General features: G+C 71.3%; 77 protein-coding genes. 47 read left to right on the top strand and 30 right to left on the bottom strand.

Going from position 1 to position 87,996, the window contains the following annotated elements:
* Nucleotides 1–23: 23 nt before the first annotated feature.
* Genes ACFVJX_RS21700 through ACFVJX_RS21670 form a run of 7 tightly spaced genes read right to left on the bottom strand, consistent with a single transcriptional unit; the run spans nt 24 to nt 7,167 of the window.
* On the bottom strand, nt 24–1,295 hold the full coding sequence (locus tag ACFVJX_RS21700; protein WP_384128437.1) for an FAD-dependent oxidoreductase: 1,272 nt from the start codon (nt 1,293–1,295) through the stop codon (nt 24–26).
* Nucleotides 1,292–2,122, bottom strand: coding sequence for an SRPBCC family protein (locus ACFVJX_RS21695; RefSeq protein ID WP_384128439.1), 831 nt, complete (start codon nt 2,120–2,122; stop codon nt 1,292–1,294). Before ACFVJX_RS21695 ends, ACFVJX_RS21700 begins: the two co-directional genes overlap by 4 nt.
* Nucleotides 2,119–3,168 carry an aldo/keto reductase gene (locus ACFVJX_RS21690; protein ID WP_384128441.1) on the bottom strand — a complete coding sequence of 350 codons (1,050 nt, stop codon included), beginning with the start codon at nt 3,166–3,168 and terminating at the stop codon, nt 2,119–2,121. The genes ACFVJX_RS21695 and ACFVJX_RS21690 overlap by 4 nt, the downstream gene beginning before the upstream one ends.
* Nucleotides 3,169–3,214: 46 nt before the next feature.
* Entirely contained in the window at nt 3,215–3,832 is a 618-nt protein-coding gene (locus ACFVJX_RS21685; protein ID WP_384128443.1) for an antibiotic biosynthesis monooxygenase family protein, read from the bottom strand.
* A 15-nt stretch (nt 3,833–3,847) separates the two neighbouring features.
* On the bottom strand, nt 3,848–5,380 hold the full coding sequence (locus ACFVJX_RS21680; RefSeq protein WP_384128445.1) for a class I adenylate-forming enzyme family protein: 1,533 nt from the start codon (nt 5,378–5,380) through the stop codon (nt 3,848–3,850).
* Nucleotides 5,373–6,323 carry an aromatase/cyclase gene (locus ACFVJX_RS21675; protein ID WP_384128447.1) on the bottom strand — a complete coding sequence of 317 codons (951 nt, stop codon included), beginning with the start codon at nt 6,321–6,323 and terminating at the stop codon, nt 5,373–5,375. The genes ACFVJX_RS21680 and ACFVJX_RS21675 overlap by 8 nt, the downstream gene beginning before the upstream one ends.
* 46 nt (nt 6,324–6,369) lie before the next feature.
* Entirely contained in the window at nt 6,370–7,167 is a 798-nt protein-coding gene (locus ACFVJX_RS21670; protein WP_384128449.1) for an SDR family NAD(P)-dependent oxidoreductase, read from the bottom strand.
* Between the two features lie 198 nt (nt 7,168–7,365).
* Between ACFVJX_RS21670 and ACFVJX_RS21665 the strand changes: the two genes are divergently transcribed.
* Nucleotides 7,366–7,809, top strand: a complete 444-nt coding sequence (locus tag ACFVJX_RS21665) for a nuclear transport factor 2 family protein (RefSeq protein ID WP_384128450.1) — start codon at nt 7,366–7,368, stop codon at nt 7,807–7,809.
* Between the two features lie 162 nt (nt 7,810–7,971).
* Here ACFVJX_RS21665 and ACFVJX_RS21660 read toward each other — a convergent pair whose 3' ends face one another.
* The 6 genes from ACFVJX_RS21660 to ACFVJX_RS21635 form a co-directional block, all read right to left on the bottom strand.
* Nucleotides 7,972–8,229, bottom strand: coding sequence for an acyl carrier protein (locus ACFVJX_RS21660; protein ID WP_384128452.1), 258 nt, complete (start codon nt 8,227–8,229; stop codon nt 7,972–7,974).
* A 42-nt stretch (nt 8,230–8,271) separates the two neighbouring features.
* Nucleotides 8,272–9,519, bottom strand: coding sequence for a ketosynthase chain-length factor (locus tag ACFVJX_RS21655; RefSeq protein ID WP_384128453.1), 1,248 nt, complete (start codon nt 9,517–9,519; stop codon nt 8,272–8,274).
* Nucleotides 9,516–10,787, bottom strand: coding sequence for a beta-ketoacyl-[acyl-carrier-protein] synthase family protein (locus ACFVJX_RS21650; protein WP_384128455.1), 1,272 nt, complete (start codon nt 10,785–10,787; stop codon nt 9,516–9,518). The genes ACFVJX_RS21655 and ACFVJX_RS21650 overlap by 4 nt, the downstream gene beginning before the upstream one ends.
* Nucleotides 10,788–10,847: 60 nt before the next feature.
* Complete coding sequence (locus tag ACFVJX_RS21645; protein WP_384128457.1) at nt 10,848–11,675, bottom strand: thioesterase II family protein; 828 nt, start codon at nt 11,673–11,675, stop codon at nt 10,848–10,850.
* Nucleotides 11,672–12,442, bottom strand: a complete 771-nt coding sequence (locus tag ACFVJX_RS21640) for a cyclase family protein (protein WP_384128458.1) — start codon at nt 12,440–12,442, stop codon at nt 11,672–11,674. Before ACFVJX_RS21640 ends, ACFVJX_RS21645 begins: the two co-directional genes overlap by 4 nt.
* 152 nt (nt 12,443–12,594) lie before the next feature.
* Nucleotides 12,595–13,413 (bottom strand): BTAD domain-containing putative transcriptional regulator, encoded by an 819-nt coding sequence (locus ACFVJX_RS21635; protein ID WP_384128460.1) that lies wholly within the window; start codon nt 13,411–13,413, stop codon nt 12,595–12,597.
* 284 nt (nt 13,414–13,697) lie between these two features.
* Between ACFVJX_RS21635 and ACFVJX_RS21630 the strand changes: the two genes are divergently transcribed.
* From ACFVJX_RS21630 to ACFVJX_RS21610, 5 genes are all read left to right on the top strand, one after another.
* Nucleotides 13,698–13,853 carry a hypothetical protein gene (locus ACFVJX_RS21630; protein ID WP_384128462.1) on the top strand — a complete coding sequence of 52 codons (156 nt, stop codon included), beginning with the start codon at nt 13,698–13,700 and terminating at the stop codon, nt 13,851–13,853.
* Nucleotides 13,853–16,147, top strand: coding sequence for a TOMM precursor leader peptide-binding protein (locus ACFVJX_RS21625; RefSeq protein ID WP_384128463.1), 2,295 nt, complete (start codon nt 13,853–13,855; stop codon nt 16,145–16,147). The genes ACFVJX_RS21630 and ACFVJX_RS21625 overlap by 1 nt, the downstream gene beginning before the upstream one ends.
* 55 nt (nt 16,148–16,202) lie before the next feature.
* Nucleotides 16,203–16,847, top strand: a complete 645-nt coding sequence (locus ACFVJX_RS21620; RefSeq protein ID WP_384128465.1) for a hypothetical protein — start codon at nt 16,203–16,205, stop codon at nt 16,845–16,847.
* Nucleotides 16,848–17,014: 167 nt separating this feature from the next.
* Nucleotides 17,015–19,336 (top strand): sensor histidine kinase, encoded by a 2,322-nt coding sequence (locus ACFVJX_RS21615; protein ID WP_384128467.1) that lies wholly within the window; start codon nt 17,015–17,017, stop codon nt 19,334–19,336.
* A gap of 48 nt (nt 19,337–19,384) precedes the next feature.
* Complete coding sequence (locus ACFVJX_RS21610) at nt 19,385–21,373, top strand: histidine kinase (RefSeq protein ID WP_384128469.1); 1,989 nt, start codon at nt 19,385–19,387, stop codon at nt 21,371–21,373.
* A 69-nt stretch (nt 21,374–21,442) separates the two neighbouring features.
* Here ACFVJX_RS21610 and ACFVJX_RS21605 read toward each other — a convergent pair whose 3' ends face one another.
* Entirely contained in the window at nt 21,443–22,057 is a 615-nt protein-coding gene (locus tag ACFVJX_RS21605; protein WP_384128471.1) for a DNA-binding response regulator, read from the bottom strand.
* 231 nt (nt 22,058–22,288) lie between these two features.
* Between ACFVJX_RS21605 and ACFVJX_RS21600 the strand changes: the two genes are divergently transcribed.
* The 4 genes from ACFVJX_RS21600 (at nt 22,289) to ACFVJX_RS21585 (ending at nt 26,985) form a co-directional block, all read left to right on the top strand.
* Nucleotides 22,289–22,600, top strand: a complete 312-nt coding sequence (locus ACFVJX_RS21600; protein WP_384128473.1) for a DUF6059 family protein — start codon at nt 22,289–22,291, stop codon at nt 22,598–22,600.
* Between the two features lie 98 nt (nt 22,601–22,698).
* The gene (locus tag ACFVJX_RS21595) at nt 22,699–24,414 is read left to right on the top strand and encodes a fatty acyl-AMP ligase (RefSeq protein WP_384128475.1); all 1,716 of its coding nucleotides are present in this window, start codon (nt 22,699–22,701) and stop codon (nt 24,412–24,414) included.
* 4 nt (nt 24,415–24,418) lie between these two features.
* Nucleotides 24,419–26,152, top strand: coding sequence for an acyl-CoA dehydrogenase family protein (locus ACFVJX_RS21590; RefSeq protein WP_384128477.1), 1,734 nt, complete (start codon nt 24,419–24,421; stop codon nt 26,150–26,152).
* Nucleotides 26,149–26,985: a 4'-phosphopantetheinyl transferase family protein gene (locus ACFVJX_RS21585; RefSeq protein ID WP_384128479.1), complete on the top strand. Its 837-nt coding sequence runs from the start codon at nt 26,149–26,151 to the stop codon at nt 26,983–26,985. The genes ACFVJX_RS21590 and ACFVJX_RS21585 overlap by 4 nt, the downstream gene beginning before the upstream one ends.
* A 186-nt stretch (nt 26,986–27,171) precedes the next feature.
* On the opposite strand, the gene rpsT is transcribed toward ACFVJX_RS21585, so the two are convergent.
* A complete protein-coding gene (gene rpsT, locus ACFVJX_RS21580) occupies nt 27,172–27,438 on the bottom strand; it encodes a 30S ribosomal protein S20 (RefSeq protein ID WP_384128481.1) in 267 nt (88 codons plus the stop codon).
* A 213-nt stretch (nt 27,439–27,651) separates the two neighbouring features.
* Here rpsT and lepA point away from each other — a divergent pair, with 213 nt between their 5' ends.
* From lepA to hemW, 4 genes are all read left to right on the top strand, one after another.
* Complete coding sequence (lepA, locus tag ACFVJX_RS21575; RefSeq protein ID WP_384128483.1) at nt 27,652–29,526, top strand: translation elongation factor 4; 1,875 nt, start codon at nt 27,652–27,654, stop codon at nt 29,524–29,526.
* A 261-nt stretch (nt 29,527–29,787) separates the two neighbouring features.
* On the top strand, nt 29,788–31,677 hold the full coding sequence (locus ACFVJX_RS21570) for an AMP-dependent synthetase/ligase (protein WP_384128485.1): 1,890 nt from the start codon (nt 29,788–29,790) through the stop codon (nt 31,675–31,677).
* Nucleotides 31,678–31,938: 261 nt separating this feature from the next.
* Nucleotides 31,939–33,849 carry a SpoIIE family protein phosphatase gene (locus tag ACFVJX_RS21565; RefSeq protein ID WP_384128577.1) on the top strand — a complete coding sequence of 637 codons (1,911 nt, stop codon included), beginning with the start codon at nt 31,939–31,941 and terminating at the stop codon, nt 33,847–33,849.
* Between the two features lie 42 nt (nt 33,850–33,891).
* A complete protein-coding gene (hemW, locus tag ACFVJX_RS21560) occupies nt 33,892–35,133 on the top strand; it encodes a radical SAM family heme chaperone HemW (protein ID WP_384128487.1) in 1,242 nt (413 codons plus the stop codon).
* Nucleotides 35,134–35,194: 61 nt separating this feature from the next.
* Here hemW and ACFVJX_RS21555 read toward each other — a convergent pair whose 3' ends face one another.
* Both ACFVJX_RS21555 and ACFVJX_RS21550 read right to left on the bottom strand, forming a co-directional pair.
* Nucleotides 35,195–36,022 carry a DUF3097 domain-containing protein gene (locus tag ACFVJX_RS21555; RefSeq protein ID WP_384128489.1) on the bottom strand — a complete coding sequence of 276 codons (828 nt, stop codon included), beginning with the start codon at nt 36,020–36,022 and terminating at the stop codon, nt 35,195–35,197.
* A 25-nt stretch (nt 36,023–36,047) separates the two neighbouring features.
* Entirely contained in the window at nt 36,048–36,770 is a 723-nt protein-coding gene (locus ACFVJX_RS21550; RefSeq protein ID WP_384128490.1) for an MBL fold metallo-hydrolase, read from the bottom strand.
* A gap of 186 nt (nt 36,771–36,956) precedes the next feature.
* On the opposite strand from ACFVJX_RS21550, the gene hrcA reads away from it, so the two are divergent.
* The 9 genes from hrcA (at nt 36,957) to ACFVJX_RS21505 (ending at nt 47,508) form a co-directional block, all read left to right on the top strand.
* Nucleotides 36,957–37,973, top strand: coding sequence for a heat-inducible transcriptional repressor HrcA (hrcA, locus tag ACFVJX_RS21545; RefSeq protein ID WP_384128492.1), 1,017 nt, complete (start codon nt 36,957–36,959; stop codon nt 37,971–37,973).
* Complete coding sequence (gene dnaJ, locus ACFVJX_RS21540; RefSeq protein WP_327336794.1) at nt 37,974–39,110, top strand: molecular chaperone DnaJ; 1,137 nt, start codon at nt 37,974–37,976, stop codon at nt 39,108–39,110.
* Between the two features lie 114 nt (nt 39,111–39,224).
* Nucleotides 39,225–40,298 carry a nitronate monooxygenase gene (locus tag ACFVJX_RS21535; RefSeq protein WP_384128494.1) on the top strand — a complete coding sequence of 358 codons (1,074 nt, stop codon included), beginning with the start codon at nt 39,225–39,227 and terminating at the stop codon, nt 40,296–40,298.
* Nucleotides 40,295–41,041, top strand: coding sequence for a 16S rRNA (uracil(1498)-N(3))-methyltransferase (locus ACFVJX_RS21530; RefSeq protein ID WP_384128496.1), 747 nt, complete (start codon nt 40,295–40,297; stop codon nt 41,039–41,041). Before ACFVJX_RS21535 ends, ACFVJX_RS21530 begins: the two co-directional genes overlap by 4 nt.
* A gap of 82 nt (nt 41,042–41,123) precedes the next feature.
* Nucleotides 41,124–41,657 carry a hypothetical protein gene (locus ACFVJX_RS21525; protein ID WP_384128498.1) on the top strand — a complete coding sequence of 178 codons (534 nt, stop codon included), beginning with the start codon at nt 41,124–41,126 and terminating at the stop codon, nt 41,655–41,657.
* An 80-nt stretch (nt 41,658–41,737) separates the two neighbouring features.
* The gene (locus tag ACFVJX_RS21520) at nt 41,738–44,971 is read left to right on the top strand and encodes a S41 family peptidase (protein ID WP_384128500.1); all 3,234 of its coding nucleotides are present in this window, start codon (nt 41,738–41,740) and stop codon (nt 44,969–44,971) included.
* Between the two features lie 213 nt (nt 44,972–45,184).
* Nucleotides 45,185–45,544, top strand: coding sequence for a histidine triad nucleotide-binding protein (locus ACFVJX_RS21515; RefSeq protein ID WP_384128502.1), 360 nt, complete (start codon nt 45,185–45,187; stop codon nt 45,542–45,544).
* A gap of 18 nt (nt 45,545–45,562) precedes the next feature.
* The gene (locus tag ACFVJX_RS21510; protein WP_384128504.1) at nt 45,563–46,483 is read left to right on the top strand and encodes a ribonuclease Z; all 921 of its coding nucleotides are present in this window, start codon (nt 45,563–45,565) and stop codon (nt 46,481–46,483) included.
* A gap of 32 nt (nt 46,484–46,515) precedes the next feature.
* Entirely contained in the window at nt 46,516–47,508 is a 993-nt protein-coding gene (locus ACFVJX_RS21505) for an adenosine deaminase (RefSeq protein WP_384128505.1), read from the top strand.
* Here ACFVJX_RS21505 and ACFVJX_RS21500 read toward each other — a convergent pair.
* Nucleotides 47,472–48,830, bottom strand: a complete 1,359-nt coding sequence (locus ACFVJX_RS21500) for an MFS transporter (protein WP_384128507.1) — start codon at nt 48,828–48,830, stop codon at nt 47,472–47,474. The two genes, ACFVJX_RS21505 and ACFVJX_RS21500, sit on opposite strands and share 37 nt — an antisense overlap.
* A gap of 339 nt (nt 48,831–49,169) precedes the next feature.
* Here ACFVJX_RS21500 and ACFVJX_RS21495 point away from each other — a divergent pair, with 339 nt between their 5' ends.
* The 5 genes from ACFVJX_RS21495 (at nt 49,170) to ACFVJX_RS21475 (ending at nt 54,700) form a co-directional block, all read left to right on the top strand.
* Nucleotides 49,170–50,294 carry a carbohydrate kinase family protein gene (locus tag ACFVJX_RS21495; protein ID WP_384128509.1) on the top strand — a complete coding sequence of 375 codons (1,125 nt, stop codon included), beginning with the start codon at nt 49,170–49,172 and terminating at the stop codon, nt 50,292–50,294.
* A gap of 142 nt (nt 50,295–50,436) precedes the next feature.
* On the top strand, nt 50,437–52,554 hold the full coding sequence (locus ACFVJX_RS21490; protein ID WP_384128511.1) for a PhoH family protein: 2,118 nt from the start codon (nt 50,437–50,439) through the stop codon (nt 52,552–52,554).
* Between the two features lie 9 nt (nt 52,555–52,563).
* Complete coding sequence (gene ybeY / locus ACFVJX_RS21485) at nt 52,564–53,061, top strand: rRNA maturation RNase YbeY (protein WP_384128513.1); 498 nt, start codon at nt 52,564–52,566, stop codon at nt 53,059–53,061.
* On the top strand, nt 53,058–54,350 hold the full coding sequence (locus ACFVJX_RS21480) for a hemolysin family protein (RefSeq protein WP_384128515.1): 1,293 nt from the start codon (nt 53,058–53,060) through the stop codon (nt 54,348–54,350). Before ybeY ends, ACFVJX_RS21480 begins: the two co-directional genes overlap by 4 nt.
* Nucleotides 54,347–54,700: an MmcQ/YjbR family DNA-binding protein gene (locus ACFVJX_RS21475; RefSeq protein WP_384128517.1), complete on the top strand. Its 354-nt coding sequence runs from the start codon at nt 54,347–54,349 to the stop codon at nt 54,698–54,700. The genes ACFVJX_RS21480 and ACFVJX_RS21475 overlap by 4 nt, the downstream gene beginning before the upstream one ends.
* Nucleotides 54,701–54,742: 42 nt before the next feature.
* Here the strand turns inward: ACFVJX_RS21475 and ACFVJX_RS21470 are convergent, their stop codons facing one another.
* Nucleotides 54,743–56,206 (bottom strand): MFS transporter, encoded by a 1,464-nt coding sequence (locus ACFVJX_RS21470; protein ID WP_384128519.1) that lies wholly within the window; start codon nt 56,204–56,206, stop codon nt 54,743–54,745.
* 101 nt (nt 56,207–56,307) lie between these two features.
* On the opposite strand from ACFVJX_RS21470, the gene ACFVJX_RS21465 reads away from it, so the two are divergent.
* The 3 genes from ACFVJX_RS21465 (at nt 56,308) to era (ending at nt 58,911) form a co-directional block, all read left to right on the top strand.
* On the top strand, nt 56,308–57,201 hold the full coding sequence (locus ACFVJX_RS21465) for a helix-turn-helix transcriptional regulator (protein WP_384128521.1): 894 nt from the start codon (nt 56,308–56,310) through the stop codon (nt 57,199–57,201).
* A gap of 55 nt (nt 57,202–57,256) precedes the next feature.
* Nucleotides 57,257–57,610 carry a cytidine deaminase gene (locus ACFVJX_RS21460; RefSeq protein WP_384128523.1) on the top strand — a complete coding sequence of 118 codons (354 nt, stop codon included), beginning with the start codon at nt 57,257–57,259 and terminating at the stop codon, nt 57,608–57,610.
* Between the two features lie 326 nt (nt 57,611–57,936).
* On the top strand, nt 57,937–58,911 hold the full coding sequence (era, locus tag ACFVJX_RS21455) for a GTPase Era (RefSeq protein WP_384128525.1): 975 nt from the start codon (nt 57,937–57,939) through the stop codon (nt 58,909–58,911).
* Between the two features lie 71 nt (nt 58,912–58,982).
* On the opposite strand, the gene ACFVJX_RS21450 is transcribed toward era, so the two are convergent.
* A complete protein-coding gene (locus ACFVJX_RS21450; protein WP_384128527.1) occupies nt 58,983–59,249 on the bottom strand; it encodes a protealysin inhibitor emfourin in 267 nt (88 codons plus the stop codon).
* Nucleotides 59,250–59,293: 44 nt separating this feature from the next.
* Nucleotides 59,294–60,370 (bottom strand): M4 family metallopeptidase, encoded by a 1,077-nt coding sequence (locus ACFVJX_RS21445; RefSeq protein ID WP_384128529.1) that lies wholly within the window; start codon nt 60,368–60,370, stop codon nt 59,294–59,296.
* A gap of 325 nt (nt 60,371–60,695) precedes the next feature.
* On the opposite strand from ACFVJX_RS21445, the gene leuA reads away from it, so the two are divergent.
* The 5 genes from leuA (at nt 60,696) to ACFVJX_RS21420 (ending at nt 65,713) form a co-directional block, all read left to right on the top strand.
* Nucleotides 60,696–62,492 carry a 2-isopropylmalate synthase gene (leuA, locus tag ACFVJX_RS21440; RefSeq protein ID WP_384128531.1) on the top strand — a complete coding sequence of 599 codons (1,797 nt, stop codon included), beginning with the start codon at nt 60,696–60,698 and terminating at the stop codon, nt 62,490–62,492.
* A 211-nt stretch (nt 62,493–62,703) separates the two neighbouring features.
* Nucleotides 62,704–63,408, top strand: a complete 705-nt coding sequence (locus ACFVJX_RS21435; protein ID WP_384128533.1) for a TerB family tellurite resistance protein — start codon at nt 62,704–62,706, stop codon at nt 63,406–63,408.
* A 126-nt stretch (nt 63,409–63,534) separates the two neighbouring features.
* Nucleotides 63,535–64,281 (top strand): DNA repair protein RecO, encoded by a 747-nt coding sequence (gene recO / locus ACFVJX_RS21430; RefSeq protein WP_384128535.1) that lies wholly within the window; start codon nt 63,535–63,537, stop codon nt 64,279–64,281.
* A gap of 21 nt (nt 64,282–64,302) precedes the next feature.
* Complete coding sequence (locus tag ACFVJX_RS21425) at nt 64,303–65,130, top strand: isoprenyl transferase (protein WP_384128537.1); 828 nt, start codon at nt 64,303–64,305, stop codon at nt 65,128–65,130.
* A 52-nt stretch (nt 65,131–65,182) separates the two neighbouring features.
* Nucleotides 65,183–65,713, top strand: a complete 531-nt coding sequence (locus ACFVJX_RS21420) for a YcxB family protein (RefSeq protein ID WP_384128539.1) — start codon at nt 65,183–65,185, stop codon at nt 65,711–65,713.
* Nucleotides 65,714–65,783: 70 nt separating this feature from the next.
* On the opposite strand, the gene ACFVJX_RS21415 is transcribed toward ACFVJX_RS21420, so the two are convergent.
* From ACFVJX_RS21415 to ACFVJX_RS21400, 4 genes are all read right to left on the bottom strand, one after another.
* Nucleotides 65,784–66,218, bottom strand: coding sequence for a Fur family transcriptional regulator (locus ACFVJX_RS21415; protein ID WP_384128541.1), 435 nt, complete (start codon nt 66,216–66,218; stop codon nt 65,784–65,786).
* Between the two features lie 65 nt (nt 66,219–66,283).
* The gene (locus ACFVJX_RS21410) at nt 66,284–67,177 is read right to left on the bottom strand and encodes a metal ABC transporter permease (protein ID WP_384128543.1); all 894 of its coding nucleotides are present in this window, start codon (nt 67,175–67,177) and stop codon (nt 66,284–66,286) included.
* 2 nt (nt 67,178–67,179) lie between these two features.
* The gene (locus ACFVJX_RS21405) at nt 67,180–67,962 is read right to left on the bottom strand and encodes a metal ABC transporter ATP-binding protein (protein ID WP_384128579.1); all 783 of its coding nucleotides are present in this window, start codon (nt 67,960–67,962) and stop codon (nt 67,180–67,182) included.
* Between the two features lie 80 nt (nt 67,963–68,042).
* Nucleotides 68,043–68,996, bottom strand: coding sequence for a metal ABC transporter substrate-binding protein (locus tag ACFVJX_RS21400; protein ID WP_384128545.1), 954 nt, complete (start codon nt 68,994–68,996; stop codon nt 68,043–68,045).
* Between the two features lie 207 nt (nt 68,997–69,203).
* Here ACFVJX_RS21400 and ACFVJX_RS21395 point away from each other — a divergent pair, with 207 nt between their 5' ends.
* Both ACFVJX_RS21395 and ACFVJX_RS21390 read left to right on the top strand, forming a co-directional pair.
* Nucleotides 69,204–70,586, top strand: coding sequence for a glycine--tRNA ligase (locus ACFVJX_RS21395; RefSeq protein ID WP_384128547.1), 1,383 nt, complete (start codon nt 69,204–69,206; stop codon nt 70,584–70,586).
* Between the two features lie 91 nt (nt 70,587–70,677).
* A complete protein-coding gene (locus tag ACFVJX_RS21390) occupies nt 70,678–70,884 on the top strand; it encodes a hypothetical protein (RefSeq protein ID WP_384128549.1) in 207 nt (68 codons plus the stop codon).
* A gap of 62 nt (nt 70,885–70,946) precedes the next feature.
* Here ACFVJX_RS21390 and ACFVJX_RS21385 read toward each other — a convergent pair whose 3' ends face one another.
* Nucleotides 70,947–71,534, bottom strand: coding sequence for a TetR family transcriptional regulator (locus tag ACFVJX_RS21385; protein WP_384128551.1), 588 nt, complete (start codon nt 71,532–71,534; stop codon nt 70,947–70,949).
* Between the two features lie 158 nt (nt 71,535–71,692).
* Nucleotides 71,693–72,706 carry an aldo/keto reductase gene (locus ACFVJX_RS21380; RefSeq protein WP_384128553.1) on the bottom strand — a complete coding sequence of 338 codons (1,014 nt, stop codon included), beginning with the start codon at nt 72,704–72,706 and terminating at the stop codon, nt 71,693–71,695.
* Nucleotides 72,707–73,004: 298 nt separating this feature from the next.
* Between ACFVJX_RS21380 and ACFVJX_RS21375 the strand changes: the two genes are divergently transcribed.
* The gene (locus ACFVJX_RS21375; protein WP_384128555.1) at nt 73,005–73,235 is read left to right on the top strand and encodes a DUF6243 family protein; all 231 of its coding nucleotides are present in this window, start codon (nt 73,005–73,007) and stop codon (nt 73,233–73,235) included.
* Nucleotides 73,236–73,373: 138 nt separating this feature from the next.
* Here the strand turns inward: ACFVJX_RS21375 and ACFVJX_RS21370 are convergent, their stop codons facing one another.
* Nucleotides 73,374–74,795 (bottom strand): MFS transporter, encoded by a 1,422-nt coding sequence (locus ACFVJX_RS21370; RefSeq protein ID WP_384128581.1) that lies wholly within the window; start codon nt 74,793–74,795, stop codon nt 73,374–73,376.
* 164 nt (nt 74,796–74,959) lie between these two features.
* On the opposite strand from ACFVJX_RS21370, the gene ACFVJX_RS21365 reads away from it, so the two are divergent.
* Entirely contained in the window at nt 74,960–75,886 is a 927-nt protein-coding gene (locus ACFVJX_RS21365) for a helix-turn-helix domain-containing protein (RefSeq protein ID WP_384128557.1), read from the top strand.
* On the opposite strand, the gene ACFVJX_RS21360 is transcribed toward ACFVJX_RS21365, so the two are convergent.
* A complete protein-coding gene (locus tag ACFVJX_RS21360) occupies nt 75,856–77,388 on the bottom strand; it encodes an MFS transporter (RefSeq protein ID WP_384128559.1) in 1,533 nt (510 codons plus the stop codon). The two genes, ACFVJX_RS21365 and ACFVJX_RS21360, sit on opposite strands and share 31 nt — an antisense overlap.
* A 147-nt stretch (nt 77,389–77,535) precedes the next feature.
* Here ACFVJX_RS21360 and dusB point away from each other — a divergent pair, with 147 nt between their 5' ends.
* Nucleotides 77,536–78,684, top strand: coding sequence for a tRNA dihydrouridine synthase DusB (gene dusB / locus ACFVJX_RS21355; protein ID WP_384128561.1), 1,149 nt, complete (start codon nt 77,536–77,538; stop codon nt 78,682–78,684).
* A 20-nt stretch (nt 78,685–78,704) separates the two neighbouring features.
* Here the strand turns inward: dusB and ACFVJX_RS21350 are convergent, their stop codons facing one another.
* The gene (locus ACFVJX_RS21350; protein ID WP_384128564.1) at nt 78,705–79,460 is read right to left on the bottom strand and encodes a GntR family transcriptional regulator; all 756 of its coding nucleotides are present in this window, start codon (nt 79,458–79,460) and stop codon (nt 78,705–78,707) included.
* A 282-nt stretch (nt 79,461–79,742) separates the two neighbouring features.
* On the opposite strand from ACFVJX_RS21350, the gene ACFVJX_RS21345 reads away from it, so the two are divergent.
* From ACFVJX_RS21345 to ppdK, 6 genes are all read left to right on the top strand, one after another.
* Nucleotides 79,743–80,921, top strand: coding sequence for an ABC transporter substrate-binding protein (locus ACFVJX_RS21345; RefSeq protein ID WP_384128565.1), 1,179 nt, complete (start codon nt 79,743–79,745; stop codon nt 80,919–80,921).
* On the top strand, nt 80,921–81,835 hold the full coding sequence (locus ACFVJX_RS21340) for an ABC transporter permease (RefSeq protein WP_384128567.1): 915 nt from the start codon (nt 80,921–80,923) through the stop codon (nt 81,833–81,835). Before ACFVJX_RS21345 ends, ACFVJX_RS21340 begins: the two co-directional genes overlap by 1 nt.
* Complete coding sequence (locus ACFVJX_RS21335) at nt 81,823–82,776, top strand: ABC transporter permease (protein WP_384128569.1); 954 nt, start codon at nt 81,823–81,825, stop codon at nt 82,774–82,776. Before ACFVJX_RS21340 ends, ACFVJX_RS21335 begins: the two co-directional genes overlap by 13 nt.
* Nucleotides 82,777–82,782: 6 nt before the next feature.
* On the top strand, nt 82,783–83,949 hold the full coding sequence (locus ACFVJX_RS21330; protein ID WP_384128571.1) for an ABC transporter ATP-binding protein: 1,167 nt from the start codon (nt 82,783–82,785) through the stop codon (nt 83,947–83,949).
* On the top strand, nt 83,946–84,653 hold the full coding sequence (locus ACFVJX_RS21325) for an HAD family hydrolase (RefSeq protein WP_384128573.1): 708 nt from the start codon (nt 83,946–83,948) through the stop codon (nt 84,651–84,653). Before ACFVJX_RS21330 ends, ACFVJX_RS21325 begins: the two co-directional genes overlap by 4 nt.
* Nucleotides 84,654–84,993: 340 nt before the next feature.
* Nucleotides 84,994–87,741, top strand: a complete 2,748-nt coding sequence (gene ppdK / locus ACFVJX_RS21320; RefSeq protein ID WP_384128575.1) for a pyruvate, phosphate dikinase — start codon at nt 84,994–84,996, stop codon at nt 87,739–87,741.
* The last annotated feature ends 255 nt before the right edge of the window (nt 87,742–87,996 follow it).

The following is an 87,996-nucleotide window of genomic DNA, read 5'->3' as shown; positions in this document are numbered from 1 at the left end:
GGCCTTCCGTCTGTGCTGTGGAGCTACGCGTTCAACGGCGTCGCGAAGAGTTCTTCGGCCACCGCCACCGAGGGGTTGCCGAAGGCGATCGTGCGCAGCACCTTGCCGTAGAGCGGGGTGTGCTTGACGACGGCCGCCAGCCTCGGGCGGACCCGGGTGGCGAAGGTGCCCGTCGACAGCATCGCCTTGCTCTGGATGCCCTGGAGCCGCATCATCGTCGCGATGTCCGGTGCCCGCCGCTCCTCGAACCGGGAGAGGAACGCCGCGCTCGCGTCGTCCCGCCCGACGGACTCGACCAGCAGCGGGTGCAGCACGACCGCGTCCTGCACCGCCAGGTTGATGCCCTGCGCGCCGATCGGGCTGTGGGTGTGGGCGGCGTCGCCGATCAGCACCAGACCGTCGGCGGCCCAGCGCTCGGCGCGTCCGGAGAAGACGTCGAGCAGGCTGAGGTCGCGCAGCGAGGTGATCTGATTGTCGATCAGATCGGCGTAGGCGGGGACGGCCTTCGCCAACTGCTGCTTCACATGGCCGAGTCCCTGGGCCACGACCTGCTTGTACCCCTGGTGCGGCAGCGTCCAGCCCAGCTGGATCCGGTCGGGCCAGGACCCGTACGCCAGGACCGGACTGGTGCCCGCGCTCCTGAACACCCGTACGTCGTGGCCGGCGTCGGGCGCGTCCTTCCTCAGCTTGAACCAGAGCACGTCCTGGTCGAAGGCCTCGCTGCGGCCCGCCTCGATCCCGGCGAGCCTGCGCACCTTGGAGAACCTGCCGTCGGCCGCCACCACCACCTTGCTGCGGAAGACGTTCCTGTCGGCCCTGACCCCGGTGATCCGGCCCTGCCCGTCCCGCAGCAGTCCGTTCACCCGGCAGCCGTCCACATAGTGGAAGGACGGGAACTCGGCGCAGTGCAGAAGGAGTTCGGACAGCAGATGGGACTGGGGGATGGACAGGAGATGGTCGTAGGGGGCGGGCAGGGCCCGGTAGTCGATGTCGAGCAGCACCCGGTCCTGCTCCACGAGCCGGAACCGGGAGTGCTCGTGGCAGCCGCGCGCCCGCGCCCCGGCGAGCACGCCGAGCCGGTCCAGTACCTTCATGGCGCCCGGCTGGATGATCTCGCCGCGGAACTCCCGCTGATGGGAGCGGGAGCGTTCCACGACCGTCACCCGCAGCCCGGACTTCAGCAGCAGCAGCGCCAGGGTGAGTCCGGCGGGGCCGGCACCGACGACGCAGACATCGGAGTGGTCCACCTCGGCGGCGGCATCGGCCGCGAGGTCCTGACCGGTGGCCGCGGTCATCGCCGGCCGGCCGACGCGAGGGCCGACCGCACGTCGGCGACGGCCCGCTCGCGCACCCGCTCGTGCCCGTCCGACGCCACCGCGAGCACGTCCACCGCCACCAGGACCCCGCCCGGTGCCTCGGCGAGCCGCCACCGCCGCCGGTAGAGCTCGGCCGGGGCGCCCGGTGTGAGCAGCTTCTGCACCAGGGTGTGACCGTCGTGCTCGATCTGCACGGACGGGACGCCCTCGTGCGTGCCGAACCAGGCGCTCTCCGCAGCCTCGCGCGGCGGCAGGACGTCCAGCAGCCGGTCCCGCACCGATGCCACCGTGCCGGTGAGCACCGCGCTGTCGCCGACCCGGATGACGTCCGAGGTCAGCGCGGTCGGGTGCTCGGTCTGCTCCTTGAGGGTCCGCATCTGGAGGGCGCCGTGCCGGTCGAGCTCGCCCGCGGTGTCCGCCGGGTCGGCGTCGGTGGTGAACCAGTGCCCCGACTCCACCCGGCACCCTCCGCCGGCCAGCGGCACGAAGTCCCAGGTGCCGCCCAGCCGGCTGATCGGGCCCACCGAGCCCTGCTGGGTGAACTCCATGCGCAGCGCCACCGGGTCGACCGTGCGGGTGGAGGTCCAGATCCGCAGCCCGCCCTCGGGGCCCGGCCGCACCGCCCAGAACTTGACCGTGTCGTCCTGGCCGTTCCGGGCGACGACCTCGGTGTGCGCGATCCAGGGATACAGCACGGGCCAGCCGGACACATCGGTCAGCGCCCGGTGGACGGTCTGTGCCGGGGCGCCGACGTCGATCGCGGCGCGGGTGCGGTGGATCTCCGGAGCGGTCGTGGAAGTGCTCACAGCAGTACCTTTCGCGGGGGAGCGGTGGAGGGGGCGGCGGCGGCCGCACGGGCCCGGAGCATCCGGCTCAGGGTCAGTCCGGGGTCGCGGACGGCCACGGAACCGAGCGCGGCGTCGATCGCGCGGAGCAGCTCGGGGCCGAGCGTCCTGGAGACGGCGGCGATGTTGCGGCCGATCTGCTCGGGGGCGGAGGCGCCGATCACCGCGGTGGCGACCCCTGCGTTGCGCAGGGCCCAGGCCAACGCCAGCTGAGGCAGCGGCAGTCCGGCCTCCTCGGCCAGTACGGCGACGCGTGCGACGGCGCTCAGGACCTCGTCCGACAGGAAGTTGTAGCGCTGGATGGAGATCTCCCCACCCTCGGCGGCCACCGCCCGGGACCCGGCCGGCGGCCGGCTGCCCGGCCTGTACTTGCCGGTCAGCACGCCTCCGGCCAGCGGCGACCAGACCATCTGCCCGATGCCGAGCTGTTCGCAGGCCGGGACCACCTCGGCCTCGATGACCCGCCACAGCATCGAGTACTGCGGCTGGTTGGAGACGAGCGGGACACCGAGTTCGCGGGCGAGAGCGGCCGCGCGGCCGATCTCGTCGGCGGCCCACTCGGAGACCCCGACGTAGCGGACCTTGCCCGCCGCGACGGCGTCGGCGAAGGCCCGCATGGTCTCTTCGAGCGGTGTCGAGTCGTCGTACAGATGGGCCTGGTACAGATCGATGTGCCCGGTGCCCAGCCGCCGCAGCGAGCTGTCCAGGCTGTCGGCGATCCGGCCGGCCGACAACGCCCCCGGCCCCGGCCCGCCGCCCCTGCCCACTTTGGTGCAGATCACGACGGAGTCGCGGTCCACCCCGGCCAGGGCCCGGCCGAGGAGTTCCTCGGCCCGGCCCCCGGCGTAGGCGTCCGCGGTGTCGAACGTGGTGATGCCCGCGTCGAGCGCGGCCCGTACGCAGGCGGTGGCGGTCCGGTCCTCCAGCTGGTTGCCCGCGGTCAGCGAGTTCCCGAAGGCGACGCGGCTCACCACCGGTCCCGATGAGCCGAGACGGCGGTACTCCATGGTGAATCCCTTCTCTCCCTCCGGCGGAGGGTCTGTACCGCGCCGGTCAGGCACCGGCCGGTGCGAACTCCGCCCGGTTGCCCGCGAGGTGGGAGGCGGGCACGGTGCGCACCTCCGCCAGCGCGGCGACCGCCGCGTACTCGGGCAGCCGGCTCGCCGCGAGCGCGGCCCCCGCCGTGCGCCAGCGGGTCGCGGCGGTGAACCCGCCGGGCCGGGCGAAGAGCGAGGTGGCGAGGTCGGCGGCGACGAAACCGTCCAGGCCCGCCGCGGCCTCGGCGAACGCCCGGTAGGCGCCGACGAAGGCGTCGGTGTCACCGCTCACCGTGAAGTAGTCGACGACCAGGGCGTCCTCGGGCGCACCCGCGACGCCGTCGAGGCGCACCAGGCCCATCGACGGGTCGGCGTCGACATCGACGATCCGGTGGAACTCCTCCGCGTGCTCCTGGAAGGTCGGGCTCGCGAGCACCTGCTGGAAGTCCTCGGGCCGCTCCCACCAGCCGAGGTTGACATAGACCTCGGGCCGCTCGGTGGAGCGCGCCGCCTGGTGGGAGAGGAAGCCCGGCTGCGCGCGCATCCACTCCACATGGGTGAGGAAGCGGTGCTCGAACGCCTCGGCGTCCGTGGGGTTCTTCAGCGTGAACGTGTTGATGACGGTGAAGGACATGCGAAGCCTTTCGGTTCAGCCCGCGACGGGCTGGTGCTGGACGAGTTGCTGGGCCAGGACGCGGCGCTGGACCTTGCCGTTGCCGGAGCGCGGGATGGCGTCCAGCCGCATGAAGTCCCGCACGTGCTGGTAGTAGGGCAGTGACTCGTTGGCCGTGGCGACGACGTCCGCGAGCTCGTCGGGGGCCGCGGACGCGCCGGCGGTCAGGACCACCAGCGCACCGGCGACCCCGCCGCGCATGGCGTCGGGCAGCTCGGTCACGACGACGTCCGCGACCCTCGGGTCACGGCGCAGGACGCGCTCCACGTCCGAGGGCGCCACCAGGAAGTTGTCGCACTTGAAGACGTCCTTGAGGCGGTCCACCAGGAACAGCCGGCCGTCCTCGTCGATCCGGCCGACATCACCGGTGTTCAGCCAGCCGTCCGGCTCGACACCCGTGCCGTCGGGCCCGCCGACGTACCCCTGCATCACCTGCGGTCCGCGCAGTTGCACCTCGCCGCTCGACCCCGCGGGCAGTACGGCCCGGCTCTCGATGTCGACGACCCGGCACTCGGTGCCCTCGACGGGGGTGCCGACCGAGCCGTGCACCGGGGCCGTGGGGTCGTCGCAGTGCGTCAGCGGGGAGGTCTCGGCGAGCCCGTACCCCTGGAAGACCGGGAGGCCGAACCGCTTGGAGAGCCGGCGGGCGGCGGCCACCGGAAGCGCCGAACCGCCGGAGGCGATGCGCCGCACCGTGGGCATCGAGATCGAGTCGAGGTCCGGGTCGGCCGCGAGCCGGGCCAGCCGGACCGGCAGGCTGTACAGGATGGTGGCGCTGTGCCGGGCGGCGGCCACCACCGCCGCGTACGGCTCAGGCGAGGCGCAGAGCACCTGGGTCGCGCCCGCGGCTATCGCCGAGTTGAGGTGCATCGGGTGGTACGTCGGCAGATGGTTCAGGCTGACGCTCTGCCCGTCGAGCAGATGGGCCCGCGCCGTCTGGACCGCGTTGACCGTCACGTTGCGGTGGCTGAGCCGCACCGCCTTCGGCCGGCCCGTGGTGCCACTGGTGAACTGCAGGGCCGCGGTGTCCTGCGGCCCGCGGCCGGACGGCGAGGGGGCGGTTTCGGCGGTGAGCCCGGCGATGCCCTCGGTGTCCGCGCCGATCAGAACGACCTCGCGCAGCTCGGGCAGCCGGTCGCGCACCTGATCGAGGCGGGTGTTGAGCACCGGGTCGACCAGGGCGGCGCGGGCCCCGCTCAGCTCCAGCACATGGCGCAGATCGTCCTCGCGGAGCAGGGGGTTGACCACCGCGACGGTGTGACCGGCCCGCACGGCCGCGTAGTACGCGACGGCGAAGTCGGGGTGCAGCACGGAACCGACCGCGACGACCGACGGCTCCGGAAGGAGCGACTGGAGACCGGCCGCCACACCGTCCACCCTGGCGTCCAGCGTGGCGTAGTCCATCTCCACCCCGCCGGCCACCACAGCGCGGCGGCCGGGGTGCGCCTCGGCCGCCCGGGAGAGCAGCAGATCCAGCCGGTCCGGCACTCCGGGGACGGACTCAGCCATGGAGCGCCTCCGCGTGGTCACGGGCGAGCTTCAGCGTGTTGGTGCTGTTGGTGGACAGGGCTCGGTGCACGTAAGCACGGGCGTCGGCCACGGTCTTGCCCTCGCCCAGGATCTTCTCCACGGCGCCGGGCTTCAGCGTGACCGTGTGCCGGGAGGTCACATCGACGCCCCCGTCGGCGGGGACCACGGTCCAGCGGCCGGTGTGCGCGGTCATCAGGCCGGGCACGGTGGTCTGCTTGTAGACGATGCGGTCGGGAGCGAAGACGACCCGGACCGACTCGGTGGTGTGCACCGACCCGTCAGCCGTGCTGGTGTCCATCGCCATCACCTGGACGCCCGGCTCGTCCTCGGCCAGATCGAGGCGGGCCACGTGCGGCAGCCGCTCGGGCCAGAGGTCGGCACGGTTGAGGAAGTCGAAGACCTCGGCGCCGTCCGCCTTCATGTGGACGGTGTCCTCGAAGCTGAACACCAGCTCGTCCAGATCGGCGTGCTGTTCGGCGAGCTCCTTGATGTTGTTCAGCTCGGCCGCGCTGTTGCGGTCCACCGCCGCGTTGATCCACTCCACACCGTCCGGGTCGTCGTCGACGGCCTCGAAGTCGTGGTGGAGTTCGAGCAGCGAGGTCTCCCCGTCCACCGGGGAGACCACCCAGGCCCCGCCCATCGCGGCCACCGGCGGCGCCGAGACCTCCTGGCGGAAGTCGACCCGCAGGCTGTCGGGGGCGAAGGTACGCCGTGAGACCCAGTTCTTGACCGAGCCGTTGGCCGTGGCCCAGATCCGGATGCGCTCACCGGAGGCGTCCTGCTCCAGGTGCTCGACGTGCACGTTGGGGCCGAAGTACTGCGGCCACTTGGTGACGTCGGCGACAAGGCCGTACACGACCTCGGCGGGCGCGGCGACGGCCACGCTGTGCAGGGTGTGGTGCTTCGTTCCGGTCACTGACACGGGAATTCCCTTCTCTGCTGAATGAGTTGCGAAGTGGCCGGCCGGCTCAGAAGTTGCCGAGGCCGCCGCAGACGTTGAGCGCCTGCGCGGTGATCGAGGCCGCGGTGCCGGAGGCCAGGTAACCGACCAGGCCGGCGACCTCCTCAGGGGTGGAGTAGCGGCCCAGCGGGATCTTCGAGGTGAACTTCGTGAGGATGGCGTCCTCGGAGGTGTCGTACGCCTCGGCGTAGCCCTGGCGGACACGCTGCGCCATCGGCGTCTCGACATAGCCGGGGCAGACCGCGTTCACCGTGATCCCGGTCGGGGCGAGCTCATTGCCCAGCGCCTTGGTGAAGCCGACGACCCCGTGCTTGGACGCGGAGTAGGGGGCACCGAGCACCACACCCTGCTTGCCCGCGGTGGAGGCGATGTTGATGACCCGGCCCCAGCCGCGCTCGCGCATGCCGCCCCGGTTGAGCACCTCACGGGTGGTGCGGAAGACACTGTTGAGATTGGTGTCGATGACGTCGTCCCACAGCTCGTCGGACACGTCGGCGGTGACACCGCCACCACTGCGCCCGGCGTTGTTGACGAGCACGTCTATGCGCCCGTACTTCTCGACGGCGGCCGCCACCAGCTCCTTGACCGATTCGGAGCTGCGCACATCGGCGGTCGCGCCCGAGACCTCCAGACCCTCGGCGCGGAGCTCCTTGACGGTGAGTTCCACGGACTCGGTACTGCGCGCGCAGATGAACACCGCGAGCCCGGCGCCGGCCAGCGTCCGTGCCGACGCCAGGCCGATGCCGCTGGTGGCACCGGTGATGAGCGCGACCAGGGGCCCGCTCGCGTCCTTGGGCTGCGTCATACGAATCTCCTCGGGTGAGTTGGTGTACGCGCCCCAAAATGCCGAGCCCCACTCGAACGGGTATGGAGCCGGGCTGGATACCGCCGCCCCCGGCGCGCCGCTCCCCGCCCGGCCCGGCGCCCCAGCCGCTCACCAGCGGGGATCAAGCGGGGGCCGCCAGTCTCGGGGTGCAGAAGGACCCAGGAGGAAAGGACCCCCATGAGCGTCACCGAACTGCCGCAGGCCGCCACAACCACCGGGCTGTACACGGAGATCCAGCAGTTCTACGCCCAGCAGATGCATCTGCTCGACGACGGCCGGGTCGAGGAGTGGGCCCACACCTTCACCACCGACGGTGTCTTCGCCGCCAACGCCCAGCCCGTACCGGCCGTCGGCCGCGAGGCCATCACCGCCGCGGCCGCGGCCGCCACCGCGGCGTACGCCGAGGCCGGAGTCCAGCGCCGCCACTGGCTGGGCATGGTCTCGGTGGAGAGCGCGACCGACACGGTCGTCACCGCCCGCTGCTACGCCCTGGTCATCGAGACCCCGCGCGGCGGCCGCCCCGAGATCAAGGCCAGCACCCTGTGCGAGGACCGCGTGGTCCGCGTGGACGGCGCCTGGCAGATCGAGGACCGCAGGATCACCAGGGACGACCTCATCTGACCCGTCCCCTCCAGAGCCAGTGCCCGCACGCGATCCCCCGCCGTGCGGGCACTTCCCTGTGTCCGGGTGACTCCCGGGGCGGCGCCGCGACCGCGGGGCCGGACAGCACGACGGCCACCACACCCCGGTGCGGGGCGGGTGGCCGTCGTAGGTGCGGGAGGGTTACGCCGCCGACGCGGTGGCCGACATGCTCTCGTTGATGAACTCCAGGAGCAGCCGCGGGGTGGAGGCCTCCGCCACCGTGTCGTCCGACAGCTGTATTCCGTTGTCCCGCTCGATGACACCCGTCACCTGCAGGATCGCCAGGGAGTCGTAGCCGAGATCGTCGAACGGCACGTCCAGCACGTCGCCGTCCAGGTCGATGCCCTCGCCGACGCCGGCGCATTCCCGCAGCAATGTGGTCAGTTCCTTCAGATTCATGGACTTGCCTCTCTCACTCGAACAATCGACAAATTGTGGAATTCAGCCGGCCGCTGTCACGACGGCCGCTGCGTTGAAGCCGCCGGTCCCGCGGGCCAGTACCAGTGCGGTACGGACCGGACCGCGCCTGGCCTCCGTGACCAGGTCGAGGGCGGCTCCGGCGACCGGGTCGGTGACGTTGACGGTCGGCGGCGTCACCGAGTCCCGGATGGAGAGCAGCGCCGCCGCCAGGTCCAGCGACGCGCCGCCGGCGGAGAGCCGGCCGGTCATGGTCTTGGGGGCGGTGACCGGCACGCCCCCGGGGCCGAACAGGGCGGTCAGCGCCGCCTCCTCCTGCCGGTCCAGCTCCGGGACGCCGGACGCGTCCGCGAAGACGACATCCACCTCCCGGGCGGACAGCCCCGCCTGGCCGAGGGCCAGTTCGGCCGCCCGGCGCAGGCCCGGCTCCCCGCCGCTGCCCGGTGCCGGGTCGAAGGTCGCCCCGTATCCCGACAGCTGTCCGTAGATCCCGGCCCCGCGTTCACGTGCCGCGTCGGCGTCCTCCAGGACCAGGATCGCGCCGCCCTCCCCGGCGACGTAGCCACTGGCCGCCGAGTCGAACGGCAGGAAGGCGCGTGCCGGGTCGGCGGCACCGCTCATCCGGCCGCCGGCGAGCTGCGCGGTCCAGCCCCAGGGGCAGACCGCGCCGTCGACACCGCCGGTGACGATGAGCTTGCTGCCCTTGCGCAGCTGACGGCGGGCCTGGGCGACGGCGTCGAGCCCGCCGGCCTGTTCGGTGACCAGGACACCGCTGGGTCCGCGGAGCCCGTGGCGGATGGAGATCTGGCCGGTGTTGACGGCGTAGAACCAGGCGTAGGACTGGTAGGCGGAGACGTACTGGCCGCCCTTGCTCCAGAGCGCCTGCAGTTCCCGCTGGCCGAACTCGAATCCGCCCGCGGAGGCGGCGGTCACCGCCCCGGCCGAGTAGGGGGGCATCTCGGCGGGGTCGGCGCCGGAGTCCTCCAGCGCCTCCTTGGCCGCCGTCAGGGCGAGCCGCGTCATGTGGTCGGTCTGCGGAAGGAGCCGGCTGGGGATGTGCTCCGCCGCGTCGAAGCCGGGCACCTCGCCGGCCAGTGTGGCGGGGTAGCCGGACGCGTCGAAGCGGGACACCGGGCGGATTCCGCTCTCGCCCGCGACGGTCGCCCGCCACCACTCCTGTGTGCCGAGGCCGTTGGGGGCGGTCACCCCGATGCCGGTGAACACCGCGGTGCCCGACCTCAGCGCGGGCCGCTCCAGGAGCTCGCTGGTCATGCCGTCCTCTTCCGTTCGGGCTTGGTGAGCACGATGGCGCTCTGGAATCCGCCGAAGCCGCTGCCCACGCTCAGAACGGTGTCGATGGCGCGTTCACGGGCATGGACCGGGGTGTAGTCGAGATCGCACTTGGGATCCGCCTCGTGCAGATTGGCGGTGGGTGGGACCACGCCGTGCTCGATGGCGAGCGCGGATGCGGCGATCTCCAGCGAGCCGATGGCGCCGAGCGAGTGCCCGATCATCGACTTGATGGAGGAGACGGGCGTCACGGCGGCGTGGTCGCCGAGACTGCGCTTGAAGGCGGCGGTCTCGTGCCGATCGTTCTGCAGCGTGCCCGAGCCGTGCGCGTTGATGTAGTCGATGTCGGTGCCGGGGATCCCGGCCTCGGCCAGTGCGGCACCGATGGCCTCGGCCATCTCCGCACCGTCGGCGCGCAGCCCCGTCATGTTGTAGGCGTTGGACCGCGAGGCGAAGCCGGCGATCTCGGCGTAGATGTGCGCGCCCCGGGCCACGGCCTGGTCGTACTCCTCGAGAACGAAGACGGCGGACCCCTCGCCCAGGACGAAGCCGTTGCGCGACTTGTCGAAGGGGCGGGAGGCCGTCTCCGGCTCGTCGTTGCGGTTCGACGTGGCCTTGATGGCGTCGAAACAGGCGACCGATATCGGCGAGATCGGTGCCTCGGTGGCGCCGGCGATCATGACGTCCGCGCTGCCCTCACGGATCAGTTCGACGGCGTGGCCGACCGAGTCCAGTCCTGAGGTGCAGCCGGTGGAGACCACCGCGGTCGGGCCCTGCGCACCGAACTCCCAGGCCACCTCGGCGGCGAAGGAGCTGGGTACGAAGTAGTCGTAGAGGTGGGGCACGGCCCGCTCGTGGTCGACGAGCCATTCGGCGCCGTTGTCGCTGACCGCGGCGTACTCGTAGTCGAGGCCCGTGGTGGCCCCCACCGCGCTGCCGATGGTCACGCCGGTACGGAACGGATCGATGCCGGCCATGTCCAGGCCGCTGTCGGTGACCGCCTCACGTGCGCCGACCAGGGCGAACTGGGCCGCCCTGTCGAGCCGTTCGGACTGTTCGCCGGTCAGTCCCCGGGCGACCGGGTCGAAGTCGACCTCGGCCGCGATCCGGGAGCGGAACGCCGAGGCGTCGAAGAGCGAGACGGCCCTGGTCGCGGTGCGTCCCGCGGTGAGCAGGGACCAGTACTCCTTGGTGCCGACGCCACCCGGGGCGACCACACCGATTCCGGTAATGACTACGCGTCGGCTCACCTGTCCCCCTCGATGCGACGGTCCTGGGGGCTGGCCCCGGGAGAATGCAGCACGGCTGCGTCACCTCTCTGATAGCTCCGGTGTTGGCAGGAGTCTTGTCCCGCCCTCTTGATGCGCGCTCGAATCGGACCGGCATTCCGGCTGGACCGGTTTCCGCAGGTCGAGCGCCGCCTTGCGCAGCAGCTCGGGAACGACGTTCTCGCGTACGAAGTAGTGGCCGCCGGGCAGCGTGCGCAGATCGAACCGGGTGACGGAGTAGTCCGCCCACTCGGCCATTTCGGGCAGCGGCGCGATGGGGTCGTCCCGGCCCGCGAGTGCGGTCAGCGGGGTGCCCACGGCCATGCCGCCGTTGGCCCGGCAGAGGGCCTCACCGAGCCGCAGATCGTCCCGGAGCGCCGGAATCACGTGGCGCCGCCACAGCGAACTGTCCCGGCCCGCCGCCTCGGGCGGCGCCGCGTCCAGCTCCACCAGCAGATCCAGCAGCTCGGCGTCCGGCAGGCCGACGCCGCGGAGCAGCGGATTGCGCAGATGGGGCGGCGGGACCGCGCCGATCACCAGCCGGGCCGGCGGCATCAGCCCGTCGTCCTCGAGGGTCCGGGTCAGCGCGTGGGCGACCAGACCGCCGAGGCTGTGCCCGTACAGGAGGTACGGGCGGTCCAGCAGCGGGGTGATCAGCTCCTTCAGCTCGCGCATCAGGGTGGCGACATCGGTGATCCTGGGTTCCTTGGTGCGCGGACCGCGGCCCGGCAGCAGCACCGGTACCACCTCGGCCGCATCACCCAGCACCTTCTGCCAGCGGGCGAAGGAGGAGACCCCGGCCCCCGCGTGGTGGAAGCAGAACAGCCACGGAGTCATGGGCCCGCGGCGCGCACGGTCCTTGCGGCTCATTCGTCGATCAGGGCCACGGCCCGGGTCCAGCCCGCTCCCGCACCGGCGATCTTGACCGGGAAGCAGGACACCCGGAACCCGTGCGTGGGCAGGGTGTCCAGCTGGGCGAGCCGCTCGACCTGGCAGTACTCGCGGCGCCGCCCGGCGAAGTGGGCCGGCCACAGCACCGACCTGTCGCCGGTCTCCTGGAAGGTGCGGATCATGTGTCCGAAGGGGGCGTCCAGGCTCCAGGCGTCGGTGCCGATGACCCGGACCCCGAGGTCGAGCAGGAAGTCGGTGGCCGGACCGTCGAGCCCGGCGAAGTCGGTGAAGTACCGCGGTGTGCCGGCGTGTTGGGACGCCCCGGTGTGCAGCATCACGATGTCGAAGGGCTGCGGCGTGCAGCCGACCGCGGCGATCTGCTTCTCGATGCGCTCCACGCCGATGACCCCGGTCCCGACATCGCTCACGTCGAGGACCACGGCCGGACGCAGGAACCAGTCGAGCGGCATCTCGTCGATGTGCCGCGGCCGTCCGTACGTGCCCACCGAGCCGTAGTGCGAGGGCGCGTCCACATGGGTGCCGGTGTGACTGGTCAGGGTGATGGTGTCCAGCGAGAGCAGCTCACCGCCGGGAAGTTCGGCCGGGTCGAACTCGATGCCGAAGTGCTCCTTCATCTCCGACGCCATGTGCACGGCGCCCTCGGCGGGCGTCATGATCTCGTGGACGATCGGGTCCGGCTCCCAGCCGGCCGCGTCCACGGGCGACGACAGATCGATGACTCGCAAGGTAACCCCCAGTGTCGTTGGCGACGTTCGGGGCACTGTGCGTGCACCTGCTGGAGGCCGGATGGAGCCGCGCACGCGTCGGACCCCGCCCTGTGGGGGGAGAAGGGCGGGGTCCGGGACGAGTCGGTGCCTGAGCGGCCTGCGGTGGCCTGTCAGGCGGCGAAGAGGTCGAGCACCGGCCGGCGCCCGGCCTGGTGGGCGTCGAGTGCAGGGTCGGCGGCCAGCACCGCGTGGTGCAGCTGCTGCAGCCGCACGGAGGGGTCGAGCCCCAGCCCGTCGGCGAGTTCGCGCCGCAGGTTCTGGTAGACGTCCAATGCCTGCCACTGCCGTCCCGACCGGTACAGCGCCACCATGCACTGTGCGTGCAGGCCCTCGTGCAGCGGGTGACGAGCCGTCAGGGAGGTGAGCTCAGCGAGGAGTTGCATATGGCGACCGAGCCGCAGATCGGAGTCGATGCGCTGTTCGAGCACACCGAGCCTGCTCTCCTGGAGCCGCACCAGCTCGATCTCGAGCAGCGGTCCGAGCCGTACGTCGACCAGCGCGGGACCGCGCCACATGTCGAGGGCGTCGCGGTACAGCGCGGCCGCCGTCTCGTCGTCGCCGCTCTCGCCCGCGCTGCGGCCGGTGGCCACCAGACGGTCGTACTCGTGCACGTCCACCGCGCCGGGGGTGACCTCCAGCAGGTAGCCGCCGTGCCGGGTGGCGAGCACCTCACGCGCGGTGTACGGGCTGTCCGTACCGAGCGCGTGGGTGATCAGCCGGCGCAGTTGCAGGATGTACGTCTGCAGCGTGGTGAGCGCGCTCCGGGGCATGTCCGCACCCCAGATCTCCTCCATCAGCGTCGGCACGGGCATGACCTGGTTGGCGTAGACGGACAGCAGGGCCAGTATCTGCCGGGGCTTGCCGGCACTCGGGACGACCGACGTGCCGCCCGACTCGGCCACGAGCGGGCCGAGAACCTTGATCTCCATGGGATTCCTCCGTTGGATACGCCGGACGCCCCGATGGTTTTCGGATCCGGCTCCAATCACCCTCAGAAGTTGTCAGCCGCGCCGGGATTACGGCAGTGCCGGGCTACCGAACCGGGCATGCGGCTTTCCCGGCCGCCGGTGTGAAAGTTTCATGTGCATCCCGTGACGGCGGCACTGGGGCGGACCCGGCCGACCGGGCAGAGTTCTGGTCATCGGCCCCGACCGGGAGCCGAGCGCCGAAGGTCAATGGCCCATCACTTCGCAACCCGAGGGAATCGAAGACTATGAACCTCAACCTCAACCTCACCGTCTCCGGCCACGACGACCTGGAGATCGAGGAGTTCGGGCAGTCCTCCTACCAGATGCAGGCCGCTCTCTACACCGGCATGTGCGGTGTGAGCCCGATACTGGTGGCCGACTCCGCTCAGCACACGGCCTGATGGAGAGCGTCCGGACCGCCGGACCCCTGCTGGGGTTCAAGCCGCACCTGCGGGTCGAGCAGGTACCCGGTGAGGCGGTGTACCTGATCTCCGACCAGCGGGTGACCGCTCTGCACGGCGAGCAGATAGCCCGCCTCGCGCCACTGCTCGACGGCACCAGGCCCCTCGCCCGGATCGCGGAGGACGCCGGCGACACCCTGCCGGCCGACCAGACGGCCCGGCTCGTGCAGCGGCTGACCGGCGCCGGACTACTCTCCGACCGCGCCGGATCCGCGGCGGCCCCCGGGGCCGCGGCCGAGCAGGCGTACTGGGAGGCGGCCGGCCTGCACCGTCCGGCGAGGGCGATCGGCGGTACGGACGCCCCGGTGCGAGCCCTCTCGATCGGCAGCACCAGCGCCGAGACGCTCCTCGACTGCCTCGCCGCGGCCGGTGTCAGGGTCCTCCCCCCGGGCGAGGACGCCCCGGACGCACTCACTCTCGTCCTCTGTGACGACTACCTGGACCCCGCGCTCGCCGTGGTGGACGCCGAACACCGTGCTGCCGGCCGCCGCTGGCTTCCGGTGAAGACGGAGGGGACCCAGCAGTGGATCGGCCCGTTCCTCGGCGACCCGGACGGGCCCTGCTGGTCCTGCCTGGCCGAACGCCTGTGGCGCTCACGTCCCGTCGAGGCCCACGTCCAGCGCATGCTGGGCCGGTCGGGACCGGTGGCCCGGCCGGCCTGCGCACTGCCCGCCGCACGCGCCGCCGCCGTGCAGAGCGCCGTGCTCGAGGCGGTGAAGTGGCTCTCCGGGTACCGGCATCCGAGCCAGCGGCTGCTGCGCACCGTTGACGGACTGACGCTCGATGGAGAGCTCCACCCCGTCACCCGGCGCCCGCAGTGCGCGGAGTGCGGTGTGCCCGGCATGGCCGCCGCCCAGGTGTGGGCCCCCGTGGTGCTCCGCTCCCGTCTGAAGACGCACACCACGGGAGGCGGGCACCGCACCCTTGGCCTGGACCAGTTCATGGAGCGCTACGGCCACCTGATCGACCCGGTCACCGGACTCGTACGGGAGATCAGGCGTGATCCGCGCGGCCCGGAGTTCTTCAACTCCTTCTGCGCGGGCACCAATCCGGCGGCCGGGGCAGGGGGTCTGGGAGCCATCCGCACCGGACTGCGTTCGACCTGCGGCGGGAAGGGAGCCACCGAACTCCAGGCCCGGGTGGGCGCCCTGGCGGAGGCGCTGGAGCGGCACTCCGGACAGTTCGAGGGCGGCGAGGCCGTCGTGCGGGGCAGCTACGCCGCTCTCTCCGGCGAGGCGGTCCACCCCGACACCGTCCAGCTCTACGACGTGGCCCAGTACGGCGACCGCGACCGGTGGAACGCCGCCCACGGCCCCTTCCAGCACATCTGCGACCCCTTCGACGAGAACGCGGAGACGGACTGGACCCCCGTCTGGTCGGTGACCGAGGGGCGCCGGAAGCTGCTGCCGACAGCGCTGCTCTACTACGGAGTGCCGCAGGTCTCCGGGCATGTCTCCTGTCTGGCGACCTCCAACGGCACCGCCGCGGGCGGCACTCTGGAGGACGCCGTGCTGCAGGGCCTCCTCGAACTCGTGGAACGCGACGCGCTCGCCCTGTGGTGGTACAACCGCACCCGGCAGCCGGCCGTCGACCTCGACGCGTTCGACGACCCCTGGATCGCCGAAATGACGCGGGTGCACGCCTCGTTGAACCGGCAGGTGTGGGTGCTCGACCTCACGACCGACCTGGGAATCCCGGTGATGGCCGCGCTCTCCCGGCGTACCGACCGTGCGGCGGGGCAGGCGCAGGACATCATGCTCGGCTTCGGCGCACACTTCGACCCGGAAATCGCGCTGCGCCGAGCGCTGACCGAGCTCAACCAGATGATGCCGCACGTGGTGGACACCGACGGCGGGGTCTCCCGTTCACTGACCGAGGACCCGGACGTGGCCGAGTGGCTGCGTACGGCGAGTGTCGCCGCCCACCCGTATCTGCTCCCTTCCGACGCGCTGCCCACCGGCCCCGGCACCTACCCCCTCACTCCGCGCGACGATCTGTACGAGGACATCCGGGCCGCCGTGGAGATCCTGCGGAGCAAGGGGATGGAACTGCTCGTGCTCGACCAGACGAGACCCGACGTCGCCCTGCCGGTCGTCAAGGTCGTGGTGCCGGGACTCAGACCGCACTGGGCCCGCTTCGCTCCAGGGCGGCTCTTCGACGTACCGGTGGAACTCGGCAGACTCGAAGTGCCGACCGCCTACGGCGACCTCAACCCCGTTCCGCTCTTCCTCTGAACACCCGTGAACACGAACCCCGAACGCGCTCCCTTGCCGGTGGAAGGACCCCCTCATGCGAATCGACCGCCTCGCGGCCCGTGAACTCGGGGAGTTCTGGTCGCTGCGTGAGGACGTCACGGTCGACTTCGGCCGGCGCACCGTGCTCCGGACCCCGTGGGGGGAGCTGTGCGTCGAGCACCCCGACCCGCTGCTGCGGGAGGCGCTGAACCGGATGTTGCTCGGCCCGGTGTCGCTGGGCAACGTGGCGCCGGGATTCCCCGGGTACGACGTGCCCGAGGACGAGTGGAACGACGCCTCGCGTGCGCTGCTCGGCGTGCTGGAGGACCTCCAGCACGTGACGGTTCGCCATCTGTCCATCGGTGCTTCGCCGCTGCTGAGCGTGGTGCCCCTGTCGCCCGGGGCCAGGTTTCACCCGCCGTCCACGCCGCCGGGTGCCGAGTTCCGCCTTCCGCGGGAGATGATCAGGCGCGGGCCGGGTGACGACCCCGTCCTCGCCCACGAGGGCGCGGACCACCGGGTCGAACTGCACGGCCCCGACGCACCCCGGCTGCTCGTCCATCTGCGGGGCGGGTACGAGGATTCACCGCTTCCCCCCGACGCGCCGTTGCCGCAGCCGGTGGTCAGGGCCGCCCGTTCCTATGCCGCGGCGGCGGGGATGCTGGCCGCCGCGGACCTGAAAAGCGGGTCGCGACGGTAAGTGACGAGGATTTGAGTACCGGTCGCACACTACAGATCCGGCAGCCGGATTCCATATGATCCGTGCGGGAGACGTGCTGCTGACCGGGCGACGTGAACCATGGGGGAAAGTTGAAAGCGGAAATAGCCTTTCAGAGGGAGAGTATCCCTGCCAACGGCGAAGGCCGGGTGCTTCCGCCGCGCAAGGCGATAGCCATCACGGCCGGGGTGCTGCTGGGTTTCTTCGTGATCGACGGCTCGTACGTGTGGGCCGGACATCCACCGCTGCTGGAGTTCGCCGCCGCGGTCATCGGCTTTGCCGTCATCCTCGCGCTGCAGCTCAGCCATTCCTTTCCGAGCCTTGTGCCATGGCTCTCCCGCTACCGGTATGTGACCTGGGGGCTCCAGGGCGTCCTCGCCTATCTGCCGGTCGTATTCCTCGGGATCGCCTGGGGCGGCATGACCGAGTTCTTCACTGCCTCGGCCGTGCTGGTGTTCTCCTCGGCGACCGGCTGGCTGCTCTTCTGCCTGGGAGCCGTCGGGGACAGCCTGGTCTTCCTCCATTACGCCGTCCGCTGGGACGACGCCCTCTATGCCGCCGTCGAGGCCGTACTCATCCCGCTGATCGTCATCGGCCTCTCCCGCATGTCCGACATCATCGTCAAACTGCACCGCTCGCGCGACGAACTCGCCCGGCTCGCCGTCGCCGGTGAACGCCTGCGCTTCGCCCGCGACCTGCATGACGTGCTCGGCTTCAGCCTCTCGGCGATCTCCCTCAAGTGCGAACTCGCCTACCGGCTGCTCGCGGACGCACCGGCCAGGGCACAGGAGGAACTCGCCGAGGTACTGCGCAGCTCCCGAAAGGCGCTCGCCGACGTCCGCTCGGTCAGCCGCGGCTACCGCGAGATGTCGTTGTTCGGCGAGGCCGAAGCCGCGGTGTCGATGCTCTCGGCCGCGGGTATCCGCACCGACCTCGACCTGGACCGCGACGACCTGCCGGGAGCGGTGGACACGGTCCTGGCGACCGTGCTGCGGGAGGGCCTGACGAACATGCTCAGGCACAGCAAGGCCGATCAGTGCCGGATCAGGGCCGAGCGCCGTGACGGGGCTGTCGTGCTGACGCTGGCCAACGACGGTGTCGGCCGGGGACGGCCGCCCAGAGGACTCACCGACGGTGCCCTTGCCACGCTCGGCTGCCGGATCGGAGAGCTGGGCGGCACCCTCAGCCACGGGCCCGACGGCCGGGGCTGGTTCAGGGTCCGGGCGACCGTGCCGCTCCTCGGCCCCCGGGCGGGCGGTGCGGACGGGCCCGCCGGGACGGCCCCCGAAACGGACGCCTCCGGACAGCGGGTGTCCGTGCCGGCCGGACTCGGGCACCGCGACATGGTCCCGCGCACGGCCGCCGTGATCGCGTTCTCCGTGCTGGTCGGCTACTTCCTCGCGTACTCGGTGATCGCCATGTCCTACCGGCCGCCGCTCGGCAAGGCGGTCGCGGTGGAACTCTGCATGTTCGGGATGCTGGCGCTCCAGCTCGTGGTGTCCTTCCAGTGGCGCTTCTCCCGGCCCGCCCGCGGCCAGTGGCTGCTGCGCCACGGAGCACTCGGCGCGCTGGTGCTGCTCCAGGTGGTGCCGTGCTTCTTCCTCGGCCGCGTCTATCTGGGACTGCCCGGTTTCCTCGCCGGATCGGCGCTCCTGGTGCTGCCCACGGTGGCCGCCTGGGCGGGCCTCGCGGTGGCGACGGTCGCCGGTGGCGTCTCGGTCTACCTGGCCGACGGGTCCCTCCAGGACCTCATCTACGAATCCGCCTACACGGTGATGTGCGCCCTGGTGGTCTTCGGGCTCTCGAAGATGGCGCAGCTGGCCTCCGAACTGCACAGTTCCCGGGCCGAGATCGCCCGTCTCGCGGTGACCACCGAGCGGCTGCGGTTCGCCCGTGACCTGCACGACCTGCTCGGTTTCAGCCTCTCCGCGATCACTCTCAAGTGCGAGCTGGTGCGGCGTCTCGCGCCGGCCAAGCCCGTGCAGGCTCAGGAAGAGCTGACCGAAGTACTGCAGATCGCGCGCCGGGCGCTCGCCGATGTCCGCACGGTGGCGGAGGGACGGCAGCGGATGAGCCTCACCACCGAGGTGGAGCACGCCTCGGCGATGCTCGTCGGCGTCGGCATCCACGCCAGTATCCGGCTGGACTGCGGCGATCTGCCCGACGACGTCGAGACGGTGCTCGCCACCACGCTCAGGGAAGGCCTGACGAACATGCTCAGGCACAGCAGCGCGGCGCACTGCCGGATCACCGCGGAGCGCACGGCGGACGGCGTGTCCCTCACGCTCGTCAACGACGGGGCGCAGGGGTGCGCCGCACCCGGACTCGGCTCCGCGGCGGACGGCGGCAGCGGCATCGGGAACCTGACCACCCGGGTCAACGCGGTGAACGGACGGCTGGCGGCCGGGGCCCGCCCGGACGGCTGGTTCGAACTGAAGGCAGAGGTCGAACTGCTGGCTGCCGCCGTCTGACCGGACGGGCCGCACCACACAACCGAAGAAGCAGGCCATGGGGGGCATGTGAGGACCGATGCGGTCGGCCGCGCGTACGGGGGACCGGCGAGAGCCGGCGGCGGGGCGGTACCGGGGCGCGCCGCGGTCGCCGTCTCGGCGGGGGTGCTGTCCGGCCTCGTCGCGATCACCGCCTCGGAGGTGTGGGCCGAGCACCCCCCGGTGTGGCATCGCGTCGGTGCCGCGGCCGGACTCGCCGCGATCATGGTGCTGCAACTGGCGCACTCCTTCCCCGGGTTCTTCCCGCGGCTGAGCCGCTACCGCCTCCTGACCTGGCTGCTGCTGGGGCTGCTCGCCCTTCTGCCGGTCACCGTGTTCGGCACCGCCTGGGCGGGAACGGTGGAGTTCTTCTCCGCGTCCGCGGTGCTGGTGCTCCCCCCTGCGATGGCCCGGCCGGTCTTCGTGCTCGCGGTCGTGACGGAGTGGGCCCTCCTCCGGCACCTCCCCGCCGGGCCGGACGGACCGGTACACGCGGGTGTGGAGGCGGTACTGGTCCCGCTGGTCGTCATCGGCCTCTCCCGGATGTCGGACATGATCGTCACGCTGCACCGTTCGCGGGACGAACTGTCCAGGCTCGCCGTGTCGGGCGCCCGGTTACGGTTCGCCCGCGATCTGCACGACGTGCTCGGCTTCAGCCTCTCGGCGATCTCGCTCAAGTGCGAGCTCGCCCACCGGCTGCTGAGGGACGCGCCGGGCAGCGCGCAGTCGGTCATCACCGACGTGCTCGGCATCTCACGCCAGGCGCTCACGGATCTGCGTTCGGTCAGCCGCGGCTACCGCGAGGGATCGCCCGGACGGCCTGGACGCGGGTGCACCGAGCACCACGCCACGGGCGCCGGCGACCGGCGCGGGGCGGCGCGGGCGGGCCGCACCGATGTGATGCCGCGCGCCGCGGACGGGATCACCCTCGCGGTCCTCGTCGGCTACTTCCTCAGCTGTTCGGCGGCGGCCTGGTCGTACGCGCCGCACTCCACGCTGCTGCCCGAGGCGGAGATCTGCCTGCTGGGATGTCTGGCGCTCCAGCTCGCCGAGTCCTTCCACCGGCGCTTTCCGTGGGGGGCCTACTGGACGGGACGGGTGCGGTACGGGGCGCTGGCGGCGCAGGCGGTGCTGCAGTTCGCGCCGTTCCTGTTCTTCGGCGGAGCGTGGGCGGGGATCCCGGGCTTCCTGGCCGGTACGGCGCTGCTGGTGCTGCCGCCCGCCGTCGCCCGGCCGTTGCTCGTCGTGGTCGCGGCGGCGAGCGGTGCCGCGCTGTACGCGGTGGGGCACCCGCTCCCGGACGTCTTCCGCGCGACGGCCTACACCTCGATCTGCGCCCTGGTGGTCCTCGGCCTGACCAGGATGGCTCAGCTGGCTTCCGAACTGCACAGTTCCCGGGCCGGGATCGCCCGTCTCGCGGTGACCACCGAGCGGCTGCGGTTCGCCCGTGACCTGCACGACCTGCTCGGTTTCAGCCTCTGCGCGATCATCCTCAAGTGCGAGCTGGTGCGCCGCCTCGCACACTCCGGACCGGGCCGGGCCCAGCGGGAGCTGACGGAGGTGCTGGGCATCGCCCGCCGGGCGCTCGCCGACTTCCGCACGGTGTCCGGCGGCAGCAGGCGGATGTGCCTGGCCGCGGAGGTGGAGCACGCCATGGCCATGCTCGCCGGCGTGGGCATCCACGCCACCGTGCGGCTGGACTGCGGTGAACTGCCCCGGGAGGTGGAGACGGTGCTCGCGACGACGCTCCGCGAGGGCCTCACCAACATGCTCAGGCACAGCAGCGCGGCGCGCTGCCGGATCACCGCCGAGCGGGCGGCCGGCGGGGTGTGGCTCTCGCTCGTCAACGACGGGGCGGACGGCACCGAGAACCCCGTGCTGGGCTCCCCGCCCGGTGGCGGCAGCGGTATCGGGAACCTGACCACGCGGATCGAGGCCGTGAACGGGCGGCTCACGGTGGGGCCGCGGCCCGACGGCTGGTTCGAGCTCAGGGCCGAGGTGGCACTGCTCACGCTCTGAGCCGAGCCGGTCACTGTCGTGGTGAATCGTGTGTGCCCGGGGCTGTGGCGGCAGCCCCGGAACCGGTGCTCAGACCGAGTGCAGCCACCCTGCCTCGCGGGCGATCCGAATGGCATCGACCCGGTTGCGGGCACTGAGTTTGGTGACCGCCGCGGTCAGGTAGTTCCGTACGGTGCCCGACGAGAGGTGCAGTCTGGAGGCGATCTGGGACGCTTCCATTCCCTCCGAGGCCAGCTGGAGCACTTCCTGCTCGCGCTCGGTGAGCGGAGAGGGGCCGGAGTCGAGTGTCGCCAGGGCCAGTTGAGGGTCTATCACCCGCTGGCCGGCGGCGACCTGACGGATCGCGGCGCAGAGACTGTCCGGGTCCGAATCCTTCGGCAGAAAGCCCGATACATGGGCGGCGAGCGCCCGTCTGAGGTTCCCGGGTCTTCCGAGGCTGGTGAGAATCAGCGTGCGACAGTCCGGCACCTGGGTGTGCAATCCGGCCGCTGCGGTGATGCCGTCGGTCCCGGGCAGGTCGATATCCAGGACAGCGACATCCGGCCGCATGGCCAGGGCGGTGGGCACGATATCCGTACCCGACGACAGCTCGGCGACTACTTCGAGGTCCGGCTCCAACTCAATGAGTGATACCAGCGCTTTGCGCAGCATATGCATGTCTTCGGCAATCAGAACTCTTACCATGGTGCCCCCCGTTGTGCCGGATCATGGGTCGTTCGTCCAGCGATTATGCAACAGGACACGCCCGTTTCGCTGGCTGAGACCCATCGAGAACACCTTGATTCAGGCCTGGTACAACCATTCCCTGTTCCGTGGGTTTCAGCCAAAACTTGACCGGGACTTGAGTGGCCACTCCCATCATCCCTCCACCCAGGCGCCGACCGGCGGCCGGAGCGAAGGGAAGGTGACGTGACCATGAACGGACACCGCAGTACCGGCGGGCGCGCCCCGAAGGACAAGTTGCGCCGCCTCCTGGCCCGTTGCCTGCGGCCGGTGGGCCTGGCACTCATGGTGCACGGCGGCGTCGACATGTATCTGACCGCGGCGGACGGCGGACGGGCACGCCTGCACTCGGTCGACAGCGGTTTCCGCCTGATGCTGCGCACCGACGCGGACGGCCCGCCGCCGGGCCACCCCGAACGGCTTCGGCCCGACGTCCCGCTCAGCGGTCAGGAGCGGCGTCTGCTGCAGGACCTGCTGAACGGGGAGGCCGGGCGCAGGGGATGAGCGGTCCCGCCGCCTCACAGTTGATCTTCAAGTCCCCGTCCAGTGCCGGCGCGGAGAGTAGGAGGAGCAATCATCCGCCCGAGTGCCAGGAGCAGAGGATGACTTCAGCGAGGAGCTTCACACATGCGCTGGCGAAACGGTTCGCCTCCGGCGCCGCGGACACCGCCCTGCTCTGCCCGGACGGCGAAGGCGGCGCGGCGGTCCGTACGTATGCCGAGCTCGACGCACGGGCCGGCGCCGTCGCGGCCGAACTGCTGAGCCGCGGCGCGGCGGGTGAGCCCGTACTGGTCTCGGTGGACAGCGGCCCGCACACCGTCGCCGCCCTGCTCGGCTGCCTGTTCGCCGGCGCGGTCGCCGTGCCCGTGCCGCCGCCGGACCTCTCCCGCGCCGCCGCCGAACGCACGGCGGCCATCGCGGCGGAGACCGACGCCACCCTGATGCTCACCGAGTCGGCCCACGCCCCCGAGCTGTCCCGCCGCCTCGCCGCAGCCGGGCACACGTCCGTCGTCTGCCTGGCCGTCGACCGGCTGCCCGGACGCGGCCCCGGCTGGGAGCCGCCGGACCGCTCGGGCGCCGACACCGCCCTCATCCAGTACACATCGGGTACCACCGCGGGACCGCGCGGAGTCCTGGTCACGCACGCCAACCTCACCGCCACCATGGAGAGCCTGCGCGACGCACTCGGCACCGACCGGACCTCACGCATCGGCGGCTGGCTGCCCCTCCACCACGACCTCGGCCTGATCGGCCAGCTGCTCCACCCGCTCTGGCTCGGCGCCACCGCCGTGGCCATGCCCCAGCGGCTGTTCGCGCGCGCCCCGCTGAGCTGGCTGCGCGAGGTCTCCCGGCACGGTGTCACCGTCACCGCCGCCCCCGACTCCGCCTACGCACGCTGCCTGGCCGACGCCACCCCGGACGATCTCGCCGGCCTCGACCTCAGCGCGCTCGAAGTCGCCGTCAACGCCTCCGAACCGGTGTCCGCCGTCACCCTGGACGCCTTCGCGCGCCGTTTCGCGGCCGCCGGACTGCGCCCCGGCACACTCACCACGGGCTACGGCCTGGCCGAGGCGACCCTCCTGGTCAGCCTGGGCACCGAACGCCCCCCGGCCCCGGTGACGGTGGCCGCCGGCCGGCTGGATCAGGGGGAGATGGGCCCGCCCGTACCGGGAGAGCCCGTCCGCACCCTGGTGGCCTGCGGGCCCCCGAGCGGTGTCACCGTCCGGATCGTCGACCCGGCCACATCGGCCGTGCTGCCCGACGGATCCGTGGGGGAGATCTGGGTCCGTGGCGACGCCGTGGCCGCCGGGTACTGGCGCCGGCCGCTGGAGACGTCGGACAGCTTCGGCCGGGTCACGAGCGGCGGCGAACACGGATTCCTGCGTACCGGGGACCTCGGCGCGCTGCGGGACGGCGAGCTGTACGTGACCGGAAGGATCAAGGACGCCCTCCTCATCGACGGCCGCACCCTGCACCCGCAGGAGGCCGAGCGCCAACTCGGCCGATCGGGATCCCCGTTCGGCTCCGCTGTGGTGCTCTCGGCCTCCTCGGCGCACGAGGAGATCGTCGCCATCCAGGAGATCCGCGGAGCAGGCTGGAACCCGGTCCAGCTCGCCGGCCTCGCCGAACGGGTCCGCGGCTGCCTGCACCAGGAGTTCGGCGCGGACCTCGCCGGGGTGGTCCTGGTCCGCCCCGGCACGGTACGGCGCACCACCAGCGGCAAGGTACGCCGCTCCCTGATGCGCGAGCTCTATCTGCGCGGCGAACTCCGCCCGTTGTACGCATCGGCGCCGCCGTACGCCGCAGAAGGAGGCTGATGTGATGCCCGCCACCGTCGTCCGGGCCGGTCACCAGGACGTGTCCCGGCGTGCCGAGCGGCTGGAATTCCGCTTCGGCGACCCCTGCGATCCGGCGAACCCGCTCGGCTTCCGCGCCCTGCTCGCCGCGGACGGGGAGCGCGAACTCCTCCCGGCCGCGGAGGACCTCCTGGACCAGGAGGGTTTCGGGGCGGAGCTGGTTCCGGCCGGGCTCGGGGGGCGGCTCGGCGACGCGGGCGGGCTCATGCGGATGCTGCGGCCGGTCTTCCGCCGCGACGTGGCCCTCGCCTTCGGTTACGGGATCACCTCGCTGTTCGCCGCGGCCCCCGTGTTCGCCGCCGGATCGCCGCGGCAGCGCGAGACCGTCGCCGGGCTGCTCGTATCGGGCGGCCGCGCGGCCATCGTGCACCGCTCGCTCGCCCACGGCACCGCCATGCTGCGCGGCGAACTCACCGCCATGGAGTACTCGGGCGGCCGGCTGCTGGACGGCCGCAAGGACGTCGTGCTCAACGCCGAACGCGCGGGCGCGGTCGTCGCCTACGTACGGACCGACCCCGCACCCGGGTCCGCCTCCCACTCCGTGTTCCTCGTCGAACCGGACCGGATCGCGCCCGGTGGCATGCGGGTGCTGCCCCGCAGGTCCACCACCGGAATGCGCGGCTGCCGCTTCGCCGGGTACGAGTTCGACGCCTGCGAACTGCCGGACGACGTGCTCGTCGGTGAATCCGGGGCCGGAGTGCGGCTCTCGCTGCGGACCTTCCAGCTCAACCGCACCCTCATCACCGGCGCCATGGTCGCATCGGCCGACACCGTGCTGCGCGCCGCCGTCCGGGCCGCACTCGCGGGAGGCACCCTCGGACGCCGCCAACGAGGCGTCGTCGCCGGTGTCTTCGCCGACCTGCTGGCCTGCGACAGCATGGCCACCACGGTGCTCCGCGCGCTGTCCCTGCTGCCCGGCGCCGCCCACCTGGCCGCCGCCGACCTCAAGTACCTCGTACCGGAACTGCTCAGGGACGACCTGGAGGAACTCGCCACCGTCCTCGGCGCAGGCGGCTACAGCAGGGAGACCGACCAGGGCATGCTCACCAAGCTGCTCCGCGACCTGCCGGCCGCCGGGCTCGGCCACGCGGGCACGGCGGCCTGCCAGGCCGTGGTCATCCCCCAGCTCCCGCTGCTGGCACGGAGCTCCTGGGGCCGGGAGGAGGAGCCGCCCGCCGCGCTGTTCAGCATCGGCTCCCCGGTCCCGCACCTGGACATCGGCAGCCTCCAGGTCGCGGGCGGCGGAGACCCGCTGGCCGCCGCACTGGGCGCGGCCGCCGCACGGCTGGACGATTCGGCCGGGCGGGGGCCGTACCACGAAGCACTCCGCACGATGTCCGCCGCCTTCCTCGCAGGTCTGCACGAGGTGCGGGACCGCTGTCGGCTCATCGAACCGGGGGACCGGTCCGCGTTCGTCAGCCCGGCCACCGCGGCGCTCGCCGACCGCCACGCCGTGCTCTCCGCGGTCGGCGCGGCCCTCGGCGTGTGGGAGCACCACCGGCACTCGGACACCTTCCTCGCCGACCCGGCCTGGCTGGTGCTCGCGCTGCACCGGTACGGGCGCCGTCTCGGCCTCCGCTTCCCCGCGCCGCCCCCGGACTGCGTCGACCGGGTCGCCGGGGAACTGCTGGCGCGCTTCCGCGCGGGCCGCAGCTTTGATCTTCACGATGTCGCTCTGGCGGAAGCGGGTACCACATGAGCACCTCCGGAAGGCCGGTCATCGCGGAGCCCCTGCCCATGCCGGGACCGGAGAGCCACTGGAGCCGGGTGCGGCAGTCCATGGCCTGGTACGGCCATGTGGTGGTGCACGCGCACCTGCGCGACTGGCTGCCCGCGACCCTCGCGGATCCCCAGCTGCGCCCGTTGCTCGGGGTCACCGACTGGCAGCGGCTCAACACCCTCCAGGACGCCGAGGCCCGCGGCCGGTTCGCCGCCTCCCGGCTGCTGGTCAAATACACCGCGGGCGCGGCCCTGCAGACGCCGCCCGAGACCGTGGAACTGGCGTCCAAGGCCGGTGGCCGCCCCTTCCTGCGCGGCTGCGACCAGATCGAGGTCAGCCTCAGCCATACGCGGGACCTCCTGGTCGTCGGCCTCAACCGGCGCGGTCGGGTCGGCGTCGACACCGAGCTGGCGGACCGCCGGATCCAGTACTCGGCCGTCCAGCGCCATCTGTGCACCCCCGCCGAGCGCCGCTGGCTCGGCACCCTGGCCCCGGGGGAGCAGCAGCGCGGGCTGGTGCGCACCTGGACGCTGAAGGAGGCGTACACCAAGGCGCTCGGCCAGGGCATGCGGATGGGCTTCAACCAGTTCGGCTTCGATCCGGAGGCCACCGTCCTGCTCACCCCGCAGGGAGAGCCCGCGTCGCACGGGGAGTGGGCGTTCTCCACCTTCGAGCTGGACGGCGGCTACCTGGTCGGCGTCGCCTGCCAGGACACGGGGCTCACGGAGGAAGGTGACACCGCCGTCTCCACCATGCTCGACGAGGGTTTCCTGGGCGATGTCGTCGACCTCGTGGGCCGCGCCCGGCGCTGACGGCGCCCACGGGCAGCACGAAGGCCCCGTTCACGTCCTGGGGAGGACGGGAACGGGGCCTTCGCGTTACTTCTTGGTGCGCCGCACCCGCGTGGCGAACGCAGGTTCGGTGTGCGGCGCGGGGTGCCGGTCAGGAGCGGGAGAGAGGGCCCGCTGGGTCCCGTCCGGCGATCACATCGGGAATGCTCAGCCCTGGAGGGTGGCAGCCTTGGTGGCCAGCGCCGACTTCTTGTTGGCGGCGGCGTTCTTGTGGATGACACCCTTCGAGACAGCCTTGTCGAGCGCACGGGACGCGTCGCGAACGGCCACGTTGGCCTTCTCGACGTCTCCCGCAACGACGGCCTCGCGGGCCTTGCGGATCGCGGTCTTGAGCGACGACTTGACGGCCTTGTTGCGCAGGCGCGCCTTCTCGTTGGTCTTGTTCCGCTTGATCTGGGACTTGATGTTCGCCACGAAAGAGCCTTTTCAGGTTCGTTGGATCTTCGATGTGCGCCCTGCGGCCATAGAGCCACGAGGCACAGCTGTCCACGGTAGCAGCCGCGCTCCGACCGGCCCAAACCGCGTCTCGCTCCGCAGGCGTGGGACGATGGCAGCTACGTACAGATCCGACCGACCCGACATCGACCCGAGACACGGCGTTCGGCGTCTCAAGAATCAGGACCCTGCGTGCCCGCGACTCCTCTCCACGTGCCCGAGCCGAGCCGTACCGACCCGGCGCTGATCCGCAACTTCTGCATCATCGCGCACATCGACCACGGCAAGTCGACCCTTGCCGACCGGATGCTCCAGCTGACCGGTGTGGTCGACCAGCGGCAGATGCGCGCTCAGTACCTCGACCGGATGGACATCGAGCGCGAGCGTGGCATCACCATCAAGTCCCAGGCGGTACGGCTGCCCTGGGCGCCCACCGTCGGCGAGGACCAGGGCCGCACCCACGTCCTCAACATGATCGACACCCCGGGGCACGTCGACTTCACCTACGAGGTCTCCCGGTCGCTCGCCGCCTGTGAGGGCACGATCCTGCTGGTCGACGCCGCGCAGGGCATCGAGGCCCAGACCCTGGCCAACCTCTACCTGGCGATGGAGAACGACCTCACCATCGTCCCGGTGCTCAACAAGATCGACCTGCCCGCCGCCCAGCCCGAGAAGTTCTCCGAGGAGCTGGCGAACCTCATCGGCTGCCAGCCCGAGGATGTGCTCAAGGTCTCCGCGAAGACCGGCATCGGTGTGGACGCGCTCCTGGACCGGGTGGTCAGGGACGTACCGGCACCCGTCGGCAAGGCCGACGCCCCGGCCCGCGCGATGATCTTCGACTCGGTCTACGACTCCTACCGCGGCGTCGTGACGTACGTCCGTGTCGTCGACGGCTCGCTGAACAAGCGCGAGCGCATCCGGATGATGTCGACCGGCGCCACCCACGAGCTGCTGGAGATCGGTGTCTCCTCCCCGGAGATGACGCCGTCCGACGGCATCGGCGTGGGCGAGGTCGGCTACATCATCACCGGTGTGAAGGACGTCCGGCAGTCCAAGGTCGGTGACACGATCACCTCCCTGAACAAGGGGGCGACCGAGGCGCTGGGCGGTTACAAGGACCCCAAGCCGATGGTGTTCTCGGGTCTGTACCCGCTGGACGGATCGGACTACCCGGACCTGCGCGAGGCGCTCGACAAGCTCCAGCTCAACGACGCCGCCCTGGTGTACGAGCCGGAGACATCCGCCGCCCTCGGCTTCGGCTTCCGCGTCGGCTTCCTCGGGCTGCTCCACCTCGACGTGGTCCGTGAGCGGCTCGAGCGCGAGTTCGGCCTCGACCTCATCGCCACCGCGCCCAACGTGGTCTACCGGGTGGATATGGAGGACGGGACCGAGCACACCGTCACCAACCCGAGTGAATTCCCCGAGGGCAAGATCGACAAGGTGCACGAGCCGGTCGTCCGGGCCACGGTCCTGGCGCCCAGCGAGTTCATCGGCGCGATCATGGAGCTCTGCCAGCAGCGCCGCGGCACCCTCCTCGGCATGGACTACCTGTCCGAGGACCGGGTCGAGATCCGCTACACCCTGCCGCTCGCCGAGATCGTCTTCGACTTCTTCGACCAGCTGAAGTCCAAGACCCGCGGCTACGCCTCGCTCGACTACGAGCCCACCGGCGAGCAGTCCGCCGAGCTCGTCAAGGTCGACATCCTGCTGCACGGCGACAAGGTCGACGCGTTCTCCGCTGTCACGCACAAGGACAAGGCGTACGCGTACGGCGTCCGGCTCGTCGCCAAGCTGCAGAAGCTCATCCCGCGGCAGAACTTCGAGGTGCCGATCCAGGCGGCCATCGGCTCCCGGGTCATCGCGCGTGAGACCGTCCGCGCGATCCGCAAGGACGTCCTCGCCAAGTGCTACGGCGGTGACATCTCCCGTAAGCGGAAGCTGCTGGAGAAGCAGAAGGAGGGCAAGAAGCGGATGAAGATGGTCGGCAACGTGGAGGTGCCGCAGGACGCGTTCATCTCCGTGCTGTCCACCGACGAGTCCGCCGGGGAGAGCAAGGCCAAGAAGTGACGCCGTCCCCCCGACTGCGAACCTACTGATCGGTAGACCGACGGGCCCCCGCTTCGCAGAACGCTGCGGCGCGGGGGCCCGTTCGTTATGAACCGGGGTCCGGTTGCCCCTTACGCACCGGACGCGCGCGCTCTACCCTGATCACGACTTCGTAGTTACTCGTGAGTTAAACAAGCAGGATCAAGCACCAGCACACACGCGGAGAGCAAGCCGCAAACCAGCAGCCGGTCGTGAAGCACTGCCGCAGGCCCGGAGGATGTCGTGAGCGACGCACAGACCATGATCGAGAACCGTCCGCCCTCCGTGGCGACCCTCTTCATCGACCGGGTGGCCGCCACCCCGGACGCGGAGGCCTACCGCTATCCCGTCCCCCCGGCCGACGGCCGGGGCGCCGACGAGTGGAAGTCGCTCAGCTGGGCGCAGGCCGCCGAGCGGGTGTACGCCATCGGGGCCGGACTGATCGCTCTGGGGGTGCGGCCGGAGGAGCGCGTCGCGCTCGCCGCCAGCACCCGCGTGGAGTGGATCCTCGTCGACCTCGGCGTCATGTGCGCGGGCGCCGCGACCACCACCATCTACCCCTCGACCAACGTCGAGGAGTCGGCCTTCATCCTCTCCGACTCCGAGAGCCGGGTCCTGATCGCCGAGGACGCCGGACAGCTGGCCAAGGCCCGTGAGCGCCGTGACGAGCTGCCGGGCCTCGCCCATGTCGTCGTCATCGACGCCGAGGGCGCCGGACCCGCCGAGGGCGACCCGGAGGGCTGGGTGATCACGCTCGCCGAGCTGGAGGCCCGGGGCGCCGAGCACCTGGCGAAGAACCCGGCCGCGGTCACCGACCGGGTCGACGCGATCACCGCCGACCAGCTCGCGACCCTCATCTACACCTCGGGCACCACCGGCCGCCCCAAGGGCGTACGGCTGCCGCACGACAACTGGTCGTACATGGCCAAGGCCACCGTCTCCACGGGGCTGATCACCAAGGACGACGTCCAGTACCTCTGGCTGCCGCTCGCGCACGTCTTCGGCAAGGTCCTCACCTCCGGCCAGATCGAGGTCGGACACGTCACCGCAGTCGACGGCCGGGTCGACAAGATCATCGAGAACCTCCCGGTCGTCCAGCCGACGTACATGGCGGCCGTCCCCCGCATCTTCGAGAAGGTCTACAACGGGGTCGCGGCCAAGGCGCGGACCGGTGGCGCGGCCAAGTACAAGATCTTCCAGTGGGCGGCCGGGGTCGCCCGCGAGTACGCGAAGGTCTCCCAGGACAACTTCCGGCGCACCGGCACCGCCTCCGTGCCCTTCGCGCTCGGCGCCAAGCACAAGGTCGCCGACACCCTCGTCTTCGCGAAGATCCGCGAGGCCTTCGGCGGCCGGCTCCGGGCCTGCGTCTCCGGTTCCGCGGCACTCGCCCCCGACATCGGCTTCTTCTTCTCCGGCGCCGGGATCCACATCCTGGAGGGCTACGGCCTCACGGAGTCCAGCGCCGCCTCCTTCGTCAACCCGGGCGAGGCCTACCGCACCGGCACGGTCGGCAAGCCGCTCCCCGGCACCGAGGTCCGGATCGCCGACGACGGCGAGATCATGCTGCGCGGCCCCGGCCTGATGCAGGGCTACCAGGGACTGCCGGAGAAGACCGCCGAGGTGCTGGAGGCCGACGGCTGGTTCCACACCGGCGACATCGGCGAACTGTCCGTGGACGGCTACCTGCGGATCACCGACCGCAAGAAGGACCTGATCAAGACGTCGGGCGGCAAGTACATCGCCCCGGCCGAGGTCGAGGGCCAGTTCAAGGCGGTGTGCCCGTTCGTCTCCAACATCCTGGTGCACGGCGCGGACCGTAACTTCTGCACCGCGCTGATCGCCCTCGACGAGCCGACCATCCTCGGCTGGGCCGCCGAGAACGGCATGGAGGGCAAGTCGTACGCGGACGTCGTCGCCGCCCCGGCGACCGTCGAGCTCATCGACGGCTATGTGAAGCGGCTCAACGACGGCTTGCAGCGCTGGCAGACCATCAAGAAGTTCCGGCTGCTCCCGCGTGACCTCGACATCGAGCACGGCGAGGTGACGCCCAGCCTCAAGCTGAAGCGGCCCGTCGTCGAGCGCGCCTACAAGGACCTGATCGAGGACATGTACGCGGGCTCCCGCGAGGCGTGACGACGCCCGGACACCCGGCTCCGGCCACCCGCCCCCCGCGCCAGGACGCGGTGGACGGGTGGCCCTTCGCGTATCCGTCCCCCGGCCGCGCTCCCGGCTGTGCTCGGGCCGCCACTCTCCGCCGACTTCTGCGCCCACTTCCGTAACTCGACGCGTACGGGCTGGGCCGATCTGTCACTCTGTCGGTGGCGTCAGCGGCGCAAGAGCGAGAAACAGGCAGAGCGAGAACAGGTCAGGAGCCGCCCTGTGGGGTCCATTCCCTTGCAGCGGGACATCGTGCAGCGTCCCGGAAGCAGTGCCGCGTCCACGGGTGGCCAGCCGGTCGCCCGCACGAGCCTGCCCGGGAATCTGCTCGCGCCCTCCGCGGCCCGGCGCTTCGTCGCCGCGGCACTCGCCGAGTGGAGCGGGCTCGGGCTGCCCGCCGCCGTGGGGTTCAGCGACCGGCTCACCGACGACGCGGCGGTCATCGTCAGCGAACTGGTCACCAACGCCGTCGTACACGCCGGGACCAACGTCGAGCTGCTCTTCCGGCTGGAGGAGGCGACGGAGGACGAGGCGTCGGCACTGGTGCTGGAGGTCTCCGACCACCACCCGGCCCGTGCCGTGCGCAGCGACGGCCGCGAGCCCGGCACCGGGTCCGACGGCGCGGCCGGTCCGGGGGAGCCCGCCGAGTACGGGCGCGGCCTCGAACTCGTCGCGACCCTCGCCGAACGCTGGGGCATCACCTACCGCACCGGCCTCAAGACCGTCTGGGCCCGGCTGCCCGTGGACGACTGGAACCCCTTCACCGACGCCCGCGCCGAGCCGGGCTTCCAGCACGGGCTGCGCGCCGCCGAGCTGCTCGCCCCCACCGCCCGGCGCGCCCTGCGGGACGACGCGGACTGGGCCGGACGCGGTGCGCTCTCCTTCCTCGCCGAAGCCTCCGACCTGCTGGCCGGACAGCTCGACGAGGACATCGTGGCCGCGCTCGCCGGACAGTTACTCGTCCCCAGGCTCGCCGACTGGTGCGCCATCTGGCTGGAGCCGGAGAGCGGCGGCCGCGCGGCCGTCCCGCGGCTCGCCAAGGTCTGGCACATAGACGAGACCCGCACGGACCCGCTGCGGGCGCTGCTGGAGGGTGACCCGCTCCGGCTGCCCGAACGCGTCGGCACCGGACCCGTCTCGATCCCCTGGCCCGGCAGCGCGGAGGACGGCGCCGAGAAGCCGGACGGGAGCGAAGGCGTCGCGCTCGCGTACCGGATCACCTCGGGCGGCCGCACGCTCGGCGCCGTACTCGTCGGCCGCGAGGGCATCGCGCGGGTCCCCGACGAGGTGACCGCCCTGATCGAGGACTTCGTGCGCCGGGTCGGCCTCGCCGTGGGCGCGGCCCGCGCGTACACCAGGCAGGCCACCATCAGCCGCATCCTCCAGCGCGGACTGCTGCCCAGCAAGGTCGCCGACATACCGGGCGTCGCCAGCTCACTCGTGTACGAGCCCAGCGACGACGGGGTGGTCGGCGGTGATTTCTACGACATCTTCCCGTGCCCGAACGACCGCTGGTGCTTCGTCCTCGGCGACGTCCAGGGCAGCGGCCCCGAGGCCGCCGTCGTCACCGGCCTCGCGCGCCCCTGGCTGCGTCTGCTGGCCCGCGAGGGCTTCCAGGTCGGCGAGGTCCTGGTCCGGCTCAACCGGCTGCTCCTCGACGACGCGATGGAGGCGGCCGAGGCCGCCGCGCTGATGGTCGCCGCGGCGGGCGGCCAGCAGTCGGCGGAGAGCGGCCCCCGGTTCCTCTCACTGCTGTACGGGGAGCTCGTACCGCTGCCGGACGGCGGCGCGCGCTGCACCCTGGCGAGCGCGGGCCACCCGCTGCCGCTGCTGCTGCGCCCCGACGGCACGGTGCGTCCGGCCGCCGAACCGCAACTGCTGCTCGGTGTCGTCGACGACGCCGAGTACGTGAGCCAGAGCTTCGACCTGGCGCCCGGCGACAGCCTGCTGTGCGTCACCGACGGGGTGACGGAACGACGCTCGGGGCCGGTGATGTTCGACGACGGGGACGGGCTCTCGCAGGCGCTGGCGGGCTGCGCCGGGCTGAGCGCGGAGGACATCGCGGACCGCATCAAACACGAGGTGCACGCCTTCGCCGAGCGCCCGCCGGACGACGATCTGGCGCTGCTGGTCCTGCAGGCCCTGTAGGGCGGACCGAGGTGGCGTCCGGTTGCCGGGCGGCGCGCGACAATGGACGGTATGCCTTCCGTACTGCCCGATGGTGAGCCCGTGCCCGACGACGGGGCGCTGCCCCGCCATGCCCTGGAAGGCGCCGCCGACCGGCCGCTCGGCTTCTACCTGCACGTGCCGTACTGCGCGACCCGCTGCGGCTACTGCGACTTCAACACCTACACCGCGACCGAGCTGCGCGGCTCCGGCGGGGCGCTGGCCTCCCGGGACAACTACGCGTCCCACCTCATCGGCGAGGTCCGCCAGGCCCGCAAGGTCCTCGGCGACGACCCCAGGCCGGTCCGCACGGTCTTCGTCGGCGGTGGTACGCCGACGCTGCTCGCCGCCGCCGACCTCGTCAGCATGCTGGCGGCGATCCGGGAGGAGTTCGGGCTCGCGGACGACGCCGAGATCACCACCGAGGCCAACCCGGAGTCGGTCGGCCCGGCCTACCTGGCCGAGCTGCGCGAGGGCGGCTTCAACCGGATCTCCTTCGGGATGCAGAGCGCCCGGCAGCACGTACTGAAGATCCTCGACCGCACACACACCCCCGGCCGGCCCGAGGCCTGTGTGGCCGAGGCGCGGGCGGCCGGCTTCGACCACGTCAACCTCGACCTGATCTACGGCACCCCCGGCGAGTCCGACGACGACTGGCGGGCCTCACTGGACGCGGCGATCGGCGCCGGGCCCGACCACGTGTCGGCGTACGCCCTGATCGTCGAGGAGGGCACCCAGCTGGCCCGCCGGATCAGGCGCGGCGAGATCCCGATGACGGACGACGACGCACACGCCGACCGCTACCTCATCGCGGACGAGGCGATGGCCGCGGCCGGCTTCTCCTGGTACGAGGTGTCGAACTGGTCCCGCACGCCGGAGGGCCGCTGTCTGCACAACGAGCTGTACTGGCGCGGCGCCGACTGGTGGGGCGCCGGACCCGGCGCGCACAGCCACGTCGGTGGCGTGCGCTGGTGGAACGTGAAGCACCCGGGGGCGTACGCGCAGGCGCTGGCCGAGGGCCGGTCGCCGGGGGCGGGACGCGAGATCCTCTCCGCGGAGGACCGCCGGGTCGAGCGCATCCTGCTCGAACTGCGGCTCTCCGACGGCTGCCCGCTCTCGCTGCTCGCCCCGGCGGGGCTGGCCGCGGCCGGGCGGGCCGTGGCCGACGGCCTGCTGGAGCGGGGCCCGTTCGGGGACGGGCGGGCGGTGCTGACCCTGCGGGGGCGGTTGCTGGCGGATGCCGTGGTGCGGGACCTGGTGGACTGAGGGAGCCCGCCCCCGGGCCCCGCTCCTCGACCGCCGGATGGGCCGGAAACGGGGCGCCCGCTCAGACGCCGGTGGGGGGTGCCGTGACGAAGTCGATCAGCTCTTCCACCCGGCCCAGCAACTCCGGCTCCAGGTCGCGGTAGGAACGCACGGTCGACAGGATCCGCTGCCAGGCCGCCCCCGTGTTCTCCTCCCACCCCAGCGAACGGCACACACCCGTCTTCCAGTCCTGTCCGCGCGGGATCACCGGCCACCCGGCGATCCCGACCGAGGACGGCTTCACGGCCTCCCACACGTCGATGTAGGGGTGGCCGACCACCAGGACGTTCCCGTCCGAGATCTGCGCCGCGATTCGGGACTCCTTCGAACCCGGCACCAGGTGGTCGACCAGCACGCCGAGCCGGGCGTCCGGGCCCGGGGAGAACTCGCGCACGATCGCCGGGAGGTCGTCGATGCCCTCCAGGTACTCGACGACCACACCCTCGATCCGGAGGTCGTCGCCCCAGACCCGCTCGACCAGCTCCGCGTCGTGCCGGCCCTCCACGTAGATCCGCCCGGCCCGCGCCACCCGCGCACGTGCCCCGGGGACCGCCACCGAGCCGGAGGCCGTACGGGCGGGGCGCACGGGGCCGCCGGCCGACGGGCGCACGAGCGTCACCACCCGGCCCTCCAGCAGGAAGCCGCGCGGTTCCATCGGGAAGACCCGGTGCTTGCCGAACCGGTCCTCCAGGGTCACCGTCGGGCCGGTGGCCGTCTTCTCGCAGCGGATCACCGCACCGCAGAAGCCGGTGGACACCTCCTCCACGACCAGATCCGGATCGGCGGGCACCTCGGGGGCGGGGGCGGACCTCTTCCACGGTGGGGTCAGGTCCGGCTGATAGCTGCGCATCGGATGACGATAGGACGCGGCGGGCTCACGACACGCCGAAGCGGATGGCCAATGCGTCGCGCTGCGCCCGGACGAACGCCGCGTCCACCACCGCTCCGTGCCCGGGGACGTACCGTGCGTCCTCGCCGCCCAGCGCCAGCAGCCGGTCCAGCGCGGCCGGCCAGCGCGAGGTGACCGCGTCCGGGCCGGCCTGCGGTTCGCCCGACTCCTCGACCAGATCGCCGCAGAACACGATGGCGGGCGAACCCGGCACCAGCACCGCCAGATCGTGGCCGGTGTGTCCGGGGCCCACGTCGGCCAGCAGCACCTGCCGGCCGCCGCCCAGATCGAGCGTCCATTCCCCGTACACCTGGTGGTGCGGGGCCACCAGCACGTCCACCGCCTCGGCCGCCTCCCGTTCCGGCACCCCGTGCGACACCGCCGAGCGGTGGAGGCCGTCCGTCCCGGTGCGCAGCAGATCCGTCAGACCGGCCGCCCCGTAGACCTGGGCCCCGGCGAAGACGGCCGTGCCCAGTACATGGTCGAAGTGCGGATGGCTCAGTGCGATATGTGTCACCCTCCGACCGGTCATCCGCCGGATCTGGCCATGCAGTTCCGCGCCCTCCCGGAGGGTCGAGCCGGTGTCGCAGAGAAGGGCTCCGTCCGCTCCGACCACCAGTGCGACCGTCGCGTCCCAGCCGGGCAGCCGTCGCCTGCCCACCCCGTCACCCAACCGCTCCCAGCCGAACTCTTCCCAAGTGGCGTCCATACGGCGACGCTATCGGGCAACGACCTGCGCAGTCTCGCGGTAGCGTGGCCGGTCGCCCTTGCTAGGGGACCACCCCGTCGCCGTACACTGACCGGGGGATTGCTGGCACTCGTACGGACAGAGTGCCAGGAAACGTCCCCTGAACGACCCGAGAACGACCGAGGCAGACAGCTGGAGGTGTGCGCGATGCTCAGCGAACGCAGACTCGAAGTGCTGCGCGCCATCGTCCAGGACTACGTCGGCACCGAGGAGCCCGTCGGCTCCAAGGCGCTCACGGAACGGCACCAGCTGGGGGTCTCCCCGGCCACCGTCCGCAACGACATGGCGGTGCTGGAGGACGAGGGCTTCATCGCCCAGCCCCACACCAGCGCGGGACGCATCCCGACGGACAAGGGCTACCGGCTCTTCGTCGACCGGCTCGCGGGCGTCAAGCCCCTGTCGTCGCCGGAGCGCCGCGCCATCCAGAATTTCCTCGACGGCGCGGTCGACCTCGACGATGTCGTGGGACGTACCGTACGGCTGCTCGCGCAGCTGACCCGGCAGGTCGCCGTCGTGCAGTACCCCTCGCTGACCCGCTCGACGGTGCGGCACGTGGAACTGCTCCTCCTGGCCCCCGCCCGGCTGATGCTCGTGCTGATCACGGACACCGGCCGGGTCGAACAGCGGCTGGTCGACTGCCAGACGCCGTTCGGCGAGACCTCTCTCGCCGATCTGCGGGCCCGGCTCAACAGCCGGGTGGTGGGACGCCGTTTCGCGGACGTCCCGCAGCTGGTGCAGGACCTGCCGGAATCCTTCGAGAGCGAGGACCGGGCGACCGTGTCCACGGTGCTCTCGATCCTGCTCGAAACCCTCGTCGAGGAGACGGAGGAGCGGCTGATGATCGGCGGCACCTCCAACCTCACCCGCTTCGGGCACGACTTCCCCGTGATGATCCGGCCGGTGCTGGAGGCATTGGAGGAGCAGGTCGTGCTGTTGAAGCTGCTCGGCGAGGCCAAGGACTCGGGCATGACCGTACGAATCGGGCACGAGAACGCCCACGAGGGACTCAACTCCACGTCCGTCGTCGCGGTCGGCTACGGTTCGGGCGACGAGGCAGTCGCCAAACTCGGCGTGGTCGGACCGACCCGCATGGACTACCCCGGAACGATGGGAGCGGTACGCGCAGTGGCACGTTACGTCGGACAGATCCTGGCGGAGTCGTAAGTGGCCACGGACTACTACGCCGTACTAGGCGTGCGCCGCGACGCTTCACAGGACGAGATCAAGAAGGCCTTCCGGCGGCTCGCTCGCGAGCTGCACCCGGATGTGAACCCCGATCCGAAGACCCAGGAGCGGTTCAAGGAGATCAACGCCGCTTACGAGGTGTTGTCGGACGCTCAGAAGAAACAGGTCTACGACCTCGGCGGCGACCCGCTGTCCGCCTCCGGCGGAGGTGGCGCCGGCGGATTCGGACAGGGTGGCTTCGGCAACTTCTCCGACATCATGGACGCGTTCTTCGGCACGGCTTCGCAGCGCGGGCCCCGTTCGCGCACCCGGCGCGGCCAGGACGCCATGATCAGGCTGGAGATCGACCTCTCCGAGGCGGCCTTCGGCACGACCAAGGACATCCAGGTCGACACGGCCGTCGTCTGTACGACCTGCAGTGGTGAGGGTGCCGCACCCGGCACCTCCGCCCAGACCTGTGACATGTGCCGCGGTCGCGGCGAGGTCTCCCAGGTCACCCGGTCGTTCCTCGGCCAGGTCATGACCTCACGGCCCTGCCCGCAGTGCCAGGGATTCGGCACGGTCGTGCCGACCCCCTGCCCGGAGTGCGCCGGCGACGGCCGCATCCGCTCGCGGCGCACCCTCACGGTGAAGATCCCCGCGGGTGTCGACAACGGCACCCGCATCCAGCTCGCGGGCGAGGGCGAGGTCGGCCCCGGCGGCGGCCCGGCCGGCGATCTCTACGTCGAGATCCACGAGCTGCCGCACGCGGTGTTCCAGCGCCGCGGCGACGATCTGCACTGCACGGTCACCATCCCCATGACGGCGGCGGCCATAGGCACCAAGGTGCCGCTGGAGACGCTCGACGGCCTGGAGGAGGTGGACATCAGGCCGGGCACCCAGTCCGGTCAGTCCGTCCCGCTGCACGGGCGCGGCATCACCCACCTGCGGGGTGGCGGGCGCGGCGACCTGATCGTGCACGTCGAGGTGATGACCCCGACGAAGATGGATCCGGAGCAGGAACGCCTCCTGCGGGAGCTCGCCAAGCTGCGCGGTGAGGAGCGGCCCACCGGCCAGTTCCAGCCCGGTCAGCAGGGCCTGTTCTCCCGTCTCAAGGACGCGTTCAACGGCCGCTGAGCACACGCACCGAAACCGTACGGGCCCGGATTTCCGGGCCCGTACGGTTTTGCGGACAAAAGGTGTCCACGGGGTGCGCATCACGGGACAGGAAGGGCATGACACGATGCCGTCATGCCATCCGCGTTGACCGATCTCTGCCGGTATCCGATCGTGCAGGCCCCGATGGCGGGCGGAGTCTCCTGCCCGCAGCTCGTCGCCGCCGTGGCCGAGGCCGGCGGGCTCGGCTTCCTGGCCGCCGGGTACAAGACCGCGGACGGCGTGTACAACGACATCAAGCAGGTACGCGGGCTGACCGGCCGGCCCTTCGGCGTCAACCTCTTCATGCCGCAGCCGGGCCTCGCCGACCCGAGCGCCGTCGAGGTGTACCGGCACCAGCTCACGGGCGAGGCCGCCTGGTACGAGACCCCGCTCGGCGACACCGACTCCGGGGGCGACGACGGCTACGAGGCCAAGCTCGCCATCCTGCTGGACGACCCCGTCCCCGTCGTCTCCTTCACCTTCGGCTGCCCGACCCGCGACACCCTCGACGCGTTCGCCGCGGTGGGCACGTACACGGTCGTGACGGTCACCACGCCCGAGGAGGCCCAGGCCGCGCAGTGGGCGGGTGCCGACGCGGTCTGCGCCCAGGGCGTCGAGGCCGGCGGCCACCAGTCCACGCACCGCGACGACCCGCAGGCCGACGGCCTGGGGACCGGGCTGCTCTCCCTGGTGGCGCAGGTCCGCGAGACCGTGCAGATCCCGGTCATCGCCGCCGGCGGGCTGATGCGCGGCTCCCAGGTCGCCGCGGTGCTCGCGGCCGGTGCCGACGCCGCGCAGCTCGGCACCGCCTTCCTGATCTGCCCCGAGTCGGGCGCCCAACTGCTGCACAAGCAGGCCCTGACCAACCCGCTGTTCGTCCGCACCACCCTGACCCGGGCGTTCTCCGGACGCCCCGCCCGCGGCCTGGTCAACCGCTTCGTACGAGAGCACGGGCCGTACGCCCCCGCCGCCTATCCGCAGGTCCACCAGCTGACCGCCCCGCTGCGCAAGGCGGCGGCGAAGGCCGGGGACGCGCAGGGCATGGCGCTGTGGGCGGGCCAGGGACACCGGATGGCGCGCGAGCTGCCGGCCGGCCGGCTGGTCGGGCTGCTCGCCGAGGAACTGGACGCCGCGCGCGCGGCCGTGAGCACGAGGAGCACGCAGTGACGGCACCCGTCTTCGTCGTCGATGAGATGCCTCAGGGGCCCGGGTTCGTCCTGGAGGGGCCGGAGGGGCGGCACGCCGTCTCGGTGAAACGGCTGCACGCCGGTGAGGACGTCGTCCTGACGGACGGCCGCGGCCGCTGGGCCGAGGGCGTCGTGGCGGCGGCCGAAGGCAAGGACCGGCTGGTCCTCACCGGTCTGGAGACCGTCCACGAGGAACCCGCTCCCGATGTCCGCATCACCGTCGTCCAGGCACTGCCCAAGGGCGACCGGGGCGAACTCGCCGTCGAGACGATGACGGAGACCGGCGTCGACGCGGTCGTGCCGTGGCAGGCGGGGCGCTGCATCACCCAGTGGAAGGGCGACCGCGGGCTCAAGGCCCTGTCGAAATGGCGCAGCACCGCCCGCGAGGCCGGCAAGCAGTCGCGCCGGGTGCGGTTCCCGGAGGTGGCGGACGCGATGACGACCAAACAGGTTGCCGCACTTCTGGCCACGGCCGACTTCGCCGCCGTACTGCACGAGGACCGGGGTCACGACAGCGAGCGGCTGGCCACCGTCGCCCTGCCCGACAAGGGCGAGATCGTGCTGGTCGTCGGCCCCGAAGGCGGCGTTTCGCCCGAGGAGTTGGGCGCTTTCGCCGCCGCGGGCGCGCTGACCTGCCGGCTCGGACCGACCGTGCTGCGCACCTCGACGGCGGGGACGGCGGCGACGGCACTGCTGCTGGGCCGCACCGGCCGCTGGTCATGACCCCCGCCGATCACCCCGGCGCCCGCCTTTTCTGGCCGCAAGCGGTCTACCGCACCGTCAGGAGCGGTGGGAAGCTGCCCGTATGGGGACATCAAGGGCATGGCGCAGTCGAAGGATCCACCGCTTTCCGGCCGTGATCGCGCTGGCGGGCGCGGCCGTCGCGGGCCTGACGGCATGTGATCCCGTCAACGGCCTGAACTCCGCGTCCATCGCGGTGACCACCGACCGGACCGCCACCCGTGCGCTGGAGCACGAAGGGGTGGACGTGCAGTGGCTGAGCTGCACGGCACGGACCGGCGGGGGCGCGAAGTCCGGTTCACCCACCGCCTCCACCGAGCGCATCGCGGACGTCGACTGCAACGGCCGCACCAAGGGCGGCAAGGACATCAGCCTCCGCGGCAAGGTCGACCGGGAGGTCGAAGGCCGGTGCGTCAGCGGTGACATGACGGCGAAGGCGGCGGGGAAGACCGTCTTCCGCGCCACGACGCTCGGCAACTGCGACGCGGCGCCGACGACTTCCGCACCGCCCCCGCCCGCGGCGGGCAGCGGCGGGGGAGGGGCCCGGCCGACGGTGACGGTGACCGTGACGGTCACCGCCCCGCCCCAGGGCAAGTGAGTGCGCGCGGACATCTGCCCGACGGTGGACTCCGGCCAACTCCGTTCCTCCTCGCGCGGCGTCGGCCTAGGCTGATCGTCGTGACGCAGCCTTCCTACCTCCGGTATCCCCATGTCCAGGGCGACCATATCGCCTTCACCGCCGAGGACGATGTCTGGCTGGCGCCGCTCGACGGCGGCCGAGCCTGGCGTGTCAGCGCCGACAACCGACCCGTCACCCAGCCGCGGATATCTCCCGACGGCACCCTCGTCGCCTGGTCGTCCACCCGGGACGGGGCGCCCGAGGTGCACATCGCGCCGGCCGACGGCGGCCCCTCCGAGCGGCTGACCTACTGGGGCGACGCACGGACCGCCGTGCACGGCTGGACCCCCGGGGGAGAGGTGCTCGTCCTCAGCACCCAGGGCCAGGTCTCGCTGCGCCGCACCTGGGCCAGGGCCGTCCCGGTCGACGGAGGGCCCGCACGGACCCTGCCTTACGGACCGGTCGGATCGCTCGCGTACGGGCCCGGCGGTCGGATCCTGCTGCTCTCGGCCACCATGGGGCGCGAGGCGGCCAAGTGGAAGCGCTACCGGGGCGGTACGGCCGGCAAGCTCTGGATCGCCGCCGACGCACCGGGTCACGGGGCCGCTGAGGAGGAGTTCGTACGTGTCCACGCGGACCTCGACGGCAACATCGAGTGTCCGATGTGGGTCGGCGAGCGCATCGCGTTCCTCTCCGACCACGAAGGCGTCGGGGCCGTCTACTCCTCCCTCCCCGACGGCACAGGACTGCGCCGGCACACCGGCATCGAGGGTTTCTACGCCCGCCACGCCACCACCGACGGCACCCGCGTCGCCTACGCATCGGGCGGAGAGCTCTGGCTCCTGGACGGTCTGGAGAGCGACGGGCCGCGCCGGCTCGACATCCGGCTCGGCGGCCAGCGCGCCGACCTCCAGCCGCACCCCGTGCACGCCGGCGGCCACCTGACGTCCGCGTCCCCCGACCGGACCGGCCGCGGCAGCGCGGTCGGCTCGCGCGGAGCCGTCCACTGGGTCACCCACCGCGAGGGCCCGGCCCGCGCCCTGGCCGTCGAACCCGGTGTACGGGCCAGGCTGCCGCGCACCTTCCAGGCCGACGGGGACCAGCACGTCGTCTGGGTCACCGACGCCGAGGGGGACGACGCGCTGGAGTGCGCACCCGCCACCGGCACCTCACCCGGCTCCGTACCGCGCCGCCTCGCCGCGGGCCGGATCGGCCGGGTCCTCGACCTGGCACCCGCTCCCGACGGCAGCCGGTTCGCCGTCGCCGCCCACGACGGCCGCGTACTGATCGTCGAACGGGAGAGCGGTGAGGTCCACGAGGTCGACCGCAGCGAGCACGGCGACGCCTCCGGGCTCGTCTTCTCGCCCGACTCCTCCTGGCTCGCCTGGTCGCACCCGGGCCCCGAGCCGCTGAGCCTGCTGAAACTCGCCCACCTCACCGACCTGACGGTCACCGAGGCCACCCCGCTGCGGTTCCGGGACTTCGCGCCCGCCTTCACCGCGGACGGAAAGCACCTGGCGTTCCTCTCCGAGCGGGCCTTCGACCCGGTCTACGACTCGCACGTCTTCGACCTGGCCTTCATCGGCGGCTGCCGGCCGCATCTGCTGACGCTCGCGGCGACCACCCCCTCCCCGTTCGGGCCGCAGCTCCACGGCCGCCCGACCGAGCGGGAGAAGAGCGGCGAGGGCGAGGACAACCCCACCGCCCTCCCGGTCACCCGCATCGACCTGGACGGGCTCGCGGACCGGATCGTGCCGCTGCCCGTCGAGGCCGCCAACTACTCCTCGCTGCGGGCGGCGAAGGACGGCCTGCTCTGGCTGCGCCACCCGGTCACCGGAGTCCTCGGTACGAGCGCGGCCACGCCCGACGCCCGCCGCCCCGAAACCGTGCTGGAGCGGTACGACCTGGAGAAGCTCCGCTGCGAGGAACTCGCTTCCGACGTGGGGCGGTTCGCGGTCAGCGGGGACGGCAAGCGGCTGGTGCTGCACAGCCACGGCCGGCTGCGCGTCGTACCGTCCGACAGCCGAGCGCCGGGAGGTTCCGACGACGACCACGACGGCGAGGGCAACGTCACCGTCGACCTCTCCCGGATCCGCCGCACCCTGGACCCGGCCGCCGAATGGCGCCAGATGTACGACGAGGCCGGGCGCATCATGCGGGACAACTTCTGGCGGCCCGACATGGGCGGCACCGACTGGGCCGGTGTCCTGGACCGCTACCGGCCCGTCCTGGAGCGTGTCGCCACCCACGACGACCTCATCGACCTGCTGTGGGAGGTACAGGGCGAACTCGGCACCTCCCACGCCTATGTGACCCCGTCGGGTGGCTGGCGCGACGACTCGGCCCGGCAGGGGCTGCTCGGCGCGGACATCTCCCGCGCGGACGACGGGAGCTGGCGCATCGACCGGATCCTGCCGTCCGAGACCTCCGACCCCGCAGCCCGGGCGCCGCTCGCCGCACCGGGTGTCGCCGTCCGCGCGGGCGACGCGATCCTGGCCGTCGACGGCCACCCCGTCGACCCGGTCACCGGCCCAGGACCGCTGCTCACCGGCTCCGCCGGCCACCCGGTGGAGCTGACCGTCTCACCGGCCGACGGCGGCGACCCGCGCCATGTCGTCGTCGTCCCGATCGCCGACGAGGAGCCGCTGCGCTACCACGCGTGGGTCGCCGACCGGCGCGCCTACGTCCACGAGCACTCCGGCGCCCGGCTGGGCTATATCCACGTCCCCGACATGGCCGGCCCCGGCTGGGCCCAGATCCACCGGGACCTGCGCACCGAGGTCGCCCGTGAGGGGCTGGTGGTGGACGTACGGGAGAACCGCGGCGGCCACACCTCCCAGCTGATCGTGGAGAAGCTGGCCCGCCGCATCGTCGGCTGGGACCTGCCCCGAGGCAGGCAGCCCTCCAGCTACCCGGTCGACGCGCCGCGCGGTCCGGTGGTGGCCGTGGCGGACGAGTTCTCCGGCTCGGACGGCGACATCGTGAACGCGGCGATCAAGGCGCTGGACATCGGCCCGGTCGTCGGGACCCGCACCTGGGGCGGTGTGGTCGGCATCGACAGCCGCTACCGGCTGGTGGACGGCACGCTGGTCACCCAGCCGAAGTACGCGTTCTGGATGGAGGGTTACGGCTGGGGCGTCGAGAACCACGGCGTCGATCCGGACGTCGAGGTCGTCATGACGCCGCAGGACCGGGCGGCGGGGCGGGACCCGCAGCTGGACGAGGCGATCCGGATCGCGCTGGAGTCCCTGTCCAGGACCGCGGCGAAGACGGCGCCGTCGCTGCCTGAGTGACGCTGGAGGCAGGGGGGCGGGTGCAGGGGCGCCTGTGGCGGGCCTGTTCCGCACCCCGCCCCTGCCCGTAACCGGGGCGCTGCCCCGGGCCCCGCGCCTCGATCGCCGCAGGGGCCGGATTTTCGGGGGTCCGGGGGCAGCGCCCACGAAAACGGCCGCGTCCCTCCGGCTAGGCTGCCCACTGACGGATCACCGAGACCGAAGGAGCGCCAAATGGCGGGAGAACCCCAGCCCGACTGCCTGTTCTGCAAGATCGTCTCGGGTGAGATCCCGGCGACCATCGTCCGGGAGACCGACACCACCGTCGCCTTCCGCGACATCAACCCGCAGGCACCCACCCACGTACTCGTCATCCCGCGCCTCCACCACCCGGACGCCGCATCCCTCGCCGCCGCCGAACCGCAGGTCCTCGCGGACATCCTGAGCGAGGCGGGTCAGGTCGCCGCCGACGAGAAGATCGCCGAGACCGGCTACCGGGTCGTGTTCAACACCGGCACCGGTGCCGGGCAGACCGTCTTCCACGCGCACGCGCACGTCCTGGGCGGCCGCGGCCTCCAGTGGCCCCCCGGCTAGAACGGACCACCGCACACCGTGTCCGCACGTGAACTCGTCGTCCTCGGCACCGCCAGCCAGGTCCCGACCCGGCACCGGAACCACAACGGCTACCTGCTGCGCTGGGACGGCGAGGGCATCCTCTTCGACCCCGGCGAGGGCACCCAGCGCCAGATGCTGCGGGCCGGCGTCGCCGCGTACGACATCAACCGGATCTGCGTCACGCACTTCCACGGCGACCACTCGCTCGGCCTGGCCGGGGTGATCCAGCGGATCAACCTCGACCAGGTCCCGCACCCCGTCACCGCGCACTACCCGGCGAGCGGACAGCACTTCTTCGAGCGGCTCCGGTACGCGACCGCCTACCGCGAATCCGTCGAGCTGACCGAGGCCCCGGTCGCCGCCGACGGGCCGCTGGTCACCACCGGCGCGTACACGCTCGGCGCCCACAGGCTCTCGCACCCCGTCGAGTCGTACGGCTACCGGCTCGTCGAGCCCGACGGGCGACGGATGCTGCCCGCGAGGCTCGCCGAGCACTCCATCGCCGGACCCGACGTCGGGCGGATCCAGCGCGAGGGCGCCCTGGGCGGGGTCACGCTCGACGACGTCTCCGAGCACAGGCGCGGACAGCGGTTCGCGTTCATCATGGACACAAGGCTCTGCGACGGTGTGTACGCGCTCGCCGAGGGATGCGACATGCTGGTCATCGAGTCGACCTTCCTCGACGAGGACGAACGGCTGGCCACCGACCACGGCCACCTGACCGCCGGACAGGCCGGCCGGGTGGCGCGGGAAGCGGGCGTGCGGCACCTGGTGCTCACGCACTTCTCGCAGCGCTATCCGGACCCCGTGGTCTTCGAGACCCAGGCCAGGGCCGCCGGGTTCGAGGGCGAACTGACCGTCGCCCAGGACCTGATCAGGGTCCCGGTCCCCACGCGGCACCAGCCGCAGCACCCGTAACAGCACAGCACCACCTGCGTTAGCGAGAAACCGTGCACCTCCCCAAAGCCGAACTCCACCTCCACATCGAAGGAACCCTCGAACCAGAGCTGGCCTTCGCGCTCGCCGCACGCAACGGCGTGGAACTCCCGTACGCGGACACCGAAGCGCTGCGCCACGCCTACCTCTTCGACGATCTGCAGACCTTCCTCGACCTGTACTACGCGCTGATGGCGGTGCTCAGGACCGAGGACGACTTCGCCGATCTCGCCGACGCCTACCTCACCCGCGCCGCGGCCCAGGGCGTGCGCCACGCGGAGATCTTCTTCGACCCGCAGGCGCACACCGCCCGGGGCGTCCCGATCGGCACGGTCGTCGGGGGGCTCGGCCGGGCCCTTGAGCGCAGTGAGGAGAAGCACGGCGTCTCCACCCAGCTCATCATGTGCTTCCTGCGCGACCAGTCCGCCGAATCGGCGCTGGAGACCCTGGAGGCCGCCAAGCCGTATCTGCACCGGATCAGCGCCGTCGGCCTGGACTCCGCCGAGGTCGGCCACCCGCCCGCCAAGTTCCGCGAGGTGTACGCCGCCGCCGAGGCGCTGGGGCTGCGCAAGGTCGCGCACGCGGGCGAGGAGGGGCCGCCGGAGTACATCCGGGAGGCTCTCGACGTACTGGGCGTGGAGCGCATCGACCACGGGCTGCGCTGCATGGAGGACCCGGAGCTGGTGGAGCGGCTGGTCGCCGGCCGGGTGCCGCTCACGCTCTGCCCGCTGTCCAACGTACGGCTGCGGGCCATCGACACCCTGGAGGAGCACCCGCTGCGGGCCATGATGGACGCCGGACTGCTCTGCACGGTGAACTCCGACGACCCCGCCTACTTCGGCGGGTACGTCGGAGACACCTTCCACGCCGTGCACGAGGCGCTCGGCCTGGAGCGCGAACAACTGCGCGCCCTGGCCCGGAACTCCTTCGAGGCGGCCTTCCTCGACCACGACGAGGAGCGCAGGGCGCGCTATCTGTCCGAGGTCGAGGCGTACGCGTTCGACTGACCGTCCGCGCCGGACGGGCCCGCCGTCCGGAACGCACTGCGGACCAGGCGCCGTCGGCGCAGCTCGGGCAGGCTGATCTCCGTGACGGCCTGCTCGGGCGCGCCGAGCCTGGGCACGGCGCCGGGCACCGCGCCGGTGGTGACGGCGAGCAGGGCCGCCGGAGCACCGCCCCTGCGGCGCACCGATCCCGGCACCAGCGGACGGCCACCGGTGTGCAGTGCGACGGCCGTCACCGGGGCCGCGACCAGCAGCGTCACGGCGCCCAGGATGAGCCCCATCACCGGATAGCCGGACTCCTCGGACAGCACGCTGCCCAGCAGTGGCCCGCAGGCCACCCCGACGGACGAGGCCGAGCCGGCGAGGACCGCCCAGCGGCCGCGTACGTCCAGGGACGCGGCCAGACCGATCAGATACGACAGGACCACCGGGTAGAAGGTGTTCCACACGATCTCGCCGGTCGCGAACGAGCCGAGGTCGCCCGCCGACGAACTGAGCACGATGCTCGCGGCGATGACCACCGTGCCGAGACCGATCGGCACCGCGCGCCCCAGCCGTGCGCCCAGCATCCCGGCGCCCATCACCCCGAGCAGTCCCGCGCCGAGCGCGGCGGCGAAGACAGCGCCGACGGTGACCTCGGACAGCCCCGCCTGGACGACGCCGATGCGGCTGCTGACACCCCACAGCGCGTTCTGCGCCATCGACCAGACGAGCATGCCGCCCGCGAGCACCAGACCGGAGCGGCGGTGCGGCAGCCGTCCGGACGCGGTGACGGCCGGACCGGCCGACATCGCCCCGCCCAGCCGTGAGGTGGCGGGCCAGACGAGGAGCGCGACCAGGGCGATCGAGGCGAACGGCAGCCGGTGGCCACCGCCCAGATGAGGGATGGTCAGGTAGAGGACGCCCGCGGTCGCGGAGACGCTGAGCAGCCCGAGGGACGAGGTCCGGTGCGGATCGCGCTGGGCGGCGATGCCCGCGGCGGCGACCGCGGTCGCCGTACCGGAGCCGAAGCCGCCGACCGTCACGCCCAGGACCACGAGCGGTACGGAACCGGCCAGCGCCGCCGAGCCGTAGCCCAGCGCGGCCAGGACCAGCCCGATCCGTGCGGGCCGCTGCGGCCCGCACGTCTCGACCCGGCCCGCCAGGCAGAATCCGGCGGACGCCGAACTCAGCAGCAGCACACTGCCGACCAGTCCGGCCTGGGCCGCACTGAGATCCAGATAGGCGGAGAGCCTCCCCACGATGGTGGGGAGCAGATATGCGGCGAGGTAACCGGCGGTGAACACGGCAACCAGAGGCCACGCGGCGCTTGGGCGCGAGGACATGGGCGTTCCTGAAGACATGCCGGAGGAGGCGGAGAAGACAGAGGGGGGTAAGGCAGACGTGCGGAAACGCAGAGAAATGAGGGAAACGCGAGAAGGTCGACGCACCCGCCGGAAACTGCTTCAGCGGTGCTCGCGGGCCAATTTGTATCAAGCGCTCACGGCTGATCGAAAGCCGCCTCGCTGTGATCTGGGCCACTTATATGTTTGTCATGCTGCCATTCGGGTAGCAGCGCATGTTTGTGCAGGTCAGCCTCTACGGAACGGACTCGGCGCGGACCGCCCGGACGGGGGCGTGAATCGGGCACACTGGCCGGAACTGTCACGACCGGGGAGTGCAAGGTGAGCACTGAGAATCCAGGCATCGACCCACTGGACGGGCTGCGCGCGCCCCAGGACCCGGACTGCGATGTCTTCCTCACCGGCACGGTCTTCCTCGACATCATCTTCACCGGCCTGGACAGCGCCCCCGTGCGCGGCACCGAGTCCTGGGCGCGCGGCATGGGCTCCAGCCCCGGCGGCGTCGCCAACATGGCCACCGCACTGGCCAGACTCGGCCTGCACACCTCACTGGCCGCGGCCTTCGGCGACGACCACTACGGCGAGTACTGCTGGGACGCGCTGGAACAGGGCGAGGGCATCGACCTCTCCATGTCGCACACCGTCCGCGGCTGGCACTCCCCGGTGACCGTCTCGATGGCCTACGAGGGCGAGCGGACGATGGTCTCGCACGGCCACGAGGCGCCACCGCCCGCCTCGGCGCCACCTGGAGCGCCCCGGCCGGAGCCGGTGGCCGGGGCCTTCCCGCAGTGCCCGCCCCGGGCCCGCGCCGCCGTCGCCTCCCTCGTCCCGGGCCGCAGCGAGCCCTGGGTGGCCGAGGCCGCCCGCCGCGGTGCCGTGGTCTTCGCCGACGTCGGCTGGGACGAGACGGGCCGCTGGGACCTGACGGGCCTGACCGACCTGGCACACTGCCAGGCCTTCCTCCCCAACGCGGAGGAGGCCATGCGCTACACCCGCACCGACTGCCCCCGCGCAGCCGCGCACGCCCTCGCCGAACACGTACCGCTCGCCGTCGTCACCCTCGGCGCGGAGGGCGCCTACGCGGTCGACGCGGCCACCGGCACCGCCGCCGAGGTCCCGGCCATCGAGGTCGAGGCACTCGACCCGACCGGCGCCGGAGACGTCTTCGTGGCCGGTTTCGTCACCGGAACCCTCGCCAACTGGCCGCTCGCCGACCGCCTCGCCTTCGCCGGCCTCACCGCGGCCCTCTCCGTCCAGGAGTTCGGCGGCTCACTGTCCGCCCCGGGGTGGGCCGAGATCGCCGCCTGGTGGCAGCAGGTCCGCACCTGCGCCGACCAGGACCCGGCGGCGCTCCAGCGCTACGCCTTCCTCCAGGACCTGCTGCCCTCGGCCGCCCGCCACTGGCCGCTGCGCCGGGCCGTCCCGACGATCGGCTTCCGCCCGTGAACCACCGGTACGCCGCGGGACCGCCCCGCCCGCGAAAACCTCTCGGTGTTGTCCGTACGGAGTCGTAGGCTTGGAGGTCCAGAGGTTGTCGAGCAGCGAGAACCCTGCAACGGGAGGTATGCGCAGGCCCGAGGGCCGGCCCATGACTCAGACACCAACACAGCCGCAGGCGCGTGCCCACATCAAGATCCCGGCCGCACACCCCATGGTGATGCTCCTCGGATCGGGCGACTCGCTGCTGCGCGTGATCGAAGCGGCCTTCCCGGAAGCCGACATCCACGTCCGGGGCAATGAGATAAGCGCGACGGGGAACGCGGCGGAAATCGCCCTGATCCAGCGCCTGTTCGACGAGATGGTGCTGGTGCTCCGCACCGGTCAGCCGATGACGGAGGACGCTGTGGAACGTTCGATCGCGATGCTCAGGGCCAGTGACGACGGCCAGGCGGACGGCCCGGAGACCCCGGCCGAGGTGCTCACCCAGAACATCCTCTCCAGCCGCGGCCGCACGATCCGGCCCAAGACGCTCAACCAGAAGCGGTACGTCGACGCCATCGACAAGCACACGATCGTGTTCGGAATCGGCCCCGCCGGTACCGGCAAGACGTATCTCGCCATGGCCAAGGCGGTCCAGGCCCTGCAGTCCAAGCAGGTCAGCCGGATCATCCTGACCCGGCCGGCGGTCGAGGCGGGTGAGCGGCTCGGCTTCCTGCCCGGCACGCTCTTCGACAAGATCGACCCGTACCTGCGCCCGCTCTACGACGCCCTGCACGACATGCTCGACCCGGACTCGATCCCGCGGCTGATGGCGGCGGGCACGATCGAGGTCGCGCCGCTGGCGTACATGCGTGGGCGTGCCCAGCCCGTCTTCACCAAGGTGCTGACACCGGACGGCTGGCGCCCGATCGGCACACTGGAGGTGGGCGACCTCGTCATCGGCTCCGATGGCGCGCCCACGCCCGTGCTCGGGGTGTACCCGCAAGGCGAGAAGGACATCTACCGCCTCAGCGCCCAGGACGGCTCCTGGACCCTGTGCTGCGGTGAGCACCTCTGGACGGTCCGTGCGACGGCGGACGATCGGGAGGACCAGCCGTGGCGGGTCCTGGAGACCAAGGAGATGATCGGCAACCTCCGCGCGGGGCACGCTCCGCGCTACGAGCTGCCGATGCTCACCGCTCCGGTCAGCCTCCCCGAGCGCGAGGTTCCGATGGACCCGTACGCGTTGGGTCTGTCGCTGGGCGACGCCTGTCCGACCGGGGAGACGACCCCGTCGTTCGCCACCGAGGATCCTGGGCCGGCCGATGCGCTGGAGAGTGCGCTCCCGGGCGTTTCCGTACGGCACAGGGGCGGGCCCGACCACGCTCCGAACCGGGTGAAGGCTCCGGGCGACGTGGTCACGCTGGAGAACCCGGTCGCTCGTTCGCTGCGTGAACTCGACCTGGTGGGCACGGACCCGCACGCCAAGTCCGTACCGGACGCATACCTCTTCAACTCCGCCGACGTCCGGCTTGCGGTTCTTCAAGGACTGCTCGACGCGGACGGGGGGCCCGTCACTCAGACGGACGGAGCATGCCGCGTCCAGTACTCGACTGCATCGATCACGCTGCGCGACGACGTGATCGCTCTCGTGCAGTCCCTGGGCGGGGTCGCGTACACCCGCCGGAGGGCCTGTGAAGGGCGTGCACCGGGACCCGCGGTCCATGACCGCTACGACGAACACCTCCTCGACATCCGGCTCCCCGAGGGCATCGAGCCCTTCCGCCTCGCTCGTAAGGCGGAGAAGTACCGCGAGGCCGGAGGCGACGGCCGTCCGACGCGCTTCATCGACAGCATCGAACCGGCTGGTCGTGAGGAGGCGGTGTGCATCCAGGTGGCGGCGGAGGACTCGCTCTATGTCACCCAGGACCACCTGCTGACGCACAACACCCTCAACGACGCCTTCATCATCCTCGACGAGGCGCAGAACACCAGCGCCGAGCAGATGAAGATGTTCCTGACCCGCCTCGGCTTCGACTCGAAGATCGTCGTCACCGGTGACGTCACCCAGGTCGACCTGCCGAACGGGACCAAGAGCGGTCTGCGTCAGGTGCAGGACATCCTGGAGGGCATCGACGACGTGCACTTCTCCCGGCTCACGTCCCAGGATGTCGTCCGGCACAAGCTGGTCGGCCGTATCGTCGACGCGTACGAGAAGTACGACAGCCAAGGCGAGCAGGACGGCCGGGCCGGCAAGGGCCAGGGCCGCCACAACGGGAAGCAGTAGCAGCGCACCATGTCGATCGACGTCAACAACGAGTCCGGAACCGAGGTCGACGAGCAGGCGATCCTCGACATCGCCCGCTACGCACTCGCCCGGATGCGGATCCACCCGCTGTCCGAGCTCTCGGTGATCGTGGTGGACACCGACGCCATGGAACAGCTCCACATCCAGTGGATGGACCTGACGGGTCCGACGGATGTCATGTCCTTCCCGATGGACGAACTGCGTCCGCCGGCCAAGGACGACGAGGAGCCCCCGCAGGGGCTCCTCGGTGACATCGTCCTGTGCCCGGAGGTCGCCAAGAAGCAGGGCGAGGACGCCGAGACGCAGCACTCCATGGACGAGGAGCTCCAGCTCCTCACCGTCCACGGGGTGCTGCACCTGCTCGGCTACGACCACGAGGAGCCGGACGAGAAGGCCGAGATGTTCGGCCTCCAGGCGGCGATCGTGGACGGCTGGCGCGGTGAGCACGGACTGACCGGCCCGTCGCCCGCCCCCACCGTCTCGTGAGCCTGCCGCTCGTCCTCGGTGTCGTCCTGCTGGTCGTCGTCGGCTGGCTGGCGGCCTGCGCGGAGGCCGGTATCGCGCGCACGTCGAGCTTCCGGGCCGCCGAGTCGGTCCGCTCGGGCCGTCGGGGCAGCGCCAAGCTGGAACAGGTGGCGGCCGATCCGACCCGCTATCTCAACGTCGCCCTGCTGGTGCGGGTCGCCTGCGAGATGTCGGCCGGGGTGCTGGTCACGTACGCATGTCTGAAGGAACTCCCGGAGACCTGGGAGGCGCTGGCCGTCGCCATGGGCGTGATGGTCCTCGTCTCCTACGTGGCCATCGGGGTCTCGCCGCGCACCATCGGCCGCCAGCACCCGCTGAACACGGCCACGGCCGCGGCGTACGTGCTGCTGCCGCTGGCCAGGATCATGGGACCCATTCCGCAGCTGCTGATCCTCATCGGGAACGCGCTGACGCCGGGCAAGGGGTTCCGCAAGGGGCCGTTCGCCAGCGAGGCCGAGCTGCGGGCGATGGTCGACCTCGCCGAGCAGGAGTCGCTGATCGAGGACGAGGAGCGCCGCATGGTGCACTCCGTCTTCGAACTCGGCGACACCCTGGTGCGCGAGGTGATGGTGCCGCGCACCGACCTGGTCTGCATCGAGCGCTACAAGACGATCCGGCAGGCGCTCACTCTCGCGCTGCGCTCCGGATTCTCGCGGATCCCGGTCGCCGGGGAGAACGAGGACGACATCGTCGGGATCGTCTATCTGAAGGACCTGGTCCGCAAGACGCACATCAACCGGGAGTCGGAGGCCGATCTGGTCTCCACGGCGATGCGCCCCGCCGCGTTCGTGCCCGACACGAAGAACGCCGGTGACCTGCTGCGCGAGATGCAGCAGGAGCGCAGCCATGTCGCGGTCGTCATCGACGAGTACGGCGGCACGGCGGGCATCGTCACCATCGAGGACATCCTGGAAGAGATCGTCGGCGAGATCACCGACGAGTACGACCGCGAACTCCCGCCGGTCCAGGAGCTGGAGAACGGCTGCTTCCGGGTGACCGCCCGGCTGGACATCGGGGACCTCGGGGAGCTGTTCGGACTCGACGAGTACGACGACGAGGACGTGGAGACCGTCGGGGGTCTGCTCGCGAAGGCGCTGGGCCGGGTCCCGATCGCCGGAGCCTCCTCCGAGGTCGAACTGCCCGACGGACGGCGGCTGCGGCTGACCGCGGAGTCCCCGGCGGGCCGCCGGAACAAGATCGTCACGGTGCTGGCGGAGCCGGTGGCTCCGCAGGAGGAGGCGGTGGGATGACCCCCGAGGAGCTGAGGACGTTCTGTCTCGGGTTCAACGCGAGCGTCGAGGAGTTCCCGTTCGGTCCGGAGGCGTCCGTCTTCAAGGTGCTCGGCAAGATGTTCGCGCTGAGCGCGCTGCACGGGCGCCCGCTGACGGTGAACCTGAAGTGCGACCCCGACGACGCGGTGCGGCTCCGGGAGGAGTACGAGGCCGTGGCGCCGGGGTGGCACATGAACAAGCGGCACTGGAACACGGTGACGGTGTCGGGGCTGCCCGCGGCGAAGCTGCGCGAGCTGATCGAGGACAGCTACGACCTGGTCGTGGCGGGACTGCCCCGGGCGGAGCGGTTGCGGCTGGACCGGGGGTAGCGGGAGGCGGGTGGTTCGGGGCCACGCCCGGGCCCCCGCTCCTCAATCGCCGGACGGGCTTGACTCTGCCGCGGCGAGGCCTGTGTCCGTGCCCGCGGGGCTTGAGGTTCTCAGGCCCGTTGCCACCGCGGCCGCTGTGGTGATCAGCAGGCCCGCTGCCACCGCGACCGCCGTCCGGACTCCGTCGAACAGCGAGCCCTGGGCCGTCGCCACCACGCCGAGCAGCGGGATGCCGATCGTGAGACCCACCTGCTGGACCGTGGTGACCAGGCCCGTCGCCAGACCCTGCTCCTCGTTCGGCACACCTGATGTGACGGTCAGTCCGTACGCGATGATCGCGCCCAGGTGGCACATGCTGGCCAGGGAGACCGCCGCGGTCGCCAGCCAGATTCCGGAGCTCTCGCCGAGGCCCAGCAGGGCCGCGATGAAGACGCCCTGGCCCAGCAGGGAGACGGACAGGGTGCGCCGGGCCCCGATCCGGCCGATGACCTTCGGCGCGTAGACACCGGCCACCACCGAGGCGATGCCCTGCACGCCGAAGACCAGCCCGGTCCCGAAGGCCGACAGGTCCAGGACCTCCTGGAGGTACAGGGTCAGGACGAAGACGATCGTGCTCATCATCGAGAAGGTGAGGAGCCCGCCCAGATTGCCGAAGGCCACCGTGCGGCGGCGCAGCATCGGCAGCGACACGAGGGGGGCCGCCGCACGCGTCTCGACGAGCGCGAAGGCGATGAGCAGCGCGACTCCGACGACCAGCGCGATCTGCACGTCCCCGCGCCCGAATCCGTGCTCGGCTGCCGTCGACAGGGCGTAGATCAGTGCGAGGAGCCCGCCGGTGACCGTCGCCGCACCCGGTACGTCGAGCCGTGGCCGCTCGGGCGTACGGGACTCGGTGAGCAGCGCGGGAGCCGCCGCGAGCACGGCCACCGCGGCCAGCGTCAGCAGTCCCATGGTGGAGCGCCAGCCCAGCGTGTCGGTGAGGGTCCCACCGGCGACCATGCCGACGGTGAAGCCGAGGGAGAGCAGTGTGCCGCTGATGCCGAGCGCCCGGTCCCGCTGCGGGCCCTCCGGGAAGGTGGTGGTGAGCAGGGACATCCCGGTCGGCACGATCACCGCGGCGCCGAGCCCCTGGAGCGCCCGCCCGGTCAGGAACGCGGCCGGGTTCCAGGCGAGGGTGGCCAGCAGCGAGGCGGCGCCGAAGACGGCGAGGCCGGTGAGGAACATCCGGCGGCGGCCGTAGAGGTCGGCGATCCGGCCGAAGAGGAGCAGGAAGCCGCCGGACGGCAGGGCGAACGCGGTGATCGCCCACTGCAGGCCGGTCCGGCTCAGACCGAGGTCGTCGCCGAGTACGGGCAGTGCCACGTTCAGCACGGAGAAGTCGAGCGACACCATGAACTGGGCGGCACAGAGAACGAGGAGCACCAGCCGGGCCCGGCCGGAGAGCCGGTCCGGGGCTGGAGGTGCGGGAGGGGTGACAGCTTCTTGAGCCGGGGTGTGGATCGCCATGCCCATGAGCCTGCGGCCGTCGGAATATCCGTGGGGAGCGGGAACTTATCCTGTTGGCGCCACCACCAGGCAGGCGCGGGCACGGACACCAGGGGGAGTACGTGGGCACACCGGCCCGGATCGCGGCGGACGCGGGCAAGGCGCATCGTCTCGGTGAGCTGCGGGAGTTCCTGATGAGCAGGCGGGCGCGGGTCAGCCCGTCGGAGGCCGGCCTTCCGGACGGCGGCGCGCGGCGCCGCACCCCTGGGCTGCGCCGCGAGGAGGTCGCCGTCCTCGCCGGGGTGGGCGTCTCCTGGTACCAGTGGCTGGAGCAGGGCCGGGACATCACCGTCTCCCCGCAGGTGCTGGACTCGGTGGCTCGGGTGCTGCGGCTCAGCAGCGCCGAACGCCGTCACCTCTACGTCCTGGCGGGTCTCAACCCGCCCGCGCCGGAGGTCGATCCGGCTGACGCCGACATGTGCGACGGTCTGCAGCGGCTGCTCGACCGCTGGATGCCTTTTCCGGCGCACATCATGGACGCGTACTGGAACATCGTCCTGTACAACGACGCGGCCGCGATCGTGATGGGGATGGGGCGGGACCGGACACAGAACTGCGTGATCGACTTCTTCACCGACCCGGTCCACCGCGTCCGGCGCAAGGACTGGCGGGAGACCGCCGCCCAGGTCGTCGCCCAGTTCCGGGCCGCCTGCTCCGAATGCCCCGACGACGACGGATTCCGGGCGATCGTCGACGAGGCGAAGGAGCGCAGCCCCGAGTTCGCCGAGCTCTGGGAGCGCCGGGACATCGCGCCCGGCGGCCAGATGCGCAAGGAGCTGACCCATCCGGCGGTGGGCACGCTGGTCATGGAGGCCACCCAGCTGCGCATCCCGGCCCGCCCGGACCTGGCGGTCGTGCTGCACAACCCGTGGCCGGACACCGGCACCGAGGAGAAGCTCCGCCGGCTGGCCTCGCCCGAGGGGCGGCGTGGTTCGATGCGCCAGGTCCAGGGATGAGCCGAGCGTGCCGCCCGCGTGCCTCGACCGTCACCGCGCTTCGTATGCTCGGCACATGAGCGATAGCACCGACCTCGGCGCCGAGGACCGCAAGATCGTCACGCTGGCGCGCAGCGCCCGCGCCCGCAACGGTGTGCCGGAGGGCGCGGCCGTGCGGGACGAGACCGGACGTACGTACGTGGCGGGCACGGTGCGGCTGGAGTCGCTGCGGCTCAGCGCGCTCCAGACGGCCGTCGCCATGGCCGTGGCGAGCGGCGCCACCTCTCTGGAGGCGGCCGCGGTCGTCTCCGAGGCGCAGACCCCGTCGGACGAGGACCGCGCCGCGGTACGGGACCTGGGCGGTGCCGACACACCCGTGTTCCTCGCCGGGCCGGACGGGGTGCTACGGCTCAGCGTGACGGCGGGCTGACCTCCGCAGGACCGGCACATCGTGTGCGAACGCCCCGAGCCCACCGATTCGAAGATCCGACAGCCCGGGGACGCGGCACAGAAGCCGCCGCTGGGCAGCCGCGCCGGGTGTGGGCGCGCGCGTCGTCACCGGGGGAGGACTGCTCGCCGGGCCCGCCCGCGCCACGGCGGCATCCGCGGCGGTGGACTTGCCTTCCCGTCGTAGTCGCCGGGGGCGGCGGGCTGTGGATACGGGCCCGCCGGAGCCGCCGGCGCACGGCCTGAGGAGCGGCGCCCGGCGGCCCCGCCGGCCGCCTTGGTACGGCAGCGCCGCCGGGATCGGGGACAATGGGCGCCATGAGCGCTCGACCTAACCCAGAAGCTGCTGCGCCGCAGGCAGAGAACACCGCCCCCCACCGGGCCGGTTTCGCCTGCTTCGTGGGGCGTCCCAACGCGGGCAAGTCCACCCTTACGAACGCTCTGGTCGGACAGAAGGTGGCGATCACCTCCAACCGGCCACAGACCACCCGGCACACCGTGCGCGGCATCGTGCACCGGCCGGATGCCCAGCTGATCCTGGTCGACACCCCCGGCCTCCACAAGCCGCGCACCCTGCTCGGCGAGCGTCTCAACGACGTCGTACGCACCACCTGGGCCGAGGTCGACGTCATCGGTTTCTGCCTGCCCGCGGACCAGAAGCTGGGCCCCGGCGACAAGTACATCGTCAAGGAACTCGCGGGCATCAAGAAGACGCCCAAGATCGCGATCATCACCAAGTCCGACCTGGTCGAGTCCAAGCAGCTCGCCGAACAGCTGCTGGCCGTCTCCCGCCTCGGCGAGGAGCTCGGCTTCGAGTGGGCGGAGATCATCCCGGTCTCGGCCGTCAAGGACGAGCAGGTGGGCCTGCTGGCCGACCTGATCGCCCCGCTGCTCCCTCAGAGCCCGCCGCTCTACCCGGAGGGCGACCTCACGGACGAGCCCGAGATGGTCATGGTCGCGGAGCTGATCCGGGAGGCCGCGCTCGAAGGCGTACGGGACGAGCTGCCGCACTCCATCGCGGTCGTCGTCGAGGAGATGCTGCCGCGCGAGGACCGTCCGGCGGACAAGCCGCTGCTCGACATCCACGCCAACGTCTACATCGAGCGCCCCAGCCAGAAGGGCATCATCATCGGCCCGAAGGGCAAGCGCCTGAAGGACGTCGGCACGAAGTCCCGCAAGCACATCGAGGCACTGCTCGGCACGCCGGTCTTCCTCGACCTGCACGTGAAGGTCGCCAAGGACTGGCAGCGCGATCCGAAGCAGCTGCGCAAGCTGGGGTTCTGACGCGCAGGCTGCGGGTTCCGACCCGCAGGCCGGGGTTCCGAGCGGGCCCCGTCAGCGGTGCGCCGACGGTCTCACGCGCCCTCCTTCAGAACGCGTGAGACCAGGGCGCGCTGCGCGTCGGTCAGTCGGGGATCCGCGCAGTGCACCGTCCGGTCGCCGACCGTGATCCGGTAGCCGAAGCCGTCCGGAACACCGGGCGGCGGGGCCTCCCGGCCGCCGGCGAGCGCCGACTCGGCCAGGTTCTCCCACTCATGGGCGTCGGCCCGTCCGGCGGTGTCGATCTCGCGGTGGCGCGCGATGCCGGCGAAGCCGCCGGTCCTGCTCACCTGGATCCGCATGCGTGTCCTTCCTCGACGTCGGCGGACGGGCCTGCTCCGGGCCTCTACGCGGTCGGCACACCCACCTCCGACCAGGCCTTGAGGACCGCCTCCGCCTCGTCGCCCTCGCCGAAGCGGCTGCGCGCCGCCGCCACGGTCAGACGGGCGAAGGCCGCGAAGTCCGCGTCCACCGCCAGTTCACCACCTGTGAGCACATCGAACCAGAGCTGCCCGGCCTTCTCCCAGGAGCTGCCGCCGAGCGCCGTCGCCAGCAGGTAGAACGCGCGGTTCGGGATGCCGGAGTTGAGGTGGACGCCGCCGTTGTCGTCGCCGGTGTGGATGTAGTCGTCCATGGACGCGGGCTGCGGGTCCTTGCCGAGCACGTCGTCGTCGTACGCCGTGCCGGGCGCCTTCATCGAGCGCAGCGCCACCCCCTGGACACGGGGGGCCAGCAGCCCCGCGCCGATCAGCCAGTCGGCCTGCTCGGCGGTCTGGCCGAGCGAGTACTGCTTGACGAGCGAGCCGAACACGTCCGAGACGGATTCGTTGAGCGCGCCGGACTGGCCGTAGTAGCTCAGGTTGGCCGTGTACTGGGTCAGTCCGTGCGCCAGCTCGTGGGCGATGACGTCGATCGCGACGGTGAAGTCCAGGAAGACCTCCCCGTCCCCGTCGCCGAAGACCATCTGCTCGCCGTCGAAGAAGGCGTTGTTGTACTTCTCGTCGTAGTGCACGGAACCGATCAGCGGCAGCCCGTTGCCGTCGATCGAACGTCGTCCGTAGGCCTTGAGCAACAGTTCGAAGGTGGCGCCGAGGCCCGCGTACGCGCGGTTGACGCTGGCGTCGGACGTGGGGTCCTCGCCCTCGGCGCGGACCTTGGTGCCGGGCAGGTCGGTGCCGTGGCGGCAGTCGTAGAGCGTGCGGTCGGGTTTGCCGGAGCGGTCGCCCTCCGCGGCCGGGGCGACGGGCGACCGGACGGGGGTCGTCACCTGGCGGCGGGTGCGCCGTGCGGCGTCGGCCTCCAGGGTGCGGCGGGCCGGGCCCGCCAGGACGGGATCGTCGGACTGTGACAGCTTGTCGAGGACGTGGGGCGGCACGATGGCGCAGAAGACGGGGTGGAACCCGTGCTGAGATCGAGGCTGCATGCCTTCGACTGTGGCAGCGTGTGATCGCAATGTCACTGGTTGCCACCAGGATTGACGAAATAGAGTGATCGGTCACCGTTCACCCTTTACCGTCGCCCGGATCCCGCATACTGATACGGCACCGACGTCTCGGGCGTCGCTCGGCTACTCTCTTCGCATCATGCGTTTCGGGCTGCTTCTTCTTAGCTGCCGCGGCGAGGGTCTGTAGTCGTAGGCCGACCCCCTCCCCGCGGAGTCTTGTGTTGCAGCGACACAGTCGGCCTCCCCCAGGCTCTCAACGAGCAGGGGGACCCCCTTCTTGCCGGACTCCGAGGAGCCCTACGTCATGACCGCAGTGAATCCCGCCCAGACCCCCGCCGAGAGCGCCGTCGGGCGCCCCACGCCGATCACCAACGCCACGGGGCTGCAGAAGTCGTCCGGGATGCCGATCGGCAAGTACGGCCGGTACGAGGCCGTCGAGATCCCCGACCGCACCTGGCCGGACAACCGGATCACGGTCGCGCCCCGCTGGCTCTCCACGGACCTGCGCGACGGCAACCAGGCGCTGATCGACCCGATGTCGCCCGCCCGTAAGCGCGAGATGTTCGACCTGCTGGTGCGCATGGGCTACAAGGAGATCGAGGTCGGCTTCCCGTCCTCCGGCGAGACCGACTTCGCGTTCGTCCGCTCCATCATCGAAGAGGGCGCGATCCCCGAGGACGTGACGATCTCCGTCCTGACGCAGGCCCGCGAGGAACTGATCGAGCGGACCGTCGAATCACTGCGCGGCGCCCACCGCGCCACCGTCCACCTGTACAACGCGACCGCCCCCACCTTCCGCCGCGTGGTCTTCCGCGGCTCCAGGGAACAGGTCAAGCAGATCGCCGTGGACGGCACCCGGCTGGTCATGGAGTACGCCGAGAAGATCCTGGGCGAGGAGACGATCTTCGGCTACCAGTACAGCCCGGAGATCTTCACCGACACCGAGCTGGACTTCGCCCTGGAGGTCTGCGAGGCCGTCTGTGACGTCTGGCAGCCCGAGGAGGGCCGCGAGATCATCCTCAACCTGCCCGCCACCGTGGAGCGTTCGACGCCCTCCACGCACGCCGACCGGTTCGAGTGGATGTCGCGCAACCTGTCGCGCCGCGAGTTCGTCTGCCTCTCCGTCCACCCGCACAACGACCGCGGCACCGCCGTCGCGGCCGCCGAACTGGCCCTGATGGCCGGGGCGGACCGGATCGAGGGCTGCCTGTTCGGCCAGGGCGAGCGCACCGGCAACGTCGACCTGGTCACACTGGGCATGAACCTCTTCTCGCAGGGCGTCGACCCGCAGATCGACTTCTCCCAGATCGACGAGATCCGCCGCACCAGCGAGTACTGCAACCAGATGGAGATCCACCCGCGCCACCCGTACGCGGGCGACCTGGTCTACACCGCCTTCTCCGGTTCCCACCAGGACGCCATCAAGAAGGGCTTCGACGCGATGGAGGCCGACGCGGCCGCCCAGGGCAAGAGCGTCGACGACATCGAGTGGGCGGTGCCGTACCTGCCGATCGACCCGAAGGACGTCGGCCGCAGCTACGAGGCGGTCATCCGGGTCAACTCGCAGTCCGGCAAGGGCGGAATCGCATACGTCCTGAAGAACGACCACAAGCTGGACCTGCCGCGCCGGATGCAGATCGAGTACTCCCGGATCATTCAGGCCAAGACCGACGCCGAGGGCGGCGAGATCACGCCGGCGCAGATCTGGACCACGTTCCAGGACGAGTACCTGCCCAACCCCGGGAACGCCGAGGCTCAGTGGGGCCGCGTACAGATCCGTTCCGGCCAGAGCACCCTCGGGTCCGACGGCCGGGACACGATCACCGTCGAGGCGACGGTGGACGGCGCGGACACCGTGCTCACCGGCTCCGGCAACGGCCCGATCTCGGCGTTCTTCGAAGCGCTGCAGGCCATCGGCATCGACGCCCGGCTGCTGGACTACACGGAGCACACGATGAGTGAGGGCGCGAGCGCGCAGGCCGCCTCGTACATCGAGTGCGCCATCGACGGAAAGGTCCTGTGGGGCATCGGCATCGACGCCAACACCACCCGGGCCTCACTGAAGGCGGTCGTCTCGGCCGTCAACCGCGCCACCCGCTGAACCGGTGCCCGAAAGGGCACCAATCAGTACGGTCCGTGAGCCCGTCCACCCGCACCGGGGGGCGGGCTTCGGCCATCTCCGGGCGGTTGTGACGAGTGAGGTACTGACGTCTTCTCGTGGATGTGGTTAACATCACGTCAACACGGCAATGTTGCCGTGGGAGTACCTCCCGTGTCCTCAGGGCTACGGGGGAGTTACGGAGGTGTGCGACGTGTGGTCAGCCTTGGGACAACACGCCATAAAGCTGCGTATCTGCGGCATCCGCACCATGTGGGACACCGTCGGTGACGGCGAGTTCTTCTGCACCGGCTGCGGAGGTGACCGCAACTACCGCCGCCTCACCGGACGCCGGCGCTTCGCGGTCCTCGGTGTGCCGCTGCTGCCGCGCGGCACCGTGGGGCCGGTCGTCGAATGCGCCGCCTGCCACCACCACTTCGACACCGACGCGCTCGACCACCCCACCACCACCCGGTTCTCCTCGATGCTCAAGGACGCCGTCCACACCGTGGCGCTCGGCGTCCTCGCGGCCGGCGGCACCACCTCCCGCACGGTTCTGGAGACCGCGGTCGCCACCGTGCGCGGCGCCGGTTTCGACGACTGCACGCAGGAGCAGCTCGCCACCGTGGTCGAGGTCCTCTCCGTCGACATCGGTCACGGCTCGGCGTTCGGCCCCGCCGCCGAGGCCTGCGGCGCCGCCCTCGCCATCGAGCTCCACGAGGCGCTGGTGCCCCTCGCCCCGCACCTGGCCCCGGCCGGGCGTGAATCGATCCTCCTCCAGGCCGCCAGGATCGCGCTCGCCGACGGCCCGTACAGCCCGGCCGAACGCGAGGTGCTCACCACGGTCGGCGGCGCGCTCCAGCTCCGCGCCGAGGACACCGCCCGACTCCTCGCCGCAGCGGCGCGTACGCCCTCCTGAGCCCCTTCGGGACCTCACCCCGCACTCGGGGCGCTGCGGGCGCTCCCGGCCGCCGCTGAGGCCGTTTCCGGGGCTCATGGGCCGCCGGGTGTTCTGCCGGCCGCCCGCGTACCGGACAATGGAGCCATGAGCTTGTTCCGGGACGACGGCGTGGTGCTGCGCACGCAGAAGCTGGGCGAGGCCGACCGGATCATCACGATCCTGACCCGCGGCCACGGCCGGGTGCGGGCCGTCGCGCGCGGGGTGCGGCGCACGAAGTCGAAGTTCGGGGCCCGGCTGGAGCCGTTCTCCCATGTGGACGTGCAGTTCTTCGCCCGGGGCAGCGAGCTGATCGGCCGAGGACTGCCGCTCTGCACCCAGAGCGAGACGATCGCCCCGTACGGCGGCGGCATCGTCGCCGACTACGGGCGCTACACCGCGGGCACCGCGATGCTGGAGACCGCCGAACGCTTCACCGACCACGAGGGCGAGCCCGCGGTCCAGCAGTACCTGCTGCTGGTGGGCGGCCTGCGCACCCTGTCCCGCGGCGAACACGACCCCCACCTCATCCTCGACGCCTTCCTGCTGCGCTCCCTCGCCGTCAACGGCTACGCGCCCAGCTTCGACGACTGCGCCCGGTGCGGAATGCCCGGACCGAACCGGTTCTTCTCCGTCGCCGCCGGCGGCGTCATATGCGGCGACTGCCGGGTACCCGGCAGCGTCGTACCCTCGGCTGAGGCCGTCACCCTGCTGAGCGCCCTGCTCACCGGCGACTGGGAGACGGCGGACGCGTGCGAGGCGCGTCATGCCAGGGAGGGGAGCGGGCTGGTGTCCGCCTACCTGCACTGGCATCTGGAGCGCGGGCTGCGCTCGCTGCGGTACGTGGAAAAGTGACACAGGGAGACTGAGAAGCTCATGGCAGTACGCGGAATCCTCGGCGGCCGTAACCGGCGCGAGCACAAGGCCCCGGAGCCGCACCCCTCCGGTGCCACGCCCCCGAAGATCCCCGGTGAACTGGTGCCCAAGCACGTCGCCGTCGTGATGGACGGGAACGGCCGCTGGGCCAAGGAGCGCGGGCTGCCGCGTACCGAGGGCCACAAGGTCGGCGAGGGCGTCGTCATGGACGTGCTCAAGGGCTGTATCGAGATGGGCGTCAAGAACCTCTCGCTGTACGCCTTCTCCACGGAGAACTGGAAGCGGTCCCCGGACGAGGTGAAGTTCCTGATGAACTTCAACCGGGACGTCATCCGCCGCCGCCGCGACGAGATGGACGAGCTCGGCATCCGGATCCGCTGGGTCGGCCGCATGCCGAAGCTGTGGAAGTCCGTCGTCCAGGAGCTCCAGGTCGCCCAGGAGCAGACCAAGGACAACGACAAGATGACGCTGTACTTCTGCGTCAACTACGGCGGCCGGGCCGAGATCGCCGACGCCGCGCAGCGGATCGCACAGGACGTCGCGGCCGGGAAGCTCGACCCGTCGAAGGTGAACGAGAAGACCTTCGCGAAGTACACCTACTACCCGGACATGCCGGACGTCGACCTCTTCGTCCGCCCGAGCGGCGAGCAGCGCACGTCCAACTACCTGATCTGGCAGAGCGCGTACGCCGAGATGGTCTTCCAGGACGTGCTGTGGCCGGACTTCGACCGCCGCGACCTGTGGCGGGCCTGTCTGGAATTCGCCCAGCGCGACCGGCGCTTCGGCGGTGCGGTGGAGGCGGCGCAGAAGACGGAACCGACGGCCTGAGCCCGAGCCGCTGCCGGTACGATCACGGCTCTTCGGACTTGGGGGGGGGCTCATGAGTGAGCAGCAGGGGACCGGGCACGGTGGGGTCGAGCTGAGATACCGGCCCGAGCTGCGGGACTACTCGGCGGCACTACGGGCCCGCGGCCGGTTCAGCAAGGCGGGCCGGCGGCAGCGGACTCTGGCGGTGGCCGCGACGGGTTGTCTCGTCGCGGCCGTCTTCCTGGCTCTGGCGCGAGGCGCCGACGTGCCGGCGGTGCTGCCGCTGGGGCTGCTGGTCTGCTTCTCCCTGCTGTTCCTGAGTCCGTGGCTGGTGGCGCGCCAGGTGTTCCGGTTCGTGCGGCGGCAGGGCGAGTTCCGGGTGCGGGTCGACGAGGCCGGAGTCACCGTCGACACGGACAACTCCAGCACGGTCATCCGGTGGCGGGCGCAGCCGCGGTACGTGGAGACGGCGGATCTCTTCGTGATGCTCAGCGACGACAAGAACGCCACCGCTCTGACCGTGATAGCCAAGCGCGGCGTCCAGGACCGGTCCGACGTGGACCACCTGCGCGAGATCTTCGACCGTCATCTGACAAAGGGCTGACCGCCGGAGCCCGGCGCCTCCAGCCCTTCCGGGGAACGGGGAACGGGGGCCCGGGGCTGCGCCCCCGGGCTCACTCCTGGGCGCTCGCGCACTCCACGCAGGTGCCGAAGACCTCCACCGTGTGCGCCACGTTCACGAAGCCGTGCTGCGCGGCGATGGTCTCCGCCCACTGCTCCACCGCGGGCCCCTCGACCTCGACCGCCTTGCCGCACATCCGGCAGACCAGGTGGTGGTGGTGGTCGCCGGTCGAGCACCGGCGGTAGACGGACTCGCCGTCCGTGGTGCGCAGCACGTCGACCTCGCCCGCGTCCGCGAGGGACTGCAGGGTGCGGTAGACGGTGGTCAGCCCGACCGAGTCGCCGCGGTGCTTGAGGACGTCGTGCAGCTCCTGCGCGCTGCGGAACTCGTCCACCTCGTCGAGCGCCGCGGCCACCGCGGTCCGCTGCCGGGTCGAGCGGCCTCGCACCGGTGCCGCGTTCGTTCCACTGATCGGCGCCGTCGCCACAGGTGCCTCCTCGTGTCGCCCGTACGTTTGTCGGGCCATTGTGCCAGCCCGGCCCGGCCGCGGGGTCAGACGCGGACGTCGTCCGCCGGCCGGCGCGTTGCCGGTACCTCCAGGGTGCACCGCTCCGAGACCGATTCGCTCCTGCGCGCGCGGCTTCTGGCCAGGGGTGCGGCGAGCACGGTCAGTACGACGAAGACGCCGATGGCGAGCAGCACGATCGTCGCTCCGGGGGGTACGTCCTGGTAGTACGAGGTCACGGTGCCGGCCAGCGTAACGGCGACCCCGATGACGACCGAGAGGACGAAGGTCACCTTGAAGGAGCGGGTGATCTGTTGCGCGGCGGCGACCGGGACCACCATCAGGGCACTGACCAGCAGCAGCCCGACGACCCGCATCGCCACGGTGACGGTGACCGCGGCGGTGACCGCGACCAGCAGGTTCAGCACCCGCACCGGCAGACCGGTGACCCGGGCGAACTCCTCGTCCTGACTGACCGCGAAGAGCTGCCTGCGCAGGCCCACCGTCACCAGCAGCACGAACGCCGCCAGCAGACCGATCGCGGTGATGTCCTCGGAGGAGACCGTGGACAGCGAGCCGAAGAGGTACGAGGTGAGGTTGGCGTTGGAGCCGGTGTCGGAGAGGTTGATCAGCAGGACACCGCCCGCCATGCCGCCGTAGAACAGCATCGCCAGGGCGATGTCGCCGCGGGTGCGGCCGTACCAGCGGATCAGCTCCATGACGACCGCGCCCACGACGGCGACGGCGGTGGCCATCCAGACGGGGCTGGTGGAGAGCAGGAAGCCGAGGCCGACGCCGGTCATCGCGATATGACCGATGCCGTCGCCCATCAGGGCCTGCCGGCGCTGCACCAGGTAGATGCCGACGGCGGGGGCGATGACGCCGACGAGCACGGCGGCGATCAGCGCCCGCTGCATGAAGGGAGGGGTGAGGAAGTCCATGATCAGCTCAGCAGTCCCGTCCGGACGGGCTCGGAAGCCGCGTGGGGGTGTACGTGGTCGTGGCCGGGCAGTGCGTGCTGCCCGACCGCCTTCGGGGGCGGCCCGTCGTGCATCACGCAGCCGTCGCGCAGCACGACCGCGCGGTCGATCAGCGGCTCCAGCGGGCCGAGCTCGTGCAGGACGAGCAGCACGGTGGTGCCGGCGGCGACCTGTTCGCGCAGGGTCGCGGCGAGGATCTCCTGGCTGGCCAGGTCGACGCCGGCCATCGGCTCGTCCATGATCAGCAGATCGGGCTCGGCGGCGAGCGCGCGGGCGATCAGCACGCGCTGGTGCTGGCCGCCGGAGAGGGCGTTCACGGAGTCCTTGGCGCGGTCGGCGAGGCCGACGAGTTCGATCGCCCGGTCGACGGCGGCGCGGTCGGCCCGGCGGGGCAGGCCCAGCTTGGTGCGGGAGAGCCGTCCGGAGGAGACGACCTCGCGGATCGTGGCCGGCACGCCGCCGGCCGCCGTGGTGCGCTGCGGTACGTAGCCCACCCGGGCCCAGTCGCGGAACCGGCGCAGCGGGGTGCCGAAGAGCTCGACGGTGCCGCCGGTGAGCGGGACCTGGCCGATGGCGGAGCGCACGGCTGTCGACTTGCCGGAACCGTTGGCACCGAGGAGCGCGACGACCTCGCCGCGGTGCACGGTCAGGTCGACGCCGCGCAGGACGGGGCGTGCTCCGAGTGTGGCCGTGGCGTCGCGCAGGACGATCACGGGTTCGGGGATGGAGCTCGCGGGCTCGGGCATGAGCGCCTCCGGTGCTGCTGCGGGGTTCGGGGTGGTCCGGTCGGCGGGGCCGGCCGGACCGGGCTGGGCGGTCTCGTCGCTCACTTCTCGCCGAGTGCCTTCTGCAACGCGACGAGGTTGGACTTCATGACCTCGATGTAGTCATCGCCCTTGGACTTGTCGGTAATTCCCTCCAGCGGGTCCAGGACGTCGGTCCGCAGGCCGGTGTCCCGGGCGACGGTCTTCGCCGTCTTGTCGCTGGCGAGCGTCTCGAAGAAGACGGTGGTGACCTTCTTCTGCTTCGCGATGGAGTGCAGGGCGCTGATCCGGGCGGGGCTGGGCTCGGCCTCGGGGTCGATCCCGGCGATGCCCTCCTGGGTGAGGCCGTAGCGCTCGGCCAGGTACCCGAAGGCGGAGTGGGTGGTGATGAACGTCTTGGTGGAGGTCGACTTCAGCCCCTTCGCGTACGCGGTGTCGAGCGCGCCGAGCTCGTTGACCAGGGCGTCGGTGTTCTTGCGGTAGTCCGCGGCGTGGTCCGGGTCGGTCTTCTCCAGGGACTTGCCGACCCCCTTGGCGACCTCGGCGTACTTCACCGGGTCCAGCCAGATGTGCGGGTCGGCGCCGGCCTCCTCGCCCTCGTGTTCGTGGGCGTGCTCCTCGCCGCCGGCTTCGGTGCCGTGGTCCTCCAGCGTGGTCAGCTTCGCCGCGTCCACGGTGTTCTTCGACTCGGAGAGCTTGATCGCGTCGTCGACGGCGGGCTGGATGCCGTCGAGGTAGACGATCAGGTCGGCGTCGCTGAGGCTGCCGATCTGGCGCGGGCTGAGCTCCAGGTCGTGCGGCTCCACGCCCGGCTTGGTGAGGCTGGAGACGGAGACGTGGCTGCCGCCTATTCGCTCGGCGAGGAACTGCATCGGGTAGAACGAGGCCACCACGTTCAGCTTGTCACCGCCCTTGTGATCGGCGGCGTCGGATGTCGAGCAGGCGGAGAGCGCGGTGAGGCCGAGGACGACTGCTCCGGCGACGGCGGCGGTGGGTATGAGGCGACGTTCGTTCATGACAGTCATTTTCAACAAAAGTGGAAACGATTGTCAACAAGGCTGATGAGATGCCTCCGGAAGTGACTGTCCCGATACCGATTTGATCGAAGGGGCGTGCCCGCCGGTAATCTGAGGCATCCGCGCACCCGTCTCCCGACCACCACCCCCGTCGAGGCGCTTCGCGCAGGCCCTGTCCAATTTCGTCGTCGTAATGAAGAGAGCACCGTGGCCGCCGACAAGATCGACTCCATCGTCAGCCTGAGCAAGCGCCGTGGCTTCGTTTTCCCCTCCAGTGAGATCTACGGCGGCCAGCGCGCCGCCTGGGACTACGGGCCGCTGGGCGTTGAGCTCAAGGAGAACCTCAAGCGTCAGTGGTGGCGCTACATGGTCACCTCGCGCGAGGACGTGGTCGGACTCGACTCGTCGGTCATCCTGGCCCCCGAGGTGTGGGTGGCCTCGGGCCACGTCGCCACGTTCTCCGACCCGCTGACCGAGTGCACCTCCTGCCACAAGCGCTACCGCGCGGACCACCTGGAGGAGGCGTACGAGGAGAAGCACGGCAAGCCGCCGGTCAACGGCCTCGCCGACCTCAACTGCCCCAACTGCGGCAACAAGGGCACCTTCACCGAGCCCAAGGAGTTCTCGGGCCTGCTCTCCACGCACCTCGGCCCGACCCAGGACTCCGGTTCGGTCGCCTATCTGCGCCCCGAGACCGCCCAGGGCATCTTCACCAACTTCGCCCAGGTGCAGACGGCTTCGCGCAAGAAGCCGCCGTTCGGCATCGCTCAGATGGGCAAGTCCTTCCGGAACGAGATCACTCCGGGCAACTTCATCTTCCGCACCCGCGAGTTCGAGCAGATGGAGATGGAGTTCTTCGTCAAGCCGGGCGAGGACGAGCAGTGGCAGGAGTACTGGATGGAGCAGCGCTGGAACTGGTACACCGGTCTCGGCCTGCGCGAGGAGAACATGCGGTGGTTCGAGCACCCGGCGGAGAAGCTCTCCCACTACTCCAAGCGCACCGCTGACATCGAGTACCGCTTCCGCTTCGGCGGCAGCGAGTGGGGCGAGCTGGAGGGTGTCGCCAACCGTACGGACTACGACCTGAAGGCCCACTCCAAGGCCTCGGGCACCGACCTGTCCTTCTTCGACCAGGAGGCCGGCGAGCGCTGGACCCCCTACGTCATCGAGCCGGCGGCCGGTGTCGGCCGCTCGGTGCTGGCCTTCCTGCTCGACGCCTACATCGAGGACGAGGCGCCCAACGCGAAGGGCGTCATGGAGAAGCGCACCGTGATGCGCCTCGACCCGCGCCTGGCGCCGGTGAAGGTCGCGGTCCTGCCGCTGTCCCGCAACCCGCAGCTCTCGCCGAAGGCCAAGGGCCTCGCGGCCGACCTGCGGCAGAACTGGAACATCGAGTTCGACGACGCGGGCGCCATCGGCCGCCGCTACCGCCGCCAGGACGAGATCGGCACGCCGTTCTGCGTCACGGTCGACTTCGACACCCTCGACGACAACGCGGTGACGGTGCGCGAGCGCGACACCATGAAGCAGGAGCGCGTCTCCCTGGACCAGATCCAGGCGTACCTCGGCTCCCGGCTGCTCGGCTGCTGACGCCTCGCATCCACTGCACGAAGCCCCCGGTTCCCCGAACGGAACCGGGGGCTTCGTGCACACTGGGCACAATCGTCCACAGGAGGCTCGGATGCCGTCCATGACCACGAGCAAGGTCAGCAGATGGGACCAGCACGGCCGTGAACACATAGTCCACGTAAGGAAGTCGGGGGTGCAGCGGCAGTTGAGCTGCGACACCTGCGACTGGCGCAAGGGGGTGCAGTTCCTGCCCTGGCTGAAGGCCGAGGAACACCTCGCCGAGGCCCACCAGGCGACGGTCGACCCGACCACCTCGTAGCCCCGCCGGGCCCGTGTCCATGGTTTCCCCGGCCGGTCCCGCAGCCTTCGCCGGGTCCGCCGTCAGGCCCGCAGGCCGCGCAGCAGCAGGTCCGAGACGGCGGTGAACTCGGCCGCGATGGCGGGTTTCTGCCACTCGGCGGCATACGCCGGGTCGTGGAAGCGTGCCGTCGCGTCGAAGACGGCCTGGGCGGCCGCCGCCGGGTCGGCCGCGGCGAACTGGCCGTCCGCCACGCCCTCCTCGATCATCTTCCGCAGCTGGCCCACCAGTTCGCGGATGTGCTCCTCGACCACGGTGCTCTCACCCATCAGCACCTCGTAGGTGGCGAACAGCTCCGGATCGTCACCCGCCTTGTGTCGTTTGGCCTCGAACAGTGCCTCCAGCCACTGCCGCAGTTTCGCCGGGGCTGGCTGGGCCGAGGCGTGCAGGATCTCGGTGAGCGCCAGCTCCGTGCGGGTCAGCCAGCGGCCGGTCACCGCCTCGCGCAGGGCGGCCTTCGTGCGGAAGTGGCGGTACACGCTGCCGTGGCTGACGCCGAGTGCGCGGGCCACGTCCACCACAGTCGCCTTGGCGGGGCCGTAGCGGCGCAGCACCTCCTCGGTGGCTTCGAGGATGCGCTCGGGGGTCAGCGGGTCGGGCGGCGGCGTCATCGGCGGGTGTGCTGCCTTTCGGGGCGTCGTGCGGTGTCGCGCGGCTACGGGCGGTTTGTCGCACGGCTGCGGGCGGTCCGGGACCGGCGCCGGAAGGGTCTCGCGTGCGGCTTGCCGACGGTGTCGCCGCGCCGGACCCTGCTGACCGTACCCGGGCGTCAGCGCTCGCTGTCCAGGTGGGCCATCTGGCTGTCGGGGTAGCGGGCGCCCGCCGCCGCTCCGGCCGGGACGGCCTCCTCGATCGCGGCGAGATCGGCCGCTCCCAGCTCCACGTCCAGGGAGCCGAGGGCCTCGGTCAGCCGGTCGCGCCTGCGGGCGCCGACCAGCGGCACGATGTCCTCGCCCCGGGCGAGGACCCAGGCGATGGCGATCTGCGCGACCGTGACGCCCTTCTGCTCGGCGGTCTTGCGGAGCGCGTCCACCAGGTCGAGGTTGTGCTGGAGGTTCTCGTCCTGGAAGCGGGGGCTCATGGTCCGGAAGTCCCCGGCGCTCAGCTCGCGCTCGCGGGTGAAGTGCCCGCTGATCAGCCCGCGGGAGAGCACGCCGTACGCGGTCACACCGATGCCGAGCTCGCGGCAGACCGGCAGGATCTCCGCCTCGATGGACCGGGAGATCAGCGAGTACTCGATCTGCAGATCGGAGATCGGGGCGACGGACGCCGCCCGCCGGATCGTCTCCGCGCCGACTTCCGAGAGGCCGATGTGGCGCACGTGTCCGGCCTCGACCAGCTCTGCGATGGCGCCGACGGTCTCCTCGACCGGGACGTCGGGGTCGAGCCGCGCGATCCGGTAGACGTCGATGTGGTCGAGGCCGAGCCGCTGGAGCGAGTAGGCCGCGAAGTTCTTCACCGCCGCCGGGCGGCCGTCGTAGCCGGTGAAGCCGCCCTCGACGGTCCGCAGCGCACCGAACTTCACGCTCGTCAGGGCCTGTTCCCGTGCGGTGGCGGGGGCGGTGCGCAAAGCCTCGTTGATCAGGAGCTCGTTGTGGCCCATGCCGTAGAAGTCGCCGGTGTCCAGCAGGGTGATGCCCGCGTCGAGCGCGGCATGGATGGTGGCCACCGACTCGGCGCGGTCGGTCTCGCCGTACAGCGCGGACATACCCATGCAGCCGAGGCCGAGCGCGGATACCTGCGGGCCGGTGGAGCCGAGGGTGCGGGTGCGGAGGACGTTCATGGGGACTCCCGGGTGGACGGCGTGGCCGAGCCGCGGCGCGGTATGCCGCGACTCGTGGTTCGACCATGACATGCGGGATGACAGATTTCAATATCTGTCAGTCCATGTTCCCTCGGGAGGGTGAGTCCACCGGCCGAAAACTCGGTGCTGGGGCAGACCGGGGCGCGGTACCGTTCCGGCATGTCTTCGTTCTTCCAGATCTACGAGTGAGAGCGCGGCGGGTCGACCACCCGCCGCCCGCCCGGATCGATCCAGGGTCGTCTCGGACCCTCACTTTCACCACGAATGGGAGAACCCCGTGGCCAAGAGCCGTAACAACCTCCTCGGCGTCGGTGGACAGCGCAAGAAGCTGTCCCGAGCCGAACAGCAGGGCGCAGGTCCCGAGCGCAACGCCGACCGGAAGACGGCCGCCGAGCAGAAGCAGGAGCTGCTGCGCAAGATGCGGGAGCGTGCCGGTCACCCCGCGCAGCCGGACGACGCGGCAGCCGGGCAGGACGCCGCGGAGCAGGACGCCCCGGCGCAGAGCTGACGCTCCGGTGCCGAGTTGACGCTCCGGTGCCGAGCTGACGCCCCCCGCGGATCGCAGATCGCGGATCGCGCCACTCGTACGACCGTGGGCCCGGAACACCTCAGGTGTCCCGGGCCCACGGCAGTGACGGAGCCGCGCTCACGACACCGTGCGCGGCAGCCGCAGGCTCAGCAGTGTCGTCAGGGCCACCGCGGCCAGCTGGACCAGCAGCGTCACGACCAGCGCGTCCCGCATCCCCGAGCCCGGGGCCAGCGAGAGGAACAGCGAGCCGAGCGTCGCCACGCCCAGTGCCAGCGCCGCCTGCTGGGTCGTCGTCATGACCCCGCCGCCCACACCGGCCCGCTCCGGCGGCACGTCGGAGAGCACGATGCGGAACAGGACGGGCAGTTGGAGGCCCTGGCCGAGACCGGCGATCGCCATTCCCGGCAGCAGCCCGAGCAGCCCCAGTCCGGACCACTCGCGCCACACCGTGAGCGCCAGCACCACCACGCCGAGCGCCTGGATGATCCCGCCGGCCGTCACGACCCGGCTGCCGTACCGCCGCACCAGCCTCGGACCCGCCAGCGACGCCGCGAAGAAGGCCGCCGCCATCGGGGCCATCGACAGGCCGGACGCCGCCGGGCCCAGCTTCAGGCCCTGCTGGAGGGCCACCGCGATGACGAACATGAAGCCGCCGAAGCCGACCGAGAACGGCAGTACCAGCGAAAGCCCGCGCCGCAGCGAGTCGAGCCGCAGCAGGCTCGGCGGGACCAGCGGGATGCGGCCGCCGCGGTCGGCCCGCCGCTCCACCCGGTAGAAGGCGACCGCGGCGAACGGGAACAGGGCCAGCGAGACCCAGGTCCACAGCGGCCACCCCGCCGCCCGCCCCTCGGTCAGCGGGGCCAGCAGCGTGACCAGTGACGCGGCCAGCAGCAGCGTGCCCGGTACGTCGACGGGCGCGGGCCGCTCCGAGCGCGTCTCCGGCACGGAGCGGGCCGCCAGTACCAGCCCCACCGCCGCCACCGGAACGTTGACCAGGAACACCGACCGCCAGCCCGCGCTCTCGCCGAACACCGACGACAGCGGCGCGGCGGCGACCAGCACCCCGCCCAGGATCTGGCCCGCGACCATGGAGAGCCCGGCCGTGGCCCCGTACAGGCTCATCGCCCTGGCCCGACGGTGGCCCGAGGTGGCCGCCTGGATGGTGGCGAGCACCTGCGGCAGCATCAGCGCCGCCGCGGCGCCCTGGGCCACCCGCGCCCCGACCAGCGTCCAGGCGTCCGGAGCGAGACCGCAGGCCAGCGAGGTGACCCCGAAGGCGGCGATGCCCAGCAGGAAGAGCCGGCGCCGGCCGGCCATGTCGCCGAGCCGGCCGCCGAGTACGAGCAGGACGGCGTAGGCCAGCCCGTAACCCGCGACGACCAGTTCCAGCAGCGCGGGGCCCGCGGCCAGATCGTGGTCGATGGTGGGCAGGGCGACGTTCACGATGAAGAAGTCGATCAGAGGGAGGGCCGCACCCAGCAGCACGGTGAACAGCCCCAGCGCGCCGAGGACCGGCGTGGGGTGTTCGTGCCGCACCACGGGCGCGGCGGTGGTGGCAGACGTCTTCGGCCGAACATTCGGCCGTACAGAGGATTCACTCACGGCAACGACGATCGCTCTTCTCGAAGCCTGGTACCAGAGTGTCTTTATCCTGGTACAAAGAGCACCCGGCACGGTGCCGGGACGTCCAGCACGCTGGAGGAATGACGACGATGGCGACCGCAGCCCGGACGGGCCACGCAGCCCCGGCGGATCCCGTGACGCCGGCGGTCACGGAGGCTCCCGAGCTCCCCGAGACAGAGATCCGGCGGCACGAGCTCGCGGACTTCCTGCGCAGTCGCCGGGAGCGGATCACCCCCGAGCAGGTGGGCCTGGTCAGGGGCCGCCGCAGGCGCACGCCGGGGCTGCGCCGCGAGGAGGTGGCCCAACTCTCCGCCGTCGGCGTCACCTGGTACACCTGGCTCGAACAGTCCCGTGACATCCAGGTCTCGCCCCAGGTCCTCGACGCCCTCGCCCGCGCACTGCTCCTCGACCGCAGCGAGCGCAGCCACCTCTTCTCCCTCGCGGGCGCCGTCGACCCGGCTCCCGGCACGGAGTGCCCGAGCATCACCCCGGCGCTGCGCGCGATGCTGCGTCAGCTGGAGCCGATCCCCGCCTGCGTCCAGAACAGCCGGTACGACGTCCTCGCCCACAACCGCACCTACGGCCGGCTGCTCTGCGACCTGGACGCCGTGGCGCCCGAGGACCGCAACATCATGCTGCTGGCCTACACGAACGAGCAGTGGCGCTCCACCGTCATGGACATCGCCGAGGTGACCCGCTTCCTGACGGCCAAATTCCGTGCCGCGATGGCCGAGCACCTCGCCGAGCCCTCGTGGAAGGCCCTGCTCAAGCGGTTGGAAGCGGTGTCGGAGTTCAGGGAGACCTGGGCGCGGCACGAGGTCGTCACCTCCGGCGGCCGGTCCAAGGTATTCCGGAACGCGTACGTGGGGCTGCTGCGGGTGGAGACGTCGGATCTGTGGCTGGGCCCGTCGGCCGGGCCGCGGCTGGTCACCTATGTCCCGCGCGACGAGGAGACGCACGAGCGGCTCCAGCGCCTTCAGGACCTGGTGCTCGCCGACGAGGACTGACCGCCGGCCGTGCGGTGGGCAGCCCCCGCGGCCGAGGAGCCTCCCGTCGCCGGAGTGCCGCCCGCCGCACCCTCCAGCCGTTCCGCCGTCCGCCGTGCGGTGCCGCGTGCCCAATGTCCGCTGCTCAGCGCGCCGACCAGCAGGACGCACACGCCGCAGCCGGTGATGATCCACCAGGCCGGCCTGCTCGCCGCCACGAAGTCACCGGCCGCGCCGCTGCCGTAGGAGGAGCCGGCGCCGGTCATCCCCGCCGCCAGGACCGCTCCGATCACGGCGACGCCCAGCGTCTGCCCGATCTGGCGGCTGGTCGACGCGACGGCCGCGGCCACGCCCGCCTGGGAGCGGGGCATGCCGGAGACGGCGGTGTTGGTGATGGGCGCGTTCACCGCGCCGAAGCCCAGACCGAAGAGCACGTAGCCGGTGAACAGCAGCACGTTGTCGGTCTCCGCGTCGAACACCGCGAACATGAGCCCGCTCGCCGCCATCGCGATCCCCGCGACCAGGAGCGGGATGCGCGGTCCCCGGCTGGCCACGAGCCGGCCCGACAGCGGCGGCAGCACGCAGACGACCGCCGCCATCGGGAGCATGTACAGACCGGCGCCCAGTGCGCTCAGGCCCCGTACGTCCTGCAGGTAGAGGGTGTTGACGAAGAGGAAGCCGCCGAGCGCGGCGAACGCGCTGACCGCGATGACGGTCGCCCCGCTGAACGGGACGCTGTGGAAGAACCGCAGGTCGATCAGTGGATCGGTGCGCCGGGGCTCGTACACCAGCAGGCCGGCCAGGGAGGCGGCCGCGAGTGCGGCGAAGAGGAGGATCTCGGCGGAGGTCCAGCCCTTCTGCGGCGCCTCGATGATCGCGTACGTCAGCGAGCCCAGCAGAGTGATCACCAGCAGCTGGCCCACCGGGTCGGGGCGGCGGGCCTTGGGGGCGCGTGACTCGGGGACGTACCGCCAGGTCAGCAGCAGGGCGGCGATGCCGACCGGCAGATTGATCCAGAAGATCGACCGCCAGCCGACCGAGTCGACCAGACCGCCGCCGACCAGCGGTCCCGCGGCCATCGAGATGCCGACGACCCCGCCCCAGGCGCCGATGGCCCGTGCGCGTTCGCGCGGGTCGGTGAAGGTGTTGGTGATGATCGACATGGCGACCGGGTTGAGCATGGAGCCGCCGACGGCCTGCACCATCCGGAACACGATCAGCGTCTCCAGGCTGGGCGCGACCGAGCAGAGCGCCGATCCCAGCGTGAAGAGGACGAGTCCGGCCATGAAGACCTTGCGGCGGCCGATCCGGTCGGCGGTGGAACCCGCGAGCATCAGCAGGGAGGCGAGGACGAGCGTGTACGCGTCGATCGTCCACTGCATCCCCGCGACGCTCGCGTGCAGGTCCTGGCGCATGGAGGGCAGGGCGACGTTGAGGACGGTGCTGTCAAGGCTGACGATCAGCAGGCTCATGCAGCAGATCGCCAGCACCAGCATCCGTCGCCGGTGGCTGAGCTCGGGCATACATGGATAGTACGGCTAACTAACGACTGCTGCCGACAGTACCGCCGGAGTCGGAGGACAGTACCGCCGGGGCCGGGGGCCCGGCCTCCGGAACGGGGATCCTGACGGACGCCGGGAGCACTTCCCCGCGTACGCGACAATGGGGGAATGACCACGCTCGCCCCCGCGCCCCAGCTGCTCCGCATCGGCCCGCACACCGTGCAGCCGCCGGTGGTCCTCGCCCCCATGGCCGGCATCACCAACGCGCCCTTCCGCACGCTGTGCCGGGAGTTCTCGGGCGGCAAGGGGCTGTTCGTCAGCGAGATGATCACCACGCGGGCGCTGGTCGAGCGCAACGAGAAGACCATGCAGCTCATCCGCTTCGACGCGAGCGAGACACCGCGCTCCATCCAGCTGTACGGGGTGGACCCGGTCACGGTCGGCAAGGCCGTCCGCATGATCGTCGACGAGAACCTCGCCGACCACATCGACCTGAACTTCGGCTGCCCGGTACCCAAGGTCACCCGCAAGGGCGGCGGCTCGGCGCTCCCGTACAAGCGGCCGCTGCTGCGCGCGATCCTCCAGCAGGCCGTCTCCAACGCGGGCGATCTGCCGGTCACCATCAAGATGCGCAAGGGCATCGACGACGACCACCTCACCTACCTGGACGCCGGCCGCATCGCCGTGGAGGAGGGCGTCACGGCTGTCGCCCTGCACGGCAGGACCGCCGCCCAGCACTACGGCGGCACGGCCGACTGGGAGGCCATCGCCCGTCTCAAGGAGCACGTCCCGGAGATCCCCGTGCTCGGCAACGGCGACATCTGGTGCGCGGACGACGCCCTGCGGATGATGCGCGAGACCGGCTGCGACGGCGTGGTCGTGGGCCGCGGCTGCCTGGGCCGGCCCTGGCTCTTCGGTGACCTGGTGAGCGCCTTCGAGGGGACGGAGATCCGGCAGACTCCCTCCCTGCGCACCGTCGCGGACGTCATGCTGCGCCACGCGACGCTGCTGGGGGAGTGGATCGGCGACGAGAGCCGGGGCGTGATCGACTTCCGCAAGCACGTGGCCTGGTACCTGAAGGGCTTCGCGGTCGGATCCGAGATGCGCAGGAACCTCGCGGTCACCTCCTCGCTGGAGGAGCTGGGCTCGCAACTGCACGAGCTGCGGCTGGACCAGCCGTGGCCGGACGGCGCCGACGGCCCCCGTGGACGGACCTCGGGCAACAACCGGGTGGTGCTCCCGGACGGCTGGCTGAAGGACCCGTACGACTGCGCGGGCATCTCCGCCGACGCGGAGCTGGACACCTCGGGCGGCTGACGCGGTACCGGCGAACGGGCTCAGCCCCCGACGCCCGGGCCCGGCCGCCGCTCCAGCGGGGCCGCCGCCGCGGAGTTCATCACGTTGAAGACCATGCTCCCCGCCCGGTAGCGGTCGTCGGTCCACTCGATGGCCCGGCCCGCGGCGGTGTACGTCAGATGCCGCTGCCGCAGCAGCGGGCTGGCCCGGCGCACCCGCAGCAGCCTGGCGTCCTCGCTGCCCGCCGCGACCGCGTCGATCAGATGCTCGCCGTAGTGGGCGACGACGTCCGCACGCTCGGCGATGCTGTTCATGATCGAGACGCAGTCCTCCGGCAACGCCAGGACGGCCGGGGCCACCCAGCCCGCGTACACGGTCCGTTCGACCATCACCGGCTCCCCGTCGAGCCGTCGCAGCCGCAGCACGTACAGCACCTCGTCGCCCGGCTCCGCGTCCAGCCGTTCGGCCTCCTCGGCGGTCGCCGTCCGCATCGCGCGGGTCAGGATGCGGCTGGAGACCTCGCACCCCATCGCCTCCGCCCACTGCGCGAAGCTGTTGAGCTGCTGGAAGCTCTGGCGGCGCTCGCTGCGCAGGACGACCCGGCGTGCCCCCTGCCGGGAGCCGATCAGCCCCTCGGAGGCCAGTAGTGCAACCGCCTGGCGGACGGTGCCGCGCGACGCCGACCAGCGGGTGGCGAGATCGCTCTCCGACGGCAGCCGGGATCCGAGCGGATAGGTCCCGCTGCGGATGGCGTGCCGCAGCGACTCCGCGATCTCCCGATAGCGTGAATGGCTCACGCGCCCCCCTCGGCCTGCCGGTCCGCGACTGGAACTCCACGGATCATGGGCTGTGTACAGGTCCGCTCGTCGATGACGGTCCTGCCGCTCACTCTAACGCTGCCGCAGAGCGTTCCGATGCGCGGTCGTTACCTGGAACAGCCCCTGGATGGTGGGCGTTCCTCTTCCTCGCCTCTTGCCGCACCGGACATCGGACGTTAACTTCCCGGACACCCGGGCCGGGCGAACTGATGCCAGCTTGTATGAACAAGTGGCACTCACTTCGCTTTCAGGAGACCCACCGTGCGCAGACACCGTCCCCGCCCCCGCACCCGCGCCAACGGCCGTACGGTGGCCGCCATCGCCCTCGGTGCGGCAGCCCTGACCGCGCTCACCGCCTGTGGTGCCGCACCCGAGGAGAAGGCCGGGACCGGGGCGAAGGGCGTGAAGTCGACCGAGGCCACCTCGGTCGCGGACTTCGGCGGGCTGGACAAGCTGGTCGCCGCCGCCGAGAAGGAGGGCGAGCTCAACGTGATCGCGCTCCCGCCGGACTGGGCGAACTACGGCGAGCTGATCAAGGCCTTCCAGGCCAAGTACAAGGTCAGGATCAAGAGCGAGAACCCCGACGGCGCCAGCGCCGACGAGATAGCCGCCGTCAAGTCCCGCAAGGGACAGAAGCGCGCCCCCGACGTCCTCGACCTCGGCATCGCCTTCGCCCGCAGCGGCGCGGCCGAGAACCTCTTCGCCCCGTACAAGGTCGCAGCCTGGGACAAGATCCCCGACAGCCAGAAGGACGCGGACGGCCGCTGGTTCAACGACTACGGCGGCTACGTCTCCATCGGCTGCGACGCCGCCCGGATCAAGAACTGCCCCGAGACCTTCGCCGACCTGCTGAAGCCCGAGTACAAGGGCAAGGTCGCCCTCAACGGCAACCCCACCAAGTCGGGCTCCGCGTTCGGCGGCGTGTACGCGGCGTCCCTGGCCAACAAGGGCTCGTTCGGCGACATCCAGCCCGGCATCGACTTCTTCGGCAAGCTCAAGAAGAGCGGCAACTTCATCCCCGTCGAATCCACCCCGGCGACCGTCGAGAAGGGCGAGACGCCGATCAGCATCGACTGGGACTACCTGAACGCCGGGTACGCCGACCAGTTCAAGGGCAAGGGCGTCGACTGGAAGGTCTCCGTGCCCTCCGACGGCGTGTACGCCCAGTTCTACTCGCAGGCCGTCAACAAGGAGGCCCCGCACCCGGCGGCCGCCCGTCTGTGGATGGAGTACCTGTACAGCGCCGAGGGCCAGAACCTCTGGCTCAAGGGGTACGCCCGCCCCGTCCTGCTGCCCGCCATGACCGAGGACGGCACCGCCGACAAGACCTTCGTCAGCAAGCTCCCCGCGGTCGAGGGCACCCCGGCCTTCCCGAGCTCCGACGAGCTCGACAAGGCCAACGCCACGCTCTCCGGGAACTGGGACAAGGCCGTCTCCTGATGACCGCCGCCCACCCGTCCGCTCCGGGCCCGGGGGCGGACGTCCCGGAAGCCGGCGGCCGCACCCGCCGGCGCCGTCCGCCCCGCGCCTGGCTCGGCGCGCTCCCGCTGCTCGTCTTCGCCGGCCTCTGCTTCGGACTGCCCGCCGGCGCCCTGCTGTACGGGGCGTTCACCCGATCCGACCCGGTCGCCGGCACCACCGAGATCACCGGCGAGAACCTGCGCTCCTCGCTCCAGGGGCCCTACCTCACCTCGCTCACCGGCAGCGTCGAGCTGTCCGCGCTGACCGCCGCCCTCGCCACCGTGTTCGGCGTGCTGATCGCCCAGGCCGTCGTCACCTCCCGGCGCGGCACGCTGCGCGGGGCCGTGCTCACGGCCTCCGGTGTGCTCGCCAACTTCGGCGGGATCCCGTTGGCCTTCGCCTTCGTCGCCACCCTCGGCATCTCCGGCGTGGTCACCGAGCTCGGGCATCTGGACACCCTCGGCTGGAACCTCTACTCCTTCACCGGACTGACCGTCATCTACCTCTACTTCCTGATCCCGCTCATGGTGCTCGTCGTCGTCCCGGCGCTGGACGGGCTGCGCCCCCAGTGGCGCGAGGCCGCCCGCAACACCGGTGCCACCACCTGGCAGTTCTGGCGCCGCGTCGGACTGCCGGTGCTTGCGCCCGCCCTGCTCGGCGGGTTCGTCCTGCTCTTCGGCAGCGCCTTCGCCGCGCACGCCACGGCCGCGGCCCTGGTCGGCGGCTCCGTACCGCTGGTCACCCTGAAGATCGCCGACGCGCTCTCCGGGAACGTCCTGGTCGGCCAGGAGAACGTGGCACTGGCGCTGAGCCTCGACATGATCGTGATCGCCGGACTGGTGATGGCGGTCTATCTGCCCCTCCAGCGACGGAGCTCCCGATGGCTGCACTGACCGCTCCCGCCTCCGACACGGCCCCCGCCCCCGCCACGGCGAAGGCGGCCGGCCGCAGGCCGCGCTACTGGCGCGGGGCCGTCCTGGTCGCCGCCGGGCTGTACTTCGTCACCCCGCTGCTCTCCTCGTTCGTCTTCACGGTCCATGTGCCGGGCCGCGGAATCACCTTCGAGGCGTACCAGGGAATCCTGTCGGCCGACGGGTTCACCGACAGCCTGGTCCTCTCGCTCTCCCTCGCCGCCGCCACGATCGCCCTCGCCCTGCTGCTCGTCGTCCCCGCGCTCGTCGCGGTGCGGCTCGGGCCGCCCCGGCTGCGGGCCGTCGTCGAGGTCGTCTGCATGCTGCCGCTGGTGGTGCCGCCGATCGCCCTGGTCACGGGCATCACCACCGTGCTGCGCTGGGGACCCGACCACCTCTCGCGCACCCCGCTCTACCAGACGTTCCTCGCCGTGCAGAACGAGTCGTTCCCGGTGGTGCTGGTGCTCGCCTACACCGTGCTCGCGCTGCCGTTCGTCCACCGCTCGCTGGACGCCGGGCTGCGCGCAGTCGATGTGCCCACGCTGGTGGAGGCGGCCCGCAACTGCGGGGCGGGCCGGGTGCAGGTGATCCTGCGCGTCGTCCTGCCCAACCTGCGCTCCTCGCTCGCCGGGGCCTCCTTCCTCACCCTGGCGCTGGTGCTCGGCGAGTACACCATCGCCTCGCTGCTGGGTTTCCGGCCCTTCGCGGTGTGGATCGTCACCGTCTCCGGCGCCGAGGCCCGGATGTCGGTCGCCGTCTCGCTGCTCTCCCTGCTCATCACCTGGGCTCTGCTGCTCGTCCTCTCGCGCGCCGGAACCGGGCCCGCCACCTCCGTACCGGCCGCCGCCCCGGCCGCCGGTACCGCCCCCGCCACCGTCTCGGCACCCGTACCCGTACCCGTACCTGTACCCGGCAAGGAGTAGCCACCCATGTCAGCCCTGCCCACCGCCACCGCCGGACACCCCGAGCCGGTCAGGACCGATGCGCCGGAAGGACGGGCCGCCACCGGAGCCCGGGTGGAATTCCGCTCCCTGCGCCGGGCGTTCGGCCACACCGTGGCCCTCGACGGGCTCGATCTCACCGCCGAACCCGGCGAGCTCCTCGCCCTGCTCGGCCCCTCCGGCTGCGGCAAGACCACCGCGCTGCGGGTACTCGCCGGGTTCGAGCAGCCCGACTCCGGCGAGGTCCTGGTCGACGGCGAGGACATCACCCCCGTCCCCGCCAACCGGCGCGACGCCGGAATGGTCTTCCAGTCCTACAGCCTCTTCCCGCACCTCGACGCCCGCGACAACGTGGCCTTCGGCCCCCGGATGCGGGGCGTCTCCACCGCGGAACGGCACGCCACCGCCACCGAACTCCTCGAACTCGTCGGGCTGCCCGCTCACGGCAACCGCTTCCCGCACCAGATGTCCGGCGGCCAGCAGCAGCGCGTCGCCCTGGCCCGGGCGCTCGCCCTGCGCCCCCGGGTGCTGCTGCTCGACGAACCGCTCTCGGCACTCGATGCCAAGGTCCGGCTCACGCTGCGCGAGGAGATCCGCCGCCTTCAGCTGTCGCTCGGCATCACCACCATCTTCGTCACCCACGACCAGGAGGAGGCCCTCTCCATGGCCGACCGGGTAGCCGTCCTCAACGCGGGCCGCCTAGAGCAGTACGCGCCCCCGGCCGAGCTGTACGAACGCCCCGCCACCCCGTTCGTCGCCGAGTTCGTCGGCACCATGAACCGGCTGCCCGGCCGGCTGACCGGCGACGGTTCTGTGGCGGTCGCGGGGACCACGCTCCCCGTCGACGGCGAGGTCCCGGCGGGCAGGGGAGCGGCTGACGTCCTGATCAGGCCCGAGAACATCGGTGCCGCTGCCGACCCGGACGGCACGGCCACGGTCGTCTCCGCCTCCTTCCTCGGCTCGGTCACCCGGGTCCTGCTCGACCTGCCGGACGGTGTCGCGGTCAAGGCCGACCTCCCCTCGCGGGACGCCACCGAGCTGACCCCGGGGGTACGGGCGCGGGTGAACCCGGTCCGGCGCCCGGTGCTCGTCGTGCCCGTACGGGAGAGGACGGCGCCCGAAACCGGCGCCTCCGACAGCCGGGCGAAGGTGTGAAGGCCCCCGCCGCCGTCCTCTTCGACATGGACGGCACCCTGGTCGACACCGAGGTGCTGTGGTGGGAGACGGCCCGGGAGGTCGCCGCCGGACTCGGCCACCGGCTGACCGACGCCGACGCGCCGGAGGTCGTCGGCCGGGCCGTCGCGGACACCGCCGCTCATCTGATCGCGGTCACCGGCGGATCCGACGCACCGGCCCGGACCGCCGCACTCGACCGGACCGCGGCGGAGCTGACCGGCTCCTTCTTCCGAAAGGTCGATGCGGGCGCGCCGCTGCGCCCGGGGGCTGCCGCGCTGCTGGCCGCGCTGGACGCGGCCGGAGTGCCGTTCGCCCTGGTCAGTGCCTCACCGAGGAGTGTGGTCGACGCTGTGGTGGCGGGGTCGCTGGCCGGGGTGGACTTCGCCTTCACGCTGTCGGCCGACGACACCGTACGGACCAAGCCCCATCCGGATCCGTACCGGGCGGCGGCCGGCCGGTTCTCCGCCGCGCCCTCGGCCTGTGTCGCGGTGGAGGACTCCCCGGACGGCACGGCCTCCGCCGACGCGGCGGGGTGCGCGGTGCTGGTGGTCCCGTCGCTGCTGCCCGTGGCTCCCGGACAGGGGCGGACGTTCGTCCGTAGCCTGGAGGACGTGGACCTCGGAGTGCTGAGCGACTGCCTGAGGCGTCCGAATCGTGAAATTCGGGGTCCGGAATCAGCGTGATTCGCGCCACCCTTGATCGGGGGTGCGCTCAAACGAGCGTATTGCCGATGGCTGCACTTCTGGAAGACCTGGCACTCAGTGCCACGTGGCAGCCTTCGGGAAGTGTACTCAGATGCGATGAGGTCCGCTCAGGTGAGTGTCGATCGCCAAGAAATAACCATGCCGTCTTCAAGAGCTGAACGAAGAGTCTCGGCTCGATCGCCGAAGAGATTCTTTGGATCTGCTGGCGGACAGGTGGTTGCGGTCGCATGACGGCCAAGTGGACGTACCCAGACACCTTCGATCTGGGTATGTTCCTCGCCGTCAGGGCAGCCACCGCGTCCTCGAGGAGTCGAGACCCGTGTCGGAAAACAAAGATCCCCATGTATCCACCCCGAACTCCCGGGAGCCTGCGGGGCAGAAGTTCGTTTATGACTTCACCGAGGGCAACAAGGATCTGAAGGACCTGCTCGGCGGGAAGGGTGCCAACCTCGCCGAGATGACCAACCTCGGGCTCCCCGTCCCTCCGGGCTTCACCATCACCACCGAGGCGTGCAAGGTCTACCTGGACAGCGGTGACGAGCCGGCCGCGCTCCGCGACGAGGTGAGTGCGCACCTCGACGCCCTGGAGACGCGGATGGCCAAGAAGCTCGGCCAGGCCGACGACCCGCTGCTGGTCTCCGTCCGCTCCGGCGCCAAGTTCTCGATGCCCGGCATGATGGACACGGTCCTCAACATCGGCCTCTCCGACGCCTCCGTCGTCGGTCTCGCCACCCAGGCCGGCGACGAGCGGTTCGCCTGGGACTCCTACCGCCGCCTCATCCAGATGTTCGGCAAGACCGTCCTCGGGGTCGACGGCGAACTCTTCGAGGAGGCGCTCGAGGCCGCGAAGGAGGCCAAGGGCGTCACCGTGGACGTGGATCTCGACGCGGCCGACCTGAAGAAACTGGTCAAGCACTTCAAGAAGATCGTCACGCGGGACGCCGGACGTGACTTCCCGCAGGACCCGCGCGAGCAGATGGACCTGGCCATAAAGGCCGTCTTCGACTCGTGGAACACCGACCGGGCCAAGCTCTACCGCCGGCAGGAGCGCATCCCGGGCGACCTCGGCACGGCGGTCAACGTCTGCTCCATGGTCTTCGGCAACCTCGGCCCCGACTCCGGCACGGGAGTCGCGTTCACCCGCGACCCGGCCAGCGGCCACCAGGGCGTCTACGGCGACTACCTGCAGAACGCGCAGGGCGAGGACGTCGTCGCCGGTATCCGCAACACCGTGGCGCTCGCCGAGCTGGAGTCCATCGACAAGAAGTCGTACGACGAGCTGATCGCGATCATGGAGACGCTGGAGACCCACTACAAGGATCTCTGCGACATCGAGTTCACCATCGAGCGCGGCCGGCTCTGGATGCTGCAGACCCGGGTCGGCAAGCGCACCGCCGGTGCCGCCTTCCGGATCGCCACCCAGCTCGTCGACCAGGGCCTCATCGACGAGGCCGAGGCGCTCCAGCGGGTCAACGGCGCACAGCTGGCGCAGCTGATGTTCCCGCGCTTCGACGACGACGCGAAGACCGAACTGCTGGGCCGCGGCATCGCGGCGTCCCCGGGCGCGGCGGTCGGCAAGGCCGTGTTCGACTCGTACACCGCCATCAAGTGGTCGCGTTCGGGCGAGAAGGTCATCCTGATCCGCCGCGAGACCAACCCGGACGACCTGGACGGCATGATCGCCGCCGAGGGAATCCTGACCTCGCGCGGTGGCAAGACCTCGCACGCCGCCGTCGTCGCCCGGGGCATGGGCAAGACCTGCGTCTGCGGTGCCGAGGAGATCGAGGTCGACACGAAGCGGCGCCGGCTCACGGCCGGCGGGACCGTCGTCGAGGAGGGGGACCTCGTCTCCGTCGACGGTTCGACCGGCAAGGTGTACCTCGGCGAGGTGCCCGTCGTGCCGTCGCCGGTCGTCGAGTACTTCGAGGGCCGGATGCACGCCGGAGCCGACGACGCCGACGAACTGGTCGCCGCCGTGCACCGGATCATGGCGTACGCGGACCGGGTGCGCCGGCTGCGGGTGCGGGCCAACGCGGACAACGCCGAGGACGCCCTGCGGGCCCGTCGCTTCGGCGCCCAGGGCATCGGGCTGTGCCGCACCGAGCACATGTTCCTCGGCGAGCGCCGCGAGATGGTCGAGAAACTGATCCTGGCCGACACCGACCAGGAGCGCGAGACGGCGCTGGAGGGCCTGCTGCCGCTCCAGAAGGCCGACTTCATCGAGCTGTTCGAGGCGATGGACGGACTGCCCGTCACCGTGCGGCTGCTCGACCCGCCGCTGCACGAGTTCCTGCCCGACATCACCGAGCTGTCGGTCCGGGTGGCGCTCGCGGAGTCCCGCAAGGACGCCAACGAGAACGACCTCCGGCTGCTCCAGGCCGTGCACAAGCTGCACGAGCAGAACCCGATGCTCGGTCTGCGCGGGGTCCGGCTCGGCCTGGTCATCCCCGGTCTGTTCGCCATGCAGGTACGGGCGATCGCCGAGGCCGCCGCCGAGCGCAAGAACGCCAAGGGCGATCCGCGCGCCGAGATCATGATCCCGCTCGTCGGCACGGTCCAGGAGCTGGAGATCGTCCGCGAGGAGGCGGACCGGGTCATCGCCGAGGTCCAGACCGCCACCGGCACCGACCTCAAGCTGAAGATCGGCACGATGATCGAGCTGCCGCGCGCCGCGCTGACCGCCGCTCAGATCGCCGAGGCCGCCGAGTTCTTCTCCTTCGGCACCAACGACCTGACCCAGACGGTGTGGGGCTTCTCCCGTGACGACGTGGAGGCCTCGTTCTTCACCGCGTACCTGGAGAAGGGCATCTTCGGGGTGTCGCCGTTCGAGACGATCGACAAGGACGGCGTCGGTTCGCTGGTACGCAGCGCCGTGGAGGCCGGCCGGGCCACCCGTCCCGACCTGAAGCTCGGCATCTGCGGCGAGCACGGCGGCGACCCGGAGTCGGTGCACTTCTTCCACGAGGTGGGCCTCGACTACGTCTCCTGTTCACCGTTCCGCATTCCGGTGGCGCGCCTCGAGGCGGGCCGGGCGGCCGCGGTGTCGCGCGGGAGCGACAGCCGCTGAGGCACCTGAACCACTGATTCCGCAGGGGGCGCCGGTCGGGGCGACCCTCACCGGACGGCGTCCGGCGCGGAATTCCCTGAGGCGGCGGCACCCTGTGCGGGGGTGCCGCCGCCTCCCCATCTCCGCCGGCCCGGGGCCGGGCGGGCCGGGAGCGAGCGCTTTCCCCGATTCCGGGCGCTCCATTGCTTCGTTTAATGCGCAAAGAGATATGCCGGAACGGACCGGGGTGCGGTCCATGGATCCCCATCCATGGAC

The organism is Streptomyces sp. NPDC127177, assembly GCF_042672475.1.
Classification (GTDB): domain Bacteria; phylum Actinomycetota; class Actinomycetes; order Streptomycetales; family Streptomycetaceae; genus Streptomyces.
The sequence above is the reverse complement of the archived record's forward strand: the minus strand, read 5'-3'. Positions and strand labels throughout refer to the sequence as shown.

Bases quoted from the DNA above. Each gene is read 5' to 3' on its own strand.
- ACFVJX_RS21365 (WP_384128557.1), top strand. From the start codon at position 74,960: ATGACGACGATGGCGACCGCAGCCCGGACGGGCCACGCAGCCCCGGCG.
- ACFVJX_RS21330 (WP_384128571.1), top strand. From the start codon at position 82,783: ATGTCAGCCCTGCCCACCGCCACCGCCGGACACCCCGAGCCGGTCAGG.
- ACFVJX_RS21335 (WP_384128569.1), top strand. From the start codon at position 81,823: ATGGCTGCACTGACCGCTCCCGCCTCCGACACGGCCCCCGCCCCCGCC.
- leuA (WP_384128531.1), top strand. From the start codon at position 60,696: ATGACCGCAGTGAATCCCGCCCAGACCCCCGCCGAGAGCGCCGTCGGG.
- era (WP_384128525.1), top strand. From the start codon at position 57,937: ATGGGCGCCATGAGCGCTCGACCTAACCCAGAAGCTGCTGCGCCGCAG.
- ACFVJX_RS21600 (WP_384128473.1), top strand. From the start codon at position 22,289: ATGAACGGACACCGCAGTACCGGCGGGCGCGCCCCGAAGGACAAGTTG.
- ACFVJX_RS21665 (WP_384128450.1), top strand. From the start codon at position 7,366: ATGAGCGTCACCGAACTGCCGCAGGCCGCCACAACCACCGGGCTGTAC.
- ACFVJX_RS21585 (WP_384128479.1), top strand. From the start codon at position 26,149: ATGAGCACCTCCGGAAGGCCGGTCATCGCGGAGCCCCTGCCCATGCCG.
- ACFVJX_RS21385 (WP_384128551.1), bottom strand. From the start codon at position 71,534: ATGACGCCGCCGCCCGACCCGCTGACCCCCGAGCGCATCCTCGAAGCC.
- ACFVJX_RS21525 (WP_384128498.1), top strand. From the start codon at position 41,124: ATGGGGACATCAAGGGCATGGCGCAGTCGAAGGATCCACCGCTTTCCG.
- ACFVJX_RS21410 (WP_384128543.1), bottom strand. From the start codon at position 67,177: ATGGACTTCCTCACCCCTCCCTTCATGCAGCGGGCGCTGATCGCCGCC.
- ACFVJX_RS21590 (WP_384128477.1), top strand. From the start codon at position 24,419: ATGCCCGCCACCGTCGTCCGGGCCGGTCACCAGGACGTGTCCCGGCGT.
- ACFVJX_RS21360 (WP_384128559.1), bottom strand. From the start codon at position 77,388: ATGCCCGAGCTCAGCCACCGGCGACGGATGCTGGTGCTGGCGATCTGC.
- ACFVJX_RS21680 (WP_384128445.1), bottom strand. From the start codon at position 5,380: ATGGCTGAGTCCGTCCCCGGAGTGCCGGACCGGCTGGATCTGCTGCTC.
- ACFVJX_RS21490 (WP_384128511.1), top strand. From the start codon at position 50,437: ATGACTCAGACACCAACACAGCCGCAGGCGCGTGCCCACATCAAGATC.
- ACFVJX_RS21405 (WP_384128579.1), bottom strand. From the start codon at position 67,962: ATGCCCGAGCCCGCGAGCTCCATCCCCGAACCCGTGATCGTCCTGCGC.
- ACFVJX_RS21500 (WP_384128507.1), bottom strand. From the start codon at position 48,830: ATGTCCTCGCGCCCAAGCGCCGCGTGGCCTCTGGTTGCCGTGTTCACC.
- ACFVJX_RS21700 (WP_384128437.1), bottom strand. From the start codon at position 1,295: ATGACCGCGGCCACCGGTCAGGACCTCGCGGCCGATGCCGCCGCCGAG.
- ACFVJX_RS21605 (WP_384128471.1), bottom strand. From the start codon at position 22,057: ATGGTAAGAGTTCTGATTGCCGAAGACATGCATATGCTGCGCAAAGCG.
- ACFVJX_RS21390 (WP_384128549.1), top strand. From the start codon at position 70,678: ATGCCGTCCATGACCACGAGCAAGGTCAGCAGATGGGACCAGCACGGC.
- hemW (WP_384128487.1), top strand. From the start codon at position 33,892: ATGGACGGTATGCCTTCCGTACTGCCCGATGGTGAGCCCGTGCCCGAC.
- dusB (WP_384128561.1), top strand. From the start codon at position 77,536: ATGACCACGCTCGCCCCCGCGCCCCAGCTGCTCCGCATCGGCCCGCAC.
- ACFVJX_RS21630 (WP_384128462.1), top strand. From the start codon at position 13,698: ATGAACCTCAACCTCAACCTCACCGTCTCCGGCCACGACGACCTGGAG.
- ACFVJX_RS21690 (WP_384128441.1), bottom strand. From the start codon at position 3,168: ATGGAGTACCGCCGTCTCGGCTCATCGGGACCGGTGGTGAGCCGCGTC.
- ACFVJX_RS21655 (WP_384128453.1), bottom strand. From the start codon at position 9,519: ATGACCAGCGAGCTCCTGGAGCGGCCCGCGCTGAGGTCGGGCACCGCG.
- ACFVJX_RS21515 (WP_384128502.1), top strand. From the start codon at position 45,185: ATGGCGGGAGAACCCCAGCCCGACTGCCTGTTCTGCAAGATCGTCTCG.
- hrcA (WP_384128492.1), top strand. From the start codon at position 36,957: ATGCTCAGCGAACGCAGACTCGAAGTGCTGCGCGCCATCGTCCAGGAC.
- ybeY (WP_384128513.1), top strand. From the start codon at position 52,564: ATGTCGATCGACGTCAACAACGAGTCCGGAACCGAGGTCGACGAGCAG.
- ACFVJX_RS21635 (WP_384128460.1), bottom strand. From the start codon at position 13,413: ATGGAGATCAAGGTTCTCGGCCCGCTCGTGGCCGAGTCGGGCGGCACG.
- recO (WP_384128535.1), top strand. From the start codon at position 63,535: ATGAGCTTGTTCCGGGACGACGGCGTGGTGCTGCGCACGCAGAAGCTG.
- ACFVJX_RS21685 (WP_384128443.1), bottom strand. From the start codon at position 3,832: ATGTCCTTCACCGTCATCAACACGTTCACGCTGAAGAACCCCACGGAC.
- ACFVJX_RS21380 (WP_384128553.1), bottom strand. From the start codon at position 72,706: ATGAACGTCCTCCGCACCCGCACCCTCGGCTCCACCGGCCCGCAGGTA.
- ACFVJX_RS21620 (WP_384128465.1), top strand. From the start codon at position 16,203: ATGCGAATCGACCGCCTCGCGGCCCGTGAACTCGGGGAGTTCTGGTCG.
- ACFVJX_RS21670 (WP_384128449.1), bottom strand. From the start codon at position 7,167: ATGACGCAGCCCAAGGACGCGAGCGGGCCCCTGGTCGCGCTCATCACC.
- ACFVJX_RS21660 (WP_384128452.1), bottom strand. From the start codon at position 8,229: ATGAATCTGAAGGAACTGACCACATTGCTGCGGGAATGCGCCGGCGTC.
- ACFVJX_RS21535 (WP_384128494.1), top strand. From the start codon at position 39,225: ATGCCATCCGCGTTGACCGATCTCTGCCGGTATCCGATCGTGCAGGCC.
- ACFVJX_RS21470 (WP_384128519.1), bottom strand. From the start codon at position 56,206: ATGGCGATCCACACCCCGGCTCAAGAAGCTGTCACCCCTCCCGCACCT.
- ACFVJX_RS21475 (WP_384128517.1), top strand. From the start codon at position 54,347: ATGACCCCCGAGGAGCTGAGGACGTTCTGTCTCGGGTTCAACGCGAGC.
- ACFVJX_RS21425 (WP_384128537.1), top strand. From the start codon at position 64,303: ATGGCAGTACGCGGAATCCTCGGCGGCCGTAACCGGCGCGAGCACAAG.
- ACFVJX_RS21420 (WP_384128539.1), top strand. From the start codon at position 65,183: ATGAGTGAGCAGCAGGGGACCGGGCACGGTGGGGTCGAGCTGAGATAC.
- ACFVJX_RS21445 (WP_384128529.1), bottom strand. From the start codon at position 60,370: ATGCAGCCTCGATCTCAGCACGGGTTCCACCCCGTCTTCTGCGCCATC.
- ACFVJX_RS21550 (WP_384128490.1), bottom strand. From the start codon at position 36,770: ATGGACGCCACTTGGGAAGAGTTCGGCTGGGAGCGGTTGGGTGACGGG.
- ACFVJX_RS21400 (WP_384128545.1), bottom strand. From the start codon at position 68,996: ATGAACGAACGTCGCCTCATACCCACCGCCGCCGTCGCCGGAGCAGTC.
- ACFVJX_RS21460 (WP_384128523.1), top strand. From the start codon at position 57,257: ATGAGCGATAGCACCGACCTCGGCGCCGAGGACCGCAAGATCGTCACG.
- ACFVJX_RS21450 (WP_384128527.1), bottom strand. From the start codon at position 59,249: ATGCGGATCCAGGTGAGCAGGACCGGCGGCTTCGCCGGCATCGCGCGC.
- ACFVJX_RS21595 (WP_384128475.1), top strand. From the start codon at position 22,699: ATGACTTCAGCGAGGAGCTTCACACATGCGCTGGCGAAACGGTTCGCC.
- ACFVJX_RS21645 (WP_384128457.1), bottom strand. From the start codon at position 11,675: ATGAGCCGCAAGGACCGTGCGCGCCGCGGGCCCATGACTCCGTGGCTG.
- ACFVJX_RS21555 (WP_384128489.1), bottom strand. From the start codon at position 36,022: ATGCGCAGCTATCAGCCGGACCTGACCCCACCGTGGAAGAGGTCCGCC.
- ACFVJX_RS21340 (WP_384128567.1), top strand. From the start codon at position 80,921: ATGACCGCCGCCCACCCGTCCGCTCCGGGCCCGGGGGCGGACGTCCCG.
- ACFVJX_RS21625 (WP_384128463.1), top strand. From the start codon at position 13,853: ATGGAGAGCGTCCGGACCGCCGGACCCCTGCTGGGGTTCAAGCCGCAC.